General features: G+C 70.5%; 80 protein-coding genes and 1 tRNA gene (1 of these 81 only partly in view). 44 read left to right on the top strand and 37 right to left on the bottom strand.

Features of this window, described 5'->3' with window-relative positions; all coding sequences use genetic code 11:
• Positions 1 to 245 precede the first annotated feature (245 nt).
• Positions 246 to 1,403, bottom strand: a complete 1,158-nt coding sequence (locus ACWIBS_RS01820; protein WP_376127979.1) for an AI-2E family transporter — start codon at positions 1,401 to 1,403, stop codon at positions 246 to 248.
• Positions 1,404 to 1,725: 322 nt separating this feature from the next.
• On the opposite strand from ACWIBS_RS01820, the gene ACWIBS_RS01815 reads away from it, so the two are divergent.
• The gene (locus ACWIBS_RS01815) at positions 1,726 to 3,261 is read left to right on the top strand and encodes a Re/Si-specific NAD(P)(+) transhydrogenase subunit alpha (RefSeq protein ID WP_376127977.1); all 1,536 of its coding nucleotides are present in this window, start codon (positions 1,726 to 1,728) and stop codon (positions 3,259 to 3,261) included.
• Positions 3,258 to 4,652 (top strand): Re/Si-specific NAD(P)(+) transhydrogenase subunit beta, encoded by a 1,395-nt coding sequence (gene pntB / locus ACWIBS_RS01810; protein WP_376127976.1) that lies wholly within the window; start codon positions 3,258 to 3,260, stop codon positions 4,650 to 4,652. Before ACWIBS_RS01815 ends, pntB begins: the two co-directional genes overlap by 4 nt.
• Positions 4,653 to 4,741: 89 nt before the next feature.
• Here the strand turns inward: pntB and ACWIBS_RS01805 are convergent, their stop codons facing one another.
• The 3 genes from ACWIBS_RS01805 to ACWIBS_RS01795 form a co-directional block, all read right to left on the bottom strand.
• A complete protein-coding gene (locus tag ACWIBS_RS01805) occupies positions 4,742 to 5,098 on the bottom strand; it encodes a histone-like nucleoid-structuring protein Lsr2 (protein ID WP_376127974.1) in 357 nt (118 codons plus the stop codon).
• 125 nt (positions 5,099 to 5,223) lie between these two features.
• Positions 5,224 to 6,084 (bottom strand): LuxR C-terminal-related transcriptional regulator, encoded by an 861-nt coding sequence (locus ACWIBS_RS01800; protein WP_376127972.1) that lies wholly within the window; start codon positions 6,082 to 6,084, stop codon positions 5,224 to 5,226.
• 141 nt (positions 6,085 to 6,225) lie between these two features.
• Positions 6,226 to 6,774, bottom strand: a complete 549-nt coding sequence (locus ACWIBS_RS01795) for a methylated-DNA--[protein]-cysteine S-methyltransferase (RefSeq protein ID WP_376127971.1) — start codon at positions 6,772 to 6,774, stop codon at positions 6,226 to 6,228.
• A 161-nt stretch (positions 6,775 to 6,935) separates the two neighbouring features.
• Here ACWIBS_RS01795 and ACWIBS_RS01790 point away from each other — a divergent pair, with 161 nt between their 5' ends.
• Together ACWIBS_RS01790 and ACWIBS_RS01785 are read left to right on the top strand one after the other, a co-directional pair.
• Complete coding sequence (locus tag ACWIBS_RS01790; protein WP_376127969.1) at positions 6,936 to 10,658, top strand: AAA family ATPase; 3,723 nt, start codon at positions 6,936 to 6,938, stop codon at positions 10,656 to 10,658.
• Positions 10,648 to 10,833: a hypothetical protein gene (locus tag ACWIBS_RS01785; protein ID WP_454136348.1), complete on the top strand. Its 186-nt coding sequence runs from the start codon at positions 10,648 to 10,650 to the stop codon at positions 10,831 to 10,833. Before ACWIBS_RS01790 ends, ACWIBS_RS01785 begins: the two co-directional genes overlap by 11 nt.
• Positions 10,834 to 11,295: 462 nt before the next feature.
• Here ACWIBS_RS01785 and mscL read toward each other — a convergent pair whose 3' ends face one another.
• From mscL to ACWIBS_RS01770, 3 genes are read right to left on the bottom strand one after another with little or no spacing between them, the layout of a single operon-like run.
• Positions 11,296 to 11,745 (bottom strand): large conductance mechanosensitive channel protein MscL, encoded by a 450-nt coding sequence (gene mscL / locus ACWIBS_RS01780; RefSeq protein WP_376131409.1) that lies wholly within the window; start codon positions 11,743 to 11,745, stop codon positions 11,296 to 11,298.
• Between the two features lie 33 nt (positions 11,746 to 11,778).
• Positions 11,779 to 12,075 carry an FmdB family zinc ribbon protein gene (locus tag ACWIBS_RS01775; protein WP_376131406.1) on the bottom strand — a complete coding sequence of 99 codons (297 nt, stop codon included), beginning with the start codon at positions 12,073 to 12,075 and terminating at the stop codon, positions 11,779 to 11,781.
• A gap of 21 nt (positions 12,076 to 12,096) precedes the next feature.
• Positions 12,097 to 12,693 (bottom strand): 5-formyltetrahydrofolate cyclo-ligase, encoded by a 597-nt coding sequence (locus tag ACWIBS_RS01770; RefSeq protein WP_376131404.1) that lies wholly within the window; start codon positions 12,691 to 12,693, stop codon positions 12,097 to 12,099.
• 238 nt (positions 12,694 to 12,931) lie between these two features.
• Here ACWIBS_RS01770 and ACWIBS_RS01765 point away from each other — a divergent pair, with 238 nt between their 5' ends.
• The 10 genes from ACWIBS_RS01765 (at position 12,932) to ACWIBS_RS01720 (ending at position 23,225) form a co-directional block, all read left to right on the top strand.
• Entirely contained in the window at positions 12,932 to 14,014 is a 1,083-nt protein-coding gene (locus ACWIBS_RS01765) for an NAD/NADP-dependent octopine/nopaline dehydrogenase family protein (protein WP_376131402.1), read from the top strand.
• A 4-nt stretch (positions 14,015 to 14,018) separates the two neighbouring features.
• Entirely contained in the window at positions 14,019 to 15,173 is a 1,155-nt protein-coding gene (locus ACWIBS_RS01760; protein WP_376131399.1) for a YkvI family membrane protein, read from the top strand.
• A gap of 76 nt (positions 15,174 to 15,249) precedes the next feature.
• Positions 15,250 to 16,485 carry a helix-turn-helix domain-containing protein gene (locus ACWIBS_RS01755; protein ID WP_376131396.1) on the top strand — a complete coding sequence of 412 codons (1,236 nt, stop codon included), beginning with the start codon at positions 15,250 to 15,252 and terminating at the stop codon, positions 16,483 to 16,485.
• Between the two features lie 40 nt (positions 16,486 to 16,525).
• Positions 16,526 to 17,413 (top strand): UTP--glucose-1-phosphate uridylyltransferase GalU, encoded by an 888-nt coding sequence (gene galU / locus ACWIBS_RS01750; RefSeq protein ID WP_376131393.1) that lies wholly within the window; start codon positions 16,526 to 16,528, stop codon positions 17,411 to 17,413.
• 24 nt (positions 17,414 to 17,437) lie between these two features.
• Positions 17,438 to 18,067, top strand: coding sequence for a GNAT family N-acetyltransferase (locus ACWIBS_RS01745; protein WP_376131390.1), 630 nt, complete (start codon positions 17,438 to 17,440; stop codon positions 18,065 to 18,067).
• Between the two features lie 224 nt (positions 18,068 to 18,291).
• Positions 18,292 to 19,173: a large exoprotein gene (locus ACWIBS_RS01740; RefSeq protein WP_376129370.1), complete on the top strand. Its 882-nt coding sequence runs from the start codon at positions 18,292 to 18,294 to the stop codon at positions 19,171 to 19,173.
• A gap of 47 nt (positions 19,174 to 19,220) precedes the next feature.
• Positions 19,221 to 19,293 (top strand) — tRNA-Ala (locus ACWIBS_RS01735).
• Positions 19,294 to 19,587: 294 nt separating this feature from the next.
• Positions 19,588 to 20,619 carry a sugar ABC transporter substrate-binding protein gene (locus ACWIBS_RS01730; protein ID WP_376129372.1) on the top strand — a complete coding sequence of 344 codons (1,032 nt, stop codon included), beginning with the start codon at positions 19,588 to 19,590 and terminating at the stop codon, positions 20,617 to 20,619.
• 66 nt (positions 20,620 to 20,685) lie between these two features.
• Positions 20,686 to 22,212, top strand: a complete 1,527-nt coding sequence (locus ACWIBS_RS01725; RefSeq protein ID WP_376129374.1) for a sugar ABC transporter ATP-binding protein — start codon at positions 20,686 to 20,688, stop codon at positions 22,210 to 22,212.
• A gap of 14 nt (positions 22,213 to 22,226) precedes the next feature.
• Complete coding sequence (locus tag ACWIBS_RS01720; RefSeq protein WP_376129375.1) at positions 22,227 to 23,225, top strand: ABC transporter permease; 999 nt, start codon at positions 22,227 to 22,229, stop codon at positions 23,223 to 23,225.
• A 23-nt stretch (positions 23,226 to 23,248) separates the two neighbouring features.
• Here ACWIBS_RS01720 and ACWIBS_RS01715 read toward each other — a convergent pair whose 3' ends face one another.
• From ACWIBS_RS01715 to ACWIBS_RS01670, 10 genes are all read right to left on the bottom strand, one after another.
• The gene (locus tag ACWIBS_RS01715; protein ID WP_454136342.1) at positions 23,249 to 23,974 is read right to left on the bottom strand and encodes an HpcH/HpaI aldolase family protein; all 726 of its coding nucleotides are present in this window, start codon (positions 23,972 to 23,974) and stop codon (positions 23,249 to 23,251) included.
• Entirely contained in the window at positions 23,971 to 24,693 is a 723-nt protein-coding gene (locus ACWIBS_RS01710) for an aspartate/glutamate racemase family protein (protein WP_376129378.1), read from the bottom strand. Before ACWIBS_RS01710 ends, ACWIBS_RS01715 begins: the two co-directional genes overlap by 4 nt.
• A gap of 121 nt (positions 24,694 to 24,814) precedes the next feature.
• Positions 24,815 to 26,368 (bottom strand): PucR family transcriptional regulator, encoded by a 1,554-nt coding sequence (locus ACWIBS_RS01705; protein WP_376129380.1) that lies wholly within the window; start codon positions 26,366 to 26,368, stop codon positions 24,815 to 24,817.
• The gene (locus ACWIBS_RS01700) at positions 26,365 to 27,435 is read right to left on the bottom strand and encodes an S-methyl thiohydantoin desulfurase domain-containing protein (protein ID WP_376129382.1); all 1,071 of its coding nucleotides are present in this window, start codon (positions 27,433 to 27,435) and stop codon (positions 26,365 to 26,367) included. The genes ACWIBS_RS01705 and ACWIBS_RS01700 overlap by 4 nt, the downstream gene beginning before the upstream one ends.
• Before the next feature lie 31 nt (positions 27,436 to 27,466).
• Positions 27,467 to 28,531 (bottom strand): DUF917 domain-containing protein, encoded by a 1,065-nt coding sequence (locus ACWIBS_RS01695; RefSeq protein WP_376129384.1) that lies wholly within the window; start codon positions 28,529 to 28,531, stop codon positions 27,467 to 27,469.
• On the bottom strand, positions 28,524 to 30,086 hold the full coding sequence (locus tag ACWIBS_RS01690) for a hydantoinase/oxoprolinase N-terminal domain-containing protein (RefSeq protein ID WP_376129444.1): 1,563 nt from the start codon (positions 30,084 to 30,086) through the stop codon (positions 28,524 to 28,526). The genes ACWIBS_RS01695 and ACWIBS_RS01690 overlap by 8 nt, the downstream gene beginning before the upstream one ends.
• 130 nt (positions 30,087 to 30,216) lie before the next feature.
• Positions 30,217 to 31,011 (bottom strand): metal ABC transporter permease, encoded by a 795-nt coding sequence (locus ACWIBS_RS01685; RefSeq protein WP_376129446.1) that lies wholly within the window; start codon positions 31,009 to 31,011, stop codon positions 30,217 to 30,219.
• 35 nt (positions 31,012 to 31,046) lie between these two features.
• Positions 31,047 to 31,778 carry a metal ABC transporter ATP-binding protein gene (locus ACWIBS_RS01680; RefSeq protein ID WP_376129385.1) on the bottom strand — a complete coding sequence of 244 codons (732 nt, stop codon included), beginning with the start codon at positions 31,776 to 31,778 and terminating at the stop codon, positions 31,047 to 31,049.
• Entirely contained in the window at positions 31,775 to 32,689 is a 915-nt protein-coding gene (locus tag ACWIBS_RS01675) for a metal ABC transporter substrate-binding protein (RefSeq protein ID WP_376129387.1), read from the bottom strand. The genes ACWIBS_RS01680 and ACWIBS_RS01675 overlap by 4 nt, the downstream gene beginning before the upstream one ends.
• A 353-nt stretch (positions 32,690 to 33,042) precedes the next feature.
• Positions 33,043 to 34,116, bottom strand: a complete 1,074-nt coding sequence (locus tag ACWIBS_RS01670; RefSeq protein ID WP_376129388.1) for a Glu/Leu/Phe/Val dehydrogenase family protein — start codon at positions 34,114 to 34,116, stop codon at positions 33,043 to 33,045.
• A gap of 196 nt (positions 34,117 to 34,312) precedes the next feature.
• Here ACWIBS_RS01670 and ACWIBS_RS01665 point away from each other — a divergent pair, with 196 nt between their 5' ends.
• Positions 34,313 to 34,789, top strand: coding sequence for a YbaK/EbsC family protein (locus tag ACWIBS_RS01665; protein ID WP_376129390.1), 477 nt, complete (start codon positions 34,313 to 34,315; stop codon positions 34,787 to 34,789).
• Between the two features lie 84 nt (positions 34,790 to 34,873).
• Here the strand turns inward: ACWIBS_RS01665 and ACWIBS_RS01660 are convergent, their stop codons facing one another.
• A complete protein-coding gene (locus tag ACWIBS_RS01660) occupies positions 34,874 to 35,986 on the bottom strand; it encodes a baeRF11 domain-containing protein (protein WP_376129392.1) in 1,113 nt (370 codons plus the stop codon).
• A 62-nt stretch (positions 35,987 to 36,048) separates the two neighbouring features.
• On the bottom strand, positions 36,049 to 36,918 hold the full coding sequence (locus ACWIBS_RS01655) for an IclR family transcriptional regulator (protein WP_376129393.1): 870 nt from the start codon (positions 36,916 to 36,918) through the stop codon (positions 36,049 to 36,051).
• Here ACWIBS_RS01655 and hutH point away from each other — a divergent pair.
• From hutH to hutI, 3 genes are read left to right on the top strand one after another with little or no spacing between them, the layout of a single operon-like run.
• Positions 36,917 to 38,485, top strand: coding sequence for a histidine ammonia-lyase (gene hutH / locus ACWIBS_RS01650; RefSeq protein WP_376129394.1), 1,569 nt, complete (start codon positions 36,917 to 36,919; stop codon positions 38,483 to 38,485). The two genes, ACWIBS_RS01655 and hutH, sit on opposite strands and share 2 nt — an antisense overlap.
• Before the next feature lie 43 nt (positions 38,486 to 38,528).
• Positions 38,529 to 40,184: a urocanate hydratase gene (gene hutU / locus ACWIBS_RS01645; RefSeq protein ID WP_376129396.1), complete on the top strand. Its 1,656-nt coding sequence runs from the start codon at positions 38,529 to 38,531 to the stop codon at positions 40,182 to 40,184.
• Between the two features lie 31 nt (positions 40,185 to 40,215).
• Positions 40,216 to 41,610, top strand: coding sequence for an imidazolonepropionase (gene hutI, locus ACWIBS_RS01640; protein WP_376129397.1), 1,395 nt, complete (start codon positions 40,216 to 40,218; stop codon positions 41,608 to 41,610).
• Here the strand turns inward: hutI and ACWIBS_RS01635 are convergent.
• The 8 genes from ACWIBS_RS01635 to ACWIBS_RS01600 form a co-directional block, all read right to left on the bottom strand.
• Positions 41,602 to 42,078 carry a SixA phosphatase family protein gene (locus ACWIBS_RS01635; protein ID WP_376129398.1) on the bottom strand — a complete coding sequence of 159 codons (477 nt, stop codon included), beginning with the start codon at positions 42,076 to 42,078 and terminating at the stop codon, positions 41,602 to 41,604. The genes hutI and ACWIBS_RS01635 overlap by 9 nt on opposite strands.
• A complete protein-coding gene (locus tag ACWIBS_RS01630) occupies positions 42,075 to 42,962 on the bottom strand; it encodes an arginase family protein (protein ID WP_376129400.1) in 888 nt (295 codons plus the stop codon). The genes ACWIBS_RS01635 and ACWIBS_RS01630 overlap by 4 nt, the downstream gene beginning before the upstream one ends.
• A 19-nt stretch (positions 42,963 to 42,981) precedes the next feature.
• Positions 42,982 to 43,323, bottom strand: coding sequence for a gamma-glutamylcyclotransferase family protein (locus ACWIBS_RS01625; RefSeq protein ID WP_376129401.1), 342 nt, complete (start codon positions 43,321 to 43,323; stop codon positions 42,982 to 42,984).
• A 19-nt stretch (positions 43,324 to 43,342) separates the two neighbouring features.
• Positions 43,343 to 44,614 carry a DUF445 domain-containing protein gene (locus ACWIBS_RS01620; protein ID WP_376129403.1) on the bottom strand — a complete coding sequence of 424 codons (1,272 nt, stop codon included), beginning with the start codon at positions 44,612 to 44,614 and terminating at the stop codon, positions 43,343 to 43,345.
• Between the two features lie 132 nt (positions 44,615 to 44,746).
• A complete protein-coding gene (locus tag ACWIBS_RS01615; protein ID WP_376129405.1) occupies positions 44,747 to 45,907 on the bottom strand; it encodes an acyl-CoA dehydrogenase family protein in 1,161 nt (386 codons plus the stop codon).
• Entirely contained in the window at positions 45,904 to 46,659 is a 756-nt protein-coding gene (locus ACWIBS_RS01610) for an alpha/beta fold hydrolase (protein WP_376129407.1), read from the bottom strand. The genes ACWIBS_RS01615 and ACWIBS_RS01610 overlap by 4 nt, the downstream gene beginning before the upstream one ends.
• Positions 46,660 to 46,707: 48 nt before the next feature.
• Positions 46,708 to 46,851 carry a hypothetical protein gene (locus tag ACWIBS_RS01605; RefSeq protein WP_376129408.1) on the bottom strand — a complete coding sequence of 48 codons (144 nt, stop codon included), beginning with the start codon at positions 46,849 to 46,851 and terminating at the stop codon, positions 46,708 to 46,710.
• A gap of 78 nt (positions 46,852 to 46,929) precedes the next feature.
• Complete coding sequence (locus ACWIBS_RS01600) at positions 46,930 to 48,153, bottom strand: MFS transporter (protein WP_376129409.1); 1,224 nt, start codon at positions 48,151 to 48,153, stop codon at positions 46,930 to 46,932.
• 361 nt (positions 48,154 to 48,514) lie between these two features.
• Here ACWIBS_RS01600 and nrdH point away from each other — a divergent pair, with 361 nt between their 5' ends.
• From nrdH to ACWIBS_RS01575, 5 genes are all read left to right on the top strand, one after another.
• The gene (gene nrdH, locus ACWIBS_RS01595; protein ID WP_376129410.1) at positions 48,515 to 48,745 is read left to right on the top strand and encodes a glutaredoxin-like protein NrdH; all 231 of its coding nucleotides are present in this window, start codon (positions 48,515 to 48,517) and stop codon (positions 48,743 to 48,745) included.
• A 29-nt stretch (positions 48,746 to 48,774) separates the two neighbouring features.
• On the top strand, positions 48,775 to 49,206 hold the full coding sequence (gene nrdI, locus ACWIBS_RS01590) for a class Ib ribonucleoside-diphosphate reductase assembly flavoprotein NrdI (RefSeq protein ID WP_376129412.1): 432 nt from the start codon (positions 48,775 to 48,777) through the stop codon (positions 49,204 to 49,206).
• On the top strand, positions 49,188 to 51,350 hold the full coding sequence (gene nrdE, locus ACWIBS_RS01585) for a class 1b ribonucleoside-diphosphate reductase subunit alpha (RefSeq protein ID WP_376129415.1): 2,163 nt from the start codon (positions 49,188 to 49,190) through the stop codon (positions 51,348 to 51,350). The genes nrdI and nrdE overlap by 19 nt, the downstream gene beginning before the upstream one ends.
• 98 nt (positions 51,351 to 51,448) lie before the next feature.
• The gene (gene nrdF, locus ACWIBS_RS01580) at positions 51,449 to 52,426 is read left to right on the top strand and encodes a class 1b ribonucleoside-diphosphate reductase subunit beta (RefSeq protein WP_376129417.1); all 978 of its coding nucleotides are present in this window, start codon (positions 51,449 to 51,451) and stop codon (positions 52,424 to 52,426) included.
• A 28-nt stretch (positions 52,427 to 52,454) separates the two neighbouring features.
• A complete protein-coding gene (locus ACWIBS_RS01575) occupies positions 52,455 to 52,937 on the top strand; it encodes a hypothetical protein (protein WP_376129419.1) in 483 nt (160 codons plus the stop codon).
• A 52-nt stretch (positions 52,938 to 52,989) separates the two neighbouring features.
• Here ACWIBS_RS01575 and ACWIBS_RS01570 read toward each other — a convergent pair whose 3' ends face one another.
• Positions 52,990 to 53,427 (bottom strand): hypothetical protein, encoded by a 438-nt coding sequence (locus ACWIBS_RS01570; RefSeq protein WP_376129421.1) that lies wholly within the window; start codon positions 53,425 to 53,427, stop codon positions 52,990 to 52,992.
• Between the two features lie 168 nt (positions 53,428 to 53,595).
• Between ACWIBS_RS01570 and ACWIBS_RS01565 the strand changes: the two genes are divergently transcribed.
• Positions 53,596 to 53,970: a DoxX family protein gene (locus ACWIBS_RS01565; protein ID WP_376129424.1), complete on the top strand. Its 375-nt coding sequence runs from the start codon at positions 53,596 to 53,598 to the stop codon at positions 53,968 to 53,970.
• Between the two features lie 9 nt (positions 53,971 to 53,979).
• Here ACWIBS_RS01565 and ACWIBS_RS01560 read toward each other — a convergent pair whose 3' ends face one another.
• Positions 53,980 to 55,107, bottom strand: a complete 1,128-nt coding sequence (locus ACWIBS_RS01560; RefSeq protein ID WP_376129427.1) for a polysaccharide deacetylase family protein — start codon at positions 55,105 to 55,107, stop codon at positions 53,980 to 53,982.
• Between the two features lie 146 nt (positions 55,108 to 55,253).
• Between ACWIBS_RS01560 and ACWIBS_RS01555 the strand changes: the two genes are divergently transcribed.
• The 3 genes from ACWIBS_RS01555 to ACWIBS_RS01545 are packed head-to-tail and all read left to right on the top strand — an operon-like array spanning position 55,254 to position 56,663.
• The gene (locus ACWIBS_RS01555) at positions 55,254 to 55,388 is read left to right on the top strand and encodes a hypothetical protein (protein WP_376129430.1); all 135 of its coding nucleotides are present in this window, start codon (positions 55,254 to 55,256) and stop codon (positions 55,386 to 55,388) included.
• The gene (locus ACWIBS_RS01550; protein WP_376129432.1) at positions 55,385 to 56,287 is read left to right on the top strand and encodes a hypothetical protein; all 903 of its coding nucleotides are present in this window, start codon (positions 55,385 to 55,387) and stop codon (positions 56,285 to 56,287) included. Before ACWIBS_RS01555 ends, ACWIBS_RS01550 begins: the two co-directional genes overlap by 4 nt.
• Before the next feature lie 10 nt (positions 56,288 to 56,297).
• Positions 56,298 to 56,663: a PLDc N-terminal domain-containing protein gene (locus tag ACWIBS_RS01545; protein ID WP_376129434.1), complete on the top strand. Its 366-nt coding sequence runs from the start codon at positions 56,298 to 56,300 to the stop codon at positions 56,661 to 56,663.
• Between the two features lie 42 nt (positions 56,664 to 56,705).
• On the opposite strand, the gene ACWIBS_RS01540 is transcribed toward ACWIBS_RS01545, so the two are convergent.
• Positions 56,706 to 57,806, bottom strand: coding sequence for a class I SAM-dependent methyltransferase (locus ACWIBS_RS01540; RefSeq protein ID WP_376129449.1), 1,101 nt, complete (start codon positions 57,804 to 57,806; stop codon positions 56,706 to 56,708).
• Between the two features lie 90 nt (positions 57,807 to 57,896).
• Between ACWIBS_RS01540 and ACWIBS_RS01535 the strand changes: the two genes are divergently transcribed.
• Positions 57,897 to 58,361, top strand: coding sequence for a DUF3817 domain-containing protein (locus ACWIBS_RS01535; protein ID WP_376129436.1), 465 nt, complete (start codon positions 57,897 to 57,899; stop codon positions 58,359 to 58,361).
• On the opposite strand, the gene ACWIBS_RS01530 is transcribed toward ACWIBS_RS01535, so the two are convergent.
• A complete protein-coding gene (locus ACWIBS_RS01530; protein WP_376129438.1) occupies positions 58,362 to 58,736 on the bottom strand; it encodes a VOC family protein in 375 nt (124 codons plus the stop codon).
• A 218-nt stretch (positions 58,737 to 58,954) separates the two neighbouring features.
• On the opposite strand from ACWIBS_RS01530, the gene ACWIBS_RS01525 reads away from it, so the two are divergent.
• From ACWIBS_RS01525 to ACWIBS_RS01500, 6 genes are all read left to right on the top strand, one after another.
• The gene (locus ACWIBS_RS01525; RefSeq protein WP_376129441.1) at positions 58,955 to 61,624 is read left to right on the top strand and encodes an ATP-dependent Clp protease ATP-binding subunit; all 2,670 of its coding nucleotides are present in this window, start codon (positions 58,955 to 58,957) and stop codon (positions 61,622 to 61,624) included.
• Positions 61,625 to 61,692: 68 nt separating this feature from the next.
• Positions 61,693 to 62,565, top strand: coding sequence for an LLM class flavin-dependent oxidoreductase (locus tag ACWIBS_RS01520; RefSeq protein WP_376130119.1), 873 nt, complete (start codon positions 61,693 to 61,695; stop codon positions 62,563 to 62,565).
• On the top strand, positions 62,562 to 63,326 hold the full coding sequence (locus tag ACWIBS_RS01515; protein ID WP_376130116.1) for an LLM class flavin-dependent oxidoreductase: 765 nt from the start codon (positions 62,562 to 62,564) through the stop codon (positions 63,324 to 63,326). Before ACWIBS_RS01520 ends, ACWIBS_RS01515 begins: the two co-directional genes overlap by 4 nt.
• A complete protein-coding gene (locus ACWIBS_RS01510; RefSeq protein WP_376130121.1) occupies positions 63,326 to 63,718 on the top strand; it encodes a DoxX family protein in 393 nt (130 codons plus the stop codon). The genes ACWIBS_RS01515 and ACWIBS_RS01510 overlap by 1 nt, the downstream gene beginning before the upstream one ends.
• A gap of 154 nt (positions 63,719 to 63,872) precedes the next feature.
• A complete protein-coding gene (locus tag ACWIBS_RS01505; protein WP_376130113.1) occupies positions 63,873 to 65,402 on the top strand; it encodes an ATP-dependent DNA ligase in 1,530 nt (509 codons plus the stop codon).
• On the top strand, positions 65,399 to 66,088 hold the full coding sequence (locus tag ACWIBS_RS01500; RefSeq protein WP_376130110.1) for an NAD-dependent deacylase: 690 nt from the start codon (positions 65,399 to 65,401) through the stop codon (positions 66,086 to 66,088). Before ACWIBS_RS01505 ends, ACWIBS_RS01500 begins: the two co-directional genes overlap by 4 nt.
• Before the next feature lie 6 nt (positions 66,089 to 66,094).
• Here the strand turns inward: ACWIBS_RS01500 and ACWIBS_RS01495 are convergent, their stop codons facing one another.
• The 4 genes from ACWIBS_RS01495 to hrpA form a co-directional block, all read right to left on the bottom strand.
• Entirely contained in the window at positions 66,095 to 66,952 is an 858-nt protein-coding gene (locus ACWIBS_RS01495; protein ID WP_376130107.1) for an NYN domain-containing protein, read from the bottom strand.
• A gap of 2 nt (positions 66,953 to 66,954) precedes the next feature.
• Positions 66,955 to 67,938: a Gfo/Idh/MocA family protein gene (locus ACWIBS_RS01490; RefSeq protein WP_376130104.1), complete on the bottom strand. Its 984-nt coding sequence runs from the start codon at positions 67,936 to 67,938 to the stop codon at positions 66,955 to 66,957.
• Between the two features lie 171 nt (positions 67,939 to 68,109).
• Positions 68,110 to 69,051 carry a quinone oxidoreductase family protein gene (locus ACWIBS_RS01485; RefSeq protein ID WP_376130102.1) on the bottom strand — a complete coding sequence of 314 codons (942 nt, stop codon included), beginning with the start codon at positions 69,049 to 69,051 and terminating at the stop codon, positions 68,110 to 68,112.
• Between the two features lie 29 nt (positions 69,052 to 69,080).
• Positions 69,081 to 73,133, bottom strand: a complete 4,053-nt coding sequence (gene hrpA, locus ACWIBS_RS01480; RefSeq protein ID WP_376130099.1) for an ATP-dependent RNA helicase HrpA — start codon at positions 73,131 to 73,133, stop codon at positions 69,081 to 69,083.
• 167 nt (positions 73,134 to 73,300) lie between these two features.
• Between hrpA and ACWIBS_RS01475 the strand changes: the two genes are divergently transcribed.
• The 3 genes from ACWIBS_RS01475 (at position 73,301) to ACWIBS_RS01465 (ending at position 78,766) form a co-directional block, all read left to right on the top strand.
• Positions 73,301 to 74,188, top strand: coding sequence for an aldo/keto reductase (locus tag ACWIBS_RS01475; RefSeq protein ID WP_376130096.1), 888 nt, complete (start codon positions 73,301 to 73,303; stop codon positions 74,186 to 74,188).
• 18 nt (positions 74,189 to 74,206) lie between these two features.
• Positions 74,207 to 76,042 carry a thioredoxin domain-containing protein gene (locus ACWIBS_RS01470; RefSeq protein ID WP_376130094.1) on the top strand — a complete coding sequence of 612 codons (1,836 nt, stop codon included), beginning with the start codon at positions 74,207 to 74,209 and terminating at the stop codon, positions 76,040 to 76,042.
• 141 nt (positions 76,043 to 76,183) lie between these two features.
• Positions 76,184 to 78,766 carry an autotransporter outer membrane beta-barrel domain-containing protein gene (locus ACWIBS_RS01465; protein ID WP_376130091.1) on the top strand — a complete coding sequence of 861 codons (2,583 nt, stop codon included), beginning with the start codon at positions 76,184 to 76,186 and terminating at the stop codon, positions 78,764 to 78,766.
• A 92-nt stretch (positions 78,767 to 78,858) separates the two neighbouring features.
• Here ACWIBS_RS01465 and ACWIBS_RS01460 read toward each other — a convergent pair whose 3' ends face one another.
• Positions 78,859 to 80,091, bottom strand: a complete 1,233-nt coding sequence (locus tag ACWIBS_RS01460) for a glutamyl-tRNA reductase (RefSeq protein WP_376130088.1) — start codon at positions 80,089 to 80,091, stop codon at positions 78,859 to 78,861.
• A gap of 38 nt (positions 80,092 to 80,129) precedes the next feature.
• On the opposite strand from ACWIBS_RS01460, the gene hemE reads away from it, so the two are divergent.
• The 6 genes from hemE to hemL are packed head-to-tail and all read left to right on the top strand — an operon-like array spanning position 80,130 to position 86,347.
• Positions 80,130 to 81,200 (top strand): uroporphyrinogen decarboxylase, encoded by a 1,071-nt coding sequence (hemE, locus tag ACWIBS_RS01455; RefSeq protein WP_376130085.1) that lies wholly within the window; start codon positions 80,130 to 80,132, stop codon positions 81,198 to 81,200.
• Complete coding sequence (locus ACWIBS_RS01450; RefSeq protein ID WP_376130082.1) at positions 81,190 to 82,416, top strand: protoporphyrinogen/coproporphyrinogen oxidase; 1,227 nt, start codon at positions 81,190 to 81,192, stop codon at positions 82,414 to 82,416. Before hemE ends, ACWIBS_RS01450 begins: the two co-directional genes overlap by 11 nt.
• Before the next feature lie 38 nt (positions 82,417 to 82,454).
• Complete coding sequence (gene hemQ, locus ACWIBS_RS01445; protein ID WP_376130079.1) at positions 82,455 to 83,120, top strand: hydrogen peroxide-dependent heme synthase; 666 nt, start codon at positions 82,455 to 82,457, stop codon at positions 83,118 to 83,120.
• A complete protein-coding gene (gene hemC, locus ACWIBS_RS01440; RefSeq protein ID WP_376130076.1) occupies positions 83,095 to 84,045 on the top strand; it encodes a hydroxymethylbilane synthase in 951 nt (316 codons plus the stop codon). Before hemQ ends, hemC begins: the two co-directional genes overlap by 26 nt.
• The gene (hemB, locus tag ACWIBS_RS01435) at positions 84,042 to 85,022 is read left to right on the top strand and encodes a porphobilinogen synthase (RefSeq protein WP_376130074.1); all 981 of its coding nucleotides are present in this window, start codon (positions 84,042 to 84,044) and stop codon (positions 85,020 to 85,022) included. The genes hemC and hemB overlap by 4 nt, the downstream gene beginning before the upstream one ends.
• Complete coding sequence (gene hemL / locus ACWIBS_RS01430; protein WP_376130071.1) at positions 85,019 to 86,347, top strand: glutamate-1-semialdehyde 2,1-aminomutase; 1,329 nt, start codon at positions 85,019 to 85,021, stop codon at positions 86,345 to 86,347. Before hemB ends, hemL begins: the two co-directional genes overlap by 4 nt.
• A 30-nt stretch (positions 86,348 to 86,377) precedes the next feature.
• On the opposite strand, the gene ACWIBS_RS01425 is transcribed toward hemL, so the two are convergent.
• Entirely contained in the window at positions 86,378 to 87,928 is a 1,551-nt protein-coding gene (locus ACWIBS_RS01425) for a dolichyl-phosphate-mannose--protein mannosyltransferase (protein ID WP_376130068.1), read from the bottom strand.
• A gap of 23 nt (positions 87,929 to 87,951) precedes the next feature.
• Here ACWIBS_RS01425 and rsmI point away from each other — a divergent pair, with 23 nt between their 5' ends.
• Positions 87,952 to 87,964 carry the beginning of a 16S rRNA (cytidine(1402)-2'-O)-methyltransferase gene (rsmI, locus tag ACWIBS_RS01420; protein ID WP_376130065.1) on the top strand. Its footprint extends 815 nt past the window's final position, so the window shows 13 of its 828 coding nt (coding positions 1-13); its start codon is at positions 87,952 to 87,954; its stop codon lies off the right edge, out of view.

The following is an 87,964-nucleotide window of genomic DNA, read 5'->3' as shown; positions in this document are numbered from 1 at the left end:
CGGTCGGGGCCGTCCCACACCTGCACGACGCCCCAGACGGCCGCGGCGATCGGCACGGCGAGCACGGCCCCCACGATGCCGCCCAGCGCGGTGCCGCATCCGTTCGGTTGCCTCATTTTGCTGGCCGAGCGGTGCTCTTTGAGCACTTTGAGGCAAATGAACTCGGGGGTGGCTGGTTCAGTTGCCTCACTTTGCTGCGCGTGGTCAGCGCGCAGCGCAGTTCGAGGCAAATGAACCAAGCGAGGTCAGGCTTGCAACGGATGCTTCGGGCGAGCCCAGCGCGCCGGAAGGTCGGGGCCGTCCCACACCTGCACGACGCCCCAGACGGCCGCGGCGATCGGCACGGCGAGCACGGCCCCCACGATGCCGCCCAGCGCGGTGCCGACGGTCAAGGCGACCAAGATCACGAAGGCGTGCAGCTTCATCGACCGGCCCATGAGCACCGGCTGCAGGAAGTTGCCCTCGAGCTGGTTCACGAGCACGACGACACCGACGACGAAGAGGGCGTTCACCCAGTCGTTCGCGACGAGGGCGACGAGGGCCGCGAGGATGCCGGCGAGCGTCGCTCCGACGATCGGAATGAACGCGAGCAGGAACACCAGCACGGCCAGCGGGATCGCCAGCGGCACCTGCAGGATGAGCAGACCGATCAGGATGCCGATGGCATCGACGGCCGCGACGGTCGCTGTTCCTCGCACGTAAGACCCGAGCACCGACACCGTCTTGTCGCCGATGCGACGGGCGCGGGCGTAGTTGGCGCCGCGGAAGGGGCGCAGCAGGAACTCCCACATGCGCGGACCGTCCTTCAGGAAGAAGAACAGGATCACGACCATCAGAACCAGGCCCGTGACGAAGCTCGCGACGGCGCCGATGCCGGCGATCGCGCCCGATCCGAACTGCGCGCTCGTGACGAAGTCGCCGAGAGCGGCGAGCCACTCGTCGATCTGGTCGGCCGAGAGGAAATCGAACGGCAAGGTGTTGATCCAGGCGAGCAGGCTCTGGACGCCGTCTTCCGCTTGCGCGTATAGCTCGTCCCACTGGTCGCGTACGGCCCAGACGATGAGCCAGCCGAGGAGCGTCAGGATCACGACGATCGCCAGCAGGGTCAGCACCGTCGCGAGCAGCGGAGGGAAGCCGTGTCGCCGCATGAGCCGCATGACGGGCGAGAACGCCGACGCGAGGATGAGCGCGATCACGAGGGGGATGGTCACGAGCGTCAGCGTCTGGATGACGAAGATGATGCCGGCGGCGACCGCGACGACCAGGATCACCTGCAGCGCCCGGATCGCGAGCTTGCCGAAGCCGTCGGCCCACAGGCTCCACGTCTGGCGTGTGGCCTCGAGCTCGATCGATGCATCCTCGAGGCGGATGGTTCGTGGTTCTCTGCGGAAGAACAGTCCCATACCGAGACGGTACGCGCTGAAGGCTCGGCACGGAAACACTCCGCCCAGATGAGGCTTGGGGTTGCGCGGGTCGACGCTCTGCTCTAGGCCGTGTCAGATCGGGACTCCGCCGGCTCAGACCGGGAGATCTTGTGAGGACAGGCGGATCTGCGGCAGGATGCCCCGTCCCAGCCGGAACTCCTGATCTCGCGGTGCGTCCCGCCGGCGCCGCGAGAATGTTACGTCCTTTCGAGGCGTCGATGTGCGTTCTGGTCATGATGACCATTAGAGTCTGGAAATGTGCTGCCTTTCCGGCGTGCACACGTGAGCGAAGGAGCTGTGCATGTCTCGTATCGGCATAGTCGCTGAGCGTCCGGGGGAAACCCGGGTCGCCGCGACGCCGGCGACGGTGGTGAAGCTGCGCCAATTGGGTTACGACGTTTCGGTCGAATCGGGGGCGGGTACCGCGTCGTCGTTCCCGGATTCCGCGTTCGCCGAGGCGGGCGCCGACATCGTCGACACGGCGGCGGCGTGGGCCGCGCCCATCGTCTTGAAGGTCGACGCGCCGACCGATGAGGAGATCGGTCATCTCTCTGACGGCGCGACGATCGTGGGTCTGCTGAGTCCCGCACTCCGGCCGGAACTGCGGGCTGCGCTCGCGGTGCGCGGGATCACGGCGATCGCGATGGACGCCGTGCCGCGCATCTCGCGGGCCCAGCCGATGGACGTGCTGTCCTCGATGGCGAACATCGCCGGCTACCGGGCCGTCGTCGAGGCGGCGAACGAGTTCGGCCGGTTCTTCACGGGTCAGGTGACGGCGGCGGGCAAGGTGCCCCCGGCCAAGGTGCTTGTGGCCGGGGCCGGTGTCGCGGGGTTGGCGGCCGTGGGCGCGGCATCCAGTCTCGGTGCGATCGTGCGCGCGACCGACCCGCGTCCCGAGGTCGCCGACCAGGTCAAGTCGATCGGAGGCGAGTACCTCAAGGTCGAGGTCGCGGTGGAGCAGTCCACCGACGGCTATGCGAAAGCGACGAGCGAGGCGTACGACCGGCGTGCGGCGGAGATGTACTCCGAGCAGGCGGCCGATGTCGACATCATCATCACGACGGCGCAGATCCCGGGGCGCGCCGCGCCGCGTCTGATCACGGCGGCCGATGTCGCGACGATGAAGCCCGGCTCGGTCATCGTCGACATGGCAGCCTCGTCGGGCGGCAACGTCGAGGGCTCGGTCGCGGGGGAGCGGGTCGTCACCGCCAACGGCGTGATCATCCTCGGATACACCGACCTCGCGGGTCGGCTCGCCGCTCAGGCGTCGCAGCTGTACGGCACGAACCTCGTGAACCTGCTGACGCTGCTCACTCCGGGCAAGGACGGTCAGCTCACGCTGGATTTCGAGGACATCGTGCAGCGCTCGGTGACCGTCGTGCGCGACGGTGTCGAGACGTGGCCGCCGCCGCCGGTGCAGGTCTCCGCCGCGCCGCCGGCCGCGAAGCCCGCCGCCGTGGTCGCGCCCGTGGCGGGACCCGCGCGCAAGGCCCCGAAGATCATCGGGTTCGCCGCCGCGGCTGTGCTGCTGTTCCTCGCCGCCGCTTTCGCGCCGCAGCCGCTGCCGCAGCACCTGACGGTGTTCGCCCTCGCGGTCGTGGTCGGCTTCTATGTGATCGGCAAGGTCGCGCACGCGCTGCACACCCCGCTCATGAGCGTCACGAACGCGATCTCGGGCATCATCATCGTCGGCGCCATGCTGCAGCTGACCACGGATGACCTGGTCGTGCAGATCCTCGCCGGCGTGGGCGTGCTGGTGGCCAGCATCAACATCTTCGGCGGGTTCGCCGTGACCAGACGCATGCTGCGCATGTTCTCGAAGGGGGACGCCCGATGAACCCGGAAGCGATCGCCACCGCCGCGTATCTCGTCGCGGCGCTGCTGTTCATCCTGAGCCTCGCGGGGCTGTCCAAGCACGAGACGTCCCGCGCGGGAGTGTCCTACGGCATCGTCGGCATGACCATCGCGCTCGTCGCGACGATCTGGCTGATGTCGCAGTCGCCCAGCGACGGGATGATGACGGGCCTCATCATCATGCTCATCGCGATCGTCATCGGCGCCGCGATCGGCCTGTGGCGGGCACGCGTGGTCGAGATGACCGGCATGCCCGAGCTCATCGCGCTGCTGCACTCGTTCGTCGGTGCCGCCGCCGTGCTCGTCGGCTGGAACGGCGCACTGTATGACGGGGGCCTCACCGGGGCGCTGCGCGACATCCACCACGCCGAGGTCTTCATCGGCGTGTTCATCGGTGGCATCACCTTCACCGGGTCGATCGTCGCGTTCCTGAAGCTGTCGGGCCGCATCTCGTCGAAGCCGCTCGTGCTGCCGGGCAAGAACATCCTCAACCTCGGCGCTCTCGTCGTCTTCGCCGGGCTGACCGTCTGGTACGTCATCTCGCCCGAGATGTGGATGCTCGTCGTCGTCACGATCCTCGCCCTCGCTCTGGGCTGGCACCTGGTCGCCTCGATCGGCGGCGGCGACATGCCCGTGGTCGTGTCGATGCTCAACAGCTACTCGGGCTGGGCGGCGGCCGCGGCGGGCTTCCTGCTCAACAACGACCTGCTCATCGTCACCGGTGCGCTCGTCGGATCCTCGGGTGCCTACCTCAGCTACATCATGTGCAAGGCGATGAACCGGTCGTTCTTCTCGGTCATCGCCGGCGGTTTCGGTATCGAGGCGCCCAGCTCGGGCGACGAGGACCACGGTGAGCACCGCGAGATCGACGCGGCGTCGGTCGCGGACATGCTCGCGGGGGCGTCGTCGGTGGTCATCGTGCCCGGCTACGGCATGGCCGTCGCGCAGGCGCAGTACCCCGTCGCCGACCTCGCGCATCGCCTGCGCGAACGCGGTGTCGACGTGAAGTTCGGCATCCACCCCGTCGCGGGACGCCTGCCCGGGCACATGAACGTGCTCCTGGCCGAAGCGAAGGTGCCGTACGACATCGTCCTCGAGATGGACGAGATCAACGACGACCTCGCGCGCACCGACGTCGTGCTCGTGATCGGCGCGAACGACACCGTCAACCCCGCCGCCGCCGAGGATCCGGGTTCACCGATCGCGGGCATGCCCGTCGTGCGCGCGTGGGAGGCCGAGAACGTCATCGTGTTCAAGCGATCGATGGCGTCGGGTTATGCCGGCGTGCAGAACCCGCTGTTCTTCCGCGAGAACGCGCAGATGCTCTTCGGTGATGCGAAGGACCGCGTGGAGGACATCCTCCGCGACTTCTGACCGTGCCGGGGTGTCGACAACTCCGGACAAAAGTGACTCCCGACGGCTTCACGCCGTCGGGAGTCGCTGTTTCCGGAGTTGTCGATGGGTCAGTGGGCCGCCTCGTAGGCCTCGATGACCGATGCCGGAACTCGGCCACGATCCGAGATCCGGAATCCGTTGTCTTTCGCCCAGGCGCGGATGCCGCTGTAATCGCTCTGCCCCGAGCGGCGGCGCGTGCGGGTGGCGTTGCCGCCCGTGGTCGTCGTGCCCCGCGAAGCGGAGATGCGGCGGCCGGCCGCCACGAAACGCTCGAGGGAATCGCGCAGGGACCGTGCGTTCTCGGCGCTCACGTCGATCTCATACGCGACGCCGTCGAGCGAGAAGAGTACCGTTTCACCTTCACCCACTTCGAGGACGGTGCCGTCCAGATCGTCGACGAGTTGATGCACAATTCTGCGAGCCATGGAAGCACAATACGCCTATATCGCTCCCGTGACTATTCGATTATTTCGACACCACAATTCAGGTGATAGTCATTCCCTCGATCCGCAGAACGAAATGCGCATTTCTGATGCGCGGCATCTGCTGCTCAAGGAAGAATTCCCGCGCGTCGCGCCTTCACGACCGCGGCGTGCCGACTCGAGACATCGAGTTTCGCCATCGCCGATTGCAGATACGACTTGACGGTGACTTCTTTGAGGCCGAGGATGACGGCGATCTCGGCATTGCGCGAACCCACCGCGGCGCACGCGAGAACGTCGGTCTCACGGCGCGAGAGTCGCACGTCCGGTTCAGCCGGGGTGTCCGCGGTCTCGGCCGACAGGGCGGCCAGGCGCCGCTCGACGTGCTCGAGCCGATCGCGCAGCGCCGAGTCGCTCACCGACGACGCGATCGTGCGCAGCTCGACATAGCTCTGCCGCAGCTCTTCTCTCGCCGAGACGCTCAGCGACCCCGCCGGCGTCGGAGGCATGGCCGCGGCGAGGCGGCGCTCGACCTCGTCGCGTACGCGCAGCTCGGTGGCGAGGTCGCTCGCGATGTCGAATGCGGGACCGGTGACGACATCGCCCACGGGGGACTCGGACCACGACCCGCAATACAGCACGCCGCGGGCGCGACCGCCGACGAGCACGGGGACCGCGAAGAGCGTCGCGATCCCCTCACCGAGCACAGCCCGGTCGTAGTCGTGCGTGATGACGCGCGACGACCGGTAGTCCAGGGCGAGCCGCGGGCGCCGCTCGACGAGGGCGCGACCGCCGAGACCTCGACCCGCCTGCACGACGAGGCCCTCGAGGTGGCGCGTGCGCGCTCCCGCGATCGCGGAGATGTGCACGGCGCCGTCGCGCTCGAAACCACCGAACGCGACCGGGAACCGGGTGCGCCGGGTCAATTGGTCGACGGCGCGTGCGACGAGCTGCGCATCGACCTCGAGGGTCGTCGGAGCTGCTCCCACCGCCTACCTGCTTCCGGGTGCGGCGACGCCGCCGCTTTCGTAGCGACGACGATACCACCGGGCCGATGCCGCCTCCCGGCCCCGAACCCGAACCCGCCCACATCCTGCACCCCCGAGAGGCGCAGCCGGGGCGCGAACGGCCTACACGCTCGCGCCCCGGCTGCCGGTGCGGCCGGCGAGTGCCGCGTGCTCCATGTCGATGAGGTACCTCTTGAGGGCGGGGTGGCGCCCGTACTGACCGAGCGAACCGTCGGCGCGCACGACGCGGTGCGCGGGCACGACGATCGAGAACGGCGTCGTCGCGCACGCCGTTCCGACCGCGCGCGCGGCCCCGGGGCGCCCGGCCATGATGGCGACTTCTCCGTAGCTGGCCGTCTCGCCGTAGGGGACCTCGCAGGCCGCCTCGAGCGCGTCGCGCCGGAATCCGCGCACGAGCCGCCACTCGAGGTCGACGGTGAACTGGCGGCGCTCGCCCGCGAAGTACTCGTCGAGCTGCGCGGCGGCCGTCACCGCGGCATCCGTCGTCTCGGGCTCGGGAACCGCGCCCAGTCGTCGCGACAGCTGCTCGAGCTCGACGCCGAGAGGCGCGTCGAAGGGCGCGAGCGACACGATGCGCTCGCCCTCGGCCACGATGAGGATGTCGCCGACGGGAGAGGGATGGACGAGGAAGCGCGGCGTCGGAGCGGTCATGGGGACCATCCTGACGCGCCCGAGCGTGCCGCGGCGCGGGAAGCGACGAGCGGGGGAATGCGGATCGTCGATGCACGATGGGGAGGAACGGGTGCTCCTAATACCGTGAAACCCGGCGCGGATGCAAGCACCGCGGGCAGGGGGCACCTAATGTGGCTGTCGTGTGGCGATCGAATGGCAACACCGTGATCGGTGACGAGGACTCGGAGGGCGCGACGGTGACTCCGGCAGACCTCGGGCTGTCCGATCCCGGCGTCGAGGTGGCGCACATCGCCGACCCCGAACGCGAGCGACTGCGCCGCGAAGCCGCCCAGCTCGGCGGACGCTCCACGCTGCTGCACTACACGGACCGGGACGACGCCGGCATCGAGATCACGCAGGCCCACCCGAGCAGCCTCCCGCAGTTCCTGACCGGCCGGTCGACGCTGCTGTCCAACCTCTTCCGCGACGAGGTCGCGCTGCGCAATGCGCGCCTGGCCGCCGAGCGCATCACCGCCAAGAGCGTCGAGCTGCGCACGACCCGCGGGCTCGACACCGTGCACCTCGCCGTCGGTCTCGCATCGTGGCGCATCGCCGGCCTCGTCTGCACCGCCCCCGTGCTGCTGCGTCCCCTCGCGATCCGGCGCCACCAGGCGGACTTCGAGGTCAAGCTGCACGGCCCCATCACGCTGAACCCCGAGCTCGCCCGCGCCCTGCGCACGCACTTCGGCATCGAGATCGACGCCACCGCGCTCGCCGCGCTCGCCTACGACGAGGGCGTCTTCAAGCCGCAGCCGGTCATCGACCACCTGCGCGCCATCACGCGCGACATCGCCTCGTTCACGGTGCATCCGCGGCTCGTCGTGTCGAGCTTCGGCGACGTGGGCGCGGCGATGGCGACGGATGCTGCGAACCTCGACCACCCCGTACTGAATGCGCTCGCCGGTCACCCGGGCGATCGCGAGCGGCTCGCGACGCGCGTCACCGTGCCGACGCGGACGAACCCCGATGAGCGACCCCCGGCATCCGACACGCTGCTGCTCGATGCCGACGCCGAGCAGGAGCGCGTGCTCGAGAAGATCGCGGCGGGGCAGTCGCTCGTCGTGCACACGCTGCCCGGCACGGGCGGCACGCAGACCGTCATCAACGCCGTCGGCCAGCTCGTGAAAGACGGCAAGCGCGTGCTCGTCGTGAGCGCTCGCCGCTCGACGCTCGAGGGCGTGCGTCACCGCCTCAGCGGCGTCGGGCTGCCCGGGCTCGCCGTGTCGCCGCGGCACGTGCAGCGCGACCTCATCCGCGCGATCGGCCGCAACGAGAAGGCCGAGCCGCCCAAGGTGTCCGACATCGACGACGCGCTCGTGCGGCTGCGCGGCGTGCTGCGCGACTATCGCGGCGCCGTCACGTCGCAGCATCCGACTCTTTCGGTGTCGGTCCTCGACATCCTGCGCACCCTCGCCGAGCTCACGGCGCGCGAACCCGCGCCGGCGACGACGGCGCGCTTCGACATCGGAGCCCTGCAGCGGCTCGCTCCCGTGCGCGCCGAGGCCGCCGCGAAGCTCGCCGCCGCCGCGCGGCTGGGCGAATTCCGCTTCGGACCCGACGACTCGCCCTGGTACGGCGTCTCGTTCGAGACGACCGAGGAAGCCCGCAACGCCCACGGGCTCGCGTCGCGCCTGCACCGGCAGGACCTGCCCGCACTGCTCGAGCGCGGCTACGAGCTCATCGCGCAGACGCGCATGCGCCCCTTCCGCACGATCGCCGAGCTCGGCGTCTATCTGCGACTGCTGCAGGGGATCCGCGATTCGCTCGACCGGTTCAGCCTGACGGTGTTCGAGCGTCCGCTGGGCGAACTGATCCAGGCGCACGGGCCGCGGCGCGACGCCCCCACCATGACGGGGGCGAACCGGCGACGCCTGCGCCGGCTGTCGAAGGAGTACATCCGTCCGGGCGTGCACATCGCGGACATGCACGAGGCGCTCCTGCGCATCCAGCAGCAGCGCACCGAGTGGCAGCGGCTCGTCGAAGCGGGCGTCGCGCCCGAAGTGCCGCTGGGCCTCGGCGACGTGCAGGTCGCATGGCAGCGCGTCGACGCCGAACTGGCCGAGCTCGATCGCACGCTGGGCCGCTCCGAAGCGGACCGCCTGGCGACCCTGCCCGTCGCCGAGCTCGTGCGCACCGTCGCCGGCCTGGCCGCCGAGTCCGACGTCTTCGACAACCTCGTCGAGCGCGCGACGCTGCGCACCGAGCTGTCGCAGCTCGGTCTCGAGCCGCTCCTGTCCGAACTGTCGGTGCGCCACGTGCCCGAAGACCTCGTCGGACCCGAGCTCGAGTACGCGTGGTGGCAGTCGGCGCTCGAGCACCTGCTGCGCAACGACCGCGGCCTGCTCGGGGCGAACACGGCCGTCGTCGACCGGCTGGAGCGCGACTTCCGGCTCGTCGACGAAGCGCATGCCGCGGCATCCGGTCCGCTGCTGGCCGCGCAGCTCGCGACGCAGTGGCGCATCGGGATCGTCGATGAAGCCGGCGAGGCGACGGCGCTCAAGCGTCTGCTGAAGGACGGCAAGGCGACCCCGTCGCAGCTCTTCGCGGCCGCTCCGACCCTGCTGCGCACCCTCGCGCCCGTCTGGCTCTCGTCGCCCTACGACGTGCCCTCGATCCCCGACGCGTTCGGCTTCGACGTCGTCATCATCGCGGATGCCGGTGCGCTCTGCGTCGCCGAAGCGGCACCGGCGCTGCGCCGCGCACGGCAGGTCGTCGTGTTCGGCGACCCCGTGACGCAGAAGCCCACGCCGTTCGGCGTCGCCGCGGTCGTCGGGCCGCCCGCCGACGACGAACCCGAGGTTCCCTTCGACGACACGAGCCTGTTCGAGCGCTTCGCCGACATCGTGCCCGTCGAGACCCTCACCCGCAGCTACCGCGCCGGCGGAGAAGACCTCGCCGAGCTCGTCAACGCAGCGTTCTACGGCGGCGAGATCGTGTCGTACCCGTGGGCCGGGTCGTATCTCGGTCGCGGCAGCTTGAGCGTCGACTACGTCGAAGGCGGCACGGGCGCGCCCGATCCCGTGAGCGGCGCCGTCGAGAGCCCCGACGCCGAGGTCGCGCGCGTCGTCACCCTCGTCGTCGAGCACGCCGTCAACCGCGGCAGCGAGTCGCTCATGGTCGTGACCGCCAGCGCCAAGCACGCCGAGCGGGTGCGCGCCGCGGTCGAACGGGCCTTCGCGGGACGCTCCGACGTCGCCGACTTCGTCTCGCGCGACACCGCCGAGCCGTTCGCCGTGCTGACCCTCGAGGAATCGGTGGCCGAGAGCCGCGACCGCGTCGTCTTCTCGCTCGGGTTCGGGCTCACCAAGCACGGCCGCGTGCTCAGCGACTTCGGCGACCTGTCGACCCCCGACGGCGAGCGCCTGCTCACGGTCGGCATGACCCGCGCGCGCCGCTCGATGGTGATCGTGTCGTCGATCCGGCCCTCGTCCTTCGACGACGGACGGCTCGAGCACGGCGCCGCGACGCTGATGGGGATCCTCGGGGGGATCGCCGCGCGCTCGCGCGACGCCCGCCTCGAAGACCTCGCCGACCCGCTCACCCTCGCGCTCGCCCGCGAGCTGCGCAGCCTCGGGGTCGCCGTCGACGTGCACTACCGCGGCACGCTGCCGCTCGTCGCGCAGTTCAAGGGCAAGGCGGTCGTCGCCGAGAGCGACCCCGAGACGATCGGCGAGTCGCTGCGCGAAGCGCTGCGCCTGCGACCCCAGATCCTGCGGCGCCTGGGCTGGCACTACGTGCGCGTGCACTCGTTCGACCTGTACAGCGACCCGCGCGCCGTCGCGACCCGCATCGCCGAACTGCTCGGCGTGGGGCCCGAAGCGCCGCGGGCAGAGCAGCAGACGCAGCCCATCGATGTCGACTGACGACGACCGGCAGAAGCTCGTGCGGGTGCCCGGTTCTCGCCGGGTGAGGCTCACGCCCGTCGCCGGGGCCACGGACGAACCCCTGGCGGAGGACGAACCGGATGCCGCGGCATCCGGTTCGTCGTCAGGCCCGAACGACGAGCGCATGCGCCAGGACGTCCCCCCGCACTACTGACGCGACGCGTGGCCGCGCGGGGGCGCGCGGGGGCGCGCGGCGGCGCGGCGGCGCGGCGGCGTGGCGGCGTGGCGGCGTGGCGGCGCGGCTCCGGCTTCGCCGTGCGTTGACTTGCGCCTTGTGCGGGGGACACGCCGGGTGCGGCGCGCATTAGCCGCAAGTCGACGATGGGTGGGGCGCGCTGCGGCGGGGCGGCAGGGCACCGGGGCACCGCTCGCGTGCGTTGACTTGCGGCTTGTGCGGGGGACACGCCGGGCGCGGCGCGCATTAGCCGCAAGTCGACGATGGGTGGGGCGCGCTGCGGCGGGGCGCCGGGGCACCGCCCGCGTGCGTTGACTTGCGGCTTGTGCGGGGGACACGCCGGGGGCGACGCGCATTAGGCGCAAGTCGACAGAGCGGGCGCGACCTCAACGCGGGCGCGACCTCAACGCAGGCGCGCCCTCGACGGGCGCGCCCGCGGGGTCAGGGACGCGGGGCGTCGCCGGCGGGAGGGGTCGACGAGACCTGGACGCCGGTCTGGCGCTCGAGAAGGTCGCGGATCTGGATGAGGAGCTCGGTCTCGGTGGGCGCGGGCGGCTCTTCGACCACGCCGGCCTTGGCCGCCTGGATCTCTTTCCACTTGTTCATCGGGAAGACGAACACGAAGTAGACGACGATCGCGACCGCGAGGAAGCTGATGAGCGCATTGATCAGGCCGCCGACCGGGAACGTGACCGTGCCGCCGTAGAGGTCGGGCACGGGGAATCCGATCGCGCCGTCCTCCTGCGGCTTCCAGAAGATCGAGATGAGCGGCGTGATGATGCTGTCGACGATCGCGGTGACGACCGCGGTGAACGCCGCTCCGATGACGACGGCGACGGCAAGGTCGATGACATTGCCCCGCATGATGAAGTCTTTGAAGCCCTTGATCACAGGGTCCCCCTTGGTGTCGCCGACTTCCGCCGGTTATGAACCCGTCGATGCGGGGGAGGATTTCGCCTCCGGCTTCGATGATGCCGAAGACGACGACGCGGTGCCAGAAGACGAGCCGGAGTCACCGGAATTGCCCGACGTGCTTCCGCCGCCGGCCCGCGAGTCGGTGCGGTAGAAACCGGAGCCGTTGAAGGTCACGCCGATCGAGCCGTACTCCTTGCGCAGCGCGCCGCCGCACTCGGGACATTCGGTGAGCGTGGGGTCGGCGAAGGACTGGACGGCGTCGAAGCGGTGGCTGCACTGCTTGCAGGCATAGGCGTAGGTCGGCATGGGCTGCTCTCGGGTGGGATCTCAGCGTCGCTCGGGCGACAGGGTCAGGGTACGGGTGGGCGTCACGATGCCGGAGACGGGCTGGTCCAGCTCGTCGAAGGGAACCTCGTCGAGCACTTCGGAGTCGTACACGACGGCGTAGACGGGAGGACGCCGCTCCATCGAGCCGAGCGTCTTGTCGAAGTATCCGCGGCCCCAGCCCAGCCGCATCCCGTCGCGGGCGACCGCCGCGGCCGGGATGATCATGAGGTCGACGTCGTTGACGGCGATCGGCCCCAGCACTTCGCCGACCGGCTCCGGCATGCCGAACAGCCCCTCGGCGATGTCGCCGTCAGCCGCGGCGACCGACCAGTCGAGCAGGCCATCGGCGCGTGTGATGGGCAGCAGAACCCGGATGCCGCGGGCCACAGCCGCGTCGACGAACTCACGGGTTCCCGGCTCGGTCGTCGTCGACAGGAAGCACGACAGGCTCGTGGCGCCGAGCTCGGCCACGAGGGCGTCGAGCTGTGCGCTGATGCCCTTCGCCGCGGCATCCCGTGCACCGTCCGAGAGCAGTTGGCGGCGCTCGCGCAGGTCGGCGCGCAGAGCGCGCTTCGCGTCGACGAGGTCGGGGGCCATGCCCAGAGTCTAATCGCGGTGTGTCGTGCACCGGCCGGAGCCGCGTGACACCTGGTTCGCAGGTGCATGCTCTGCTCGGTTTGTCGGACGACCCCTCGCGGGACTTCCATCCTTTCCCCGATGGCACGGCGGGTCGAAGTCGGAAGGATGGGCGCGATACCCGAGATCGATCCCGTCGGCGTCCGGCTCGTGCGAGCCCCCGATGGCATACCGAGACTCTTTCAAGGAGGAGAGACCGATGAACAAGCGCGTAGCGGTGCTGGGCGGCGGAAACGGCGCCCACATGATGGCCGCAGACATGAAGCTTCGCGGACACGAGGTCCGCATGTTCGAGATGCCGGAGTTCGCCGGCCGTCTCGAGCAGCTCTTCGCGACCCGAACGGTCAAGGTCACGTCCGTCCTCAACGAGGACGTGCTCCTGGACGTCGTCACCTCTGACATCGACGAGGCCGTGTCGGGAGCCGACTACATCCTCGTCGTGACCCCCGCGTTCGCACACGCCGCATACGCCCAGCTGCTGAAGGGTCGGGTGAACCGCGACCAGATCCTCGTGTCGTTCCCCGGCGCCTTCGCGGCGCTGGAGTTCCGCAAGGCGCTCGAGGGCGAGGACTGCCCCGTCATCGCGGACGCCAACAACCTGCCCTACGACGTGCGGCTGAGCGGACCGGCCTCGGTCGCCCTGCACGGCTACAACGACATCAACATCGCGTTCCTGCCGGCCAGCAAGGGTCCCGAGCTGTTCGATCAGGTGCGCGAGGACCTCTTCCCCTTCACGCGGCTCTACGACGATGTGCTCGAGTGCGGCCTGAGCATCGTCAACCCCACGGTGCACACGGGGCCGTGCCTGCTCAACGTCAGCCACATCGAATCGCCCTCGCGCGAGTTCTTCCTCTACGAGCACGGGGTCACGCCGTCGTCGATGAAGGTCAACGTGCAGCTGGACCGGGAACGCAAGTCCCTGGGCGCGGCGCTGGGCTACCACCTGCGACCGGTCGAGGACTTCAGCGGCCTGCAGGAGGACTACACCTGGCAGGATCTGTACAAGGCTCTGCACGGCGAGATCGCGCTGACGCCGATCTCCGGGCCCAACAGCATCCACAATCGATACCTCACCGAGGACGCCCCCTACGGACTCGTTCCGTGGGTCGCGATCGCCGGCGTGTTCGGAGTCGACATGCCCCTGACCACGTCGATCCTCGCGGTGTACAACGTCATCCACGAGACCGATTGGTTCGCGGACGGGCTCGGCTTGGAAGAGCTGGGCCTGGACGGTATGGATGCCGCGGCGATTCGCCGCTACGTCACGACGTGTGAGAGGTGACCCGGTGAACACCAGAAAGACCTCGCGCCGCGTGCGCGTCGGCACGGTCGTGACCTTCATGGGCGCGATCGTGGCCTACCTGATCGGTTCGGGCTTCGCCACGGGCCAGGAGTCGATGCAGTACTTCTCGTCGTTCGGCGCCGCCGGCGCGACGGGTGCGCTGATCATCACGCTCGCCCAGTACGCGTATTTCACCATCGTCGCGCTGCGCGACGGGCGCAACCTGCGTCTGAAGTCCACGAACGAGATCTTCGAGTACTACTGCGGCAAGTACCTCGGCAAGTTCTTCGGCATCTTCGCGCCGGCCTTCTTCTTCTGCATGTACGCCGTCATGCTCTCGGGAGCCGGTGCGGCACTCGAGCAGCACTTCGGCTGGAACGTGCAGATCGGCATCTTCGCGATGGCGATCGCGACACTGCTCACGGTCATGCTCGGACTCGACGGGCTCGTCTCGATCATGTCGAAGCTCGGCCCGGTCATCGTCGCGCTGGCGATCATCGTCGGCATCGTCGGCATCGTGATGAACCCCGGCGGCATCGCGGATTCGAACGAGACCCTCGCCGACATCGACGTGCTGCAGGCCGCACCGAACTGGGCGATCTCGGGCTTCATCTTCCCGGGCATCGGCCTGCTCATGCTCGTGCCGTTCCTCGCGGGCATCGGCCGCAAGGCGCGCAACGACCGGGAAGCCGCCGTCAGCGGATTCGTCGGCGCGCTGACCTTCGTGATCGCCGTCGCGATCGTCGCCTTCGGCCTGCTCGCCAACATCGGCGAGGTGTACGACCAGCAGATCCCGATGCTGTGGATCGCCGACCAGGTGTTCGCGGGCTCCGGGCTGATCTTCTCGATCGTGCTGTTCGCGGGGATCTACACGACGGCCGTGCCGCTGCTGTGGGTCGCCGTCAACCGCATCGAGAGCAACGACAAGAGCACGCGTGCGCGCATCCTCGCCCTCATCGGCACGGTCGTCGCCGTGCTCCTCGCGCAGGTGCCGTTCGCGAACCTCGTGAACCTGCTCTACCCGATCGCCGGCTACCTGACGCTCATCCTCCTCGTGTGCATCGTCGTGCGGCAGATCCGCAACGCCCGGGCGCGGAAGAAGGGCATCGACGTGTACGACGTGCCCTACGCGCGGTACCCCGTCGACGAGCGCGCGTAGCGGACCACCGACGCCGAGATCAGGGCGCTGCACCCACCGGTGCGGCGCCCTGATCGTCGTTCGTGAGGGACGATGGATGCACCGGTGTCAGGAGGAGGACGGCGTGCAGGGTCGGCTGAAGGACGAAGTCCAGGTTCTCGTGGACCGGCTCGCCGCGAGCACGGCGCAGTCCGTCGCGATCGATGACCCCGACGGCCACATCATCGCGTTCAGCCGGCACTACGGCGACGAGGACGGCTACCGCCTCAAGCTCGTCTTGGAACGCGAAGTGCTCCCGGAGTACCGCGACTTCTTCGCACCGTACGTGCGCGGTCTCGTCGACGGCACGAAGCCGTCGCCCGTGCGGGTTCCCGCCGCCCCCGAGCTCATGGTGGTGGGGCGGATCGGCTACCCGATCCGGGCGAACGATCGCGTCATCGCCATCCTCTGGTTCATCGATCGCGGAGTCGACCTTCCGCACGCTACGATCCAGGACTACTGCGCCCTCTTCGCCGACCTGCTCGCCCAGAGACACCGCCGCGGGATGCCGCCCGCGCTGAGCGCGTCGGGTGAGAGCGTGCGCCGCCTGCTGACCGGCCAGGAGAGCGCGCTCGATGACATCACGTCGTGGCTCACCGACGCGGGGACGGGATTCTTCGTGCTCGCGAGCCTCGACGACCGACGGGCTTCCCCCGCCTCCCGCCGGGTGATCGAGCGGCTGCCCCGCGGGATCGCGAGCGGACGTCTGTCGATCGCGTGCCTGACACGGCTCGACGGCCTCGACGTCGCCGTCTACGGCGGCAGCTACGCCGATCCCGATGAGGCGGAGCGGGATGCTGCCGAGCTGATCGCGCACGCCGGGCGGGCGATACCGCCCGGGCACCGCGGCATCGGGCTCGCGGGCGTCGGCGAGCTTCCCGGCATCCGTCGTCTGTATGTCGAGGCGGCGCTCACGGCCTTTGTGACGCGGCATCTGCACCGGCGGACGCCGGTCAGTCAGGCCGAGACGATGCAGAGCCACCTCGCCGCCCTGTGCACCCCGCTCAGCGTGCGGGAATCGCCGGCCGTCGAAGCGCTCAAGACGCTGCTGCTGGACCGGGACGGGTTCGCGTTCGACACGATCGGCGCGTTCCTGCACTCCGACGGAACCCTGGCCGACGTCGTGGAGCAGCTGCGGATCCACCGGACGACGCTGCACTACCGGACGGCGCAGATCGAAGCGCGCACGGGGCTGGACGTGCAGGTGCCAGCGGAGATGTTCCTCGCCGCGGGCGTGTGGCTGAGAGTCGCGGCGGACCGGTCGAAGCTTGCACACCTGCTCGCGCAGCGGTAGGGGCCGGGACGATGTCGGACGCGCCGGTAGAGTAGCGGGCATGTCGCAGAAGACCTTCAAGGCCGTCATTCCCGCCGCCGGGCTGGGGACGCGTTTCCTCCCCGCCACGAAGGCGATGCCGAAAGAGATGCTGCCCGTCGTCGACAAGCCGGCGATCCAGTACGTCGTCGAAGAGGCCGCCGGTGCCGGCATCGACGACATCCTCGTGATCATCGGGCGCAACAAGAACGCGATCTCGAACCACTTCGACTCGGTGCCCGAGCTCGAGGTCAAGCTCAAGGACAAGGGCGACGACGAGCGCCTGCGCCGCGTGCTCGAGTCGAGCGACCTCGCCGACATCCACTTCGTGCGGCAGGGTGAGCCCAAGGGGCTCGGCCACGCCGTGCTGCGTGCCCGCGCCCACGTGGGCGATGCGCCGTTCGCCGTGCTGCTCGGCGACGACCTCATCGATGAGCGAGACGAGCTGCTGACGCGCATGCTCGCCGAGCACGAGCGCACGGGCGCCGCGATCATCGCGCTCATGGAGGTCGATCCCGACAGCATCCACATGTACGGTGCCGCAGCCGTCGAGCACACCGACGACGACGATGTCGTGCGCGTGACGGGCCTGGTCGAAAAGCCTCCGCGCGAAGATGCGCCCTCGAACCTCGCCGTCATCGGGCGGTACGTGCTCGCTCCGTCGGTGTTCGACATCCTCGAGCGCACCGAGCCGGGCAAGGGCGGCGAGATCCAGCTCACCGACGCGCTGCAGGAGCTCGCGGCCGACCCGGACGGGCCCGGCGTGTACGGGGTCGTGTTCCGCGGTCGCCGGTACGACACCGGGGATAGGCTGGATTACATCAAGGCCATCGTGCAGCTCGCGGCCGACCGCGAGGATCTCGGTCCCGAGCTGCGTCCGTGGATCAAGGACTTCGCGGCGACACTCTGATCGCCGCCGGGTAGAAGGAGTCGGATGGATCTCACGACTCCACGAGCCCACGGACCGATCTCGATCCGGCTCATCCGCCAGCGCGACGCGCGCACGCTGCAGCACGAGCTGCTGAGCAACCGGTCGTGGCTGCGCCCGTGGGAGGCCACGAACCCCGACGGCGCCGTGTCGTTCGACATGCGGCTCGGAATCCGCCGGCTGCTGCAGCAGTATCGCGACGGCGCCGGTGTGCCCTTCGTCATGGAGTACGACGGTGAGATCGCGGGGCAGCTGAACGTGTGGGGGATCGCGCGCGGCTCACTCGCGACCTCGACGATCGGCTACTGGGTGAGCGAGCGCTTCGCCGGTCTGGACATCACGCCGACGTCGGTGGCTCTGGCCACGGACGTGTGCTTCACCGACCTGGCGCTGCACCGCATGGAGATCTGCATCCGTCCCGAGAATCGGGCGAGCCTGCGCGTCGTCGAGAAGCTGGGCTTCCGCTACGAGGGCCTGCGACGCCGGTACATCCACATCGACGGCGACTGGCGCGACCACTACGCCTTCGCGCTCGTGCGTGAAGAGGTGCCCGAGGGCGTGCTCCGCCGCTGGGTGTCCGGCCGTGCTCCCGCCGACGCCGCGACCGTCCCGCCCGCCGACCGCCTGCACGCCTGACCCGCCCGCCGCGCGCCGCTGCGCGGCGCTCGGACGCGTTCGCCGAGGCGGCGGCTCGAGGCTGCGGCATCCGCTCTTCTTGACCGCGAGACTGCAACGGCGCGCCGAGACCGTGGGGTCCACCCGCAGTCTCGGCGCGCGGTTGCAGTCTCGCGGGTGTGGGGTTGGGGAGACACGCGAGGGGATGCCGGGGCGCGCGGCCCGCGTCGCTTACCGTGGACGCCATGGGTGGGCAGGTGCTGGGCGGCGGCGTGATCGTGTTGGTCGCGGCGCTGCTGTGGCTCGTGTACCTCTTGCCCAGCTGGCACAGCCGGCGGCAGTACGACGCGTCCGAGCGTAACGCCGTGCGCCTCAATCAGGCCCTCCGCGTGCTCGCCGAGACGAGCGAAACGCCCGAAGAGGTGCGGCTCGAACTCACCGCACGCACGGCGCTCGCGCAGCAGAAGCTCGCCCGCCGCGCGCTCGCCGAGCGCGAGCAGGTCGCCCTCGAAGAAGCGCGCATCGAACTCGAGCGTGCGCGTGACGAGCGCGCCGCCGCGCGACTCAGCCCCGAAGCCCGACGCGCCCGCGCGCGCCGCCGCGTGCGGCTGACCGCGATGACGCTCGGTGTCGCCGGGCTCGGAATCGCGGGGTGGGGCGTGTGGACGATCGTGTCCACCGGTGCGCAGCTGCTGCTGTGGGCCGGGCTCGCCGCGACCATCGTGGCCGGCCTCGTGCTGCAGCGCATGGCGCGGGTCGGCGCCCGAGCCGTCACACGCACCGCGCAGGACGCGGGTGAGCGCGTCGCCGTGCACATGCAGGACGTCGAACTCGAGCAGACCCGCCGTGAATGGGCTCCGCGCGAGCTTCCCCGGCCCCTCACCGCGTCGGCCGGTTCCCGCGCCGCCGCCGTGCTCGACGCCGAAGACGCCCGTGAGGCCCTTCGTCTGGCCGCCGTCGACGAGGCGATCCGGCGGCGTGCCGAGGCGCAGCGCCCGACGTCGATCGAGACGGCACGACCGCAGCGCGCGGCATCCGCGGACTTCTCGCGCATGGGATACGTCGACGACGCCGAGATCGAAGCGCACGTGCGCGACGTGCTCCTGCGTCGCGCATCCGGTCAGTAGCGCGTTCGATCACGACTTCTCAGCGTGATAATCTTGCTGAGGTTCACGGGCCTGTGGCGCAGTTGGTAGCGCGCTTCGTTCGCAATGAAGAGGTCAGGGGTTCGAATCCCCTCAGGTCCACCGATCGAAAAACCCCCGGTTAACCGGGGGTTTTTCTGCTTTCTCGAATCGCAGTCTCCTGCCGAATTGCTAGTCGGTGATCCAGTCCAAACGCGACGTGCGCACATAGTGTGTCGATCCGATCGCGGGGTATCGAATCGACGGGCGTCGGCCGGGTGACGTCCGCAGCCGCGCGCCACTGTGCACCGTGCACAGCACACCCGGCGCCACGCGGACATGCGGCCCAATGACGTGCAGGGGAGTGCGGCTTAGCGTTGGCGCACATCACCCGAGCCCTCTAGGGAAGGTATCCGCATGAACCGAAAGCTGCTGGCGGCCCCGGCCGTCCTCCTCGCGGGAATGATGCTCCTCGGCGGATGCGCGAACAGCGCCTCACCGGACGCAAACGGACCGGCGGACGACGACGGTCTATCGATCGCCTTCTTCAGCCCGGTCGCCACGAACACCTATACGGCAGCGAACCTGCGCGGCGTCGAGGCCGCGGCGGAGGAGCTCGGCGGAACGGTCACCATGTTCGACGCGGCATTCGATTCCACGACGCAGGTCGGCCAGATCCAGGACGCGCTCACGAAGGGCGGCTACGACATCTTCGTGATCAACCCGCTCAACCCCGCCGCGCTTGTGCCCGTCGCGACGCAGGCGATCGATCAGGGTGTCCAGGTAGTGTCTCTCATGACGACGATCGGGACCGACCTCACGACGCTGCAGTCATCCGTCGACGGCCTCATCACGGTGGGCGTCAACCTGCCGACGATGGGCACCGAGATCGGTGAGCTCATGGTCGAGGCATGCGGCGACACCGACCCCTGCAAGGTCGCGTACATGCCGGGCGATGCCGCGCAGGCCACGGATCAGCTGCGCACCGCAGCGGTCAAGGAAGCGCTGGCCAAGGCCGCCTCGGTCGAGCTCGTGTCCGAGCAGCCCGGCGGTTTCGACCAGGCCGCGGGCCTCGCGACGACCCAGAACATCCTCACGGCGAACCCTGACCTGAACGTCATCTCGGCGGCCTCAGGTCAGCCGATCGCGGGTGCCCTGCAGGCGATCGAGCAGGCGGGTCGCACGGGCGAGGTCATCGTCGTGAGCAACGGCGGCACGGAAGAGGACATCGAAGGCATCCGCGATGGGGCGGTCTTCGCGGCTCCCCTCGCCCTTCCGTTCACGGAGGGCTATGAAGGAATCATGCTCGCCGTCGCCGCGATGAACGGCGAGACGGTGGAGACAGCCGTCGATGTGCGCGAGAACTCGCCCATCGGGCCGATCGCCACCCGCGAGACGCTCGGGACCGACGCCGGTAAGTCGTTCACTGCGGAGTGGACAGCCGGATGATCCGGGGCGGCCGCGGGAGGAGAGCCCTGCTCCCGCGGCCGTGCCGCTTCTCGAGGATGAGGAACCATGTCGAACACTGATACCGCGATTGCGGACATCGTCTCTCTCACGGGCGTCACGAAGAGGTTCGGCGGTCAGGCGGCACTCGCCGACGTCGACATCGCGTTCCGCCCCGGCGAGATCCACGCGCTTGTCGGCGAGAACGGCGCCGGAAAGTCGACGCTGTGCTCGATCATCGCGGGTGCGCTCGCTCCGGACGACGGCGACATCGCGGTCGACGGGGCGCGGGTCGTGTTCAACACACCCGCCGCTGCGCTCGCCGCGGGCATCAGCCTCATCGCGCAGGAAGTCGCTCTCGTGCCCGCCCTGACCGTTCGCGAGAACGTCTTCCTCGGTCAGGAACCGCATCTCGGCGGTGTGCTGCGCGGGACGGAGCTCGACCGCCGCTACGCCGAACTCGATGATCGGATCGGCTTCGGCATCCCGCCCCGAGCGCGCGTCGGGTCTCTGCCGTTCAGCAGCCAGCAGAAGGTGGAGATCCTCCGCGCACTGGCCCGCGAATCGCGCGTCATCATCCTGGATGAGCCGACCGCCGCGCTCGGGCCGAGTGACGCCGCTCTGCTCTTCGACGCCATGCGCGACCTGCGGGCGCACGGCGCGACAATCGTCTTCATCTCGCACCACCTCGAAGAGGTGCTCGCGATATCCGACCGCGTCACGGTGCTGCGCGACGGCAGGATCGTGCGCACGGCGACGACGGCGGACGAGACACGCGAATCGCTCATCCAGTCGATGCTCGGTCGCCCGCTCACGTCGGTCTTCCCCGCCAAGCAGATCGTGATGACGGCTGCTGCACCGGCGCTGTCCGTCACGGGTCTCAGCCGTTCCGGTGTCTTCGACGACATCGATCTCGAGGTGCGTCCGGGCGAGATCGTCGGACTGGCGGGTCTTGTCGGTGCGGGCAGGTCGGAGGTCGCGCGCGCTGTCTTCGGTGCGGATCCGGTCGACAGCGGGGAGGTCGTCGTGCACGGCCGGCCGGGGCGTCCGCGCTCGCCACGCCGCGCCACGTCGCTCGGCATCGCGATGGTGCCGGAATCCCGCCGCGACCAGGGACTGGTGCTCTCGCTTCCGGTCGAAGAGAACCTCACGATGGCGACAATCGAACGCGATCAGGTCGCCGGAATCGTGCGCACCCGCAAAGTCGCTCGCGCGGCCGCCGAGATGGTCCGCAGACTCGACATCCGGCTCAAGAAGCAGGGTGTGTCGGTCGCGCGACTGTCCGGCGGCAATCAGCAGAAGGTCCTGTTCGGCAAGTGGCTCATGACCGGTCCGCGCATCCTCATCGTCGACGAGCCCACGCGCGGCGTCGACGTCGGGGCGAAGCAGGCCATCTATCAGCTGATCGTCGACCTTGCGGCATCCGGTGTCGCCGTTCTGCTCATCTCGAGCGAGATGGAGGAAGTGATCGGGCTCTCGCATCGCATCGTCGTCATGAGCCGCGGTCGCATCACCGCTCGTCTCGAAAGCGACCAGATGACCGAAGCCGCCATCATGGGCGCCGCCTTCGCCCGCGAAGAGGATTCCGCCGCATGAGCGAGGAGAAGACAATGACTGTCACACACGAACCGACGACAAGTACCAACACGGTGGCGACGCCCGCGGGGCCGCTGCACCACCTTCGCCGCTTCCTGACGCACAACGTGATCGTCGTTATCTGCGCGATCCTCTTCGTCTATATGGCGGTGTCGTCGCCCGTCTTCCTCTCGCCGATCAACATGTCGAACCTGCTCGATCAGTGGGCGACGGTGGGCATCATCGCGTGTGCCGGAACCTTCGTGCTCATCAGCCGCATGTTCGACCTGTCGGTCGGAGCGACGTTCGCCCTGTCCGGGGTGATCGCGGCGACCGTCACGAACGCGACGGAATCGGTCGGGTTCGGCTTCATCGCCGGCCTCGCCACGGGAGTGCTCGTGGGACTCGTCAACGGCATCGCCGTCGCGTTCATCAACATTAATCCCTTCATCGCGACGCTCGCCACCTCGCTCATGCTGGGTGGTGTCGCCGTGGCCGTTTCCGGAGGAGTGCTGGTGAGCGTGTCTGTTCCGGGGTTCACTGCTCTCGGGCAGGGGATGCTGCTGGGACTCACGCTCCCCGGGATCGCGCTCATCGCGGTCTTCCTCATCGCGTGGTTCGTGCTCTCGCGCACGGTTTACGGTCGACGGGTTTACGCTGTGGGCGGAGGCCCCGAGGCGGCGCGTCTGTCGGGCATCCACGTGCGCCTCGTGCACACGAGCGTGTTCGTTCTCTCGGGCCTCGCCGCGTCGATCGCCGGGGTTCTCGCCGCGAGCAAGATCGGCGCGGGGCAGGCCGATGTCGGTGCGAGCATCCCGCTCATGGTGATCGCCGTCGTCGTTGTCGGCGGCACGAGTATCTTCGGCGGTGAGGGCGCGATGTGGCGCACCGCGTTCGGCCTGATCCTCTACGCCATGATCGGCAACGGATTCGCGTTGCTCAATGTCAACACGACGATCCAGCAGATCGTGCAGGGTGCGATCCTTCTGATCGCGGTGGGCCTCGACGCCTGGTCGAGGTCACGTCGGTCCTGAATGGCGAAGGCGATGTCCCGCGGTCAGCCGCGGGGCATCACCGTCATCAGTCCGTGACGCAGGGCGTCGACGTCGCTGCCGGCGGCGAGCAGATCGACGTCGCCCATCCGTGACGTGAGCTCGGGATCGCCGCTGTAGATTCCGTTCGTGAGCCCGCGCGTGCGGGCCGCTTCCAAGACGTGCCGGATGGCGTCGACGACCGGCGCAGCCGTGGGCGACGCAGCTCGCATGGACAGACTCAGGTCGTACGGCCCGACGAAGACGCCGTCGATCCCGTCCACGTCGAGGATCGCGTCGACGTTCTCGAGGCCTTCCGCCGTCTCGATCATCGGCAGAACGAGCGGTTCCGCGATGGATGCCGCGACGAGACCGCGTCGCGCGATGCCGGTGCTGCGCGCACCCCGCGGAGGCACGCGGGTGGCGCGCACGATTGCCTCGGTCTGCGCGGCGGATTCGACGGCCGGCACGATGACCGCGTCCGCCCCGGTGTCGATGATCCGGCCGAGTGCTGCGGGGTCGTGCCCCCCGGCACGCACGGCCACCGGGATCGCATGTCGCTCGCACGCACGCACCATGTCGGCGAGATCGGCGAGGGCGATGTCGCCGTGCTGCAGATCGATGCCGATCCAGTCCGGCCGAGCAGCCGCAGCGATCTCGAGTCCGAATGGGCGCAGCATCGTGACCCACAGACCGATGCGCGCCGGCCCGGCATGAGCCGGATCGACGCGCATCGACGAAGGCTGTGTCACAGCTGGCGTGCCTTGGCGGGCGGCGCCATGTACGTGCGGCGACTCGGCGTCAGTCCCATGCGGACCGAGCTCTCCAGCCACGTGATCGCCGCGCCCGTGGGGTCGACGACGGGCGCGGCGAGTCCGCGTGCGGCCAGGCGTCGCTCGAGCTCGTCGGCGACGCCGAGCATGCCGGTGCAGCCGAGGATGATGACATCCGCCGCGTCGCTCTCGATGACGGCCGCCGCCTGCTCTTCGAGGCGGTCGACGAGCAGGCTGTTGTCCTCCTCGAGTCCCAGAACGGGGATGTCGACGACGCGGATCGCGCCGATGCGGTTGTCGACGCCGTAGCGACGCGCGATCCCTCGGAGCATCGGGAGCACGTTGGGCAGCACCGTGACGATGCCGATGCGCTCGCCGAGGCTCATGGCGGTGAGGACAGCGGGTTCGAATCCGCCCACGACCGGCGCGTCGATGATCTCGCGTGCGGCGTGGACCCCGGGATCTCCGAAACAGGTGATGAAGACTCCGTCGACGCCGTCCGTCACGCACTCTTCGATGCGGTCCAGGATGCCGGGAGCCGAGAGCGCCTCGTCGTACTCGGACTCGATGCTCGCGGTGCCACGTTCGAGGGCGACGACCGAGATCGTCGTCGTCGGAAGCGCCCACGCTTCCGCCTCGGTGCGGACGTGGTCGAGGAGGGACTCTCCGATGACGGGGAGGATGACGCGCAGGTGCATGATTGCTCCTTCATTGGGTGGCGGACACTGTCGTGCTCAGAACCTATGCCGCGCTCGGCGCGCAGAGGATGGGCCGTATGCACACCGCGCGCGAACAGCTGTGCGGCGTGCACCCGCTCAGTCACGCCTCCGGGAGCGGAGTGGCCGGACTGCTGTGCACCGCACGTACCGCCATCTGCAGCGCGAGCCGCAGGCTGGAGTCGTCGAGGTCGACGCCCAGCCGCTCCCTCAGCTGCTGTAGGCGCGCTGTCACCGTGTTCCTGTGCACGTTGAGCGCTTGCGCCGTGAACACGACGGATCCGCCGTTCTGCAGATAAGCCGTGAGGGTTGCGAGCAGGTGGCTGCTCGCGGGATCGCTGATCGGGGCGAGCGCGGATTCCGCAAAGGCGCGCGTCACGTCCGATTGCTGAAGCGTCGCCAGCAGCTGCGCCACACCCAGTTCGTCGGAATGATCTACGGATGGACGGAAGTCCCGGCTGCGCGCGAGGTACGCCGCGTTGCGGGCCTCGCCGAGGGTCTCTCGCAGCCCCACCGCACCGTGATGAGTGCGGCCGACCCCGGCGACGAGACCCCAGTCCCGAGGGAGCGATGCGAGAGCGAGCCGCAGGGCGCGGACGACGCCCCGGCCTTGATCGATCGACGGCTCCGACGGCTCCGACTTCCACAGGGCCCACCCGCCGGCGTGATCCGCGATCCCGCTCGTCACGATGCCCTGCTCGGCGAGTTCGCGGCGCAGGGCGGCGGCGATCGTGTCGCGATCCGACGGGGCGCGCGGGTCGTCGGCGACGACGTAGATCCCGGTGTGCCAGTCCTGCAGTCGCCAGCCGACGCTCGCCGCCTTCTCGATGACTTCGCGACCGGGATCGTCGGCTTCGTGCAGCACCGAGCTCAGCAGATGCGCGAGGAACACGGCATCGCGGTCGAGTCGTGCGGCCTCACCGACGAGCCAAGCGCGCACATACGGCTCGACGAGCGTGAGGATGTCGGTGACGACGCCCTTGCGGACGTCGTCGGTGCCCCGCACATCGGCGATGATCCACGCGCTGGAGTGCGTCATGTCCGGCAGCACGACGGGCTGGGCGACAGCGGTCTCGGTGCGCTGCGCGACAGCCAGGTCGAAACGGATCGCTGGAGCATCCACTGTGCCGGAATCGCCCGCGATGAGGCTGCCATCGGACGTGAGTAGGACGACGACGGCTTCGCACAGCGTGGTTGCGCGGGCCGCGATGGTGGCTGGATCGTGCGCGCCGGCGAGCACCGCGGGCGCGCGGAGTGCCGACTGTGCGCGCGCGATGTGAGGTGTGCGAAGACGGATGGCGAGCTCCACCGTGAGCGCGAACGGGTCCGCACGGGTGATCCACAGGATAGGAATGCCCAAGCGGTCGGCGAGCCGCACACCGGATAGCAACGGCTGTCCCTGTGCGGAGACGACGAGGATCGCGGCTGCGCCGAGGTGATCCGCGCGGCGCACGAGAGCATCGATCCGATACGCGGGTGTCACGTCCGCTTCATCGCACACGAGTACCGCGTGCGAGGCGCTGTCGGGCGCGCGCAGTTCGCGGGTCGCCGCATACGGGCGGACGTCATCCACGGACCGCATGACGCCGCTCTCTCCCGCGACGACCGTGGTGCCAGCGAGCAGGGGATCGGCGACCAGTTCCGCGATGGTTGTCATCGGCGAGTCTCCTCGAAATGGATACCGTAAGCTCCAGGGCCGACGAGATCTGCGGTTGTGTCGCCCCACTCGTGCAGAGCAGGCAGGCTCATCAGAAGCACGGTGTTGCCCGTTCGCAGCTCGTGTGAAAGGAGCGGGCGGAACGTCGTGTGATCGATCGCGATGATGACATTGGGAGCGGCCGCCACGGCGACGCCGTCTGACGAGACGAGGACATACTCCTCGAGATAGTCCAGGCGCAGGATCGACCCGTCAGTGACGTCGTGCAGGGACGCGCTGCCGATGTCCGGACCGTTACGGGCGATGACTTCGTCAATACGCGCCCGCCCGATCGGGTGGGCGCCGATGGCTAGCGCGATGGCATCGAGGTCGCCGCTGCGATCCGTGGCGATGTGCTCTCGGTAGCGACGCCCGTACGATCGAGCGGCCGTCACCGAGCCGCTGATCCCATCTGCCGACAGCTGGGAGGCGGTGACCGGGTACATCGCGACGGCAGCCAGTCCTCCCATCGCTGCGATGCCGCTAAGAAGAAGCCGCTGCCGGGCAGCGGGGGTCCGTCCCTCGTACACGGCGACGTCGCCGGACGGCGAGGTCAGCACGAGCGGGTCAGGGCGATGCCCGGCACGGGCGAGAGTCGTCTGCTCGATGAAGGGGAAGGCACGGCCCATGATGTCGCCGTCGATAAGGGGCAGGTCCATCGTGATCGCACTGATAGGGGCCAGGAGCGCGTTCAGGCCGCCGATCTCGATCACGCCGATAGCCGCGACACGGCGCTGGAGGCGGCGCTCCATCATTCGAACCGCCGCGGCGACGTCGCGGGGGTCGATCAGGCGCTCAGCGAACACATCCGGTGAACCGGCGATGCCCACGTGGACGATGAGATCGTCGGGTGCGAGGTCTTTCGCGGCGACGACCGTCAGTCCGCGCCCGTCGTGAGCGGCGGCGGCGAGGGTGCTCGTCAGCAGGAGTTCAGCGGTCGCCACCTCGCCCCCGCCGCCGGAAGCGAGCAATTGCGCTCCGGCGGCGAGGTCGGCGGCATCGGCAGGGCCGAAGGCGTCACTGGTCACGAGCCCATGATCCCAGGCACGAGGCGTCGCGTCAGATGGGCTGGTACGCGTGCGAGTAGCCGAAGTACTCGGGGCCTGCCAGAGCCAGGCCCTCGGGAGAGCGCCAGCGGGGATCGCACGGCGACGCGATGACGCTCACCCGCAGTCCGTAGCGGAGCCTCTCGGTCGTCACGGCCTCGCCGCTCTCGGTGTCCAGGATGGAGATCAGGTCCGGCACGCTCGCGAGCACTTCGTCGCCGCGTCGCGCCACGAGGTTCTCATTCTGGAAATCGACCTCGAGCGTCGTGTCGGCGTCAGTGCCCGTGCCTTCCACGCGAGCCAGACCTCGGTTGAATCCTCCGACGGTCGTCCGCTCGACGTCCGTCAGCTTGCCGCGGAAGAGCAGTCGTCCATTGAGGGAATCGACGGCGGCGAGAACCGGATCGACGTGCGACTCGCGGGCTTCGCGCACAGCACGGCCGATCTCCTCGCAGAGCGTGAGAGTGTCGCGCACCATGTGGTCTTTGAGCTGTCGTCCCGTGAGCACGTAGAGGCTCATCCCGCCGCTGCATCCCATGTCGGTGACGACCGAACGAGCTAGCCGTTCCGCCCACGCGTTGTCGATCGTGTCGAAGGCGACGGCGTTCCCACGTTCGTCTGCCATGGCCATGGGGCTGGCGGTGATGCCGCCCAGCGTCGGCAGCAGCATCTGCAGCTCGGGGTAGGCGCGTCCCATCCCGTCGGCGTCGACGAGGGGAATCCCGAGCTCGGCGGCGGCGACGAACGGGATCATCGAGTTCAGACCGCCGGCTTCGAGCGAGACGGTGTGGGTCGCGGGCCGGCCGATCACTCCTTCGATCGCGCGGAGCGACGTGACCATCTCAGAGCCCGAGGGCATCTTCTCGAGCATGACTGTGGGCGCGCCCATGAACGCGGTTGGGACGATCGTCGCGTCGTCATCGACCTCGTCGACGGACAGCAGCGTGACGGGACCATGTTTCTTGATCGCCTGCTCGGCGAGCAGCATCCCGACGTACGGGTCGCCACCACCGCCCGTCCCGAGGATCGCGGCGCCACGCGCCATATCGGCCAGATTGTCGACGTTGATCTCACGCATTGCCCGCACCTCCGAGGGTCAGTGTTCCGACTGCCTTGACGCGGATGCGCGCCGCATTGCCCGGCAGGTAGGCCAACGGCACCTCTTCGACGTCGACGACGCGAACGCTCGACGGGTCGGCTCCGGCGGCCACCGCGCGGTCGACGGCCTCTTGGCGTGCGTCGTCGAGAACGCCCTGGCGAGTCGCCGACGTGACGCTGAAGACGCGATCGACTTCGCCGCCGATCTCGGCGATCGCCGCGCCGATCGCGTTCGCGACGGCGTAGTGCTCGGGGCGGTGGACCGCGGAAGCCGCGGGCATCGCATCCGGCACGAGGAAGCTGCCACCGCCAACGGCGACGACGGGCACGGCGGCCGACGACACCTTCATGCGGTCGACGACATCGTTGACGTCTCGCGCGATGCGGTCGAGCGTCGCCGCGACGAGCGCACGATCGAGGCCGCTCACCTGGGCGCTGTCGCCGAACGCGACGGTGCCGTGCGCCACCGCGATGTCCGACGCCGTGAGGCGCGTGCCGCCGAACACGAGCGCTTCGCTCGTGAGCCGGTGCCCCACGCTCTGCGGGCCGACGCGGACTCCGTCGTGGTCGTCCAGGACGAGCGATCCGCCACCGATTCCGACCGACAGGACATCGGGCATGCGGAAGTTCGTCTGGACGCCCGCCACTGCGACGTCGGTCGTCGCTTCGCGCGGGAAGCCGTTCTGCAGCATCCCGACGTCGGTCGTTGTGCCACCGACGTCCACGACGACGCAGTCCTGCACGTCGGAGAGGAAGGCAGCGCCGCGCATCGAGTTCGTCGGTCCCGACGCGAACGTTGCGACGGGGTACCGGCGGGCGTAGTCGATATCCATGAGCGTGCCATCGTTCTGGCTCAGGAACACGGACGCCGTGATCCCCGCTTCATCGACGGTGCGACGCAGACCCGTCGTGACCTGCTCGGCGAGTTCGCGAAGCGAGGCGTTGATGATGGTGGCGTTCTCGCGGCCGAGGATGCCCATGCGCCCGATCTCGTGCGACAGGCTGACGGCGGCATCCGGAAGCTGCTCGCCGATGATCTGCGCGGCGCGCTGTTCGAACTCGGCGTTGACGGGCGAGAACACCGACGAGATGGCGAACGACCGGATTCCGGCGGTATGTGCATCGTCGAGCGCGCGCATGAACTCATCTTCGTCGAACGGCGACAGTTCGGACCCGTCGTACTCGTGGCCGCCGTGGCAGAGATAGCTGCGTCCCTGCAGTGCCGCGATGAGACGGTCGGGCCAGCCGATGAGCGGCGGCAGCGAACTGGTCGCCGGCAGCGCGAACCGGATTGCGGCGGTCGGTGCGAGGCGATCCGCCTCGATGAGGGCGTTGATGAAGTGCGTTGTGCCGATCATGACGCCCGCGATGGCGCCGGGGTCGACCTTGGTCTCGCGTTCGATGCCCGCGAACGCCTGCACGATGCCGGTTGTGACGTCGGCGCTCGTGGACGCCTTCGCGGCGCCGAGCACACGGGTGCCGTCGATGAGCACGGCGTCGGTGTTCGTCCCGCCGACATCGATTCCTAGCCTCAGCACGGGGTCTCCTTCCCAGCGCCGCACGGGAGGTGCAGCGACAGTGAGAGAGTAGATCGCGGTGCCGCGAGAGGAAGTGGGCGATCTGCCCAACAGCCTTGTCCCGTGCGGGCGTCATGCCCGGCCGTGCTCAACGCCGCAGTTGCGACACCAGGCCGTGCCGCGGGCTGAAGATCCAGACGAGGCCGAAGACGGCGCCCTGCACGAGCACGACGAGGCCGCCGGATGCGGCATCCATCCAGTAGCTCAGGTAGATGCCGATGACGGCGCTTGCCGCGGAGAGCAGGGGCGCGAGCAGCAGCATCCGGCTGAAGCGGTCGGTGAGCAGGTAGGCCGTCGCGCCGGGGATGATGAGCATCGCCACGACGAGGATGACGCCGACGACCTGGAGAGCGACGACCGAGGTGAGGGCGATCAGGCCGAGCAGCAATGCGCCGAGCAATCGCGGGTTCAGTCCGATCGCGAAGGCGTGCGTCGCGTCGAAGGCGTAGAGCGTCAGGTCGCGGCGCTTGACGAGCAGGATCGCCAGTGCGACGGCGGCGAGGATGCCGATCTGGGCCAGATCGGCGGCGCTCACGCCGAGGATGTTGCCGAAGATGATGTGGTTGAGATCGGTCTGGCTGGGGGTGACCGAGATGAGCACGAGCCCCAGCGCGAAGAGCGTCGTGAAGACGATGCCGATCGCGGCATCCTCTTTCACCCGCGTCGTGCCGCGGATCGCACCGATGAGTCCCACCGCCAGAAAACCGAAGACGAGCGCACCGATCGCGAACGGCGCGCCGACGACATAGGCGATCACGACCCCCGGCAGCACCGCGTGCGACACGGCGTCGCCCATGAGCGACCAGCCGACGAGCACGAGCCAGCACGACAGCAGCCCGCACACGACCGCGGCGATGACCGTCGTGACGAGCGCGCGCACCATGAAGTCGTACTGCAACGGCTCGAGCAGGATGTCGATCACGGCTGCTCCTCGTCTCGGACATCCGCGCCGAACGCCAGCGCCAGGTTCTCCGGGGTCAGCACGTCGGCGACGGGTCCGTGCGCGAGCACACGTCGCTGCAGCAGGACCGCGTCATCGGCCAGCCGCGCCAGCCCCGCGAGGTCGTGCGTCGACACCAGCACGGTGCGCCCCTCGCGCGCGAGATCGGTGAGCAGTCGCACGATGAGGGCCTCGGAGCGTCGGTCCACGCCGGCGAACGGCTCATCGAGCAGCAGGATGCCGGCATCCTGAGCGATCCCGCGTGCGACGAACGCGCGCTTGCGCTGCCCACCCGACAGGCGCCCGATCTGCCGATCCGCGAGGTCGGTGAGCTCGACCCGCGCGAGAGCCGCCTCGACGGCGGCGCGATCCGCCCGGCGCGGCCGGCGGGTGAGGCCCATGTTGCGATACCGGCCCATCAGGACCACGTCGCGCACCGAGATCGGGAAGGCCGGGTCGATGTCCTCGGTCTGCGGTACGTACCCGAGAGCACCGCGGCGCCGGGCGACGGCCGGATCGGCATCGTCCAGGAGCACGCGCCCCCGGTCGGGGTGCAGCATCCCCATGATCGTCTTGAAGAGGGTGGACTTGCCCGATCCGTTGGTTCCGATGAGGCCCGTCACGTGCCCCGGCTCGATCTCGAGCGAGACATCGTCGAGGGCGAGGACGTCGCCGTAGCGCACCGAGACGCCCTGCACGTCGATCGTCATGACCGCCGGCCCGTGAGTCCGTCGATGATCATGCGGGTGTCGTGGCGCAGCAGGTCGAGGTAGGTGGGCACGGGGCCGTCGGGTTCGGACAGCGAGTCGACATAGAGGGTTCCGCCGAACGCGGCGTCGGTCGCCTCGACGACGCGCTGCATCGGCGCATCCGACACGGTCGACTCGCAGAAGACGGCGGGCACGTCGTTGTCGCGGACGAACTCGATCGTCGCGGCGATCTGCTGCGGCGTCGCCTGCTGCTCGGCGTTGACGGGCCAGATGTACTGCTCGGTGAGTCCCGCGTCGCGCGCGAGGTACGAGAACGCGCCCTCGCACGTGACGAGCGCGCGGTGCTCTTCGGGAAGGCCGCCCAGCGTGTCGACGAGCTCGTCGTGCACCGCCTGCAGCTCGGCCTTGTACGCCTCGGCGTTCGCCGCGAACTCGTCGGCGTGCTCGGGGTCGAGCTCGGCGAACGCCGGAACGATCGCGTCGACGTAGATCTGCGCGTTGAGCGGACTCATCCACGCGTGCGGGTTCGGCGTGCCGGTATAGGCGTCGTCGGTGATGTCGATGACGTCGACGAACTCGCTCACGACGACGTGGGGGACCTCGGCGGATTCCACGAACCGAGCGAACCAGGCCTCGAGGTTCAAGCCGTTGTCGAGGATGAGGTCGGCCTCGGATGCCTTCGCGACATCGCGCGGGGTCGGCTCGTAGCCGTGCACCTCGGCGCCCGGCTTCGTGATCGACTCGACGCGGATGTGGTCGCCGGCGACGTTCTGCGCGATGTCGGCGAGCACGGTGAACGTCGTGAGGGCGACGGGCCGGTCATCGGTCAGGTCGACCGTGGAGGTGCAGCCGGTGAGGACCCCGAGCGCGGCGATCGTCGCGATCCACGACGCGCGGCGAGTTTTCGGCATACCGAAAACCTAGAACTTCGGCGCACCGAAAACAACTCTGGGGCGGGGGCGGGGTGCGGGCCCGTGCCGCCCCGGGCCGGGCCTCCGCGCCGACTCGGTGCGCGCGCCCGCGCCGCTCGCGCCGCTCACGTCGACTTGCGCCTTGTGTCGGGGCGCGACGGCGTGTCGCCGACACAAGGCGCAAGCGAAGTACGGGGGAGCGGGCGCGGGGGCAGCGCGCACTTGAGGCCTCGCGCGGTGAGCGGTCGATTCCGTCGACCTGCCGCCGCCCCCCGGCGCCGACTTGCGCCTTATGTCGGCGCGCGACGGCGTGTCGCCGACACAGGGCGAAAGTCGGCTGCGGCGGGGGAGGGTCAGTGCACGTCGGCGGCCACGCGGCCGGCGGCGAGCCGTTCGGCGGCGAGGGCCTCGGCGGCGGCGAGGGGCGTGATGCCGCGGCTCTCGGCCTCGTCGAAGATGCGGCGGACGCTGTCGCCGATCGCGGAGACGCGGTCCATGATCTCGGCGCGCGTGCCCACCTGCTTGGCCTCGAGGTCGAGGTAGATGACACCGCCGGCGTTCACGACGAAGTCGGGGGCATAGAGGATGCCGCGCGCGGCGAGCCGGTCGGCGCCTTCGCGGCGCGCGAGCGGGTTGTTGGCGGGGCCGCACACGGCCTTCGTGTCGAGCGCGTCGATGACCTCGTCGGTGAGGAGGCCGCCGATGCCGGCCGGCACGAAGACGTCCGATGCGACGTGGTGCTCTTCGCCCGGGGCCATCCACTGCGCACCGAGCTCGCCCGCGAGGTTCTGCTTGGCGGGGTTCACGTCGGTGACGGTGAGCACCGCGCCCTCGGCGGCCAGACGCACCGCCAGACGGCTGCCGACCTGGCCGAGGCCCGAGATCGTGATCCTGCGGCCCGAGACATCCGCACTGCCCGTGACGCGCTCGAGCGTCGCCCGCAGCGACTCGTACACACCGAGGCTCGTGGGGCCGGCCGGCTCACCCGAGCCGCCGCCCGCCTCGGGCAGACCGACGACGTGGGCCGTGCGCTCGCTGACGACGAGCATGTCCTCGGTCGTCGACCCGACGTCCTCGGCCGTGCGATAGAGGCCCTGCATCGTCTCGACGGCGTCGCCGAGGTCGAGGAAGGCCGCACGGCGACGCTCCGCGTCGAGCACGACGCCTTCGGGAAGCGCGATGACCGACTTGCCGCCGCCCGAGTCCAGACCGGCCGCGGCGTTCTTGAGCGTCATCGCAGCGGAGAGGCGCAGCGCGTCGCCGAGCGCGTCGCTCCAGTGCGGGTAGGTCCACAGGCGCGCGCCGCCCAGCGCCGAGCCGAGCACGGACGAGTGCAGCGCGACGGCGATGAAAAGACCGCTGCGTCGCCCCGTGGTCACCTCCACGCGCTCGTGCGTGAAATCGGGCAGGGGCAGGGTGTGCGTCATCGCGTTCTTCTTTCGGCGGGCCTTGTGGGCAGTGCGCTGGTGATCGCCGCAGCTTTGCGGCATCCGCGACCATTGCACCACCGATGTGCGGATCGTTCAACCGAGCCGCGCCGAGTTCAGCACATCGACAAGCGCGGCGCGCGGCGCGCCCGCGCGGAGTGGGCAGTGTGCGAGCGGCGGGGCCTAGGCTGGGGTGGTGACCGAGCACCTGCATCCCCGAAGTCGACTCGTCCACGAGGCCCTGCGCGCGGCCGGCATCGACGGCGAGATCGTCGTTCTGCCCGACGCCGCCTCGACCGCTCCGCTGGCCGCCGCCGCCCTGGGCGTCGAGGTGGGCGCGATCGCCAACAGCCTCGTGTTCTGGTCGGACGAAGAGCCCCTGCTCGTCATGACGAGCGGCGCCCACCGCGTCGACACGGCCGCGCTCGCCGAGCGGCTCGGCCGCGAGAGCATCGTGCGGGCGACGGCTCAGCAGGTGAGGGATGCCACCGGTCAGGCGATCGGCGGCGTCGCGCCGACGGGGCATCCGGCGCCCCTCACGACCGTCGTCGACGAGGATCTCGCCGCGTTCCCCGAGATCTGGGCCGCGGGCGGCACGCCGCACACCGTCTTCCCGCTGACGTACGACGAGCTTGTCGCGCTCACGGGCGGGCGCGTCGCGAAGGTCGACTGAGGACGGCGTCCACGTCTCAGGATGGACTGGGCTTTTTGCCGGTGTCAGGCCGGTGACGCCCATTCATCCTGAGTACGCGACACCTCACCGCGGAACGGTCACCGGAAAGCGCAGCGTCGCGGCGACGGGGGAGCCGTCGACGAGGTCGCGTCGCCGCACGGCGCGAACGCGCCCTCCGCTGTGCAGCACGCGGGCGGCGATCTCGTCGACGAGCGGCGTGGCGTCTGCTTCCCGCTCGACCTGGCCGAACTCGTCGATCGTGCCGGTCGCGTCGGCCTCGCGGTCGAACCGCAGTTCATCGATCGCGGCCTCGGCCGCCGCCGCGGCGACCTCGACGAGGCGGCTCGTGGCGAGGCCCTGCGCGCGCAGCGTGCCGAACCGCTCCTTCCACGCGCTCGTCGCGCGGGCCTGAGCGTCCTCGACGATGCTCCGCGCGGCATCGGCGAGCGCCCGGTCGTCGAGCGACCCGGGGTGAGCGTCGATACCGTCATCGGTGAGGCCGGCCTGCGTGCTGACGGCGCGGTACGCCGGGGCGAGATCGGACGACGCCGCGAGCACGAAGCACGCGCCGTCGGGCACGATGCGCGCCACTTCGTCCTGCACGACGCGGCAGTACCGCTCATGCTCGATGCGGTCGCCCTTCGCGCCCTGTGCGCGCCGCATGTCGAACCGACCGTCGTTCTCGGCCTGCTCGAGCACCGATTCGTGGTCGTCGGGCAGGGACAGGGGCTGTTCGACCACGCGGCCGTCGGCGCCGATGCGCGTCAGGCGGGCCAGGCCTTCCGCGAGCTGCAGCACGTACACGTCGTCATCGTCGGTCGCCGCACGCAGCAGCGGCGCCGCCTGGAACCGGTCGGCCACCGCGACGATGTCGCGCACGTGCGAGGGCAGCCGATAGGCGGCGGTGCGTCCGGGCGAGGCGAGCACGACGAGGCCGTCGGACTGCGTGCCCCAGAACTCGTCGTCGGTGAGCAGCCCTCGCAGCGTCTCGAGCACGGCGTTGCGCGTACCGGCCGCGACCTCGCGCTCGTGCATCCGCCGTTCCGCCTCATCGATCGCGTCGCGCAGGGCGATCCGGATCCGCTCATGATCGCGCGGACTCGGCGACGACGCGAGTGCGATCGTGACGCACACCTCGTCGCGGTGGTCCATGAGAGCGAGGAGTCCGGTCTGGTCTGGGGTCTCTTCGGGCGTCATACTCCGACGGTAGACACGGCCGCCGGTCCCGCCCAGGGGCTTGCATGCCGTGCAGGCTCGCGCTAACCGACGCGGCCGATGCGGCGCTCGAGCTCTCGCGCCGCGTTGGCCGCGAGGGCCGGGTCGGGCGCGGCGGCATCGGCCGGCCAGGTGACGGCGATCGCGGCGGCCGGCCATCCGCCGTGGTCGCGCACGACGACCCCGATCGACCGCAGGCCGAGTGTGACCTCGCCGTTCTCCGTCGCCCAGCCGCGCTCGCGGGCTTCGCGCAGCACGTCGCGCAGTTCGCCCGGCCGGCGCGGACCCCGACCCGTGCGATCGGCGAAGGCCGCGGCATCCGGATACAGCGCTCGCACCTGTTCGCGTGGGAGCGCCGCGAGCATCGCGCGCCCCGTCGCGGTGAGGTGGGCGGGAAGGCGCACGCCGACGTCGGTCACGAGCGCCGGGCGGCGCGGCGCGCGCTCTTCGACGATGTAGAGCACGTCGCGCCCGTGCATGACGGCGAGGTGCGCGCTCTCGTGCGCGCGATCCACGAGGTCGGCCAGGACGGGGCGCCCCACGCGGGCGAGCGGCTCCTGGCGCGCATAGCCGCCGGCGAGCTCGAACGCCGCGATCCCGAGACCCCAGCGTCGCTCTTCGGGCAGGTGCACGACGAACGCGTGCTCCTGCAGCGTCGCGAGCAGGTGGTAGACGGTCGATCGCGGCAGATCGAGCGCCGTCGCGATCGTCGCGGCGGGAACCGGACCGCGCTGCTTCGTGAGGTGCGCGAGGATCCGCAGCGTCTGGTCGGCGGCCGGGACTTGGGGCCGCGCGCGCGGAGGCTCCGGGCGGCGCGCCGGCAGTGCGCGCGGGGAGGAGTTGTCTGGCATCTCAGACACAGGATGCCAGAGCCGGGCGCCGCGCACCATGCCGAGCGTGTGGAATCGAGCCATGACCACTCCTGCCCTCGCCGTCGTCGTCGGTGCCGCGCCCCTGCAGCCCGAGGACGTCGTCGCCGTCGCACGGCACGGTGCGCCCGTCGAACTCGATCCCGACGCGATGCGGCGGGTCGCGGCATCCCGTGCTCTCGTCGAGGGACTCGCCGACGACCCCGAGCCGCACTACGGCGTGTCGACCGGATTCGGCGCGCTCGCGACGACCTTCATCGCGCCCGAGCGGCGTCGTCAGTTGCAGCTGAGTCTCATCCGCTCGCACGCCGCGGGAACCGGCGACGAGGTCGAGACCGAGGTCGTGCGCGCCCTGCAGCTGCTGCGTCTGCAGACCCTCGCGAGTGGACGCACGGGTGTGCGGCCCGTCGTCGTCGAGACCTACGCCGCCATGCTGAACGCCGGGATCACGCCCGTCGTGCGGGAGTACGGTTCGCTCGGCTGCTCGGGAGACCTCGCGCCCCTCTCGCACGTCGCCCTCGCGGCGATCGGCGAGGGCGAGGTGCGCGTCGACGGCGAGATCGCTCCCGCCGGCGCCGCGCTCGCCGCGGCGGGCATCGCGCCGCTGGAGCTGCAGGAGAAAGAGGGACTGGCCCTCATCAACGGCACCGACGGCATGCTCGGGATGCTGCTGCTCGCGCTGCACGACATCCGGATGCTGCTGGACACGGCCGACGTCGCCGCTGCCGCCTCGATCGAGTCGCAGCTGGGCACCGACGCCGTCTTCGCCGCCGACCTGATGGCGCTGCGTCCGCAGCACGGGCAGGCGGAATCCGCCGCTCGGCTGCGCCGCTTCCTGCGCGATTCCCCGATCGTCGCATCGCACAAGGACCCCGCGCAGTGCACGCGCGTGCAGGACGCCTACTCGCTGCGCTGCTCGCCGCAGGTGCACGGCGCCGCGCGCGATACGGCCGATCACGCGGCACTCGTCGCGTCGCGGGAGCTCGCCTCTGCCGTGGACAACCCCGTCGTGACCCTCGACGGTCGGCTCGAATCGAACGGCAACTTCCACGGCGCGCCGGTCGGGTACGTGCTCGATTTCCTCGCGATCGCCGTCGCCGACGTCGCCTCGATCTCGGAGCGCCGCACCGACCGCGCCCTCGATCCGGCCCGCAGCCAGGGGCTCCCGCCGTTCCTCGCCGACGAGGTCGGCGTCGATTCGGGGCTCATGATCGCGCAGTACGCCGCGGCGGGGATCGTCTCCGAGCTGAAGCGCCTCGCCGTGCCGGCATCCGTCGACTCGATCCCCTCGTCGGCGATGCAGGAGGACCACGTCTCGATGGGGTGGGCTGCCGCGCGCAAGCTGCGCCGGGCCGTCGACGGGCTCGCGCGGGTGCTGGCGATCGAGGTCATCACGGCGACGCGGGCGCTGGACCTGCGGGCACCGCTGCAGCCCGGGCCCGCGACCGGCGCGGTCCGCCGTCTCCTCCGCGAGGCGGGCATCGACGGCCCCGGACCCGACCGCTTCCTCTCGCCGGACATCGAGACCGCGGCCGCCCTCGTCATCTCCGGCGCCGTCGCCGCGGCGGCATCCGGATCCCCGCACCCAGAACAGGATGCTTCGGCGTCCTGAGCCAGAACACCTGTTCTCGACCGAACCGACCGAGGAGCACGCCATGACCACCCCTGAAGCACGCACCGTCCGCGCCGCGCGCGGCGCCGAGCGCACCGCCAAGAGCTGGGGCGCCGAAGCCGCCAAGCGCATGCTCATGAACAACCTCGATCCCGAGGTCGCCGAGCACCCCGAAGACCTCGTCGTCTACGGCGGCACGGGCAAGGCCGCGCGCTCGTGGGAGGCGTACGACGCGATCGTGCGCACTCTCGACGAGCTCGAGTCCGACGAGACGCTGCTCGTGCAGTCCGGCAAGCCCGTCGGGGTCTTCCGCACGCACGAGTGGGCGCCGCGTGTGCTCATCGCCAACTCGAACCTCGTGGGGGACTGGGCGACGTGGCCCGAGTTCCGCAAGCTCGAAGAGCTCGGCCTCACGATGTACGGGCAGATGACGGCGGGGTCGTGGATCTATATCGGCACGCAGGGCATCCTGCAGGGCACGTACGAGACGTTCGCCGCCGTCGCGCGCTCGCTGGGTCGCGATGACCTGACCGGAACGCTCACGCTGACGGGCGGATGCGGCGGCATGGGCGGCGCGCAGCCGCTCGCTGTCACCCTCAACGGCGGTGCCGTGCTCATCGTCGACGTCGACGAGTCGCGCCTCGCGCGCCGCGTCGAGCACGGCTACCTCGACGAGTACACGACCGACCTCGACGCGGCGGTGGAGCGCGTCCTCGCCGCTCGCGAGGCGGGCGAAGCGCGGTCGGTCGGTGTCGTCGGCAACGCGGCCGAAGTGTTCCCCGAGCTGCTGAGCCGTGGCATCCCGATCGATATCGTGACCGATCAGACGAGCGCCCACGATCCGCTCGCCTACCTTCCCGTCGGTACCGCGTTCGAGGACTGGCGTGCCGCGGCCGAACGCGACCCCGACGGCTTCACCGAGCGCGCGCGGGAGTCGATGGCGGCGCAGGTCGCGGCGATGGTGGGCTTCCAGGATGCCGGAGCCGAGGTGTTCGACTACGGCAACTCCCTCCGGGCCGAGGCGAAGCTCGGCGGGTTCGAGAACGCGTTCGCGTTCCCCGGATTCGTGCCGGCATACATCCGTCCGCAGTTCGCCGAGGGTCGCGGGCCGTTCCGGTGGGTCGCGCTCTCGGGCGATCCCGAGGACATCCGCAAGACCGATGAGGCCGTCAAGGCGCTCTTCCCGGACAACGCCGGGCTCGTGCGCTGGCTCGAGAAGGCCGGCGACGCCGTGCACTTCGAGGGGCTGCCCGCGCGCATCTGCTGGCTCGGCTACCAGGAGCGGCACCTCGCGGGGCTGAAGTTCAACGAGATGGTCGCCTCGGGGGAACTGTCCGCGCCGATCGTGATCGGCCGCGACCACCTCGACTCGGGTTCGGTCGCCTCGCCCTACCGTGAGACCGAGGCGATGGCCGACGGCTCCGACGCGATCGCGGACTGGCCGCTGCTCAACGCCCTGCTCAACACGGCGTCGGGTGCGTCGTGGGTGTCGATCCACCACGGCGGCGGCGTCGGCATCGGCCGTTCGATCCACGCGGGGCAGGTCACGGTCGCCGACGGCACGCCGCTCGCCGCCGAGAAGCTCGCCCGCGTGCTCGTGAACGACCCCGGCACGGGCGTCATGCGCCACGTCGACGCGGGGTACGATCGGGCCGCCGAGGTCGCCCGGGAGCGCGGCCTGAACGTGCCGATGCTGTGATGCCGGCGGACTCTGAAGGAAAGCGGATGCCGTGACCACGACCCTCATCACGAACATCGGCGAGCTCACGACCAACGTCGCCTCCGACGGCGACCAGTACGGCACGATGCACGACGCCGCCGTCCTGATCGAGGACGGCCGCATCGCCTGGGTCGGCTCCGCCGCCGACGCTCCGCGCTTGGACGACGGTGCCCGGGGCGGCGCCGGCTCCGGCTCCGGCCCCGCGGCCGGGCGCGGCCCCGACCCCGCCGCCGGGCGCGGCCCCGACTCCGCGGCCGGGCGCGGCCCCGACTCCGCGGTCGGGCGCCCCGCGTCCGACGCCCCACCCGCGGCATCCATCGACCGCGAGACTGCAACCGGCGGCCGAGACCGTGGGTATTACCCGCAGTCTCGCCCTCCCGCTGCAGTCTCGCGGTCAACGGTGGATGCCGGGGGGCGCGCGGTCATCCCGGGGTTCGTCGACTCCCACACGCACCTCGTCTTCGGCGGAGACCGGGCCGACGAGTTCGAGGCCCGCATGACCGGCGTGCCGTATGCCGCGGGCGGCATACGGCGGACCGTGGCCGCCACCCGCGCCGCGACGGACGACGAGCTGCGTGCCCGTCTCGCCGGCTTCGCCGACGAGCTGCACGCCCAGGGCACGACGACGTTCGAGGTCAAGACGGGCTACGGCCTGTCGGTGCACGACGAGGAGCGACTCGCCCGAATCGCGGCCGAAGTGACCGACGAAGTCACGTTCCTCGGCGCGCACGTCGTGCCCGCCGAGTTCGCCGACGACCGCGACGCCTACGTCGACCTCGTGTGCGGCGAGATGCTCGACGCGTGTGCGCCGCACGCCCGCTGGATCGACGCCTTCTGCGAGCGCGGCGCCTTCACCCCCGAAGAGTCCGAGCGGATCCTGCGGGCGGGCATCGCACGAGGCCTTCAGGCGCGCGTGCACGGGAATCAGCTCGGCCACGGCGACGGTGTGCTCGTCGCGGTGGCTTCAGGCGCAGCATCCGTCGATCACTGCACGTACCTCTCCGATGCCGACGTCGCCGCGCTGGCGGCATCCGAGACCGTCGCGACCCTGCTTCCGGGCGTGGAGTTCTCGACCCGGCAGCCGTACCCCGACGCGCGGCGGCTCATCGACGCCGGCGTCACGGTCGCCCTCGCGAGCGACTGCAACCCGGGGTCGTGCTTCACGAGCTCGATGCCGCTCATGATCGCGCTCGCCGTGCGCGAGATGGGCATGTCGCCGGCCGAGGCCGTCTGGGCGGCGACGGCGGGCGGAGCCCGGGCACTGCGCCGCGACGACATCGGCGTGATCGCCCCCGGCCTGCGGGCCGACCTCGCGCTGCTCGACGCCCCGACGCGCGTGCACCTGGCCTACCGACCGGGCGTTCCGCTCATCGACGCGGTGTGGAAGGACGGCGCCCTACTCTGAGCGCGGCGTGCTCCACGTCCACTCTTCGGGGTCGACGCTCGTCGCGACGTCCCAGTCGCCGACATCCCATCGGAAGGTCGCAACGGCGCACGTCGGCATGTGTCCGATCCCGCCGCCGGACAGCTCGCCCGCGAGCACGCTCATGCCCGGGTCGTGCGCGACGACCACGACCGACCGGGCCCCCGATTCGGCCGCGGCACGCAAAAGCAGCGACGCCGGGGCTCCGTAGAGCCGCTCCTGCTGCTGCACCGGCACGCCCAGCGCGCCGCTGAAGAAGTCCGCCGTCGTGACGGCGCGCAGCGCGGTGCTCGACAGGAGCGCGTCGACCCGCAGCCCCGTCGCCGCGAGGCGCTCGGCCATCCGCGGGGCATCGCGCAGTCCGCGCGCGTTGAGCGGACGATCGTGATCGTCCAGGGCCGGATCGCCCCAATCGGACTTGGCGTGCCGCACGAGCACGAGCCGGGTCACGACGCCGCTCCCGCGAGCCCGGCGAGCATCTCGAGCACGCACAGCGCCGCGAGCCGCACCGTGCGCCCGTCCGCGGCATCGGCCGTCGCGTCGACCTCGACGATGTCGGCTGACCGCACGCGCGGATCGGTCGAGATGCCGCGCACGAGCGCGCGCAGCTCCCACGCGGCGAGCCCGCCCGGCAGCGACGCGGGACACCCCGGCGCCACCGAGCGGTCGCACACGTCGACGTCGATATCGAGATGGATGCCGCCACCCCCGGCCCCCGCGACCTCGAGCGCGTGGGCCGTGACCTCGGCGATCCCGCGGCGGCGCAGGTCGTCGAGCGTCACGACGGTGATCCCGAGGTCGGCGGCGCGGCGGGCGTAGGCGAAGGAGTTCGCGAAGTCGGCGATGCCGAGCTGCACGATGCGGCGCGGGTCGAATCCGGCCTCGATCAGCCGGCGCACGGGGGACCCGTTGGACACACCGTCGCGCAGGTCGAAATGGGCGTCGAGGGTGATGAGGCCCGAGGCGCCGGCGCCGCGGGCGACGGCGTACGTGATGGAGTTGTCGCCGCCGACGGCGATGACCCGTCGAGACTGTGCCGCGAGCGCCCGCACGCGCTCCTCGGTGCGCTGCTCGCCGGCGGGTCCGTCGGGGTCGTCGACGTCTCCTCCGTCGACGACGTGCAGGGCGCCCAGATCGACCGGGGGCGGTCCCATCACGGCCGGGCTGAACCGCTGCAGCGAATCCCGCACGGCGGCGGGGGTCGCGTGGGCGCCGGTCGGGGACAGCGACGTCGCGTGTGCGGGGACGCCGAGGATCGCAGCATCCGTCGTCTCGTCTCCGGCGGGCGGCCAATCGCCCGCGCGAGGCCAGAGGGGATCGTGAGAGAGAGCCATCACTCTCACGCTACTGCAGTCAGTTCGCGACGTAGACCCACGCCGAGCGGCCGCTGGCGAGCACGACCGCGACGCGCCGGTACAGCGACGCCTCGTACTCGTCGCACGCGTCGAGCTCCGATTCGGTCAGCCACATCGTGCGCCCCACGACCTTGTCGAGCGGATCACCGGTCGGCCGCAGCATCGGCTGCCGTCGACGCTGCGATGCATCCTCGACCCGTCGGTCCTGAACCTCGACGTAGTCGAGCCGGTACCCCGGCAGGACATCGGGCTCGTCCTCGAGATGCCTGCCGACGGTGTCGAGCTGCACGTCGGGGCGCTGCAGCGTGCCGTAGGAGAAGAGGAGCTGGTCGGCGTCCACGGCATCAGGCTACGCCGTCTCACCCCAGCAGCGCATGCGCGATCGTGAAGATCGCCAGACCCGCCAGGGCTCCGACGACCGTGCCGTTGAGGCGGATGTACTGCAGATCGCGGCCCACCATGAGCTCGATCTTCTCCGTCGTCTCCGCCGCGTCCCACTTCTCGACCGTGTCGGTGATGATCGAGGCGATGTCGTGGCGGTAGCGGTCGACGAGGAACACCGCGGCATCCGTCGCCCAGCGGTCCACGCGGCCCTGCAGGGCGGCATCCGTCGTGAGCCGCTCGCCGACCTCGGCGAGGGCCGCCGCCGCGCGACGACGCAGCGGGCTGTCGGCATCGGCGAGTGAACGCAGCAGCCCGGCTTTCGCCGTGCCCCACGCCTGCGCCGCGAGATCGCGCACGCGCGGGCTGTCGAACACCGCCGCCTTGGCGTCTTCGAACCGGCCGATCGTCGCGGGGTCGTGCCGGAGGTTGTCGGCGAGGCGCACGAGGTATCCGTCGATCGCGAGACGTGCCGGATGCCGAGGATCGGCGCGGACCGCCGCGACGAACTTCGTCGCCTCACGGTAGGCGGTGTCGTCGATGAGCCGGTGCGCGACCGAGGGGAGCCAGCCCGGCAGACGGCGCGAGAGCAGTCCCGCGAAGGCCTCCTGGTTGTTCTCGAGCCATGTCGCGATGCTGTCGGCGGCGAGGTCGACCGCGGCGTGATGCGCGTCGGCGTCGACGATGCGCGAGAGCCAGTCGCCGAGCGGCGGACCCCACTCGGGGGCGATGAGGTGCTCGCGGGCGAGATCTTCGATGACATGCTGCACGTCGTCGTCGCTCAGCGCGCTGAGCACGCCCGCTGCCATCACCGACGCCTCGGCGGCGATGCGGTCGGCATGGTCCGGCTGCGAGAGCCATTCGCCCAGCCGTGCCGACAGCGCGGTCGCCTCGAGCTTGGTGCGCACGACGTCGCCGCGCAGGAACTCGGTCTCGACGAACTCGCCGAGCGTGCGCCCGATCTCGTCTTTGCGGTTCGGGATGATCGCGGTGTGCGGGATCGGAATCCCGAGCGGGTGGCGGAACAGCGCCGTCACGGCGAACCAGTCGGCGAGGGCGCCGACCATGCCGCCCTCCGCCGCCGCCCGCACGTAGGCGAGCCACGGGGCCTGCTGCTGCAAGACGAAGGCGACGACGAACACGATCGCCATGAAGATCAGCGCGCCGAGCGCGACGCCCTTCATGAAGCGCAGTCCGCGACGCCGCTCCTGATCGGCCGGACTCAGCAGATGAGTCGGGGTGCGCGCCATGGCGTCATCTTCGCACGGGGCGGGGCGGGCGGAGGCCGACGCGGCGGGGCCGAGGGCAGGTCGGGTGGCGAGCCGACGGGGAGGGTGGTCGGTCAGGTCTGTCGACGCGCAACCGCCGCGACCCCGTCGCCGTCAGGACTCGAGCGGCCCGAGCCAGGCCGAGGCGGCCGTCGCGTGGGCGGACTCGGGGTCGGAGGGGTGGAAGAGCCCCGCGACCACGTCGCGGTAGAGCCGGCTGAGCTCGGACCGCGTGAAGTACGACGACCCGCCCGCCGCGAGCACGGCGTCGTCGACGACGGACTTCGCCATCGTCACGGCCCGGTGCTTGACGCCGCTCAGCAGCGTGAACCAGCGCGGACCGTGGTCGACGAGCCCGTCGACGTCGCGGCAGAGCGCCTCGATCTGCGGCGGCAGCGCGTCGTAGGCGAGGGCCATGTCGGCGATGCGCCAGCGGATGTCCGGGTCCTGGCTGTACGTCGTGCCCGTCTTCTTCGACGTGCGCTGCCGCACGGTCTCGACGGCGACGTCGAGCGCTCGCCGTGCGATGCCGGTGTAGACCGAGGCGAGCAGCAGTTCGAAGACGCTGAAGATGCCGAACACGATCGGATCGGGATTCGGCCCCGGCGCCACCCGTCGCACGACCCGGTCGGCGGGCGCGACGGCGCCGTGCAACTCGGTCGTGCGCGACTGCGTGCCGCGCATGCCGAGCGTGTCCCAGTCGTCGCGCGTCACGACGGCCTCTGACCGCGGAACGAAGGCGTACGCCAGCTGCGGGGCATCGGGCGAGCTCGTGTCGAGGCCGTGCAGCCCCAGCTGCGTCCAGACGGGTGCGAGCGAGGTGAAGATCTTCGTCCCGGTGAACGCGTACCCGCCGTCGGCCCGGGGCGCAGCATCGGTATCGCTGCCGAACAGTACGAGGTCGTTGCCGGCCTCACTGATCCCGAACGCGAACACCTCGCCGGCGGCGGCGCCCTCCTGCACGAACCGCATGCTGTCGATGCCACGATCGGCGAGCACCTTGGCGACCCCCGTCCAGACGAGGTGCATGTTGATCGCGAGCGCCGTGGCCGGTGCGGCCGTCGCGAGGCGCTGCTGCAGAACGGATGCCTCGGCCAGGCCGAGGCCCGCACCTCCGAGTTCGCGCGGCACGAGGATCGCGAGGTAGCCGATCGCCGTCAGCTCGGCGAGGTCCTCGTCGGGGAACGTGTTCTCACGGTCGTGGATCACCGCTCGAGCACGGAACCGCTCGAGCAGCTCGTCGGGCAGCATGCCGGCGGGGTCGAAGGTCGTCATGACAGTGCCTCTCTCAGATGCCGGATGGTGTCCTCGGGCTTGTCGCGGTGCGGCGAGTGCCCGGCGCCCGTCACGACGGACATCGTCACCCGCGGATTCGCGAGCACCTCGGCGGCGAGCTCACCCGCGAAGATCGAGTAGACCTTCGGATCCGACGCGATGATGTGGGTCGGAACCGACAGACGGGATGCCGCCTCCCTTTCGTCCCACGCCGGGTTCTGGACGCTCGTCTGCTCGACCGCCCACCGGCTGGCCTGCTGTGCCGACAGTGCCTTGAGCTCGACGTCGTTCTCGTGCCACGTCGGGTGCTCGGCGCGGACGGCGGCTGCGGTGGGGTCGGCGAACGAGCGCTCCTGGCTGTTGCGGACGATGTCGCGGTCGCGCGGGCTCAGGTGGACGGCCGGGTCGATCAGCACGAGCCGGCGCGTCCACGCGGGATCAGCCGCTGCCGCCGACGTCGAGGCCGCCGCGCCGAGCGAGTGGCCGATCACGAGGTCCCACGCGCCGGCGTCGTCGGGCCGTGTCAGCGCGAGATCGGCGGCGTAGGCCGCGATCGTGTAGTCCAGGGCGCGCGGCGCCGTGCCGTGGCCGCGCAGGTCGATCGCGATCGCGTGCCAGCCGTCGTCGGCGAGAGCCACGCCGTAGCGCCACATGAGCGCGCCGTTCGACCCGAGACCGTGCACGAGCAGAGCGCGACGCTCCGCAGCGGGATCACCCCACGACAGGCGGGGGAGAGTCAGGGGAGTCGGCATGTTTCCAGGGTATGCCGCCTCGCGTCATCGTCGAGGGCGTGCCTCCCGTCACAGGCCGAGGACGTCGCCGCCGAAGACGACGACGGCGGATGCGAGCACGGCGACGGCGGCCGTCGCGAGCACGATGAGCACGAGGATGTTGCCCAGCAGTGTGAGCACGAAGGCTCCGAGGGGAAAGACGTTGTTCGTCACACTCCGACGCTACGAACGGGGCCGGGGTCGCGGCATCCGTCTGCGGCACGATCCGCGTACCTCTCGAGGATGATCGCGTCAGGGTCGGGCGATCGGCCCCGTGATCGTCGAGATCGGCTCGGTGTCGGGGATCGGGCTCACGTCGCGATGGCGCAGGTCGGGGAACCAGCGCACGAAGACGACGGCGACGAGAAGCCCGACCGCCGCGAACCCGGTCCCGGCGATGTAGGCGCCGCTCGGGCCGATGTCGTCGATCAGGAAGCCCGCGATCGCCGACCCCGTCGCGGCGCCGATGAGCTGTCCCGTGCCGACCCAGCCGTAGGCTTCGGCGGTCTCGCTGAACTTCACGCTCGCCGAGGTCATCGCGAAGATGACGGCGAGGGCGGGGGCGATCCCGATGCCGGCGAGGACGAGGGTGCCGCCGAGCCACCACACGTCGAGCGAGAGCATCGTGAGCGACAGGCCCACCGTGACGATGGCGAGGCGCCGCGCCATCGACCAGCGTCCCATCGGCAGGTGGCCGAGGGCGAGGCCGCCGCCGAGGCTGCCGAACGCGAAGACGGCGAGCACGAGACCCGCCTCGAGGCCGCCGTGGTCGAATGTCGCGACGACGCCGGCTTCGACGGCGGCGCACGCGCCGATCAGCAGGAAGCCCACGACCGTCGCGAGCAGGACGGGCGGCTTGGCCAGCACGCGCCCGATTCCGCGGCGGCTCGGCGGGATCCGCACGCGCCCGAGCTCGGGGGAGAAGAGGAACCACGTGCCGCCGCCGACCAGGACGACCACGACGACCAGGAGCGCCGGGACGGTTCCCACCTGCGTCGCGACGAACGTGATGACGACGGGCGCGAGGATCCAGATGACCTCTTGCAGCGACGCGTCCAGCGAGTACAGCGGCGTCAGCTGCTTGGCCGTGACCATCTTCGGGTAGATCGTGCGGACGGCGGACTGGACGGGCGGCGTCGACAGGCCGGCGATGAGTCCGAGCACCATGTACAGCGGCACGGGCAGGACGAACAGGGCGATCGAGAGGATCGCGAGCACGCAGACGGCGAGGGCGATCGAGATGACGCGCCGCATGCCCCACCGGCCCATCCAGCGACTCGTCACGGGGCCCGCGACGGCCTGGCCGATCGAGGTGGCCGCGAGCACGAGGCCGGCGGCGCCGTACGAGCCGGTGACGTGCTCGATGTGCAGCAGGACCGCCAGGCTCGTCATCCCGTTGGGGAAGCGAGCCGTCAATTGTGCTGCCATGATGCGCCCGACCCCGGGCGTGCGCAGAAGCTCCCGGTACCCCGCCACGGATCAAAGGTAGTGCCTTCGGATGCTGCCGAGCGACACGCCGACGACACGCCAGGGCGTCCATCCACAGGCCGATCCGATGTCGGAACCCCCTCGTAGCGTCCCACCTGTGGATCGTTCGAGTGTCCGGCATCCGAAACAGGCGTGATCCTGGTCTTTTCGGACGCCGAAGACAGGGCGCGTCCTGTGGATGAATCGGTGGACAACTTGTGTTGTACCTGTAGAGAACGGTGGAAAACTACACGGATGTAACTACTAGACCTTGTGGTGCTATCGAATGTCGGTACCCATATGTAGTATTGGACTCCCGGTGGGGGGAAACCGCCGGAAAGCATCGAATGTAAGGGGGAGACGGATCCATATGGCGATCACGGTCTACACGAAGCCGGCGTGCGTGCAATGCACCGCGACGTATCGGGCACTCGACTCGAAGGGCCTCGAATACGAGGTTCTCGACCTGTCCGAGGATCCCTCGGCCCTCGAGCAGGTGAAGGCGCTCGGCTACCTGCAGGCGCCTGTCGTCATCACCGACGAGGACCACTGGTCGGGCTTCCGTCCCGACAAGATCGACGAGCTCGCGTCTCGTCTCTGACCAGGAACACATCACTGAGGGGGAAGGCCATGCAGGTCGCCGTTGAGGCACCGCTGCTGGTGTACTTCTCGAGCGTTTCCGGCAACACCGCCCGCTTCATCGAGAAGCTGGGCATGCGTGCCGAGCGCATCCCGCTGTATTCCTCTCACGAACCCCTTCTCGTGAACGAGCCGTTCGTCCTGGTCACCCCCACCTACGGGGGCGGCCAGGGCCGCGGCGAAGAGAAGGGGGCCGTTCCCAAGCAGGTGATCCGGTTCCTCAACGACGAGCGAAACCGTCGTCACATCCGCGGAGTCATCTCCGCGGGGAACACCAACTTCGGCGATGCGTTCTGCCTCGCCGGCGACATCATCAGCCGCAAGTGCCGTGTGCCCCACTTGTATCGGCTAGAAGTATTCGGCACGCCGGACGACATCGATCGCGTGAGCGACGGATTGGAACAATGGTGGAATCTGCAGTGACCGAGGCGCGGACCGACTTCAAGCACAACCCCGCGTTCGAAGGGCTGGACTACCACGCCCTCAACGCGATGCTGAATCTGTACGACGCCGACGGCAAGATCCAGTTCGACGCGGACAAGCGCGCGGCGCAGGAGTACTTCCTGCAGCACGTGAACCAGAACACGGTGTTCTTCCACTCGCTCAAGGAGCGGCTGGACTACCTCGTCGAGAAGGAGTACTACGAGCCGGCCGTGCTCGAGAAGTACTCGTTCGACTTCATCTCGAAGCTCAACGACTTCGCGTACTCGAAGAAGTTCCGGTTCGAGACGTTCCTCGGCGCCTTCAAGTACTACACGAGCTACACGCTCAAGACCTTCGACGGCAAGCGCTACCTCGAGCGCTTCGAGGACCGCGTCGTCATGACCGCCCTCGGCCTCGCCGACGGTGATGAGAAGCTCGCCATGGACCTGGTCGAAGAGATCATCTCGGGGCGCTTCCAGCCGGCGACGCCGACGTTCCTCAACTCGGGCAAGGCGCAGCGCGGCGAGCTCGTCTCGTGCTTCCTGCTGCGCATCGAAGACAACATGGAGTCGATCTCGCGCGGCATCAACTCGTCGCTGCAGCTGTCCAAGCGCGGCGGCGGTGTCGCCCTGCTGCTGTCGAACATCCGTGAGGCCGGCGCGCCGATCAAGCAGATCGAGAACCAGTCGTCGGGCATCATCCCCGTCATGAAGCTGCTCGAAGACAGCTTCAGCTACGCCAATCAGCTCGGTGCGCGTCAGGGTGCGGGGGCGGTCTACCTCAACGCCCACCACCCCGACATCATGCGCTTCCTCGACACCAAGCGTGAGAACGCCGACGAGAAGATCCGCATCAAGACGCTGTCGCTGGGCGTCGTCGTGCCCGACATCACGTTCGAGCTCGCCAAGAACGGCGAGGACATGTACCTGTTCTCGCCCTACGACGTCGAGAAGGTCTACGGCGTGCCGTTCGGCGACATCTCCGTCACCGAGAAGTACCGCGAGATGGTCGACGACGCGCGCATCAAGAAGACCAAGATCAACGCGCGCGAGTTCTTCCAGACGATCGCCGAGATCCAGTTCGAGTCGGGCTACCCGTACATCATGTTCGAGGACACGGTGAACAGGGCCAACCCGATCAAGGGCCGGATCAACATGTCCAACCTCTGCAGCGAGATCCTGCAGGTCAACACGCCGACGACGTACAACGAGGACCTGTCGTACGACCAGATCGGCAAGGACATCTCCTGCAACCTGGGGTCGATGAACATCGCCCTCGCGATGGATGGCGGCAACCTCGGCCAGACCGTCGAGACGGCGATCCGGGGGCTCACCGCGGTGAGCGACCAGAGCCACATCGCCTCGGTGCGCTCGATCGAAGACGGCAACGACCGTTCTCACGCGATCGGCCTCGGCCAGATGAACCTGCACGGCTATCTCGCCCGCGAGCACGTGCACTACGGCTCGGAAGAGGGCCTGGACTTCACGAACATCTACTTCTACACGGTGGTGTACCACGCGCTGCGTGCGTCCAACCTCATCGCGAAGGAGCGGGGCGAGGTCTTCGACGGGTTCTGGGATTCCACCTACGCGTCGGGGGAGTTCTTCGACAAGTACATCGACCAGCAGTGGATTCCGCAGACTGAGCGCGTCGCTGAGCTCTTCGCCGATGTCCACATCCCGACCCAAGAGGACTGGACGGCGCTGAAGGCCAGCATCCAGGAGTACGGCATCTACAACCAGAACCTGCAGGCCGTCCCGCCGACCGGTTCGATCTCGTACATCAACAACTCGACGTCGTCGATCCACCCGATCGCATCGAAGGTCGAGATCCGCAAGGAAGGCAAGCTCGGTCGCGTCTACTACCCGGCGCCGTTCATGACGAACGAGAACCTGGAGTACTACGAGGACGCGTACGAGATCGGCTACGAGAAGGTCATCGACACGTATGCCGCGGCGACGCAGCACGTCGACCAGGGCCTGTCGCTCACCCTGTTCTTCAAGGACACCGTCACCACGCGCGACATCAACAAGGCGCAGATCTACGCGTGGCGCAAGGGCATCAAGACGATCTACTACATCCGCCTGCGGCAGCTGGCGCTCGAAGGCACCGACATGAACGAGTGCGTTTCCTGCACGTTGTGAGTGATCCCTCCCGGTGATCGAGTAGCCGCCGAAGGCGGCGTACCGAGATCCCCGAACTGACGAAGATCTGCGAACCGACGAAGAACTGAAGGACTCTGATGGCCCCCGAGAAGCTGCAGCTCCTGGACCACGTCCAGGCGATCAACTGGAACCGCATCCAGGACGACAAGGACCTCGAGGTGTGGAACCGCCTCGTGAACAACTTCTGGCTTCCCGAGAAGGTGCCGCTGTCCAACGACATCCAGTCGTGGAACACGCTCACCCCCGACGAGCAGACGATGACGATGCGCGTGTTCACGGGGCTCACGCTCCTCGACACGATTCAGGGCACGGTCGGTGCGGTGTCGCTCATCCCCGACGCACTCACCCCGCACGAAGAGGCCGTGTACACGAACATCGCCTTCATGGAGTCGGTGCACGCCAAGAGCTACTCGTCGATCTTCTCGACGCTGTGCTCGACGAAGGAGATCGACGAGGCCTTCCGCTGGTCGACCGAGAACGTCAATCTGCAGAAGAAGGCGCAGATCATCGTCGACTACTACCGTGGCGATGACCCGCTCAAGCGCAAGGTCGCCTCGACGCTGCTCGAGTCGTTCCTGTTCTACTCGGGCTTCTACCTGCCGATCTACTGGTCCTCGAAGGCGAAGCTCACGAACACGGCCGACCTCATTCGCCTCATCATCCGCGACGAGGCCGTGCACGGCTACTACATCGGCTACAAGTACCAGCGCGGGCTCGAAACGGTCGACCAGGCTCGGCGCGACGAGCTCAAGGACTACACGTTCTCGCTGCTCTACGAGCTCTATGACAACGAGGTGCAGTACACGCAGGACCTCTACGACAACGTCGGCCTGACCGAGGACGTCAAGAAATTCCTGCACTACAACGCCAACAAGGCGCTCATGAACCTCGGCTACGAGGCGATGTTCCCGTCGTCGGTGACGAACGTGAACCCCGCGATCCTGTCCGCGCTCTCGCCGAACTCCGACGAGAACCACGACTTCTTCTCGGGTTCGGGCTCGTCGTACGTCATCGGCAAGGCCGAGGCCACCGAAGACGACGACTGGGACTTCTAGAACTCAGGGCGCCGCTACCGTGGCACGTATGAAGCGTTCTGTGCTCGTCCCCGCCGTCGCCCTGGTCTTCGTGCTCACCGGCTGTGCAGGGTCGGACCCGTCGCCTACGGCCACGCCGAGCAGAACCGCGACGGTGGCCGGAACGCCGACACCGGCGGCCGAGACACCGGCGGCCGAGACGCCGACAGCGGATGCGCCGACCGAGGCAGCGCCGACGGACGACGCGCCGTCGGATGACGCACCGGCCGAAGGCGACACGCTGACCTCACTGAACATCGTCGCTCCCGAGGCCACGGGTGTGCGGGAGACCGGGCCGGGGCGCTGGGAGATCTCCACCAGCATCCCCACCCCGCGCGGCGAGCCCGGCAGCCCGGAAGCGCAGGCGGCGCTGGCGCTCTGTGAGGAAGCGATTCGCCTCGGGGCAGCCTACGTCTCGGTTCTCGATGCCACCGGGACCGCCCTCGTGCTCTACGGCGACCCTTCATCCGGCGACGCCTGCACCGAGGTGTGACGGCGTCCCGCGACGCGACAGAACGGATTCGTAGCGTCGCCCGTGCTGACACTCACTGCGGGCGAGCGTCCCCGGTGTTCGGGGTCCACCCGAACCACTGACCGCCGGAGCGGATGACGCTCCACTCGCCGCACACGAACACCGTATCGGCCTTGTACGCGTCGGGGGCGTTCTCGAGCGTGAGCGTCGGGCTGGAGTTGCGTTCGGTCTCCTCGCACGGGTCAGCGAGGTCGGATGCCGACGTGAGGAGCAGGACCGCCGCTCCGCTGTCGGTCTCGACCGGCGTGCGGACGGTGATCTCGGTCGCGTCCTCCGGAACCCAATCCGCGGACACGGCCGCCCCCTCCGCCATCTCCGCGACGTTGTCGTGGTGGGTGGTGACCTTCCGCTCGAGCAGGTCGTTCGCGGTGGAGCACCCACTGAGGATGCCGGCGGTGCAGGCGGCGAGCAGGAGGGCGGCAACGGCGGTGGCGGGGCGGTTCTTCGTCATGGTTCCAGCATCTCGGCACGTTTCCCGCGGCACATCGCCCGCGCGGACGACATCGCATACCTCCCGGGGATGACGCAACACGTCTGCGCGGTCGGCGGCCTGGGATACCGTGAGCGAAGCGTCGGAGAATCCCTCCGATCGACCGAGCTTCGAGACGAGAGTGAGCCGATGAAGGCGATCGCACGCTGGCTGCTGGCCGGATCCATGGTCTTCGCGGGGATCAGCCACCTGTTCTGGGCCCGTAAGGAGTTCCAGGCGCAAGTGCCCGACTTCACGGCCCGAGTCATGGACAAAGACGGTGTGGTCGTGGCATCCGGTGTCGTCGAGGTCATGCTCGGCGCGTCGCTCGTGGCGTTGCCGCGCTCGCGCCGCACGATCGGAGCGATCCTCGCCGCGTTCTTCATCGCCGTCTTCCCCGGCAATATCGAGCAATGGCGCCTGAAGCGCGACGGCTTCGGGCTCGACACCGACCGCAAGCGCCTCGTCCGGCTGTTCTTCCAGCCGGTGCTCGTCGCCTGGGCGTTCTGGTCGACGCGCGACTGAGCGTCAGCGTCAGCCGATGAGGTCGGTGAGCGCGTCGAGACCCATTCCGTAGTTGATGCGTACCGTCGGCAGGGCGAGCTTGTCGGTTCCGATCGACACATAGCCCGGTTCGATCGTGCGGGCCAACTCCCAGCCGGCTTGCCTCAGCGCTTCCTTCGAGGTGTCGTTGTAGTGCCCGAAGGGGTAGGCCATGACTTCCTTCACGCCGAGAGCAGCGCCCGACGTCTCCATGTCGGCGACGATCTCGGGCACCGACCAGTTGACGATCCGGCCGTCGCCGTTCGCGCCCGCCTGGTGCATGTCATGCGTGTGCGACCGGCGGAGCACGTAGGGCGACGGCGCCGGATCCTGCCGGTACGCCGTGACCATGAACGACGTGGAGAGCACCTCGTGTGCATCGACGACGGGCACCGCGAGATCGAACCAGGTCTGATCGGCGTCATCGTCGGTCACGATGACCGAGCGATTCGGCAGGAACAGTCGCCCGTCGATGAATGCGGACAGTTCGTCCCAGGTCGGCAGATAGAAGCCGGTGGAGGCGATGTGGCTCATGTGCGCGTCGAAGTCGCCGATGTACGCGTAATTTCCGCGCAGCCAGCCCGCTTCGCCCTCCGGCTTCGCGGTGAACTGGTGATACATGAGGATCGGGATGCGCGCGCCCTCTGCGGCGTTGAGCTCGGGGGACATCCACGAGCCGTGCAGCGTGACCTGCTGGTCGCTGCATTCGACGGCCTCCGACCCGTTGATCCGCCCGGGGACCGCGTAGGCCGCGGCATCCGCCGACGTCGCGTACCAGCCGGCGAAGACAGCACCGTCCTGCGCCGGAATGGGCAGTCCGGTGTAGAGCGCCCCCTGCGTCTGCAGCATCGGCGGATCGGCGATCCCGTCGCCCGCGAAGGTGACGACGCACGCGTTCGGGTCGTCGGTCGACGCGAGCAGTTGTTGCTGCACCGTGAGGGGCGTGGGAGTCGGTGTCGGGCGGGGTGAGGATGCCGCGGGGGAGGGAGTCGACCGGCCACCGGCATCCGTGGTGATGGCCATCGTCGCCGCGACCCCGGCCGCGCCGATGAGCACGGTCGCCGTCGCGATGACCGCGACCGTCGTCGCCCAGCGGCGGCCGGGGGCTGTGCTGTTCAACGGGGTCCCTTCGCCGGCGATGCGCCACGGCGCCATCCTGGCGAGATCTTTCCCGCAGACGACCGTGCATCAGTCAGTTGTAGCGAAATTCGGGCTGCTTCGTGGGACGTGTGGCACTGGCCGCGATCACCCGAGCGACAGATCGCTTGACCCGGCAGGCATGGCAGGGCACGCTGGGCGACGAGATGGAAGCCAGCGCCGGAGCCGACACACCGCTCCTCGCGCACGCTCGACTCGTGGCGCTCACGCTCGCCCCGCCGACGAAGGCGACGCGAGCATGACGATGTCCGCCGCGAGCACCTCGCTGCAGCGCACGTATCGCTACGTCCGGCTGTCGCTCGTCGGCATCGTGGTGATGCTCGCCGCGGCGATCGCGGTGCAGTGGATCAACAGTGGCCCGCTCGGTTCGGTGAGCGCGGCGTACTACACCGCAGCCGGCCCGATCTTCGTCGGTGGTGTCTTCGCCGTCGCCCTCGCGCTGCTGGTGCTGTCCGGCCGCAGCTTCGGGCAGGTGTCGCTGGACCTCGCCGCGATCGTCGCCCCGCTGATCGCGGTCGTGCCGGCACCGGTCTTCGCGGGTGACGTGCCCGGCCTCACGCTCACGTGCCCGCGCGGTGTCGAGCCGTGCGTGCCCGAGGCCTTCGTGCCGGCGGTCGCCACCGGCATGACGGCGCTGCTGGTGACCGCGGCTGTGGGCTGGGGGAGCGTGTTCGTGCTGGCCATCGTGCAGGGAGCGGTGTCGAGACGACTGCTCACGCTCGTCGTCTCAGGGGTGCTCATCGCCGCCACGACGGTGTGGTGGTTCGCGGCATCCGACAGCTTTCTGCGGGTCGGCCACGTCATCGCCGCAGCCTCGTTCTTCGCCTTCATCGCGCTCGCCGCCCTCGCGTCAGGGATCGACGCCGGTCGTGCGCGCGCGTTCGGATATCGAGCCGTCTATCTGACGATCGCGATCGCGATCGTCGCCATCCTGCTGGCCTTGCTCGCGGTGGTCATCGCCGGCTCTCTCGGCGCCGCGGTGCCCGAGCCGTGGGGGATCTCCCCGGTCTTCCTCGGAGAAGCCGCCGCCCTCGTGCTCTTCGCGGCCTTCTGGGTCGCCCAGACGATCGAGACGTGGAACGATCCCGACCCGACGTTCCGCTCGGGAGCCGCCGGCAACCGGCTCTCCGCGCCCCGCTAGGCTGACCCCGATGCCTCTTCTCTCGCTCCTCGTCATCGGCGTGATGGTGTTCTCGCTCGTCGACATCATCCGTCGCGACGATTTCCAGGTGAAGCACCTGCCCAAGACGATGTGGATCATCATCGTGATCCTGCTGCCGATCATCGGCAGCGTGCTGTGGTTCACGCTCGGACGGGTGTACCCGGAAGACGGTCCGCGGATGCCGCGCCCCGCCGCGCGACCGCGGACTCAGCCGGCCCCGGCCCCGGCCCCGATCCGTCACGACGTGCGCACGACCGAGCAGCAGCTCGCCGAGCTCGAGCGGGAGATCGAAGAGGACCGGCTGCGCGCCGAACTCGCCCGGCGTCGGCGCGAGCAGTCCGGCGAGAGCGCCTGATCCTCGACGTGCTCTCGGTGCGGCGACCTCCGCCGCGGCGTGTCACCGCCGCGTGGACGCGGTGACGGTGAACTTCGCGTTGCGCGCGATCTGACGGGTCGGACCGACGATCTTCTCGAGCGCCGCGCGGTAGCGCAGGCCCGAATTGAACACCGTCCACAGCTCTCCGCCGGGGCGGAGCACCCGCGCGGCATCCCGGAAGAAGCGCTCCGCGAGGTCTTCGGTCACGGCGCTGCCGCTGTGGAACGGCGGATTGAGCGCGATGAAGCCGGCGCTGTGGGCGGCGAGCGCGCCGAGCAGGTCGTCGCGCTCGACCCGCACGCGGTCGGCGACGCCGTTCGCCGCGGCCGTCGCGCGGGCCGAGGCGACCGCCGCCGCCGACTCGTCCGAGGCGTACACGGTCAGGTCGGGGTGACGCAGCGCGAGCGAGGTCGCGACGATGCCCGTGCCGCAGGCGAGGTCGATCGCCGGAGCGGCCACGCGATCGGGCAGGTGATCCCGCAGCAGCCTCGTGCCGATGTCGATCGACGGTCCGGCGAACGCGCCGCCGAACGCGCAGACGACGAGGCCATCGTGCTCCCGTGTGCGAGGCGTGGGGTCGTGCCCGTCACGCGGGCCGCGAGCGATCAGGACCCGTGACTTCTGGCGTGCGTGCGTGATGTCGAGTCGGTCGAAATTCGCGCGCAGCACCTCGTTCATCGCGAGCGTCATGTGCTTGATGCGCCCGCCGGCGAAGACGACGACATCGGATGCCGCGTGGGCGGCGATGAGCGCGGCGATATCGCGCAGCGCGTCGAGCGAACGGGGGAGCCGGACGAGCACGACGCGGGCACCGGCCACGAGCGACGCATCGAGACCGTGCGAGACGAACGTGTCGGAGAGCCCGGCGCGCTCGGCGTTGGCGGCGAGCGCCCGCTCGCCCGTCAGAGCGTCCTGGTGGACGCGGATGCCCCGGACCCCCTGCGCGGCGGCGCCGAGCGCGAGGGCGCCGTACGCGTCGCCGATCACGGCGAGCTCACCGGGGGCGAGGTCGGCGAGCGCAATCGCGGACTCGTCCAGCAGCAGTCGGTCGGCGGCGTCCACGGCGACGAGCCCGGGTGCGTCGAGGTCGGGCCAGCGTCGCAGGTCGTCGAGCGAGAACATCACCGCTCCACGCTAGTCCGCGGCATCCGGTGTCGTCGGCAGGTCACGCGCGAACGTAGGCTTGAACGCACCCCCCACCCGAGGAGACCCGTGTTCCGCACGCCCCAGACCCTGTTCCGCACGCTGGCGATCGCCGAGGCGATCTCGTGGACGCTCCTCATCACGGGTCTGATCCTGCGGGCGACGCTCGACCTGTCCATCGCGACGACGATCGGCGGCGGCATCCACGGGTTCGTGTTCTTGTCGTACGGGGCGACGGCGATCCTCGTCGCTAAGAACCAGCGCTGGCGTCCGGGCCCGACGATCAGTGCCATCGTGAGCGCGATCGTGCCGTACGCGACGATCCCGATGGAGATCTGGCTGCACCGCTCGGGCCGGCTCCGCGGAGCGTGGCGGCTGGAGCAGACGACCGACCCGCGGGATGCCGCGTGGCACGACCGGCTCATGCGCTGGTTCCTGCGCCGGCCGTGGGTGCTGGCGATCCTGCTGGCGCTCGCGGTGATCCTCGTGTTCGTCGTGCTGTTGATCATCGGCCCGCCGGGTGGGCGGCACTGATCAGGCCCCGTAGTCCGGGAGTTCCTGCAGCGTCCACGTGTTGCCATCGGGATCGTCGAAGGTGACGAAGCGTCCCCACGACTGCTCGTCGACGCCCTTCGCGTCGACGCCGACACCGTGCAGATGCGCGAGCGCCTCGTCGGCGTCGGGAACGACGACCTGGATCGTGTCCTGCCGGCCGGGTTCGAGCGAACCGCCGAGACCCGTGCCGAGCGCGATCGAGCACGCCGAGCCGGGCGGTGTCATCTGCACGAACCGCAGCCCCTCGACCGGGGTCTCGTCGTGGTCGGCGATGAAGCCGATCGTGACGTAGAAGTCCTTCGCGCGGTCGACATCGGTCACCGGCACGAAAATGAGTTCGATCTTCCAGTCCATGAGGGATTCCTCTCGTTCTTCCGGATGGCACGTTCACGGTAGACGTCGTCGAGGACATCGATCGTCCGCAATGACGTGCCGCGCGAAACCGCGTGTGCTGTTCGCCCTGGGCGATCGCGTCAGGGAATAGGCGTCGCGGACGCTCGTTGAACTTGATATGACTATGCTCAACTTTGTAAGTTGATAGTCCTCTACTCAAGTTTCACAGGAGAGATGGCATGCCCGAAGACTTCACCCCCTCGACCGGATCCGACGCCAACGACGGCTCGTTCGACGAGTTCCTCGCGCGGTACCTCGCGGGCGAGCGCGCCCGAGCGGGTCGCTCAATCGACCTCAGCCGCTTCCTCGGCTCGCGCACGCAGGAGATCCTGCAGCGCGCCGGCCGGTTCGCGCTCGAGCGCGGCCAGCACGAGCTCGACGCGCTTCACGTGCTGCGCGTGCTCGTGGCGGAATCGCCCGCGAAGGACGCCGTCGAGCGCATCGGCGCCGATCCCGCCGCGATCGCCCGCGCGACCGAAGAGCGTCTGCCCGCGGCATCCGGTGCCGCCGGTGTCGAGGGTGCCGTTGTTACACCGTCGGTGCAGCGCGCTCTGTTCCACGCGTTCCAGGTGGCACGCTCGTCCGGATCGACCTACGTCGATCCGGAGCACCTCTTCTTCGCGCTCGTGCTCGCCCAGGACACCCCCGCCGGTCAGGTGCTGGCGCACGCCGGCGTGACCGCCGAGGCACTCACACAGGGAGCGCGTGAGACCGTCACCCCGGGCGGCGTGGGCTCCGAGCAGCAACCGGATGCCGCGGCATCCGCCACGCCGATGCTCGACCGATTCGGCACCGACCTGACCGCGCTCGCTCGGGCGGGCGAGCTGGATCCGGTGATCGGCCGCGCCGCGGAGATCGAGCAGACGATCGAGATCCTCAGTCGACGCACGAAGAACAACCCCGTCCTGGTGGGCGAGGCCGGCGTCGGCAAGACCGCCGTCGTCGAAGGTCTCGCGCGGGCGATCACGGCCGGCGAGGTCCCCGACCAGCTGCGCGACAAGCGCGTCATCGCGCTCGACCTGCCCGCGATGCTCTCGGGCACGCGCTACCGCGGCGACTTCGAAGAGCGACTCACCGGAACGATGGACGAGATCGCCGCGCAAGACGGCGAGCTCATCGTCTTCATCGACGAAGTGCACACCGTCGTCGGTGCGGGAGGCGGCGGCGAGGGCTCGATGGACGCCGGCAACATCCTCAAGCCGCGTCTCGCCCGCGGCGACCTGCGCCTCGTCGGTGCGACGACGCTCACGGAGTACCGCGTGATCGAGAAGGACTCCGCGCTCGAACGCCGCTTCCAGCCCGTCCGCGTCGGCGAGCCGTCGGTCGAAGACGCCGTGCGCATCCTGCACGGGCTCAAGCCCGCCTACGAAGACCACCACGGCATCGTCTACACCGACGAGGCGCTGCGCGCCGCCGTCGAGCTGAGCGATCGCTATCTCACCGAGCGCGTGCTGCCCGACAAGGCGATCGACCTCATCGACCAGGCCGGTGCGCGCCTGCGGCTGCGCCTGGGCGCGAAGGTCGACGTGAGCGCGCTCATGGCGCAGCTCGCATCGCTCGAGGCGGACAAGAACGCCGCCGTCTCGGCCGAGCACTACGAAGAGGCCTCGCGCCTGCGCGACGAGATCGCGGCCGTGCAGGCGAAGATCGAGCACGCGGCCGAGAACCCCGCGCGCGTCGAGCGGGACGCGACGCAGCATGTCGTCGACGAACCCGAGATCGCGGGCGTGATCAGTCGCGCCACCGGCATCCCCGTCGCCCGTCTCACCCAATCGGAACGCGACCGGCTCGCGCGCCTCGAGGACGAGTTGCACGCGCGCGTCATCGGGCAGGACGACGCCGTCGCGGCCGTGGCGAAGGCCGTGCGCCGCAGTCGCACGGGAATGGGTGACGCGCACCGCCCCGTCGGATCGTTCCTCTTCCTGGGTCCGACCGGAGTCGGCAAGACCGAGCTCGCGAAGGCGCTCGCGAGCTCGTTGTTCGACGACCCTTCGACAAGCTCAGGGACCGGGGCGACAACCTCAGGGACCGGGGTGGCAGGCTCCGGGTCCGGGGCGACAAGCTCAGGGACCGGCGTGGCAGGGTCGGGGAACAGCGTGATCCGGTTCGACATGAGCGAGTTCGGCGAACGGCACACCGTGTCGCGACTCGTCGGTGCCCCTCCAGGCTACGTCGGGTACGACGAAGCCGGGCAGCTCACCGAGCGTGTGCGGCGCAATCCGTACTCGATTGTGCTGTTCGACGAGATCGAGAAGGCGCATCCGGATGTCTTCAACCTGCTGCTGCAGGTGCTCGACGACGGCCGACTCACCGACGGCCAGGGGCGCACGGTGGACTTCCGCAACACGGTGATCGTGATGACCTCGAACCTCGGCTCGGAGTTCCTCGCGTCGCGCGGCGGCGCCATCGGCTTCCTCGCCGACGGCGGCGGGTCCACCGGCTTCGGGTCGGAGAAGGACCTGCGCGATCGGGTCATGGGCAAGCTGCGCGAAGCGATGCGACCGGAGTTCCTCAACCGCATCGACGAGATCGTGCTGTTCCGCAAGCTGGAGAAGTCGCAGCTGCGCACGATCGTGCACCTGCTGCTCGGCGCGACCGAGGCCCGACTGGCGCGGCGTGACGTGACGTTCGCGGTGACCGACGCGGCGATCGAGTGGCTCGCCGAGCACGGCTACGAGCCCGAATACGGGGCGCGGCCGCTGCGCCGGCTCATCCAGCGCGAAGTCGATGACCGGCTCGCCGAGCTGTTCGTGACGGGCGCCCTCACCGAAGGCGGTTCCGTGACGGTGGATGCCACCGCCGACGGCCTCGTCGCGATGTCGGGCGCACCGCTGGCCGCCGCCGCCTGAGCGGATCGTCGACACCCGCGTCGACACCGATCGGCGCGGGTGTCGACGAGGGATGTCAGAGTGGGTGCATGGCACGCATCGGCGCGATCTTCAGTCCGTACCAGAATCCTCCCGAAGCGCTTCGCGCGGCGGTCGAGGCAGCCGAGACGGCAGGGCTCCCCGAACTGTGGGTGTGGGAGGACTGCTTCCGCGAGACGGGCTTCACGACGGCGGCCGCCGCCCTCGCCTGGACCGAGAAGCTCACGGTCGGACTCGGCATCGCCCCCATGCCGCTGCGGAATGCTGCCCTCACGGCGATGGAGATCGCGACGATCGAGCGGATGTTCCCCGGGCGGTTCCTGCCGGGACTCGGGCACGGGGTGCTGGACTGGATGGGACAGGTCGGCGCTCGTGTCGCGTCGCCCCTCACCCTCATGCGTGAATACGTCTCGGCGGTGCGCGCACTCGTCGCCGGTGACGAGGTCTCGGTGTCGGGCCGCTACGTCGCGCTCGACGCCGTGCATCTGGACTGGCCACCCGCGACGCCGCCGCCCGTCTACGCCGCCGCAGAGGGGCCCAAGACCCTGCGGCTGAGCGGCGAGGTCGCGGACGGGACCGTGCTGGTCGGCGGCTTCACACCCGACGAGCTCGCGGTGCGGATCGCGGCCGTGCACGAGGGGCGCGCAGCCTCGGGACGCGCGGGCGATCACGAGATCGCGGCGTACGTGCACGCCGCCTTCGGCAACGGCTCCGAGGACCGCGCTCGCGCCGAGTTCCCCGATCGTGCCGCGGAGGGTCGTGTCCTGTGGGGCTCTGCCGACGACGTCGCGGAAGGCGCGCGAAAGTTCTTCGCGGCGGGAGTCGACGCGGTCATCCTGCTGCCCGCGGGCGGCGAGACCGACCTCGCGGGCTTCTACGCGCACGCCGGAGACGTCGCGCGCAGCGTCGGGACGACGCCGTGACCGGCGCGCTGTCGATCGGGATCGCCGCAGCGGCCGGCCCGGCCGTCGCCGCTGCGACGGCGCGCGCCGCCGAGCACGCGGGATTGCGCGCCCTGTGGGTCAACGACACGGCCGGCCATGATGCGCTCGCGGTGCTCGCCGCAGCCGCCGAGGCGACCGACCGCCTCGTGCTGGCCACGGGAGTGCTGCCCGTCGATCGCCGCTCGCCCCGCGAGATCCTCGAGCGCGCGGCGGGGCTGCCGCAGGACCGGCTCGTGCTCGGCATCGGCTCGGGCCAGGCGCGCACGGGCGCCGTCGATCGCGTGCGGGACGCCGTCGCCGAACTGCGCGCCGGCACGTCGGCGCGCATCGTCGTCGGTGCACTCGGCCCGCGCATGCGACGGCGCGGGGCCGCGGCATCCGATGGTCTGCTGCTGAGCTGGCTGACACCGGAGCTCGCGCGGGCGCAGAGCGCCGAAGCTCACGACGGCGCCCCGGACACCCACGTCGCGCTCTATGTGCGCGCGGCGTCGGATCCGGCCGCGGTCGGGCGGCTGCGCGCCGAGGCCGACACCTACGCGGGCTATGCGGTCTACCGCTCGCACTTCGACCGGGTCGGCATCGGCGCCCGCGACACGACGATCGAACCGACGGCGCTGGCGGGCAGCATCCCTCGGTATCGCGATGCCGCCGACGAGCTCGTGCTGCGCGTCATGACGGCCGGTGACACGGCCGACGAATACGTGCGGTTCATCGATGACGTGCGATCGGCCGTGCGGTGATCTGGCGCAGCGCGGCACGCGGGGCGCTCGCTGTGCTTCTGGTCGCCGCGGGCGTCTCGCATCTCACATGGGGGCGCCGCGGGTACCGCATCGTCGTTCCGGAGTGGGCGACCGAGCTGCTGCGCACCGACAAGGACACGATCGTCGTCGCCTCGGGTGTCGTCGAGATCGCGCTCGGCGGGGCGCTGGTCGTGCTTCCGCGCGAACGTGCCCGCATCGGTGCGATCGTCGCGGCGTTCTTCGTCGCGGTGTTCCCCGGCAACGTGCACCAGTGGCGGACGGGGCGCTCAGCGCCCCTGCTGCGCACCGATCGGGCGCGGTTCCTCCGCCTGCTGCTTCAGCCCGTGCTCGTGGTGTGGGCGCTGTGGAGCACGAGGTCCGCTCGGCGGTGAGCTTCCGGCCGGCGCCCGCGTGTGACCGCAGGGCGGCGGGCCGCGCGGTCGTCTCATGGCGAGTCCGGTGCGCGTGTCGACGGAGCTCGTCGGGCGCACGGGGGTCGGGCTCGGCGGCCGATACCGTGTCCGCCGCCGGTGGCAGAATGCGGGAATGCTCCTGTTCCGGCTCGTGAGCGCGACGGATGCCGCCGCCGCGACGTCGTCGCGTCTGGCCAAGGTCGCCGCGCTTGCCGACGTGCTGGCCGGCCTCGACGCGGCCGAGATTCCGATCGCGATCGGCTACCTCGTCGCCAAGCCCCGGCAGGGCCGGCTCGGGATCGGCTGGCGCAGCCTGTCGGCGGTCGACGTCGTGCACGCCGCCGAGCCCGCCCTCACTCTCGCGGATGTCGATGCCGCGCTGACAGCTCTCGCACGCGCCGAGGGGCCGGGTTCTGCCGCGGTGCGCCGGGCGACCCTCGAATCGCTCGCCGCGCGCACGACCGCGACGGAGTGGGACTTCCTCGCCCGTGTCATCCTCGGCGAGCTGCGCACCGGCGCGCTCGAGGGGGTGCTCGTCGACGCCGTCGCGAAAGCGGCGGGGCGTCCCGTCGCCGCCGTGCGCCGCGCCGCGATGCTGTCGGGTGATCTGGGTGAGACGGCGCGGATCGCACTCACCGAGCAGGCCGACGCGCTCGACGCGGTCGGTCTCGTCGTGGGGCGTCCCGTGCTGCCGATGCTCGCGGGGACGGCGCCGACGGCGGGCGAGGCGATCACCACCCTGGGCGGCGCCGCTTCGGTCGAGTTCAAGCTCGACGGCGCGCGGATCCAGGTGCACCGTGACGGTGACGACGTGCGCGTGTTCACGCGCACCCTCGCCGATGTGACGCACCGCCTGCCCGAGATCGTCGAGGTCGTGCGCAGCCTGCCCGCGCAGCAGCTCATCCTCGACGGCGAGACGCTGTCGCTCGACGAAGACGGCGGTCCCCGGGCCTTCCAGGACACGATGGCGCGCTTCGGCTCCGAGACCACGGATGCCGCGGCGATCGCGCTGCGCCCCTGGTTCTTCGACCTGCTGCACGTCGACGGGCGCGACCTGATCGACGAGCCGCTCGAGGTACGACGCCGCGAGCTCGAGCGGATCGCGGGAGCGTGGCAGGTGCCCGGCATCGTGACCGCCGATCCCGCCGCGGCCGATGCGTTCGCCGACGACGCCCTCGCTGCGCACCACGAGGGCGTCGTCGTGAAGGCCGTCGATTCGCCGTACACGGCGGGGCGCCGCGGACGCACCTGGATCAAGGTCAAGCCCGTGCTGACGTTCGATCTCGTCGTCCTCGGCGTCGAGGCCGGCTCGGGTCGCCGCACCGGCATGCTGTCGAACCTGCACCTCGGCGCCCGCGATCCCGCCGGGGAGTTCGGTGACCCCGGCGGGTTCGTCATGGTCGGCAAGACCTTCAAGGGGCTCACCGACCAGCTGCTGCGCTGGCAGACCGAGCACTTCCCGTCGATCGAGACCCGCCGCACGGCGCACACCGTCTTCGTGCGCCCCGAGACCGTTGTCGAGATCGCGATCGACGGCGTGCAGCGCTCCACGCGGTATCCCGGCGGTGTCGCGCTGCGGTTCGCGCGGGTCAAGGGGTACCGGCTCGACAAGACGGCCGCCGACGCCGACACGATCGACGTGCTGCGTGGGCTGCTGCCATGACCCGCATCGTCGCGCTGACCGGTGCCGGAGTGTCGGCCGAGAGCGGATTGCGGACCTTCCGCGACACCGGCGGGCTGTGGGAGGGGTACGACGTCGACGACGTCGCGACACCCGAGGGGTTCGCGCGCGACCCCGACACCGTGCTGCGCTTCTACGATGCGCGTCGTCGGGCAGCGCTGGCGGCTGAGCCCAACGCCGCACACCGCGCGCTCGCGGCGCTCGAATCGCGCCTCGGCGATGAGCTGCTCGTCGTGACGCAGAATGTCGACGACCTGCACGAGCGGGCCGGAACCCGGAACCTCGTGCACATGCACGGCGAGCTCGTGCGGGCACGGTGTCGCGCGTGCGGCGCGCGTCCGGTCTGGATGGCGGATCTGAGCGACCGGCCGCCGTGCCCCGAATGCGCAGAGCGGATGCTGCGCCCCGATGTCGTCTGGTTCGGTGAAATGCCGTACGGGCTCGATCGCATCGAGCGCGCGGTCACGGCATGCGACCTGTTCGTCTCGATCGGCACGTCGGGCTCGGTCTACCCGGCCGCCGGATATGTCGCGCTCGCGTCGGCCTCCGGCGCCCGCACTCTCGAACTCAACCTCGAGCCCGGTGACGGCTCCGCGGCGTTCGACGAGGCCCGCACGGGCCGGGCGACCGAGCTGGTCCCGGCCTGGGTCGCCGAGGTGGGCGGCTGAGCGCGACTAGCGACGATCCCCGGCCAGGCGGATGAGCACGATGTTCGACGACTCGTCGACCTCGGCGACGGTCGGGTGGGCCTTGACGAAGTCGGTGAAGCTCTTGTGTCCGACCGCCTTCTCGCTGAACGCGGGGTCGAGGCGCTTGATGAGGCTCTTGACCTCGGACGCGTGCTGCCACTTGTCGTCGTCTTTGTCGTTCTCGAGGCGCAGCGCCCGTTCGAGCAGATCGGCGCCCGGGTCCTTCGCCTTCTGGCGGGAGCGGCGGGTCGTGCCGTCGGATTTGCCGGTCGCGGGCGGCGTCACGCCCGGAAGGGCGTCGTAGGCGTCGAACTGGTCGCACGCGGCGGCGAGCGACTTCGCGGTCGATCCGGCCACGCCGACGCCGACGACGAACCGTCCGAGCCGCTTGCAGCGCTGGGCGAGCGGCACGTAGTCGGAGTCACCGGCGACGATGACGACGTGCGTCAGGTCGGGCAGGCGGAACATGTCCTCGACCGTGTCGACCGCGAGGCGGATGTCGGCGCCGTTCTTGGCATATGCCGCGGCGGGGAACAGCTGCACCAGGTCGACCGCGCGAGCGACGAGCTGCGAGCGGTACTCGGCGTTGACGGGGGCCGACCAGTCGGCGTACGCCCGCGTGAGCACGAGTGTCCCGAAGGATGCCGCGTAGTCGATGATCGCGCCGACGTCGATGCGCGCCGCAGCGAGTCGTTCTGCGGTCTCGGGCGCCGAGGCGTCTTCGGCGATGCGCTGGCGGTCACGCGAATAGGCGTTGCGGCCGTGCACGCGGTCGTACCAGGACATCACGATGTTGTCGAAGTCGAGGTAGACGGCCACGCGCGGCTGGAGCAGGTCTGGCATGTTCAGTTCTCTCCGGGGTAGTGAAGACCGATGATCTCACGGACGGCGTCGAGGCTCGCCATGATCTCGACGGTCTCGTCGATCGGCAGGACGTCGCTGTCGGTCATGCCCTGCGCGATGAAGCGCTCCGCCGCGAGAGCCTGGTACTGCATGCCCCCGCCCTCGACCTGCGACGCGAACGCCTCGAGCACAGCGCCGTCGGGGCCCAGGAGACGGAACGACGTCGGCCTGTACCAGACGGGGTCGATCTCGATACGGGCATCCGTGCCGATGATGTGCGCCGTGTTCGGCCCCGCCGAGTGCGCCGCCGACAGTGTCGTCGCGATCGCTCCCGAAGGGTAGGTGAAGATCGTCGCGATCTCGGCGTCGGCGCCGGTCGGGCCGAGGGTCGCCGATGCGGCGATCGTCGCGGGTGCGCCGAGGACATCCCACGCGAACGAGACCGGGTAGATCCCGAGGTCGAGCAGGGCGCCACCGCCGAGCTCGAGGGCGTTGAGGCGATGGGCCGGGTCGGAGCTGATGCGCTGCGTGTGGTCGGCCGTGAGTGCGCGGACCGTGCCGACGGCGCCCTCGGCGAGCAGCTCGCGGATGCGAGCCATATGCGGCAGGTAGCGGGTCCACATCGCTTCCATGGCGAGCAGTCCCATGGAGCGGGCGGTGTCGCGCACGCGGGCGGCTTCGGCGGCATTGATCGTGAAGGGCTTCTCGACCAGCACGTGCTTGCCCGCTTCGAGCGCGAGGATCGCCTGTTCCGCATGGAAGGGATGCGGCGTCGCGATGTAGACGATGTCGACGTCGGGATCGGCGACGAGCGCATCGTACGACCCGTGCGCGCGCGGAACCCCCAACTCGTCGGCGAACGCGCGGGCGTTGTCGAGCCGGCGCGACCCGACAGCGACGAGGTCGAGGTCGGCCGTGTGCAGATCGCGGGCGAACGCGCGGGCGATGCCGCCGGGCCCCAGGATGCCCCAGCGCAGTGCAGTCATCTGTCGAGCGTACCGACCCCCACCCCCAACCCGCGAGACTGCAACGGGGCGCCGAAACCGTGGGTATCACCCGCAGTCTCGGCGCGCCGTTGCAGTCTCGCGGTCAATGCGGGGCGGCGTTGCGGGGTGCGGTCGACGCGGGGCGGGGTTGCGGGCCCGAGGTCGAGGGAGTCACGGCCGGAGCGTCACCTTGCCGTCGGTGCCGGCCTCGACGGCGCGCTGGGCGTCGGCGGCATCGCGCAGCGGGAACGACGGGCCCAGCTCGACCGAGAAGCGATCCGCGGCGAGCAGGGCGAGTGCGACGGGCACGGCCTCGGCACGCCACGCCTGCTGCTGCGGTGTGAGGGCTTGGGGGCTGCCGCCCGAGAATGCGCGGATGCCCAGGCCCGCGGCATCCGCCCCTCGAACGATCGTCGCGATGCGTTCGCGGTCGGCGACGAGTTCGAGCGACGCGTGCAGCGCCTCGTCGGTGCCGGCGGCGTCGAGGGCGACCGTGATCCCGTCCGGGGCCACGGCGCGGATGCGCTCGACGAGTCCGTCGCCGTACGCGACGGGGAGCGCGCCGAGCGCGCGCACGCGGTCGAAACGGCGCTCGGACGACGTCGCCACGACGGTCGCGCCGGCGAGCACGGCGAACTGGATCGCCGATTGGCCCACCGAGCCGGAGCCGCCGTGCACGAGCAGCGTGTCGCGCGGGCCGACCGCGAGCGAGCGCACCGACTGGTAGGCCGTTCCGGCCGGAATGCCGAGGGCGGCCCCGAGCTCGGCGCTCACCGAGCCGGGCCGCGGTACGACGCGGGCGGCGGGGACGGTGATCTCGGTGGCGTAGGCGCCCGAGACGCCCGAGAAGACGACGGCGTCGCCCACGCGCAGGCCATCGACGTCGGTACCCACCGCCGTCACGACCCCGGCGCCGTCGGCACCGACGCGCCGCGGTCCGTCGAGCGGCGCCGACGCGCGCCGTCCCGACCGCAGCTTCGCATCGATCGGGTTGATGCCCGCGGCCTCGACCCGCACCGTCACATCGCCCGGCCCGGGGGCGGGCGCGTCGATGTCGATCTGATGCAGGACCTCGGGTCCGCCGAACTCGGTGTAGACGATCGCGTGTGCCATGCCCGGGACAACCCGCCCGCCGCGACCCGCTATTCCCGCAGCGCCTTCTGGATGCGCTGGAGCGAGACCTGCTCCGCTGTGCCGAGCGCCTGGGCGAAGAGGCTCACGCGATACTCCTCCAGCAGCCAGCGCACGCGCGTGAGCGAGGCGGCCTCGTCGGGGGCGGGCGGAATCGTGCCGCCCGCTTCGGCATACAGCGCGGCGGCGCGTTCGAACTCGTTCTGCCGCTGACGGTCGCGCCCCGGGCTGTCGGCGAGGCTCCTGACGCGCTCGAGGGCGCCGCGTACGTAGCGCGGGAGGTGTCCCAGGCGGTCGAGACCCGTGCGCGCGACGAAGCCGGGGAAGACGAGTCCGGCAAGCTGCGCCTTGACGTCGTTGAGCGCTGCGAGGAGGGTCAGCGAGTTCTGCTCGCGCACGGCGCGCTCGACCTCGCGCACGGCCGTCAGGATGCGGGCGACGAGCGACACCGCCTGGAAGAGCTCGTCGACGACGACCCGCGAGAACGCATCGCGCACGGTCTCGAACGCGGCCCGCGTGCGTACGACGCCGCCCGGCACGGTGCGCGCGATGACGGCATCGGCCAGCGCGACGCGCGCATCCTCGATGAGCGCCTTCGCCGACGGATAGGGGGATGCCGCGAGCGCGAGCTTCTCGGCCGAGGTGAGGTGCTCCAGCACATAGGCCGCGGGGGAGGGCGCCGTCAGCAGCACGAGCCGGCGCACGCCCGCGCGCGTCGCGGCGGCCGCAGCCTCGGGGGTCGCCTCGATGCGCAGCGCGACGCTCGCCCCCTCGTCGACGAGCGCGGGATAGCCCCGCACAACACCGCCGGCGACCTTCGTGTCGACGACGTCGGCCAGGTCGCCGACGTCCCAGTCGGTGATGCCGGAGCGCTCCGTGACGCCGGGGGAGGCGGCCGCGGTCGGCGGGGCGGCCGGGCCAGGAGCCCTCGTGTCCTTCCTCGGCGTCAGCGAACGGGAGACGGCCGTGCGCGCGCGGTCGGAGAGCTGCCGCTGCAGGTCGCCCAGGTCTCGCGCCGATCCGGCCGGGCGCCCGCGCTCGTCGACGGCGCGGAACGACACGAGCAGATGCGACGGCACCCGCTCCAGGTCGAAATCGGCGGCGGTGACGGGCTGATTCGCGACCCGCTGGATGCGCGTCGCGAGCGCGTCGAGAAGCGAGGTCGGGGGCAGCCCGTCGTGCGCCTCGGGGCCGAGGCCCGGGAGCTCTTCGGCGAAGCGAGCGGCCCAGTCGGCGGCGGGCACGACGTGGCGCCGGATCGTCTTCGGGAGCGCGCGCAGCAGCGCCGTGACCAGCTCGTCGCGCAGGCCCGGCACCTGCCAGTCGAAGCCGTCGGGCCGCAGCTGCGCGAGAAGCGCGAGGGGAACGATCACCGTGACGCCGTCGTCGGGCGCACCCGGCTCGAAACGGTAGGCGAGCGAGAGCACCTGATCGCCCTGGCGCCAGCGCGCGGGGAAGTCGCGTTCGTCGCCGCGGGACGCGTCGTCGATGAGATCGGCCTCGGCCATGTCGAGCAGGCGCGGCGTCGTGGTCGCGGCATCCCGCCACCAGGCCTCGAATGAGCGCGCGTCGAACACATCGCGGGGGATGCGCGCGTCGTAGAAGCGGTAGACGGCCTCGTCGCCCACGAGGATGTCGCGGCGGCGCTCGCGCTCCTCGATCTTCTCGAGCCGCCGGCGCAGCTCGAGATTGCGCCGCTCGAACGCCGTCAGCCGCTTGTCGATGTGCGACGAATCCCACTCGCCTTCGACGAGCGCGTGGCGCACGAACAACTCGCGCGCGAGGGGACGGTCGAACCGGGCGAGCTGCACGCGGCGACGGGGGATGATCTCGACGCCGAAGAGCGTCACCTTCTCGTAGGCGGATGCCGCGCCCGATGCCTTCGACCAGTGCGGTTCGCTCAGCTGCCGCTTCGCGAGGTCGCCCGCCAGCGGCTCGGCCCACGCGGGGTCGATCGCCGCGACGGTGCGGGCGAACAGTCGGCTCGTCTCGACGAGCTCGCCGGCCATGACGGCGCCGGGTCGCTTCTTCTTGAGGCCCGACCCCGGGAAGATCGAGAACCGCGTTCCGCGCGCGCCGAGATAGGTCGCCGGAGCGAGGCTCTTGCCCTTCGCGCCCTTCGATCCGGCGTCGTTCCGGCCCGTCGCGCGTTCGTCGAGGATGCCGATGTGCGAGAGCAGTCCGGAGAGGATGGCCTTGTGCAGGGCATCCGCATCACCGGCGGAGGATGCATCGCTCGCCGAGGCGCGGTCGCGCTTCGACCGGCCGAGCAGGGCTGTGAGCTGCCGGTGCACATCCACCCATTCGCGTACGCGCACGTAGTTCAGGTGCTCGGCGCGGCACATGCGCCGGAAGGCACTCGAGCCCAATTCGCGCTGCTTGTCGAGCAGGTGGTTCCACAGGTTGAGCAGTGAGATGAAGTCGCTCGTCGGATCGGTGAACCGGGCGTGCAGGCGGTCGGCCTCTTCGCGGCGTTCCTCCGGTCGCTCGCGGACGTCGGGGATCGACAGTCCCGCGACGATCGCGAGGACGTCGGGCAGGACGCCGGTCCGGCGGGACTCGACGATCATGCGGGCGAATCGGGGATCGATCGGCAGCCGAGCGAGCTCGCGCCCGATCTCGGTGAGCCGCCCGGTCTCCGTACGCCCCCCGGTCCCTGCACGTCCACCGGTCCCTGCACGTCCACCGGTCCCTGCACGCCCCCCGGTCTCCGTACGCCCCCCGGTCCCGGAGCGGCCACCGGTCCCTGAGCTTGCCGAAGGGTCGACCGCCCCCAGCTCCGTGAGCAGGTCGACGGCCGCCTTCACCCCGCGCGAGTCGGGCGGGGTGAGGAAGGGGAACCGCTCGATGTCGCCGAACCCGAGGGCGAGCATCTGCAGGATGACCGACGCGAGGCTCGTGCGCAGGATCTCGGGCTCGGTGAACTCGTCGCGCGTCGCGAAGTCGTCTTCGGAGTAGAGCCGGATCGCGATGCCCGGCGCCGTGCGCCCGGCGCGACCCGAGCGCTGCTGGGCCGACGCCTGCGAGATCGGCTCGATCGGCAGCTGCTGGATCTTCGTGCGGTTGCTGTACCGCGAGATGCGGGCGGTCCCCGTGTCGATGACGTAACGGATGCCCGGAACCGTGAGGCTCGTCTCGGCGACGTTCGTCGCCAGGATGACGCGACGCCGCACGCCCGCGACGCGCGATCGCTCGAAGACGCGGTGCTGCTCGGCTGCCGAGAGGCGCCCGTAGAGCGGCAGGACCTCGGTCGGCGCGGCATCCTTCGCATACATGCCGCGGACGGCATCCATCGCATCGCGGATCTCGGCCTCGCCCGGCAGGAAGACCAGAACGTCGCCGGCGGGTTCCCGGTCGAGCTCCCGCAGGGCGGCCGTGATGCCGTCGACGTCGTCGCGCTCGGCGCCGGCATCCGCGTCGGAGGGCGCGCGGTAGCGGATCTCGACGGGGTGCGTGCGTCCCGACACCTCGATGACGGGCGCAGGCCGAGCAGCGGTTCCCGAGCCTGTGCCGGTTCCTGAGCCTGTCGAAGGGCCCGCGAAGTGCCTCGCGAAGCTCTCGGGGTCGATCGTCGCGCTCGTGATGACGACCTTGAGGTCGGGGCGCTTCGGCAGGATGCGCGTGAGGTACCCGATCAGGAAGTCGACGTTGAGCGAGCGCTCGTGCGCCTCGTCGATGATGATCGTGTCGTAGCGGCGCAGCAGCCGGTCGCGGTGGATCTCGTTGAGCAGGATGCCGTCGGTCATGACGGCGACGCGGGTGTCGTCGGTGACCTTGTCGGTGAAGCGCACCTTGTAGCCCACCGTCGTGCCCAGCGGCACCTGGAGCTCTTCGGCCACGCGCTCGGCGATCGTGCGCGCCGCGATCCGGCGCGGCTGCGTGTGCGCGATGCGCGTGCGACCCAGCTCGAGGCAGATCTTCGGCAGCTGCGTCGTCTTTCCCGATCCCGTCGCGCCGGCGACGATGACGACCTGATGGTCGCGGATGGCGCGCGCGATGTCGTCCCGCGCGGCGCTGACGGGCAGCTCCGGCGGGTACGAGATGACAGGTTCTGGCGCGGACACAGCCCTCGATCGTATCTGCCGCGGGCCGCTTCGGCGGGCGTACGCGGGCGATCCGCAGGAGGACGGGTTCCCGGGAGTGCTGCCACGGGGCTTCCGGGCGAGATCTGTGGCACCGGATCCTGCAGATCGCACGGCGGCCGGGCGCACCCCGGTCGTAGGCTGTTCGCATGGCAGACCACCACGCAGATCACCGCGCCGATGTCACGGCGGAGCACCTCGCCGACGTGCCGCGCATCGCGCTCAACTCGGGGCACGACATCCCGCAGTTCGGCTACGGCGTCTTCAAGGTGCCGCCCGCGGAGACCGAGAAGGTCGTCACCGAGGCGCTGTCGCTCGGATATCGCCACATCGACACCGCCGCGATCTACCGCAACGAAGAGGGCGTCGGAGCCGCGATCGCGCGGAGCGGCATCCCGCGCGACGAGCTGTTCATCACGACGAAGCTGTGGAACGACCGGCAGGCCGGCGACGACCCGCGCGCCGCGCTCGACGAGAGCCTCGCGAAGCTGGGCCTCGACTATGTCGACCTGTATCTCGTGCACTGGCCCGCGCCCGCCAATGACCAGTTCGTGAACGCCTGGACGAAGCTCGCGGCCCTCGGCGACACGGGACCCGTGCGCTCGATCGGCGTGTCGAACTTCCTCGTCGAGCACCTCGAGCGCGTCGTCGACGCGACGCAGAAGCTGCCCGCCGTCAACCAGATCGAGCTGCATCCCGCCTACCAGCAGCGCGATGTCGTCGCGTGGTGCGCCGAGCGGGGCATCCGCATCGAGGCGTGGGGCCCGCTCGGACAGGGCAAGTACGACCTGTTCGGCACTCCTGCCGTGCACGACGCCGCCGCGGCGCACGGGCGCACGCCCGCGCAGGTCGTGCTGCGCTGGCACATCCAGAAGGGGAACATCGTCTTTCCGAAGTCGGTCAACCCCGACCGGCTGCGCGAGAACTTCCGGATCTTCGACTTCGCCCTCTCCGACGCCCAGATGGCGGCGATCGACGCGCTCGACCCGGGTGACGGCACGGGTCGCGTCGGAACCCACCCGAACGACCTGAATTGACCACACCCGGGCCCTGACATGAACGAGCGCCTCTCGCTCTCGACGAGCCCCTATCTGCGTGCCCACGCCGACAACCCGGTCGCGTGGCACGCGTGGGGAGAGGCGGCGTTCTCTGAGGCGCGACGGCGCGACGTGCCCGTTCTCGTGTCGATCGGCTACTCGACCTGTCATTGGTGCCACGTCATGGCACGGGAGTCCTTCGCGGATGCCGCCACCGCGGCCGACCTCGACGCGGGGTTCGTCGCGATCAAGGTCGACAGGGAGGAGCATCCCGAAGTCGACGCCGCATACATGGCCGCCGCGGCGGCGTTCACCCCGAGCCTCGGCTGGCCGCTCACGGTCTTCACGACGCCCGAGGGGCGCCCGTTCTTCGCCGGGACCTACTTCCCGCCCGAGCCGCGCGGCGGCCTGCCCGCGTTCCGTCAGGTGCTCGCGGCCGTGCGAGAAGCGTGGACGGAGCGTCGTGGTCAGGTCGACGGCACGGCCGAGGCGATCCTCGACGCTCTCTCCGACGTCCGGGCGAACGCCCACGACCGCACCGGCGCGCTTCCCGATGCCGCAGGGCTGCGCGCCGCGGCGCGCGCCCTCGCGACGCGGGAGGACCCCGAGCACGCCGGATTCTGGAGCGGCGACGCGGGAGCACCCAAATTCCCCGTCGCGACGGGGCTGGGCTTCCTGCTCAGCCGGCTCGTGCGCACGACCGAGCCCGCGGCGGCCGCCGTCGCGCACCGGGCGCTTCGGACCATGGCGGATTCACCGCTGCGCGACCCGGTCGAGGGCGGCTTCTTCCGGTACGCCACCCGGCGCGATTGGACCGTGCCGCACTACGAGCGGATGCTGACCGACAACGCACTGCTGCTCGACATCGCCCGCGACACCGGCGACGAGCGCACGGCGCGGGGCATCGTCGCCTTCCTCACGGGCGTGCTGCAGCAGCCGTCGGGAGGGTTCGGCGCGGCGCAGGACTCCGAATCGTGGATCGACGGTGCTCGCAGCGAAGGCGGGTACTACCGGCGCGACGACCGCGCGGGCCTCGAGCCGCCGCTGGTCGACGGCAAGATCGTGACGGGATGGAACGGCCTCGCGATCGGCGCCCTCGCCCGCGCCGGCGCCCGCTTCGGCGAGCACGAGTGGATCTCGGCGGCCGCGTGGGCGGCGGATGCCGTGCTCGGCGCGAACACCCGCCCCGACGGAACGCTCGTGCGGGCGTCACTCGACGAGATCCCGTCCCAGGCGGTCGCGACGCTCGCCGACTACGGCCAGCTCGCGACCGGCCTGGTCGCACTCGCCGTCGCGACGGGTGACCCGGCCGCGGCCGTGCGGGCCCGTGGGCTCGTCGAGGCGTGTCTCGTCGGCGACGAGGCGACGGTCCCCGGCGGCGGTGATCCCGTCCTCGCGGCGCAGGGTGTCGGCGCCCCGGACGCGGCATCGGACGGCGACGAGCCTTCGGGCGTGGCTGCGCTCGCCGACGCGGCCACGCAGCTCTGGCTGCTCGGCGCCGGCGACGCGTCGCGGCTCGCCGCCGAGCGGCTGATCGCCCGTCACACCGCCGCCGCGCTCGCCCAGCCGCTCGCGCACGGCGCACTCCTGCGGGTGGCGGCGCTTCTCGCGGGACCGCCGCGACAGGTCGTCGTCATCGGCGACGCGGGCGACCCGCTCGCGCGCGCCGCGCACGGCCTCGACGCCGACGTCGTCGCGGTCGTCACCGCCGAACAGGCCGCCGCCTGGGCGCGCGCGGGGTTCGCACTGTTCGCCGACAAGGCCGCGGTCGACGACCGCGCGACCGCCTACGACTGCCGCGATTTCGCGTGCCGCCTTCCCACGACCGACCCCGCCCGGCTGCGCGCCGGCTGAGCCTCGGTGCCTGATCGGAGCACGGCAATCCGGCCACCGAGCACGCACAATCACCGCTGCGGCACGGCATGAGGGCTCGCTCGCGAGCTCGCGCCGGAACGGATTCCTACCGTCGTTCTGAAACGAACGAAGGGAAGAATCATGTCCATCCGGAAAGCGGCTCGCGATCGAGCCGACGTCACGACCGTCACCCGGCGGATGCTGCGTGCACGGCGCACGTTCACGCGCCGAGCCGTGCGGCTGGTCGCGACCATCCTCGCGACGGCGATCGTCGCGACCGGCGCGGTCGTCGGCGTGCAGAGCGCGTCGGCGGCCTCACAGGGGCCCGGCTTCGGCACGTGGCCGAGCAGCCAGATCGGCTGGGAGGGCGCTTTCGTCGCCCCCGACGGGAGCCTCATCTACTGCATCGTGCCCGGCGCCGCCAACCCCACCGGGGCGACGAGCTCCGCCGGCATCCACTCATCGATCATCTCGGACAGCCCGTTCGGGGCGGCGACCATCAGCGGCGACGCCGCGGCGAAGATCAACACGATCGTCACGCAGTACGGGCAGAGCTGGGACAACGTGAACGCCTCGGCGGTCTCGTTCGTCGTCAAGCACCTCGCGAACCCGGGTGCGACCTACAGCTCCAGCGGCTGGAACGGCACGCACGACCTCAACGGGTACATCAACTACAAGCTCGTCGGACTCGTCGGCTCGGCGACCGTCGGCGCGATCCAAGCCCGTGCGCAGCAGCTGCTCGCGGCCGTCGCGAACGTCACCGCCGGGGCCGTGAACGGCTCGGGCACCCTCGTCTTCACGACCGACGCCGCCAACAACTACGCCGGTACGGTCACGATGGTGGGAACGTCGGCGACGGGAACAGTCTCGCTCACGAACGGCACCTTCGTCTCGACCGGCAGCGGCTCGCTCGCCGGCATGCGGCAGGGCGTCGCCTACCCCGTGCGCGGCGTTCCGCCGACGCACGACGGCGCCGCGTACCGGATCTCGGGCTCGGGCACCTTCGGGTCGGGATACGCCCCGGCGCTGCACCTGTGGACGACGCCGGGCCAGCAGGCCGCCGTCGGCCCCGGCGGCGCGGGAACATTCCGCGTCACCGGCAGCGACACGGTCGGTCGCACGGTGATCTTCGCGCCGCACATCACGACGCAGGTCGAGCAGGTCTACGCACCCGGTGGCACGTTCGTCGACCACGTCACCTTCGGCACGTCGCTCAACGAGTGGCCGCGCCTGGCGGGCGGCGCGTTCGCCACCATCACGGCGACGGCCCGCGTCTACAAGACGTCCACTCAGCCCACCTCGCCCACGACGGCGATCCCCGAAGACGCGGTGGATGTGGGCGGTCTCACGGTCGTGACCGACCCCGCGATCGGCCCGTCGCAGCCGTATCGCGTCGAGTCGGAGTGGGAGCTGCCCGGTCCGGGCCACTACACCGCGGTGTGGAGCATCGTCGGTGCCGACCAGTCCGCGCAGACGATCGCCTACCTGCAGCACGGGCCGACCTACGAGCGGCACGAGCTGTTCGGAGAGAAGACCCAGATGACGATGGTGCCGAACATCACGTCGCAGGCGCAGCCGACGGCGCAGAAGGGCGGCACGGCCCTGGACACCGTCATCGTCGCCGACGTGCTGCCCGCCGGCGGTGCCGAGATCTCGACGGCGCTGTACCGCGTTCCCGAAGATGTCGAGGCATTCGGCGCGTGCGAGGCGGCGAACCTCGTCTGGCAGAGCGAGACGCTGCACATCGACGCCGTCGGACGCTACACGTTCACGGCACCGGTCGTGCCGGCGTTCGGCGACTACGCGTGGCAGCACCGCGCCGACGACGTCGAGGGACGGGAGATCATGGTCAGCGAGTGCGGCATCGAGAGCGAGATGACCTCGGCCCCCGTGCCGACGATCGGCTCGCTCGCGCCCGAGACGATCGGCTACGCCGGTCTCGTGCACGATGTCGCGATCGTCGACGGACTGGTGCCGGCCGACGGTGAGACGTACGTCACGTTCGAGCTGTACCGCGCTGTCGACGGGGTCGCCCCGATCGAGTCCTGCACGGCGGATTCCCTCGTGGGGGACACGAGCAACCGGCCCATCGTCATCACGCAGGCGGGGGAGTACACCTCGCCCGGCATCCGTGTCACCGAAGCGGGCACGCACTACAGCGTCGAGTACCTGTGGTGGCGTGCGGACGCCGAGGACGACCCGATCGTGCTCGATGAGGGCGAGTGCGGCCTGGCGCACGAGACGACGGTCGTGAGCGAGCCGTCGCTGCGCACGCAGGCGACGCCGTCGGTCGGGATCGGCGACACCTACCGCGACGAGGCGTTCGTCGAGGGACTCGGCGACGACGTGGCGGCCGAGATCGTCTTCGAGGTGTTCCACAACGCGCACAATCAGGCGCCGACCTGCACGGCCGAGACCCTCGTCGACACGGGTCGCACCTCGATCGTCGGCTCGGGCGTCTTCGCCTCGCCCGCCCTCACGGCGAGCAAGGAAGGACGCCAGCTCTGGGTCGCGACCCTGCAGCACACGCCCGAAGGCGCCGACGGACCCGTCGTGCTGGCGAAGGGCGCGTGCGGTGAGGAGGATGAGGTGACCCTCGTGCGCGGAGAGCTGCCGCTCACCGGTTCGCTCGGCACGCCGTGGGTCGCGGGGCTCGCGGGCCTGGCGCTGCTGGCCGGGGCGACGATCCTTCTGATCCGTGTCCGGAGGTCCACCGCCGCGTGACACGTCACACCGGCGCCCTCGACTCTCCGTCGGGGGCGCCGGTGTGTTGTCGGTGCTCGCCTGGTGCCGGTGGGATGCCGGTGCGACGACGGTCAGATCGCTTCGAGCCCGCGCGGGCATCGGGCCTGGGCGGGCACGTCGATGCCGAAGACGATCCCGAGCGCGCGCTCGTACTCGTCGAGGCGTCCTTGTTCGGCGTACTCGCGGGCGCGCACCGACGGGGTGTGCGAGATGACCCCGGCGAGGTGACGCAGCGCCGCCTCGGTGGCGGGGTCGCCGCCCCGGGCGGCGACCCGGGCGAGCTCGTCGTCGAGGGCGGCCTGGATGTGCGAGCGCACCGCGACGACGGCGGGAGCCGCCGCCGCTTCGGCCGTGAAGGCGGCCGCTGCCGACCCGACGATCTCGTGCGCACCCGCGCCGAGTTCGGGAAGCGCGGCGTGCCGGCCCAGCAGCTCGAGGTCGAGCAGTTCGACCCCGTCGAGGTCGGTGACGGCGGCATCGACGTTGCGCGGCAGGCCGAGGTCGATGATGAGGCGCGGGGCGCCCGTGGGCACGTCGTCGGCGACGACCGTGTAGCGCGTCGTGCAGGTGAGGACGATGCGGGCGCCGCCGATCGCCGTGCGCAGATCGTGCTCGGCGCGGATGCCGTAGCGTGCGGCGAACTGCTCGGCGCGACCGGTCGCGGAATACACGCGAACGTCGGCGGCTCCGCGGGCACGCAGGGCGGCGATCGTCGTCGCGGCGTACTGGCCGGTGCCGACGATGAGGACCGGCGTGCTCTGCCAATCGGACACGCGCGTGTCGGCCAGTTCGAGCGCGAGCCGGGCGAGGGAGCGGCCGCCCGCGGCGACATCGGCCCGCGCGCGGACGGCGCGGGTCGCGTGCGCGGCACGCTGGAAGACGCGCTCGAGGGCCGGACTCGCCGTGCCGCCGCGGCGTGCGGCCGCGAGCGCGCGCTGCACCTGACCGCTGATCTCGCCTTCGCCGACGACCATCGACTCCAAGCCCGAGCTCACCGAGAAGAGGTGGCGCACGACGTCGTCGCCCGCGACGGTCACCGCCGACGCACGCAGCGCGGAGATGTCGGCGTCGGGCAGCGCCAGCTGATCGAGCACGGCCTCGCGCGCGACGGCGACGGCGCCCGTGAGGGGCTCGTCAATCTCGAGATACGTCTCGAACCGGTTGCACGTCGCGAGCACGACCGCTCCGCGCACGAAGTCGTGCGCGTCGGTGAGGTCGGCGGCGGTCGCCTCGGCGACACGCGAGATGCGGTCCAGGACCTCGAACTCGGTGTTGCGGTGATTCGCCGTCAGACAGAACAGCACCCGGAGATTGTAACGGCGCGAGGTCGTAGCCTGGCTGTGTGCTCTCCGATGTGACAGTCCTTCCCGACACCCACCCCCTGCGCGACGGCAGGACGAGCGAGGCCCGGCTCGTCCGCGCCGCACGCGGCGACCGGCCCGAGACCCTGCCGGTGTGGTTCATGCGTCAGGCGGGCCGCTCGCTGCCGGAGTACCGCGAGCTGCGGGCCGGCACCGAGATGCTCCAGTCGTGCCTCACTCCGGCGCTCGCCTCCGAGATCACGCTGCAGCCCGTCCGGCGCCACGGCGTCGACGCCGCCGTCTTCTTCAGCGACATCGTCGTTCCCGTCCTGCTCGCCGGCGTCGACGTCAGCATCGTGCCCGGACGCGGCCCCGTGATCGCGAACCCCGTGCGCTCCGCATCCGATGTCCTGGCGCTGCGTCCGCTCGAACCCGACGCGCTCGCGCCGATCTCGGAGGCCGTCGCGCGCACGGTCGCCGAGCTCGGCGAGACCCCGCTCATCGGCTTCGGCGGAGCGCCGTACACCGTCGCGAGCTACCTCATCGAGGGCGGACCGTCGAAGGACCAGCTGCGCACGCGCGCGCTCATGCGCAGCGACCCGCACACGTGGGCGACGCTGCTGAACTGGTGCGCCGATGTGACGGGGGCCTTCCTGCGCGCACAGGTGCTCGCCGGGGCGAGCGTCGTGCAGCTCTTCGACTCGTGGGCGGGGTCGCTCTCGCGCGACGACTACGTGCGCCGCGCGATGCCGCATTCGCGCCGCACGATGGACTGGCTGCGCGGGCTCGACGTGCCGCGCATCCACTTCGGCCTCGGTCTCTCGGAGGCACTCGACGCGACGCCGGCGGTCGGAGCCGACGTCATCGGCATCGACTGGCGCCTGCCGCTCGACGTCGCGAACCGGCGCCTGGGCGGCACGATGCCGCTGCAGGGCAACATCGACCCCGCCCTGCTCACGGCGCCCTGGAAGATCGTGGAGCGTCACGTGCGCGACGTCGTCGAGCGCGGCTCGGCGGCTCCGGCGCACATCGTCAACCTCGGCCACGGCGTGCCGCCCGAGACCGACCCCACCGTGCTGACGCGCATCGTCGACCTGGTGCATGAGCTCTGACGTCATCGTCGTCGGGGGCGGCGTCGCGGGCCTCGTCGCCGCGCGCCGTCTGGCCCTCGCGGGCCGGAACGTCGTGCTGCTGGAGCGCGCCGACCGGCTCGGCGGGCAGGTGCAGCCGCTGCCGCTCGCCGGAGTGATACTGGACGCCGCCGCCGAATCGTTCGCGACGCGCGGCGGTGCCGTCGCGGCGCTGGCCGGCGAGCTCGGCCTCGAGGTCGTGTCGCCCACTCCCGCGCCCGCGTGGCTGCACCGCGCCGACGGGACCGCCGTGCCGCTGCCGGTCGCCGGCGTGCTGGGCATTCCGGGCACACCGCTCGCGCACGACGTCGTCCGCGCGATCGGACGACTCGGGGCCTGGCGGGCTGCGCTCGATCGGGCCCTGCCCGCGCGGATCGGCCGGGATGCGGCATCCCTCGGCGCGCTCGTGCGTGCCCGCATGGGGTCCCGCGTCGTCGACGGGCTCGTCGCCCCCGTCGTGCGCGGCGTGCACTCGAGGGAGCCCGACGCCCTGCCCGTCGATGCGGTGTCGCCCCGGCTGCGCGCCGAGCTCGCGGCCCGCGGATCGCTCGCGGCGGCCGTGCAGGCGCTGCGCGCTCAGGCGCCGGCCGGCACGCAGGTCGGGGGCCTGCGCGGCGGGATGCACCGCCTCGTCACGGCCCTCGCCGCCGACGCGGACCGGCTCGGCGTCGACGTGCGCACGGGCGTCGACGTCACCGCGCTCGATGCCCGTGGCGTCGTCGTCGACGGGGAACGCCTCGACGGCACCGCCGTGCGCGCCTTCTCGGCACCCGGTCAGCGGCGGCGACTCACGCTCGTCACGCTCGTCGTGGACGCTCCGGCCTGGGATGCCGCACCGCGCGGCACGGGACTGCTCGTGGCCGCCGACGCGCCGGGTGTGGGGGCACGGGCCCTGACCCACATCACCGCGAAGTGGAGGTGGGCAGCCGACGCGCTCGGAGCTCGGCACGCCGTGCGGCTGTCCTATGACGGAGACCTCGCCGGCGACGCTGTCGCGTGCGCCGTCGCCGACGCGCAGAAGCTGCTCGGCGCGCCGGTCCAGACGGTGACGGATGCTGCCGTGCAGGCCTGGGAACGCGGCGTGCAGCCGTACCGCGACGACATCGTCTCGGTGGGAGAGGGCGTCGCCGGCACGGGCCTTGCCGGCGTCGTCGCGCACGCCGAGCGGACGGCCGCGGCGATGACGACGTCGACGTGACGGGTCGCACCCGGTCGGAAAAGGAGGAGGATGGACGGGTGAGTTCTGCGAACGAAGGCACCGATCCGACGACGTTCTACACGCTGTGGGCGGTGTTCCGCCGCGACCCGCACCCCGCACCCGCCACGGGCTCCGGCTTCGCCGAGATCTCGGCGGGCGTACCCAGCCTGCGCGGCGTCTACGACGTCTCGGGCCTGCGCGCCGACGCCGATGTGATGCTGTGGCTCACCGGCGACACCGCCGACGGTCTGCAGGCCGACCTGCGCACGCTGCGCCGCTCGCTCGAGCTCTCGCCGCTGCTGCCGACGTGGAACGCGCTCGGCGTGCACCGCGACGCCGAGTTCAGCCGCGACCACTCACCCGCCTACGCGCGCGGCCTGCCGCCCAAGGGGTGGCTGACGGTGTACCCGTTCGTGCGCAGCTACGAGTGGTACCTGCTGCCGCCCGCCGAGCGCGGCGCGATGCTCGCCGACCACGGCCGCAAGGGCCGCGAGTACCCGGGCGTGCAGTCGAACACCGTCGCGAGCTTCGCGCTGGGCGACTACGAGTGGCTGCTCGGCCTCGAAGCCGACGATCCCATCGAGCTCGTCGACCTCATGCGGCACCTGCGGTTCACCGAAGCGCGCCGTCACGTGCGCGAAGAGGTGCCGTTCTTCACGGGTCGCCTCATCACACCCGATGAGCTGGGTGAGGTGCTCGCGTGACCGGGGCGACGTCGCCATGAGCGTGCTGCGGATCGGCACGCGCGCGAGCGCCCTCGCGATGACCCAAGCCGCGACCGTCGCCGATGCCCTCGGCGGCGAGCTCGTGCCGATCGTGTCCGAGGGTGACCGGTCCACGGCGTCGCTGTCGGCCCTGGGCGGCACGGGCGTCTTCGCGGCCGCGCTGCGCGAGGCGCTCCTGGCCGGCGAGATCGATGCCGTCGTGCACTCGTTCAAGGACCTTCCCACGAGCCCTCTCGAGGGACTGTCGATCGCCGCGGTGCCGAAGCGGGCGGATGCACGCGACGCACTGTGCGCCCGCGACGCCCTGACGCTGGACACCCTGCCCGAGGGGGCGAGGATCGGCACGGGGTCGCCCCGCCGCCGCGCGCAGCTCGCGAGGCGCCGACCCGACCTCGACCTCATCGACATCCGCGGCAACATCGACACGCGCCTGGGCCGGGTCGGCACCGATCTCGACGCCGTCGTGCTCGCCGCGGCGGGTCTCGGGCGGCTCGATCGGCTCGGGGTCGTGACCGAGCTGTTCGACCTCGACGGCTGGCCCACGGCCCCCGCACAGGGGGCGCTCGCGGTCGAGACCCGCGCGGGCGACGAGCGTCTCGCGGCGCGGGTCGACCACCGTCCGTCACGCGTCGCGGCCGAAGCGGAGCGGGGCGTGCTGGCCAGGCTCGAAGCGGGGTGCGCGGCTCCCGTCGGTGCCCACGCGTTCGTCGAGGACGGGATGCTGTTCCTCTCGGCGCGGGTCTACCGACCCGACGGCGGGGATCAGCTCACGAGTTCGCACGCCGCCTACATCGGCGACGTCACGGCGCTCGAGATCGCCCACCGCGTCGCCGATGAACTGCTCGCCGCGGGAGCCGCCGAACTGGCGCCCCTGCGTGCCCGTCTCTACGAGGACCCCCGATGAGCGCTTTCCCCTCCGTCCGCCCGCGCCGACTGCGCGCGAATGCGGCCTGGCGCCGGCTCGTGCAAGAGGCCCGCGTGAGCCCCGCACAGCTCGTGCTGCCGCTCTTCGTGCGGGAAGGAGCGAGCGAGCCCGTGCCGATCAGCTCGATGCCCGGCGTCGTGCAGCATTCGCTCGACTCGCTGAAGCGCGAACTGCACCGCGCCGCGACGGCGGGCATCGGCGGGATCATGCTCTTCGGCGTGCCCGAGCACAAGGACGCCGTCGGTTCGGGGGCGACCGACGACGACGGTATCCTCAACGTTGCCACGCGCGTCGCCGCCGCCGAGGTCGGCGACACGCTGGTCGTGCAGACGGACCTGTGCCTCGACGAGTTCACCGACCACGGCCACTGCGGCGTGCTGGATGACAACGGCCGCGTCGACAATGACGAGACCCTCGAGCGGTACCGCGACATGGCTCTCGCGCAGGCCGGCGCCGGATCGCGACTGCTGGGGCTGTCCGGCATGATGGACGGCCAGGTCGCTGCGGTGCGTGCCGTGCTCGACGGCGCCGGCCACGACGAGACGGCGATCCTCGCGTACGCCGCGAAGTACGCCTCGGCGTTCTACGGGCCCTTCCGCGAAGCGGTGCAGTCCACGCTCGTGGGGGACCGCCGCACCTACCAGCTCGACCCCGCGAACCGCCGCGAGGGGCTGCGCGAAGTCGATCTCGACATCGCCGAAGGCGCCGACATCGTCATGGTCAAGCCCGCCATGAGCTATCTCGACGTGCTGGCCGAAACGGCGGCATCGGCACCCGTGCCCGTCTGGGCGTACCAGGTGTCGGGGGAGTACGCCATGATCGAGGCGGCAGCCGCCCACGGCTGGATCGACCGCGCCCGCGCGATCGACGAATCGCTCGTCGGGATCGTGCGCGCCGGTGCCGACGCCGTCCTGACCTATTGGGCCATCGAGGCCGCCGAGAGGCTCTGCGCATGACGACGAACGACGACGCCGCAATCCGGGCACGGGCCGTCATCCCCGGTGGCGTGAACTCGCCCGTGCGCGCCTTCGGCTCGGTGGGCGGCACGCCCCTGTCGATCGTTCGCGCGAACGGGGCCACCGTGCGCGACGTCGCCGGCCGCGACTACGTCGACCTCGTCGCGTCGTGGGGCCCCGCGCTGCTCGGCCACGCGCACCCCCGGGTCGTCGCCGCCGTGCAGGAGGCGGCATCCCGAGGCCTGTCGTTCGGTGCCTCGACACCGGCCGAGACGGAGCTGGCCGAGCTCGTCATCGACCGGCTGCGCGTCGACGGCGTGCGCGGCATCGACCGCCTGCGGCTGGTCTCGACGGGCACCGAGGCGACCATGACCGCGATCCGCATCGCGCGCGGCGCGACCGGACGCGACGTCATCATCAAGTTCGCGGGGCACTACCACGGGCACTCCGACGGACTGCTGGCCGAATCCGGCTCCGGTGTCGCGACGCTCGGGCTGCCGGGCTCGGCGGGAGTGCCGGCCGACGTCGCGGCGCTCACGCTCGTGCTGCCCTACAACGACCGTGCCGCGATCGACGCGGCGTTCGCGGCGCACCCGGGTCGCATCGCGGCGATCATCACCGAGGCGGCCGGGGCCAACGCCGGCATCCTCGCGCCCGAGACCGGCTTCAACGCGTTCCTCAGCGAGACGGCGCACGCGAACGGCGCGCTGCTGATCCTCGACGAAGTGCTCACGGGCTTCCGCGTCGGACCGGCCGGCTGGTGGGGGCTGGAGCGCGCCGCGGGCGAGCAGTGGCGCCCCGACATCGTGACCTTCGGCAAGGTCATCGGCGGGGGGATGCCGCTGGCGGCGATCGGCGGCCGCACCGACCTGATGGAGCTGCTCGCGCCGCTCGGCCCCGTCTACCAGGCGGGCACCCTGAGCGGCAATCCGCTCGCCGTCGCGGCGGGCCTCGAGACGCTGCGTCTCGCGGATGCCGACGTCTACGACCGTGTCGACGGTGCCGCTCGCACGGTCTCGACGGCGCTCGGCGAGGCACTGGCCGCCGAAGGCGTCGCCCACGTCGTCTCGCACGCGGGCAGCCTCTTCTCGCTCGCGTTCCGCGCGGACCCCGTGCGCGACTACGACGACGCCCGCGCGCAGGAGGCGTGGCGCTATCCGCCGTTCTTCCACGCGATGCTCGCGGCGGGGATATCGCTGCCGCCGAGTGTGTTCGAGGCGTGGTTCCTCACGGCAGCCCACGACGATGCCGTGATCGAGCGGATCCTGGCGGCGCTGCCGGATGCCGCGCGGGCCGCGGCATCCGCGTCGCCACCCGCCCGCTGACGACCGCTTCAGGGAGCGCCCTCGAGCCCGTCAGATCCAGGTGGGCATCCAGTTGTGCAGGCGCCAGAAGTCGTACGGCACGGCGGTCGCCGTGACGATCGGGTACCAGAACGCCGCGACCACGAGCACGACGGCGAGGTAGACCCACACGACGCGCTGGCCCGAGCGTCGTCGGTAGCCGTCGGTGCTTCCCGCACCGGCGAGGTCGCGCAGCGCGAAGGTCAGAGCGAGCAGCAGGAACGGCAGGATCGCGACGGTGTAGAACTGGAAGATCGTGCGCTCGGGATACAGCAGCCAGGGCACGTACGTCACGGCGATGCCCGTCAGCACGAGCGCGATGCGCCAGTCCCGCGATACGGCGAAGCGCCACACGAGGTAGACCGCGGCGGCGACGGCGGCGTACCAGACGAGCGGGTTCGGCATGCTGTAGATGTTCTGCACGACCTGGTCGTCGTTCTGGAAGTACATCGACGTCGGACGCGTGAGCAGGGGCCACTGCCACGCGGGGCTCGCGTAGCCGTGGGCGCTCACGAGACCGACGTGGAAGCCGTAGATCTGCTCGTGGTACGCCCACAGATTCGCCAGGGCAGAGCCGATTCCGCCGCCGTTGGAGCCCTCGAGCGCACGGCGCCCGTAACCGCCGTCGGTTGTGAGCCAGCTCGTCCACGACGCCAGGTAGACGGCGGCGGCGACCGGGATGAACAGCACGAAGGTCACGACGCCCTGGCGGAAGGCGGCATCGGTCGGCCAGAAGATGACGCCGGCGCGGCGCCGGGCGAGCGCGTCGACGACGACGAGGTAGATGCCCAGGCCCGCCGCGACATACAGGCCCGACCACTTCACGGCGGTCGCGGCGCCGACGGCGGCGCCTGCCGCGATCACCCACGGCCGGTTCCACAGGACGGGCCCCCACGCGGGCGGGTCGTCGCCGTGGTCGCGTGCCGCGAGCGCCGCGGCGAACCGGGTCGCCGTACGCCGGTGGTCCCGCACGATGAACCAGAACGCGAGCAGAACGAAGAACGTCAGGATGCCGTCGAGCAGGGCGACCCGGCTCATCGCGATCGCCATGCCGTCGACCGCCATGAGAGCGGATGCCACGGTGGCGAAGGCGATCGATCCCGAGAGCGACTTCGCCACGAGGTACAGCACGAGCACGGTCGCGATGCCGAACACGGCCACGGCGATGCGCCAGCCGAAGGCCGACTCCGGGCCGAAGAGCGCCATGCCGGCGCCGATGAGGAACTTGCCGAGCGGTGGATGCACGACGAAGCTGCCCGACGTCAGGAAGACGTCGGTGTCGCCCGCGACGAAGCTCGCGTCGGCGTCGTCCGGCCAGGAGGCGGCATAGCCGAGGTTCCACTGCGTCCAGGCATCCTTGACGTAATAGGTCTCGTCGAAGATCAGGGTGCCGGGATGCCCGAGGTTCCACAGGCGCAGGATCGCCGCGACGAGCGTGACGAGGGCGGGTGCGAGCCAGCGCCACAACCGCGCCGTGCGCGGGACGGCGGACAGTCGCGACATCCAGCCGTCGTAGAGGGTGGGTCGCGCGAGCGGCGGCAGCGGCTCGGCGATCGACGTCACGGCGACCAGCCTATGCTGGCGGCGTGATCATCCTCG

The sequence above is a fragment of the Microbacterium sp. NPDC055442 genome, from assembly GCF_053644215.1.
The sequence above is the reverse complement of the archived record's forward strand: the minus strand, read 5'-3'. Positions and strand labels throughout refer to the sequence as shown.

What these genes read in the sequence shown, in the direction of transcription:
- ACWIBS_RS01730 (WP_376129372.1), top strand. Translation starts at nt 19,588, where the DNA reads ATGAACCGAAAGCTGCTGGCGGCCCCGGCCGTCCTCCTCGCGGGAATG.
- ACWIBS_RS01805 (WP_376127974.1), bottom strand. Translation starts at nt 5,098, where the DNA reads ATGGCTCGCAGAATTGTGCATCAACTCGTCGACGATCTGGACGGCACC.
- ACWIBS_RS01795 (WP_376127971.1), bottom strand. Translation starts at nt 6,774, where the DNA reads ATGACCGCTCCGACGCCGCGCTTCCTCGTCCATCCCTCTCCCGTCGGC.
- ACWIBS_RS01655 (WP_376129393.1), bottom strand. Translation starts at nt 36,918, where the DNA reads ATGGCTCGATTCCACACGCTCGGCATGGTGCGCGGCGCCCGGCTCTGG.
- ACWIBS_RS01500 (WP_376130110.1), top strand. Translation starts at nt 65,399, where the DNA reads ATGACCCGCATCGTCGCGCTGACCGGTGCCGGAGTGTCGGCCGAGAGC.
- hemL (WP_376130071.1), top strand. Translation starts at nt 85,019, where the DNA reads ATGACGACGAACGACGACGCCGCAATCCGGGCACGGGCCGTCATCCCC.
- ACWIBS_RS01815 (WP_376127977.1), top strand. Translation starts at nt 1,726, where the DNA reads ATGTCTCGTATCGGCATAGTCGCTGAGCGTCCGGGGGAAACCCGGGTC.
- ACWIBS_RS01720 (WP_376129375.1), top strand. Translation starts at nt 22,227, where the DNA reads ATGACTGTCACACACGAACCGACGACAAGTACCAACACGGTGGCGACG.
- ACWIBS_RS01505 (WP_376130113.1), top strand. Translation starts at nt 63,873, where the DNA reads ATGCTCCTGTTCCGGCTCGTGAGCGCGACGGATGCCGCCGCCGCGACG.
- ACWIBS_RS01675 (WP_376129387.1), bottom strand. Translation starts at nt 32,689, where the DNA reads ATGCCGAAAACTCGCCGCGCGTCGTGGATCGCGACGATCGCCGCGCTC.
- ACWIBS_RS01695 (WP_376129384.1), bottom strand. Translation starts at nt 28,531, where the DNA reads ATGCGTGAGATCAACGTCGACAATCTGGCCGATATGGCGCGTGGCGCC.
- ACWIBS_RS01465 (WP_376130091.1), top strand. Translation starts at nt 76,184, where the DNA reads ATGTCCATCCGGAAAGCGGCTCGCGATCGAGCCGACGTCACGACCGTC.
- ACWIBS_RS01740 (WP_376129370.1), top strand. Translation starts at nt 18,292, where the DNA reads ATGGGTGGGCAGGTGCTGGGCGGCGGCGTGATCGTGTTGGTCGCGGCG.
- ACWIBS_RS01530 (WP_376129438.1), bottom strand. Translation starts at nt 58,736, where the DNA reads ATGGACTGGAAGATCGAACTCATTTTCGTGCCGGTGACCGATGTCGAC.
- ACWIBS_RS01660 (WP_376129392.1), bottom strand. Translation starts at nt 35,986, where the DNA reads ATGACGCCCGAAGAGACCCCAGACCAGACCGGACTCCTCGCTCTCATG.
- ACWIBS_RS01725 (WP_376129374.1), top strand. Translation starts at nt 20,686, where the DNA reads ATGTCGAACACTGATACCGCGATTGCGGACATCGTCTCTCTCACGGGC.
- ACWIBS_RS01450 (WP_376130082.1), top strand. Translation starts at nt 81,190, where the DNA reads ATGAGCTCTGACGTCATCGTCGTCGGGGGCGGCGTCGCGGGCCTCGTC.
- ACWIBS_RS01550 (WP_376129432.1), top strand. Translation starts at nt 55,385, where the DNA reads ATGACGATGTCCGCCGCGAGCACCTCGCTGCAGCGCACGTATCGCTAC.
- ACWIBS_RS01615 (WP_376129405.1), bottom strand. Translation starts at nt 45,907, where the DNA reads ATGACGACCTTCGACCCCGCCGGCATGCTGCCCGACGAGCTGCTCGAG.
- ACWIBS_RS01540 (WP_376129449.1), bottom strand. Translation starts at nt 57,806, where the DNA reads ATGTTCTCGCTCGACGACCTGCGACGCTGGCCCGACCTCGACGCACCC.
- ACWIBS_RS01565 (WP_376129424.1), top strand. Translation starts at nt 53,596, where the DNA reads ATGAAGGCGATCGCACGCTGGCTGCTGGCCGGATCCATGGTCTTCGCG.
- hemC (WP_376130076.1), top strand. Translation starts at nt 83,095, where the DNA reads ATGAGCTGGGTGAGGTGCTCGCGTGACCGGGGCGACGTCGCCATGAGC.
- ACWIBS_RS01775 (WP_376131406.1), bottom strand. Translation starts at nt 12,075, where the DNA reads ATGCCGACCTACGCCTATGCCTGCAAGCAGTGCAGCCACCGCTTCGAC.
- ACWIBS_RS01710 (WP_376129378.1), bottom strand. Translation starts at nt 24,693, where the DNA reads ATGCACCTGCGCGTCATCCTCCCCGTCATCGGAGAGTCCCTCCTCGAC.
- ACWIBS_RS01630 (WP_376129400.1), bottom strand. Translation starts at nt 42,962, where the DNA reads ATGGCTCTCTCTCACGATCCCCTCTGGCCTCGCGCGGGCGATTGGCCG.
- ACWIBS_RS01520 (WP_376130119.1), top strand. Translation starts at nt 61,693, where the DNA reads ATGGCACGCATCGGCGCGATCTTCAGTCCGTACCAGAATCCTCCCGAA.
- ACWIBS_RS01745 (WP_376131390.1), top strand. Translation starts at nt 17,438, where the DNA reads ATGGATCTCACGACTCCACGAGCCCACGGACCGATCTCGATCCGGCTC.
- hutU (WP_376129396.1), top strand. Translation starts at nt 38,529, where the DNA reads ATGACCACCCCTGAAGCACGCACCGTCCGCGCCGCGCGCGGCGCCGAG.
- nrdF (WP_376129417.1), top strand. Translation starts at nt 51,449, where the DNA reads ATGGCCCCCGAGAAGCTGCAGCTCCTGGACCACGTCCAGGCGATCAAC.
- ACWIBS_RS01680 (WP_376129385.1), bottom strand. Translation starts at nt 31,778, where the DNA reads ATGACGATCGACGTGCAGGGCGTCTCGGTGCGCTACGGCGACGTCCTC.
- ACWIBS_RS01570 (WP_376129421.1), bottom strand. Translation starts at nt 53,427, where the DNA reads ATGACGAAGAACCGCCCCGCCACCGCCGTTGCCGCCCTCCTGCTCGCC.
- nrdH (WP_376129410.1), top strand. Translation starts at nt 48,515, where the DNA reads ATGGCGATCACGGTCTACACGAAGCCGGCGTGCGTGCAATGCACCGCG.
- ACWIBS_RS01470 (WP_376130094.1), top strand. Translation starts at nt 74,207, where the DNA reads ATGAACGAGCGCCTCTCGCTCTCGACGAGCCCCTATCTGCGTGCCCAC.
- ACWIBS_RS01785 (WP_454136348.1), top strand. Translation starts at nt 10,648, where the DNA reads ATGTCGACTGACGACGACCGGCAGAAGCTCGTGCGGGTGCCCGGTTCT.
- hutH (WP_376129394.1), top strand. Translation starts at nt 36,917, where the DNA reads ATGACCACTCCTGCCCTCGCCGTCGTCGTCGGTGCCGCGCCCCTGCAG.
- ACWIBS_RS01685 (WP_376129446.1), bottom strand. Translation starts at nt 31,011, where the DNA reads ATGGTGCGCGCGCTCGTCACGACGGTCATCGCCGCGGTCGTGTGCGGG.
- ACWIBS_RS01705 (WP_376129380.1), bottom strand. Translation starts at nt 26,368, where the DNA reads ATGACAACCATCGCGGAACTGGTCGCCGATCCCCTGCTCGCTGGCACC.
- nrdI (WP_376129412.1), top strand. Translation starts at nt 48,775, where the DNA reads ATGCAGGTCGCCGTTGAGGCACCGCTGCTGGTGTACTTCTCGAGCGTT.
- ACWIBS_RS01620 (WP_376129403.1), bottom strand. Translation starts at nt 44,614, where the DNA reads ATGGCGCGCACCCCGACTCATCTGCTGAGTCCGGCCGATCAGGAGCGG.
- ACWIBS_RS01820 (WP_376127979.1), bottom strand. Translation starts at nt 1,403, where the DNA reads ATGGGACTGTTCTTCCGCAGAGAACCACGAACCATCCGCCTCGAGGAT.
- ACWIBS_RS01475 (WP_376130096.1), top strand. Translation starts at nt 73,301, where the DNA reads ATGGCAGACCACCACGCAGATCACCGCGCCGATGTCACGGCGGAGCAC.
- nrdE (WP_376129415.1), top strand. Translation starts at nt 49,188, where the DNA reads ATGGTGGAATCTGCAGTGACCGAGGCGCGGACCGACTTCAAGCACAAC.
- hemB (WP_376130074.1), top strand. Translation starts at nt 84,042, where the DNA reads ATGAGCGCTTTCCCCTCCGTCCGCCCGCGCCGACTGCGCGCGAATGCG.
- ACWIBS_RS01770 (WP_376131404.1), bottom strand. Translation starts at nt 12,693, where the DNA reads ATGGCCCCCGACCTCGTCGACGCGAAGCGCGCTCTGCGCGCCGACCTG.
- ACWIBS_RS01575 (WP_376129419.1), top strand. Translation starts at nt 52,455, where the DNA reads ATGAAGCGTTCTGTGCTCGTCCCCGCCGTCGCCCTGGTCTTCGTGCTC.
- galU (WP_376131393.1), top strand. Translation starts at nt 16,526, where the DNA reads ATGTCGCAGAAGACCTTCAAGGCCGTCATTCCCGCCGCCGGGCTGGGG.
- pntB (WP_376127976.1), top strand. Translation starts at nt 3,258, where the DNA reads ATGAACCCGGAAGCGATCGCCACCGCCGCGTATCTCGTCGCGGCGCTG.
- ACWIBS_RS01670 (WP_376129388.1), bottom strand. Translation starts at nt 34,116, where the DNA reads ATGACGCACACCCTGCCCCTGCCCGATTTCACGCACGAGCGCGTGGAG.
- ACWIBS_RS01495 (WP_376130107.1), bottom strand. Translation starts at nt 66,952, where the DNA reads ATGCCAGACCTGCTCCAGCCGCGCGTGGCCGTCTACCTCGACTTCGAC.
- ACWIBS_RS01485 (WP_376130102.1), bottom strand. Translation starts at nt 69,051, where the DNA reads ATGGCACACGCGATCGTCTACACCGAGTTCGGCGGACCCGAGGTCCTG.
- ACWIBS_RS01525 (WP_376129441.1), top strand. Translation starts at nt 58,955, where the DNA reads ATGCCCGAAGACTTCACCCCCTCGACCGGATCCGACGCCAACGACGGC.
- ACWIBS_RS01490 (WP_376130104.1), bottom strand. Translation starts at nt 67,938, where the DNA reads ATGACTGCACTGCGCTGGGGCATCCTGGGGCCCGGCGGCATCGCCCGC.
- ACWIBS_RS01755 (WP_376131396.1), top strand. Translation starts at nt 15,250, where the DNA reads ATGCACCGGTGTCAGGAGGAGGACGGCGTGCAGGGTCGGCTGAAGGAC.
- ACWIBS_RS01610 (WP_376129407.1), bottom strand. Translation starts at nt 46,659, where the DNA reads ATGCCGACTCCCCTGACTCTCCCCCGCCTGTCGTGGGGTGATCCCGCT.
- ACWIBS_RS01765 (WP_376131402.1), top strand. Translation starts at nt 12,932, where the DNA reads ATGAACAAGCGCGTAGCGGTGCTGGGCGGCGGAAACGGCGCCCACATG.
- ACWIBS_RS01545 (WP_376129434.1), top strand. Translation starts at nt 56,298, where the DNA reads ATGCCTCTTCTCTCGCTCCTCGTCATCGGCGTGATGGTGTTCTCGCTC.